A 115,343-nucleotide genomic window follows, 5' to 3' on the forward strand; every position below is an offset into this window, starting at 1 on the left:
TGGCCGGGTTGAAGGGGTTTTGTCCCAGGCCACCGTACAACTGTTTGGCAATAACAATCGCAAATACCGTACCGACCACCACTAACCACCAGGGGGCCAGAGACGGGATGCTGATCCCCAGCAGAATTGCCGTCAGCAGGGCGGAGTTATCGGCCAGCTGAGGGGCGACCGGTGTGTTACGCAGGCGCAGGATAGCCGCTTCTGTCAGCAACGCTGTCAGCGAGGCCAACACAACCTGCAATAAGGTTCCCACGCCAAAAAAGTAGCACTGCGCGGCAAAACCAGGCAGCGCCGCCAGGATAACCAGCATCATGATGTTGCCGGTACTGCGGCGGTTATGAGTATAAGGTGAACTTGCGATACGGAACGCCATTTAATCCTCAGGTGTCAATGTCGATTGCGCTTTACGCGCTTTGGCACGGGCGACAGCCGCCGCAATCGCGGCTTTACGCGCATCGGCGGGGTGATCGAGTTCAGGTGCCTCTTCGGCTTCGGCATTGGCATGATTAGCCTGCTCCTGCGCCCTCTCTGCCTGCTCAACGTCCCTGTGCGCTTCGGCCGCCGCGACAGCCGCCTCACGGGACGCGTCTTCTGCCTGCGCCTGCGCGGCAGCGCGCTTTTTCGCTTTGGCACGTTCAATGGCGGCGGCCACCGCGGCTTTACGCGGATCTTCGGATGTGGTGTCGGCAGCCTCAGCGTCAGCCACCACCTGGGCGGCTTTCTTCGCTTTGGCACGTTCGACGGCAGCGGCCACCGCGGCTTTGCGCGGATCTTCGGATGCGGTGTCGGCAGCCTCAGCGTCAGCCGCCGTCTGAGCGGCTTTCTTCGCTTTGGCACGTTCGACGGCAGCGGCTACCGCGGCTTTGCGCGGATCGTCGGATGCGGTGTCGGCCGTCTCAGCGTCAGCCGCCGCCTGAGCGGCTTTCTTCGCTTTGGCTCGTTCGACGGCAGCGGCTACCGCGGCTTTGCGCGGATCGTCGGATGCGGTGTCGGCAGCCTCAGCGTCAGCCGCCGTCTGGGCGGCTTTCTTCGCTTTGGCACGTTCAATGGCGGCGGCCACCGCGGCTTTACGCGGATCGTCGGATGTGGTGTCGGCAGCCTCAGCGTCAGCCACCGCCTGGGCGGCTTTCTTCGCTTTGGCACGTTCGATGGCGGCGGTCACCGCGGCTTTGCGTGGATCCGCCACCGCCGTTTCAGTCGTGTCCGCACTGTCAGGCGTCACCGGTTTCTTCGCTCTGGCACGCGCAATTGCCGCTTCAACCGCAGCCTTGCGTGGATCGGTCGTCTGACGACTCAGCGCCTGGGTTTCCGCCTGTGCCTCAGCCTGCCGTAACCGGGCCTGCGCATGACGTGCTTCGGCAGCGGCATCTTCATTCTCTGCAGATTGTTTCGCTCTGGCGCGGGCTTTTGCCGCAGCCAGTTCTCCGCTTTCGCTGCGGGCTACGCGCTGTTTGGCTTCAGCATGACGTGCTTCACGCGCCTGCTTTTCCCGCTCCAGTCGTGCCTGGCGTGCCTCAAAACGCGCTTTCGCTTCCAGCGTGCGTTTGGCTTCCAGGTCGATGGCGCGCAGCTCAGCTTTCTCCTGGCGATAGTACTGCACCAGCGGAATGTTACTCGGGCAGACGTAGGCGCACGCACCACATTCAATGCAGTCATCAATGTGATGGGCACGGGCTTTATCGTGATCGCCTCCCTGGCTATACCAGTACAGCTGCTGTGGCAGCAGGTTGGCCGGACAGGCGTCAGCACAGGCAGAGCAACGAATGCAGGACTGTTCCTGTTGCGTGTTGCCCATCTCAGTGCCGGACGGGGCCAGAATACAGTTGGTGATCTTCACGACCGGCACATCCAGCGACGGCAGGGTAAAGCCCATCAGCGGGCCGCCCATAATGACCATTTGTCCTGGTGAAGGGTGAAAACCGACCTGGTGCAACAGGTGGCTGATTGGCGTCCCTAAGCGGCTCCACACGTTCCGGGGTTGCGCGATGGCTTCACCGGTGAGTGTCACCACGCGCTCGGTGATCGGTTCGCCATTGATAATGGCGCGCTTCACGGCCCATGCCGTACCGACGTTTTGCATCAGCACGCCAATATCCGTAGAGCGACCACCATGCGGCACTTCCATGCCGGTGAGTATTTTGGTCAGCTGCTTAGCGCCGCCGGACGGATATTTCGTCGGGATAACGCGGATCTGTAAATCCCGCTCACCACCCAACGCCTGCTTCAGGGCGGCGATAGCCTCGGGTTTGTTATCTTCGATACCAATCAGCACGCGCTCCGCCTGAAGCACCCAGGCCAGAATGCGGCATCCTTCCAGCACCTCGGCGGCGTAGTCCTGCATCAGACGATCGTCAGCGGTGATGTAAGGTTCACACTCAGCCGCGTTAATGATCAGCGTGTTGACGCCCTGCAGGCCGCCTTTCAGTTTGGTGGCCGTCGGGAAGCCCGCGCCGCCCAGACCGGCGATGCCGGCATCATGTATGCGTTTAAGAATGGCGCTGCGTTCATGCTGACGGTAGTCCGGAAGCGGGGAGAGCGGCATCCAGCGATCGTCACCGTCAGGCATCAGAAAAATACACAGCTCTGACAGGCCAGACGGGTGCGCTGTCATGTGCTGAGCGATAGCGTCAATGACGCCCGACGTGGGCGCATGTACAGGCAGCATTCTGCCCTGTCCAAACGTAAGCGGCTGGCCGCGCAGCACCTTATCGCCAGGGGAAACGCAAATTTCGCCTTCGTGGCCAATATGTTGCTTCAGGGGAATGATAAACCGGTGCGGCAGCGGCAATTCAGCGAGCGGCGTGCCGTTGGACTGGGTTTTCATTTCAGGCGGATGAATCCCGCCCTGAAAATCCCAGATCTTCTCTTTTTTAAAGAAATTAAGCAGATTAAGCATGACTCTCTACCGGGATCACCCGAACAGGAATGGTATTCAGATCCCACTTCCAGTTGGCCGTGGTGGTGGCAACCGGACGCATTTCAATGCAGTCGGTAGGACAGGGGGCAACACACAGATCGCAGCCGGTGCAGACATCGCTCAGCACGGTATGCATGGCGCGCGTGGCACCGACGATGGCATCAACCGGGCAGGCCTGAATGCACTTTGTGCAGCCAATACAGTTTTCTTCGTCAATCCACGCGACGGTACGCACGGGCGCTTTGGCCTCGTCATCGCCATCGATCGGTTGTGGCTCAACATTGAGCAGGGCGGCCAGCTTAAGCATGGTCTGCTCACCACCGGGCGCGCATTTGTTAATGGCTTCGCCATTGTTGCCCACGGCGTCAGCATAGGGGCGACAGCCGGGGTAACCACACTGACCGCACTGGCTCTGCGGCAGCACGGCGTCAATCTGCTCAACAATGGGATCTTCTTCGACTTCAAAGCGGCGTGACGCGTAGCCCAGCAGAGCACCAAAGACCAGGCTCAGGGCGCTCAGTACCGCCACCGCTATCCAAATTGCACTCATCAGAATTTCACCAGACCTGTAAAGCCCATAAAGGCCAGTGCCATCAGCCCCGCGGTGATCAACGCAATAGAATTCCCTTTGAAGGGGGCCGGGACATTCGCCAGCACCAGGCGCTCACGCATCCCGGCAAATAACACCATCACCAGCGAGAAGCCCAGCGAGGCGCTGAATCCATACAGCGCCGCCTGAAGAAAGGTGTGATTCAGGTTAACGCTCAACAGGGGGACGCCCAGTACCGCACAGTTTGTCGTGATCAACGGCAGGAAAATACCCAGCAGGCGATACAGCGATGGGCTGGTTTTGCGCACCACCATTTCGGTGAACTGAACGACAACCGCGATCACCAGGATATAAGCCATGGTCCGCAGATACACTAAGTCCAGCGGAACCAGAATGAGGTGATTCACCAGCCACGCGCAAATGGAGGCCAGCGTAATCACAAACGTGGTGGCGAGGCCCATGCCAATGGCCGTTTCCAGCTTTTTGGAAACGCCCATAAACGGGCAAAGGCCGAGAAACTTCACCAACACGAAGTTGTTCACCAGCACTGTGCCAACAAAAAGGAGAAGATAATCGGTCATTTTTTCGCCTGAATACCAGAAAGCGGCTTATTATCATTGATAAAGCGCTGCATCACAACTCCATCGCATTATTGCCAGCCGCCAACCGCACTCAGAATTAAACTCTTGACGAAAACAGCAGCGTTATCGCTGAGTAAATGTCGCTTTTACCCGCGCGGAACGTTTGAAATAGGGAACAAAAACGGCGGCGGCGGCCAGTGAGAGTAGCAAAGTCTGCAACGCGCGTGCATCAGACACCGGCGTAAAGGCAAAGGTTTTTAGCGCCAGCAAAACGGTGATCAGCAACCACACGATATAGTGACGCGGCAGACGGTGCGAACGTTTAAAGAACATCCACACAACCCACATGCTGTAAGCCCACAATGCGGTGGCGGTCAATAATGAAATGGCCCAATAGCCCGTCACCAGCGAACGGTGGTTAAACAAGGTTTCGCGCCATTGCGCATCAAACAGTGGCGTCAGATACATGGCCATCACCAGCGCGGTGGTCAGTAGCGTCATCAGCAACCATGCCAGTGGCAGTAAAAGCCAGCCGCCAATACGTGGGGCTGTAATCGGGGTCGTCATTGCGGTTCATCCTGTTTCAACGTCGTCAGCGGGTCAGAATAGCATGTTAAGACAGACGCAAACCAACAGTGAAAACAGGAGGGCGGGAACAGGGGAGATGCGCGGGATTACACCACGTAGCGCCAGACTGACTTTGGTACGCAGCCCAGGTCGAACAAGCGGCCACCCGATGCGAGTTCAGCACGACGATGGTCGGCTGCCCGGTACATATTGATAATGTCTTTGTCGTCCGACAGCGAATAATTCAGATGGTCATACAGTTTTTCAAGACTTTCAAGGTTATTCACTTTGCGAAATTTTAACAGGTAATCGTGCGCAGTCATTTTTGTCATAACGAATCAATAAGAAAGAAGGCCAAGTATAGGGAGCCGCTTAACGCTGTCCAGTTCCGCGGATGAAAAAAAGCAAAAATCAGACAAACGTGGGGCATAGCTCGCTAAAGGTGAATTTTATCAGGTTTTGCATCGTCGCCATAATCCTGTCGCTGTAAAGCGGTGCATCCAGACCCAACCTAAAAGAATCATTTCTGAGTCACAAGTCACTTTTTATCTGCTTTTATGTACGAATCGATTGTGTATAACTGCGATTCAGGGCCGGATAACAACATAACCAGGATAAACCTCAGGCCAGTGCGGTCAGCGGAATCGTTTCATGCCGGAGACAGGGGATTTCTGTGTGTGCTGGAAATCACAAAACAGACTTTTCCCGGGGCTGAAAACGGGATGGCTCATTCTGTACGCCTGGCTGTAATCGTTTTCAGCAGGGTCACACTTAAGCGATTCTGTTTATTACATTTATTTAACGTAAGTTGAAAAAAGACACAGGCGTTTTGTCCATAAGCCCGCGCTGAGAGTATTCCGTTAATCAACGTAACCCCTTTAAATCGCTCAGTTTTGTGAGGCGTGTCGCCCTAATCTACCCTTTTTTACGTCAGGCTACACAGGCACTTTACCCTGTACAGCAAACGCCCTTCAGAGGAAGAAAAACTATGTGGAAACGTTTACTCCTGACGACAATGGTCAGCGCCGCATTAAGTGGCTCAGTGTTAGCGGCGGAAATGACAGTGGGATTCTCACAGGTAGGCTCAGAATCCGGCTGGCGTTCGGCTGAAACCAATGTCGCAAAAAGCGAAGCCAAAAAACGCGGCATTAATTTAAAGATCGCCGATGGTCAACAGAAACAAGAGAATCAGATTAAAGCCGTGCGCTCCTTTATCGCGCAGGGCGTGGACGCCATCTTTATTGCGCCTGTTGTGCAGACGGGCTGGGAGCCGGTATTAGAAGAAGCCAAGGATGCCAAAATCCCGGTATACCTGCTGGACCGCGCCATCGTCGTAAAAGATAACTCGCTGTATCAGGCCGTTGTCACCGCCGATAACGTTCTGGAAGGCAAGCTGATTGGTGACTGGCTGGTAAAAACCGTCGGCGATAAAAAATGTAATGTCGTAGAGCTGCAAGGCACGGTCGGCGCGAGCGTCGCCATCGATCGTAAAAAAGGCTTTGCTGAAGCGATCAGTGGCCACCCGAATATTAAAGTGATTCGCTCTCAGTCTGGCGACTTTACCCGCAGTAAAGGGAAAGAAGTCATGGAAAGTTTCATCAAGGCCGAGAACAACGGCAAAAATATCTGCATGGTTTATGCCCATAACGACGATATGGCCATCGGGGCCATTCAGGCGATCAAAGAAGCCGGTCTGAAACCGGGCAAAGATATTCTGACCGGATCGATCGATGGTGTGCCGGACATCTACAAAGCGATGCTGGCCGGGGAAGCCAACGCTAACGTCGAGCTGACGCCAGATATGGCCGGCCCGGCCTTTGACGCGCTGGAAAAATTCAAAAAAGACGGCACCCTGCCACCCAAAATTATCAGAACCGAATCAAAACTCTTTTTACCTGCTGACGCGCAGGCCGAGTTAGACAAGAAAAAGAACATGGGTTACTAAGCCGCAGGCCGCCCTTCGGGGCGGTCTTCTTTGATGTAGGGCGGAGTTGACAGCATGACGACACACAATGAATCACCTCTTTTAGCCATCAACGGCGTCAGTAAAGGTTTTCCCGGCGTGAAAGCGCTGGACGATGTCTCTTTCAGCCTGCGCAAAGGCGAAATCATGGCGCTGTTAGGTGAGAACGGCGCAGGCAAATCAACCCTGATCAAAGTGCTGACCGGCGTGTACACCCGCGACAGCGGCACGATTACGTTAAACGGTCAGGCCATTTCGCCGCGCAGTACTGCTGAAGCACAGAAAATCGGTATCGGCACGGTCTACCAGGAAGTGAATATGCTGCCGAATATGTCGGTGGCCGATAATCTGTACATTGGGCGCGAGCCGCGTCGGTTCGGCATGATTGATCGTAAGCGCATGGTGCGCGAGGCGGATGCCCTGATGCGCAAATACGGTTTTGCACTGGATGTCACGCGGCCGCTTGGTCATTACTCCGTCGCGATGCAGCAGATTATTGCTATCTGCCGGGCGGTGGATCTCTCCGCCCAGGTATTAATCCTCGATGAACCCACCGCCAGTCTGGATGCCAGCGAAGTGGAAATGCTGTTCACCCTGATGACAGAGTTAAAACATCGCGGGATGAGCCTGATCTTTGTCACCCATTTTCTGGACCAGGTTTACCGCATTACCGATCGCATTACCGTTCTGCGCAACGGCAAGTTTATTGCCACGCACGACACCGCTACGCTGCCGCAAATTGATCTGGTCAAACTGATGATTGGCCGGGAACTGATGGCGACCGCGCTGCAGCGTCAGGGCAATACGCTGAAGAGCAACCAGCCGGTCGTGTCATTCGAAGATTATGGTAAGAAGGGCACGATCGAACCCTTCACGCTTCAGGTCCGGCCGGGTGAAGTGGTCGGGCTGGCAGGCTTGCTGGGCTCGGGGCGGACCGAAACCGCAGAGGTGCTGTTTGGCATTCGCCGCGCCGATCGCGGCACGGCAAAAATCAAGGGCAGAGTTGAACCGATCCGAACGCCCGCGCAGGCTTCCCGTCTGGGGATGGGCTTTTGTCCGGAAGACCGAAAAACCGACGGAATTATCGGGGCGGCTTCTGTCCGCGAGAACATCATTCTGGCGTTACAGGCGCAGCGCGGCTGGCTGCGCCCGATCAAGAAACGCGAGCAGCAGGCGATTGCCGAGCGTTTTATTAAAAGCCTGGGCATTCGCACACCGCACGCGGAGCAGCCCGTCGAGCTGTTGTCGGGCGGAAACCAGCAAAAGGTGCTGTTGTCTCGCTGGCTGGTGACAAAACCGCAGTTCCTGATTCTGGATGAACCCACGCGCGGCATTGACGTGGGCGCACATGCCGAAATTATCCGCTTAATTGAATCGTTATGTGCCGATGGGCTGGCGCTACTGGTCATTTCCTCGGAGCTGGAAGAACTGGTGGGCTATGCCGATCGCGTCATCATTATGCGCGATCTGAAACAGGTAGCAGAAATCCCCCTCGAGGCGCTTTCTGTGGCGGCAATCGTTAACGCCATTGCTGATGGAGGTACGCAGCATGCTTGAATCACCGGTTACCCCGACCCGGGCGACACGTCGCACGTTCAGGCTGCCGCCAGGCATGCCGCAACTTATCGCGCTGTTGCTGGTGCTGTTGGTCGACAGCCTGGTCGCCACGCATTTCTTCGCCATCCATTTACAGGATGGCCGGCTGTTTGGCAGCCCGATTGATATCCTCAACCGGGCTGCGCCGGTAGCCTTACTGGCCGTCGGCATGACCTTAGTGATTGCCACAGGCGGGATCGATTTATCGGTCGGCGCCGTTATGGCGATTGCCGGCGCGACGGCGGCCACGCTGACCGTGGCGGGCCACAGCGTGCCGTTTATTATTCTGGTCACGGTGGCCAGCGGGCTGGCCTGCGGGCTGTGGAACGGCATTCTGGTTGCGTTGTTACGCATACAGCCATTTGTGGCGACGCTGATTTTGATGGTGGCCGGGCGCGGCATCGCCCAGTTAATTACGCAGGGACAGATCGTGACGTTTAACAACGACAGCCTGGGCTGGTTCGGCAACGGCGCGCTCTGGCTGTTGCCGGTGCCGGTCTGGATCACGATTGCGGTCGCGCTGCTGGTCTGGCTGCTGGTGCGTAAAACGGCCCTTGGGTTGTTTATCGAAGCCGTCGGGATCAACCTGCGCGCTGCGCGTAATGCGGGCGTGAATGGCTGGCTGGTCGTGATGTCCACCTATGCCATCAGCGGAATCTGCGCAGCGGTGGCGGGGCTGATTGTGGCGGCCGATATTCGCGGGGCCGATGCGAACAACGCGGGGCTGTGGCTGGAGCTGGACGCCATTCTGGCTGTGGTGATTGGCGGTGCCTCGCTGATGGGCGGGCGATTTAACATTCTGCTGTCGCTGATAGGGGCACTGATTATTCAGGCGATGAATACCGGTATTTTACTGTCGGGCTTTCCGCCGGAACTTAATCAGGTGGTGAAGGCGGTGGTGGTGATGTGTGTACTGCTGCTGCAATCCCCGCGCTTTATTGCGATGTTTAAACGGAGACGTGCATCATGATTAAACGTCATCTGCCTTTAATGATTACGCTGCTGGTGTTTGTACTCGGCTATCTGTTTTGCCTGAGCCAGTTTCCCGGTTTTGCCTCGACGCGGGTCATCTGTAATATTCTGACGGATAACGCGTTTCTGGGCATTATCGCGGTGGGCATGACCTTTGTGATTCTGTCGGGCGGCATCGATCTGTCTGTGGGGGCCGTCATCGCGTTTTCTGGCGTCTTCCTGGCCAAAGTCATCGGCGATTATCACCTTAATCCGCTGGTGGCCTTTGCCCTGGTCCTCTGCATGGGGGCGCTGTTTGGTGCGATGATGGGCTGGCTAATCGACGCACTCAAAATCCCTGCGTTTATTATTACGCTGGCGGGCATGTTTTTCCTGCGTGGATGCAGCTATCTGGTCTCCGAAAACTCCATTCCGATTGATCATCCGCTGTACGCCACGCTTTCCGGCCTGGCCTGGAAAGTGCCGGGCGGCGGGCGGCTCAGTTTGCTGGCGCTGATCATGTTGCTGGTGGTTGTAGGCGGAATGATTCTGGCGCACCGCACTCGGTTTGGCAATCAGGTGTACGCCATCGGGGGCAATGTGACCTCGGCGCAGCTGATGGGCATTTCAACCCGCGCCACAACCGTCAAAATCTACATGTTGTCGACTACCTTAGCCACGCTGGCGGGCATTGTGTTTTCCATCTACACCTCTGCGGGTTATGCGCTGGCCGGGCTGGGCGTTGAGCTGGATGCCATCGCCTCTGTCGTCATCGGGGGAACCCTGCTGTCCGGTGGTGTAGGGACCCTTCTCGGCACGTTATTTGGCGTCCTGATTCAGGGGCTGATTCAGACCTGGATTAACTTCGACGGCACGCTCAGTTCCTGGTGGACCAAAATCGCCATTGGCATCCTGCTGTTTGCCTTTATCGCCCTGCAACGGTTACTCACCGTAATGTGGGACAGGCAGCAGAATGCACCGGTGAAGCGGCTGAGTTGACGTCAGGCAGGTGCATGAGAAAGCGGCGCTGCGGCGCCGCTTTTGTCGGTGTCGGGCAGGGAAGACGGACGCGACGAACCTGCGGCAACCTTACCGTCATCTCAGACGCGAGCATCAACGATGAGGGCTCGGGCACAGGGGGAATAAGCCCGCACGGCCGCCGGGCTCTGTCTTTGAAACCGCCGCGCCGGTACCCGACGCGGTAAGGTTATTAAAAGCTCGTCCAGCCGTCGTCGGCATTGTCCGCCTTCGTGGTAACCGCCTTCGTCTGGCGTGGAGACATGACCGTGGGCGCGACACCGGCCGTCGCCACCGTGGTCGCCGGAGAACCCAGGCTGAACACGGAAACGGCCTGTAACAGCATGTCGGCCTGTTCTTTCAGACTGGATGCGGCAGACGCGGATTCTTCCACCAGTGACGCATTCTGCTGTGTGGTGCTGTCCATTTCCGTCACGGCGGTGCCCACTTGCTCAATGCCACGCGCCTGTTCGGCACTGGCAGTGGTAATCTCTTCCACCGTATCTGTCAGTTTGCCCACAGCAGACAGAATGCCTGACATGGTTTCAGACGCGTGAACGACCAGTTCATTTCCCTGGCCTACGCTTTGGGCGTTTGCCGCGATCAGCTGGCGAATTTCACCGGCTGCGGTGGCGCTGCGCTGTGCCAGCGATCGCACTTCACTGGCGACGACCGCAAAGCCTTTGCCGTGCTCGCCTGCACGGGCGGCTTCCACCGCGGCGTTAAGCGCAAGGATATTGGTCTGGAAAGCGATCCCGTCGATAACGGCGGTGATTTCAGCGATACGGCCGGAGCTGTCGCTGATGGATTTCATGGTGCCGGTGATCGCCTCTGTCGCGTCACTGCCTTTATTGGCCACTTCCCGCACACTGACCGCCAGTTGCCCCGCCTGACGGGCATTGTCGACGTTATTTTTGACCGTCATACCCAACTGCGTCATCGTTGCGGCGGTCTGTTCCAGCGAGCTGGCCTGTTCTTCGGTACGTTGTGAAAGCTCCGCATTACCCTGAGCAATCTGTGTGCTGGCCGAGGCAACACTCTCCGCGTTTTTCCTGACCAGGCTGACCGTATTGATTAGCGAATCCTGCATTTCGCGGATAGCGGACAACAGTTTGCCCGTTTCATCTTTACCCGTGGTTACGACGACACCGCTCAGATCGCCGTGGGACACGCGATAGGCGGCCTCAACCGCTTCTTTCAGTGGACGCGTAATACTGCGGGTGATAATCGCGGCGGACATGGCGGCCAACAGCAGCGCAACAATCCCGGCAATAATGAGTATCATCAGCGCATCGGCGCGATCTTCCCCCGATTTGTCGGCCGCGTATTTCATGCGCGCTTCCTGAAACGTCTGCATCTCTTTCAGCGACGCCATGAAGTCACCCTGCGTCTGGTAACGCGGGCCAAAAAGCAGCTGCGTCGCCTCATCACTTTTTCCCTGCTGAGCCAGCGCGACAACCTCATCGATAAAAGGCAGGAACAGGGCTGAGCGGGCGTTCAGTTGGTCAAAAATCGCTTTGCCCTGAGACGTGCTGACCTGATTGCCCATCTGCGCGATCAGCGTATCCACTTCATGACGTTCCCCACGGTAATCACTTATGGCTTTCTCTCTTTTCGTCACGTCTTTAAGAAGAATGGCATTTCGTGCCAGACGGCTCATATCAGAGGTGTAATAGCGCAACGCAGCAGACGAAGAGGATTTGCTGTAGAGCGCGCCCGAGATCTCATCATTGGCGTTGCCGAGTGAGTTAATTTTTATCACGCCGATCAGGACCATAAAAATAACCAGCAGCGCCATAAAGCCGAAGGCGGCCCCAAGCCGTATTCCAATTCTGATGTTGTTCATATGCATTCCATAGTGTCAGGCCCCGGCATGAACCAGCCCTATGGGCGAGCTGATGCGAAGATGTTTTACGTAAAAGTCGGAAGGTGATCGGTATAAAATTTTGTAAGGTTAACTATCGCCTTGGTATCGGCATTATGCGGCAAAGGCTTTAGGTGAAATATTCACGTTGAGTAACATTTACTCATGTGAATAATTTGTTAAATAAAGCATGGCTGAGTGGTTGTCTTATGGCCTCGTGCGGCGCATCGTCAGAACGAGACCGCTAAAAGCCGTGACAGGCGTAAACTGCCAGGTTCAGAAAGGGCGTAACCCGTCGGGTGAGGAAAAAACGTGTCTGTGTCGATATGGCCGCCAGACAGCAGCGGTAGTGGGCGCAAAGCGGCCGGACAGGGCGCGGACCCACACCGCAACGAAACAGACGGAAAGGCGGTTCAACGGTTGATGTCTCAGGTAACGCCCGTCCCCGTGCACAGGCCGGTTACTTACCTATTCCCAGCTGCAGTTTCCGTTGGCAATTACGCTCAACGGTTCTTCCCGCCACGGCCAGGGGTGCCTGAGCACCACGCGGCTGGCGAATTTGGCAATGCCGATTTCGTCGTCCAGCAGCCGCGCCATTAAATCCTGAAACCGGTAAAGGTTGGGGGCGATGATTTTCAACAGATAATCGTAGCCGCCGCTAATGTTGTAGCACTCGACAATCTCCCGATACTGACGGGCACCGGTTTCAAACCGCAGGAAATCAGCAGGGTAATGACTCGCCAGGGTGATCTCGGAGAACACCACCAGATTGCAGCCCAGTTTATTCAGTGAAATCCGGGCGGCATAACCGGCGATAATGCCGCTCTGCTCCAGACGGCGGGTTCGCGCCAGACAGGGACTGGGGCTGAGGTTTATTGCCTCAGCCAGTTCGACAATCGAACAGCGCCCCTCGCGTTGCAGATGCTCAAGTATCCGGATATCGGTGCGGTCAGGGAGCCTGGCATGTGACATAGATGGCGTATTCTCTCAGGTTGAATGGCCCATGCGTGCTGCGGTGGCGTCCGTCAACGCCTGGTCGAGCACGTCGATTATTATTTCCGCCTGTTCGGCCGTCAACACCAGAGGAGGACGGATCTTCAATACGTTATGGCCCATGGCGCAGGCACTCAGCAATACGCCTTTTTGCCGCATCCGGTTCACCACCTGACTGGTCAGCCAGCGGTCGGCTGCGCGGCTCTGCCGATCAGAAACCAGTTCCACGCCGACAAACAGGCCCGCCCCCCGGACATCGCCGATGGCTTCGTGCCGGTGGCTCAGGCCGCGAATGCCTTCCAGCAGCCTGTTCCCGGTTTCACGCGCATGCGCAATCAGTCCCTCTCGCTCAATGGTATCCAGCACCGCCAGGGCCGCCGCGCAGGAAACAGTATTACCGGCAAAGGTATTGAAGTAGCGGGAGCGCTGCCCAAACTCCGCCAGCACGTCGGCTGTGGCCAGTAAACCGGCAACAGGCTGACCGTTGCCCATGGGTTTGCCCAGCGTCACGATATCCGGTCTGAGTCCGTGACGTTGAAAACCCCACATGTTTTCGCCCGTGCGGCCAAAGCCGGGCTGGACTTCATCGGCGATAAACAGGCCGCCAGCCTGCCGGATGGCGTTCACCGCGCCGTGCAGGAAGCCGGTCGGTCCGGGCAGGATCCCGTCGCTGGTAAAGAGTGAATCCACGATCAACGCGGCAGGCTGAATGCCGTGACGTTGCAGATCGGCAATGGCCATTTCCACATCCTGGGTAAAACGTTCGCTCAGATCGACACCGTCGGCGTGATAGGCGCGCGGGGCAGGGACCAGCCGAACATGCGGCCCCAGATCGACGCTTTTGCCCAGCGAGGGTGAGAACTGTGAGACGGCGTCCGTAATGCCATGATAAGCGGTTTCGGTCACAATAATTCCGGTGCCACCGGTCCGGATTTTGGCAATACGAAAGGCCAGATCGTTGGCTTCACTGCCCGTGCAGGTCAGCATCAGGTGAGCCAGGTGGGTTTCAGGTACCGTCGCCAGCAGGCGCTCAGCCAGGGTCAGAATCGTGTCATGCAAATAGCGCGTGTTGGTGGCCAGCGTTTTGACCTGATTGCAGATGGCGTCCGTCACCGCCGGATGGCAGTGCCCCAGCGAGGTCACGTTGTTATACACATCCAGATAGCGGCGCCCTTCGGGATCGAACAGCCAGGCACCCTCACCGCGCACGATGTGCAGAGGATGTTCATACATCAGGCGATAGGCCGGGCCCAGCAACGCATCGCGGCGGTCAATCATCGCCGCGGTCACCGGGTCAACATCGGCCTGCCCGGGGATATAGGCATTAACCATATTCAGGTCGGTGGTGCTTTTCATGGAAGTCTCCCGTATCAGAGTTCGGCCAGCAGGCGATCACGTGCCGTGTCGCGGGACAGGTCTGCCAGCATTGACAGCGCCTCCCAGGCGGCAGGATTGTGACGCATGATGTAAGCGCGGTTATGTGGATAGCGGGCCGCGCGCCATTCGGTAATCAGAACAGTAATCAGATGACGCGTCGTCATCAGGTCGGTGACAATAGCCTGTTCCAGATCGGTGAGCGGCAGGGTTTTGTGGTAGGCACCGACGAACTGCGCAGCTCCTGCGAAGGGATCGTCACAGCCGGTCATCTGAAAGGCCGCAGCAGTGGCCACTTCGCCTACCAGCGGTGCATAGATCATGTCGCCAAAGTCAATGATGCCGGTGAGACGCTCCTGTGCATCTGGCGCAACCAGCACGTTATACAGGTGATAATCGTTATGGATCACCTGCGCCCGCAGCGAGCCAAGACGCGGCAATACCTGGGTGGTGAAGCGCATCATAAATTTTTCTGCGAGGCGACGCCGTGCCGGATCGATGACTGCCTCCAGTTTGTCCATCAGGCGATGCGCGGCGGAAACATTCCACAGCAGATCGTGGCGGGCGGCCGGATGTAAAAAATCCTGTAACGCCAAATCCAGCCGGCCCAGACAGCACGCCATGGCCCGACGCTGTGCGGGGGTAGGTTGGGTATCCCTGACCTGAGTGCCCTCCAGCCAGCTCAGCATACGAACCAGCGTGGTGCTCCCTGCTGGTAACGTGACAACGTCACACTTCTTGCCCGCTGATGTGCGCACGACGCGCGGTATGGGCAGATCCGGTGCCACCTCGGCGATATGCTCAAGCGCGGCGATCTGGAAATCGACAATCGCCTTCGCTTCGGCGGGATTACTGATTTTCAGGACAAAACGCGTACCGGTCGGGGTTTCAATGCAGCAGTTCTGGTCGCGTTCGCTTGCCAGTGGCTGCACAATGGTATCCGTCATACCGTACCGCTCTGCCACTAACGCCTGTACGGCAGATAACGACAGCGCAGGCGCGGCGGTATTCAGAGCGACAGCCTGATGTGTCTCAGTTTCAGACATGATGTTTCCCTGCCGTTGAAGAGATTACAGGCCCAGCAGGCCGGGAAGCTGGCGGAAGTCGGTCAGGCGGTTCACACCGTAACCGTCAATGGCCGGCTCATGACCGCGATCGATAAACGCCCTGGCCATAAAGCCCAGATCGCACGCTGTCATCAGGTCATAACGAAAACTGGATGAACAGTGCATCATCTGTTCGGGGCCGCAGCCCAGTTGGTCGAACATATACTCAAAGATCCGGGCACGCGGCTTGTAGGCCTGGGCTTCTTCGGCGGTGTACACCGCATGAAAGGGCGCGCCGAGACGGGTAACGCTGTGCGGGATCAGGTCGATCATGGAATTGGATAAAATCACTAACGGAATATGCTGTGCTATCGTCGTCAGCGTCTCAACCACATGCGGATGAGGTTGCCAGCTGGCCACGGCAGCATAAAGCGTCTGCGCATCGCTTTCCTGATAGACGACGCCATGGGCATGACAGGCGCGCTGAAGCGCATTTTCAATCACCTGGTAAAATGGTTTCCAGGCACCCAGCACCTCATCAAGCCGGTAGAAACGAAAATGCGCCAGGAAAGTCGCCATGTGCGCTTCGCTGACCCGATCGGCATAAATGCCCTTTGCCGTTGGGCCCATTTCGAAATTGATTAGCGTGCCATAGCAATCAAAGCTGATAAATTTTGGCCTGAAAATCATTTGCTTAACCTCTTTCATGTGGATGAAAGAAGTATATCGCGCGACACAAACACATAATTTCTTATTACCGCGACAAAGAAGGGGTTTTTGCTCAATTGCGGCCGCTTTACGGCATCGGGCCGGGTGGTGGGGAAGATCCTCACTGACGGGGCAGGCTGAAACGGCGGGACCGGACGTAATGATGCCCAAAAACGTAGTGCGTACGGGCATTGTGTTTTACACTGCGCGCTGCAAAAATTAAGGTGATAAACGATTAAACAGGCGACAATGGCGATGAACGGTACAATTACTACCTGGTTTCAGGATAAAGGCTTTGGTTTTATTAAAGATGAAAACGGCGATAACCGTTATTTTCATGTCATCAAAGTTGCCAATCCTGACCTGATTAAAAAAGATGCCTCGGTCACGTTCGAACCTACGACGAATAATAAAGGGCTGTCAGCGTTTGCGGTGAAAGTCCTGCCGGAGAGTAAATACATTTATATTGCGGGTGAGCGCATCAAACTCACCGCGATTAAGTCTTACGTTGTTTTCAGTGAAGACGTCCCGGCGGATGCAGGGATTGATAAAGAAAACACGGTGCTGTCGGTGGGAATACTGATGAATAATATCCGACCCAAATCAGCAGAAAAGACGAAAGCGATGCGCACCCTGAAAAAACTGGCAATCACGACCTTTCAGGGCGCAACCTTAATCTTCACGGAAGATGAGATTGATATTGACGCTACCGTCAAAATGCTCAAAGTCTGATGCCCGATGACGCCGCTGGCCCGCTGGGACGACGGCCTGGCCGACAAGGCGATGCCCACGGAGCGATGTCATGCGCCGCCAGCAGCGCCGTTATGACGACGCGCCGCCTGCCACGCGCCGCAGATCCGTACCTGACCTCGCGCTTTCCGCCTGTCTGCCGACGCAAAAAGGCGGGGCGGTAACGCTTCAGGCTCACTTCTACACCCTAATTTCACCGATGCAGAGACGACAATGACAAAACTCACTCTTCAGGAGCAGTTATTAAAAGCGGGACTGGTAACCAGTAAAAAAATGGACAAGGTCCAGAGAACCGCGAAAAAATCACGCGTGCAGGCGCGCGAAGCGCGAGAAGCCGTAGAAGAAAACAAAAAAGCGCAGATCGAGCGGGACAGGCAGCTCAGCGAAAAGCGTAAACAAGCGGTGCTGGCGAAAGAGTATAAAGCGCAGGTGAAGCAGTTAATTGAAATGAACAGAATCGTCGTGGCAAAAGGTGAGATCGGTTTTAACTTCACGGATAACAACCTGATTAAAAAAATCATGGTCGATAAACCTGTGCAGACCCAACTGATTAACGGTCGCCTGGCCATTGCCCGTCTGATGGCAGAAAACAGCGACGAGCCGCACTACGCGATTATTCCGGCCAGCGTCGCGGATAAGATCGCGCAGCGCGATCCCGACAGCATTGTCTTAAACAGCGCACTCAGTCAGGACGCGCAGGAAGAGGACGATCCTTATGCCGATTTCAAAGTGCCAGACGATTTGATGTGGTAATCCACGCGACATCAGCCGCTTCAGAGCGCCTCCGCCTGGTCGCGGGGGCGCAGAATAACCGCGTGGCGTTTTACCCCTAAAACGGACTGTCATGACGGGCCTGAATCGCGTCTCCGCTGACAGGATGGGTAAAATGCAGCTCGCTGGCATGCAGCATCAGTCTGGGTGCCCGTGCGCTGTGCGGCGGCAGACCACCATACCACTCACAGCCTAAAATAGGGTGCCCCAGGTACTGACAGTGAATACGCAGCTGGTGAGTGCGGCCGGTTTCAGGACGTAATTGCACTCGCGTGACCGGCAGAGACGGCCCGTCATCTGGGACATACGTAAAACGCGCCAACACCTGATAGCGCGAGCGCGCTGGTTTGCCGGTGCGTGCGCAAATCGCCATCAACGGAAACTGCTTCGCAATCGGCGCATCCACTCTTCCCTCATCATGTTCAACGTGGCCGCAAAGTAGCGCGGTGTAAACTTTGCTGACGCTTCGCTGACTGAACTGCGCGCACAGGGCGGCATTGATCGCCTTATTACGGGCAATGACCATCAGCCCGGAGGTGCCGAAATCAAGCCGGTGAACCAGGGTACAACCGGGAAAGCGCGCTGCCAGCCGGAAATGGACCGAGTCCTGATTTTTCGGGTGCCTGCCGGACAGGCTCAGCAGCCCGCTGGGTTTGTTAATCAGCAGCAGGTGCGCGTCCTCATAGAGGATCGCGATCGCCTCATGGCAGGGCGGCGCAATAAAATCGTCGAACAGGGCAGACATCAGGCAGCCTCAAAGGGAAGCGGGCGCGGATAGTAACCCATTTTCCGCCCGTAGGCGAATCACGCCAGGCGCAGGACAAGCCCGCGCACGCTGCGTTAGTTAATGCCGGTCACAGCGGCTAACGGCTAATAGCCAGCGCGGTGATCGCTGGCGTGCTTACCGGCAGGCCGAACGTCATCAGTTCACTGCGGGGATCTGACCAGATCAGCACGGTTGCGGGCACCGCGCCAGTAAGCTCCGGGCGTGACACGCTGTTCACCGCCTTGTTGCAGGCGGGAACAGACATCACGACAGGGCGCGACAGACCAGGCGCATCCTGCCAGATAACCGGGCCCGCGCCACAACAGGCTGCATTATCTTTCCGTCTTTCCCTGGCGCTGGCAGCGACACAGCCGGTTACGGGGCGTCAAAAAAGGTTAATAAAAAATACCTAAAGGTTTTTCATGAATACCCGTTATAGATAAATGCAGTGTGATCATTATAACTGCATAAAAAATAACGATTTAGGGCGACTGAATAAAGGGAATGGCATTCATGATGAACAAAATTATCGTTACGGGCACGCTGGCTTTACTCTTTCTGACGGGATGTGCGGAGAATAAAAATACGCATTTGATCAAGGCGGAGAACGGCAGTTCACTAACCGTCAACACGATTTTCGCACCTACCGATATGAATAATAATACCTACGCGGATGTTAAACTGCGCCAGGTCACGCCGGCCCGAGCCGGGACAGGAATGGGAATAGCGGTACTGAGTGCCGTGCTGGGGGGCGGCATCAGCACGGGTTCATTTGATAAGAATAACTACAAGGGCAGTGATATTGACAGCATGCCGGAACCCACCGCCGCGTATTTCACGCCCAAAGCCGACGTCAAAATCCAGCAATGGCTGAATAAAAATGGCGGGGGTTATGCTTACACACAACCCTTGTTCATTGCTGCCTCAAAATGGTCGCTGGTGTACACCGATATGTCGTCCGGCAACAGTAACTACGATTTAACGTATCGGGTCCTGTTTTATAAACGTCCGGAAGGCGGCACGATCCTGAGTCCCTATGTGGTTGCGGAATGTGAACCCGCGCATGTCACCGCACCGCTGAATGACTGGACGGCCAACCATTACGCCAAAGTCACGCAGGTGACGCAAAAGATGATGGATGCCTGCCTGCTGGAGCTGGATAATCAACTGCCACGCTTACTGAAAAAATAGTGAGCAGTACGGCCTGTTTTAACCGGCAGGCCGTGCAACAAGCGCCTCAGTCTCCGCTGTAAATCCGCCTCCCAACGTCCTTTATCCGCTGCGCCATAAAGATAATGACCACAGCAATTAATTTTCAGGCCGCGCCTGCCGATAATCTAATCACAACTCTGAACGGAGGGCGTTTCGATGTCTGAACTTAAACTGTCTTTATCTGCGGATGATACGCGCACACTGATCATTCGTGCAGGTTTTATGCTGCGTAATTTACGTAACAGCCTACGTGAACTGGGCTACGATCAAACCCTGTCCGAGGTCGCGGGCGGGATCCCGGATGCCCGCGCGCGTCTGGGCTATGTGGTGACCATGACCGAAAATGCGGCCAGTGAGGTACTGGGCTGCGTGGAGCTGACACAGCCTGCGCAGACAACGCTACAGGATACGGCGGAAAGTCTGCTGGCGCGCTGGAACAGCACGGCTATCACACCGGAAAACGAGGCCGCGGCACGGGCGCTGGCGGAAGAAACGCGCACATGGCTTGGCACAGTGCCGCAGTTAACCGGTTTCACCCGTCAGCAACTTCAGGCGGTGATGATGGCTCAGGGTTTCCAGGACCTGACCGGCCAGATTATCCAGCGCATGACGAAAATGCTGAATGAGCTGGAAGTCCACCTGGTTCAGGTGCTGAGGGATAACGTGCCCGCACAGCCCGTGGCCAAAGTGGCCAGTCCACCGGCTGCTGCACAGCCAGCAGAGAGCCCGTCAGCCTCGCAGGATGACGTGGACGATTTGCTCGCCAGCCTGGGACTCTAAGGCTGGACTCGCTCTCTTTAAGACCGATCTCTTCCGGCATACTAAAGGGTTGGCTGCGCCATTCGTCAGGCAGGGGGGCGACCTCTCAGCGATACCGCCCACCGGCGCCTTTTCCGCAACACCGACGGCACAGCGGGACAGATTTCTTCTCCCGTTTTGCCAGCCGCACCGCGCATCCTGGCGCGGTACTGTCAACGGCGGCAGTCGCGTATGCCTGCCTGGCCGTCGGCTGTCAGGGCTTGCGCTGACATAAACATCCCCACACAGAACGGCGATCCGCTGCTTCGCGAAAGAATAAAAATGCTATAAATAACAGTTAATTGCATTCGGCTGTCTCGGGCCATATGCATGCTGGCAGGGCTTTTTTACCGACAGGTCAGTCAATTGTTAAAAAATTTCATAAACTAATGTGCGCAATGACTTCATTCGTAGATAACCGGGAACACAACGGTTACTGATTTTAGTGACTTATCCGACAACTCAGGTTGCTGACGGACTATAAGGGGAAATGATGCCATTACTTATTGGGGAGTTATCGGGTGCGCCAACATGGATACCTGCTGTATTGCTCGTCACGCTTTCATTTATCGTGGGCTTTCTGGCCCGGTTTATTTTTCTCAGGTTCATCCGCTTCTGGCAGAACCGGGACCGAAAACTGTTCAAATCACTGGAAAAGCACCTGCGCGGTTCGCTGTTTCTGTTTATCCCCTTGGTGTTGATCAATATCGGCATTAACTACATCGATCTGCGTCCTGAAACCGTGGCGTTTATCACCTCCACCGCCAATATCTTTATCATTTTATCGATTTGTTCCATTTTGATTCGGTTGACCAATGTGGCGCAGGATATGCTTTTCATTCGCTACGATATCAATCTGTCGAACAATCTGCGTGCCCGTAAGATTCGCACGCAGTTAATTTATGTGAAAAAAGTGGCCATCGTGATCCTGGTCTCGCTGAGTCTGTCGATGATTTTGCTCAGCTTTCCCGGCGTGCGTAAATTCGGCACGACCATCCTGGCCGGTGCGGGCGTCGCAGGCATCATCATCGGTTTTGCGCTGCAAAAGTCGCTGGTTAACCTGTTTGCCGGTATTCAGATTGCCTTTACCCAGCCGATCAAAATTGATGACGCTGTTGTGGTGGAAAAAGAGTGGGGCTGGATAGAGGAGATCAATCTGACGTATGTGGTCGTGCGTATCTGGGATCTCCGTCGGCTGGTGCTGCCGATTACCTATTTCACGGAAAACGCCTTCCAGAACTGGACGCGCAACAACGCGCAAATCCTGGGCTCGGTGTTTCTGTATGTGGATTACTCCCTGCCGCTTGAGCCGCTGCGTCAGCATTTCGAGAAAGTGCTCAGTGAAACCAAACTCTGGGATCAGCAAACCCAGGTGCTTCAGGTCACCGACACCTCCGAAAAAACCATGACAATCAGGTTATTAATGACGGCACAAAATTCGCCCACCGCCTGGGATTTGCGCTGCTACGTGCGGGAAAAAATGATCGAATTTATTCAGCAGAACTACCCGCAGAGCCTGCCGCATGTCAGGGCAACGCTGACTGAGACGGACTCGCGCTGACGCCAGGGGTTCTCACGTCTGTATTGAGGCAGGAGGCTGGCTCACCCGTGTGGGGCAAACGGGCGTGGGGCAAGGAAAGTGTGGCGCTCAGCCACAGGCGGGCGCGACGTCTGGACTGCATTGACACACCGGTCTCAGGGACGGACAGCGGCACCGCTGCGTGCGGGGCGGTGGCGTTCCTGGCGCACAGCATGATTGAGCAAGAAAACTGCCGCTGTCGACAGTCCGCCAGGGACAGGCTTTGTCATGACGACGCCCGCCTGTCCCTGGAGGTTTGTGCCGAATTTATTGCTCTCTGGCGGCGGTTGCCGCCTTTTTTACACCTGGAATGCCGCGACCATGCCGCGCAGCGCATGCGCCTGTTCCGACAGTGAGCGTGACGCCGAAGACGATTCTTCAACGAGTGCGGCATTGTTCTGCGTCACGCCATCCATCTGGCTCACCGCGATACAGACCTGTGAAATGCCCTGCATCTGCTCGGAGGAGGCCAGAGAGATATTATCCATGGCGTCAGCCAGTTCGCCGACCATTCCAACGATTTTCAGGATGCTCTGACCGGTTGAGGAGGCAACCGTCACGCCGCTTTCCACCTGTTCAACGGCCTGTTCTATCAGCGTTTTAATGTCACGTGCTGCCGTAGCGCTGCGCTGGGCCAGCGTGCGCACTTCGCCCGCGACCACGGCGAAACCGCGTCCTTCCTCGCCGGCACGGGCCGCCTCAACAGCCGCGTTCAGGGCCAGGATATTGGTCTGAAAGGCAATGCTTTCGATCACGGCGGTGATGTTGCGCACTTTAGTGGCGCTGACCGAAATGTCATGCATGGTGTGCGTCATGCGCTGCATGTCAGATTCGCCCGTGCGGGCAAGCTGTGCGGTTTCACGTGCCGAATCGGCCGTCTGCTGTGCACCGGCCGTATTGCTTTTCACCGTGGCCGTCAGCTGCTCCATGCTGGCAGCCGTCTCCTGCAAAGCCGCCGCCTGCTGTTCGGTACGTGAGGACAGTTCGGTATTGCCCTGCGCGATTTCATCGGCAGCCAGCGCAACGGAGGCCGAAGCCTCTTTAATCTGGGAAACCAGCGCACGGAGCCTGGCTTGCATGACGTCAAGGGAGGCCAGCAGGCTGGTGGTGTCCTTGCGGCGCAGTGACACGGTGGCGGTCAGATCGCCGGCTGCGATGGAGGCGGCCAGCGCCTGCGCCTGTGCCGGTTCACCGCCCAGCTGGCGCATCAGCACGCTGATAGTGACCGCACAGGCACCGACCGCGACAATCACAGAAGCGGTGGCCAGTAGCATCAGAATCAGCGAGGCGCGGGCAGTAGAATGGCTGTTTTGTTGCACAGCAGCCTGGCTGTTTTTCTCCTGAATCTCTGTCATATCGCGCAGAGCATTCAGTAACTTAGTCTGAACAGGACGCACGTCCTTTAACAGATAGTCCGTGGTTTCTTTATCAAGATTGGCCAGCCCGAGCTTGGTTGCCTGCTCCAGGGCGGCAAACGTTGGTCCTTCGCTGTCGGTAATTCTTTTGAAAGCCTCACGACCCGCCGGCGTACAGTCGGTTGCCAGGATAGCGCCGAGCGCCTGACGGTTAGCAATAAAGAGCGCTTTCTGTTTCTGAATCCGCGTGACTTCAGGCTGCATCGCCTGGGTGTCGCTGAGCAGCGCGATATTCCTGACGGCAATGCCCATATCTCTGACTTCACCGTACATGGATTGCGCTAACTGATACTTTTTCATCTTGATGTTGACGGTATCGTCCATGCCTTCACGGGCATGATGCAGGGCCTGTTGGGCGATCCCGGTGCACAGGATGAACAAAAGAATAAGCAGGCCAAAACCTGCAATAAGGCGTGTGGATATTTTCATTATTGTCTCATTATGTAGGTTAAATTTGCTGTGTTTGCGTTCGTAGCAAAAAGGACATTAATTTTTACGGCTACGTTTAAATCGTATCAGAAATAAGCAGTTTTGCTTTTTCGTGCGCACATTTTGCCGAACAGGCCTCATCACATTTTCCAATGACGCATGGCCTTGTCACTTCAGCGTGAGCATGACACTATCCTTGCCTGTCTATACATGTACTGTCACCCTGCGTTGGCGTCCGCCGGACGTAAACAGCAACGCACCCCATACACTGCCCAGTGAGGAAATGATGCCAGCCGAAACATCTGCAGCAGGTTATTCAGGCGTTGAGAAACCGCGCCTCTCTGAAAGCCGTTCCATTGATTACATCCCACTGCGGGAGCGACATGGTCATCCTTTTAGCCAGTTCACACTGTGGTTTGGCGGAAATCTGCAAATCACCGCGATAGTTACGGGTGCGCTGGCGGTGGTGTTGGGGGGCGATGTGGTCTGGTCACTGGTGGGATTACTGGTCGGACAGATCCTGGGCGCAGGCATCATGTCATTACATGCGGTTCAGGGGCCGCGCCTGGGTTTACCGCAAATGATCACCAGCCGCATGCAGTTCGGCGTCTATGGGGCGGTCATTCCGCTGCTGCTGGTATGCATGATGTACGTCGGTTTTTCGGCCAGCGGTACCGTGCTGGCCGGCCAGGCGCTGGCTAAGCTGGTGCATGTCAGCCATGCGACGGGCATGATCCTGTTTAGCGCGATAATCATCGTCATTGCGGTGCTGGGTTACCGGGTGATCCATCAGCTTGGCAAACTGGCCAGCCTTGTTGGTGTACTGGCTTTTGCTTATCTGTTTATCACATTGGTGGTAACGCATGACTTAACGCCTGTCTGGCAGAATCAGCACTTCACGCTGGCTCATTTCCTGTTGGCGGTGTCGCTCTCCTCCTCATGGCAGATCGCATTTTGCCCTTATGTCTCCGACTATTCGCGCTATTTGCCTGCGAATGTCTCCGCGAAAACGTTGTTCTGGTCAGTGTTTTTCGGCACCGTAACGGGGACGCAGGCGTCCATGACGCTGGGTGTGATTGTCGCGGCGCTGGCCGGAAAGGCGTTTGCGGGCAATGAGGTTGGCTATATTATCAGCCTGGGCAGTACGCCCACGATGGCGATGGTGATCTATTTCGCTATCTGCTTCGGCAAAATCACGTTCACCACCCTGAACGCTTACGGCAGTTTTATGGCACTGACCACTATTGTCTCGGGTTTCCGCCAGCAATCCGCAATGGGTCGGAGTGCACGCATTCTGTTTGTGGTCCTGATGGTCAGTGTGGCCTGTGTGATTGCATTGCTGAGTGAACCTGCTTTTCTGAAAACGTTCACCCATTTTCTGTTGTTTTTACTGGCGTTTTTCGTGCCATGGAGCGCGATTAGCCTGATCGATTTTTATGTGATCACCCAGGGCAAAGTGGATATTCCTGCGCTGTCACAGCCAGACGGACGTTATGGCCGCTGGAACAGGGTGGGGATTACCGTTTATGTCCTGGGTGTGCTGGTACAACTGCCGTTTATCGACAATCCACTTCACCATGGTTCACTCACCTGGCTGTTTGCCGGTAACGATGTGTCGTGGTGTATTGGCTGGTGCATCACGGCACTGCTGTGGTGGATGGCCCGCCGCTGGGATCGCCGGGGCACACCCGTCCATTCAGTCTCCCCGGCAGAATAGCCGTTGCCATGCTTTCTGGCGGCAGGTAAGACGGGTTAACGGGGGAATGGAAAAGCGTTTTACGGCATCTTCCCCGTCTGAACAACGGACAACATCGCGTCACAGGCATTTCCGAAAGGGACCCGATGAATCATCCTGACCGTGTCGATGCTCATCGCAAACCGGGCACAGAACCGCCTCCGCCCGTACAGAATTCATGAGGTTACGTCTGGCCTTCGGGCGTTGCCGTCAACGTAACACACTGCTGTTCACAGAAGCGGGAGATCGCATTCGAACAGCATGATCCCCCTGTGTCGGGAGATGTCTGATACGCCGCGTTTTATCGTGACATGTTTACTAACAATATTCTGAAAAATAAGTTTTCGCCCTCCCAGCCGCGCTATGCGCGACTTTGCCGTATTGGCTTTGCTTTCTGTCCGCTCTGTCCCACCCGAATTCCATTTTGTCATCTATATAGATTTCCCTGTCAGCCGTTACTGACAGGTGAAGGAAACACACATTTTCATTTGCAGAGATCTTTCCGGCAAATGTATTCAGCAAAATCGGACTACACACAGCAGTAGCAACATTATCGGGGAAAACACCATGAAAATTGCCACACGTCTCGCTGCAGGCTTCAGTCTGCTCATCCTGCTTTTTGTGCTCTGCACAGGCATTGCGCTTCACGCACTCTGGCAGGCACGGGACGACATGGATAATGCCGTCAACAATAAAATGTATCGGTACAATCTGATCCAGGATATGCGCAGTGCTGCCCGGGATATGTCCGTTGCGGTAAGAAATATTGCCTTACTGAGCGATGCAAAAGAGAAGCAAACCGAGTGGGAGCGGGTGCAGAACCAGAAAGCGAACTACCTGGCGAAACGCGAAAAACTGGTCAGCAGCATGTCGCAGAATGTATCAGCCGAAGGGAAAAATGCCCTGGAGAACCTGCTCGCTAAAGATGACCAGGCGCTGAACCTGATCACCATGGCAGGCCAGAAGGCGATGCAAAGCGACCAGGCGGCCACAATTGATTACCTGCTGAAAACGGTACGGCCGGTACAGCGGAAAATGCTGGACGCCCTGGATCGGCTTTCCGAGATTCAGATGGAGGTGAGTCAAAAAACGGTTTCTGATGCCAGAGAGTCAGCGTCACGTACGGCCAGTCTGATGGCGATAATGGTCTTTTTGTCTCTGGTTGTTGCTGTGATGGCCTGCGTTATCATTATCCGTACGCTGATGCGCCAGCTGGGCGGCGAACCGGCGCAGGCACAGGCGCTGGCAGCATCGATTGCGTCCGGAAATTTAACGTCACCTGTCACACTTCGTCGCAACGACACGACCAGCCTGCTGGCTTCCCTTCATGCCATGCAGGCCAACCTGCGCAACATGGTCGCGAATATCCGGGATACGTCGAACGCTGTCGCGTTAGCCGCCGATGAAATTTCCAGGGGGAATGCCGAGCTTTCTTCCCGCACAGAACAGCAGGCGGCAGCTTTACAGGAAACGGCCGCCAGCATGGAGCAGCTGACGGCCACGGTGAAAAGCAACACCAGCGGCGCACGGCAGACCGCCGAATCTGCCCGCGAAACCGCCCGTCTTGCCCGAGGCGGCGAAGAGGATGTGCAGCGGATGGTCGATACCATGCAGGACATATCCATGAGCGCAACGAAAGTGCGTGATATTACGACCGTCATTGAAGGCATCGCTTTCCAGACCAATATTCTGGCGCTCAATGCTGCGGTTGAAGCGGCACGCGCAGGCGAAGAGGGCCGGGGATTTGCGGTAGTGGCCGGTGAAGTCAGAACGCTTGCGCAGCGCTACGGCTGCGCGCGATATCAAACTGCTGATTGAAGAGGCGGTAGGTCAGGTAGAAAACGGCACCACGGTGGCATCTACGACCGGACAGAGCATTGTTAACATTGTGGGGAGGGTGAACGAGCTGGCTGAGGCTATGGATAATATTTCTCTGGCTTCCTCTGAGCAAATGCAGGGCATTTCGCAGGTCAGCATCGCGGTGAGCCAGATGGATGGCGTAACGCAGAACAATGCAGCCCTGGTCGAGGAGTCATCCTCTGCCTCCCATTCGTTGTCAGAACAGGCGCATGCGCTGCGTAACATGGTGGAGGCATTTCAGGTCTGACAGAACACCGCCCGCCGGGCCATCCGGGCGGGCGGTGCAGTAACCGGATGAACCCTGTTATCTGACGCAACGTCATGAATGTTGAGGGGGATATCCTCACTGTCTCAGCTGACAGCGAGTCATTATCAGCATGACACGGGTGACTAACAGGATGCGCCTGGCTGCGAAAATCAACGCCCGGTGAGGCGCAGCCCCTGTCAGGGCTTTCTGATGCGCGCAGACCGGCTGATGGCAAAAGCCGCCTGTGAGACACTTTTCTGTTAACGTAAATATGTCCCGCGCCTGCGTCGTAAAAAATAACCTCATGTTCACGATGCCGTTTAAAAAAGCAGACAGCAGCAAAGCGTTTATATGGCTGCAATGACACAGCATTGCAGAAAAGAGAAAAATGATATAAGGCTATTAAAATAGTGTGGCGCTTAATTGAGTTTTGCGAAAAAATAACATCTGATTACATCTCTTATGGTATTCCCTACAGTAATAATGCGGCGCTCAACTACACTTTCTGCGCTGCGCTATACAGTGTCGGCCTAAAGGTGGCAGTTTATTGATTTTTGTTAGCCCGGCATGCCGGGCTTTTTTTATGGCTACAAGTAATGAGTTATCGCTTAAGGATAAATTAAAAATAGGGTTTTATGCGTTGCCGGTTCATCACTGTACAGGCATTCAGCGTGGCTGATGACGTAAAATGTCCCCGTATTGAAAACGACAGGATAACGGTTTAATGGCACGTGTCGCCACGCGATTTTGCCATAATTTTTGTTTTAACAGTATTTTTATGGCGTTTTCGTGTAGTGAGGCTGGCTGTCGCATCAGAAAGCAGCAGGACGCCGCTCTGCAATGTGAGGACGCGATGCAGGATTCCCCCCCTTACAGAACAGCGCTCCCGCGTAAAGAAAAAATATTTAAATATGTCATTTAAAATACTGCTTTAATTTTCTTGATGGTTTTTCCCTTTTAACAGGAAGAATGAATGATAAAGGCGGGGGCTTAACGTCAGGCACAGAAAAAGGGGTGTTATTACGTTTTAAATGCGCGGCATTAAATTTTTAGAAAACAGCGTTGCAAAAATAACTGAGGCCTTTCAGTGAGTTGTTTTTTCAGGAGGGAGGTATGTATAAATGGCGTGTAAACAGAGCGGGAACTCCGTTTGATTATTTTTTTATGGCGCCGATATTTTATTTGACTGTCTGTATGTCGCCTCTTTTCTGAATCATATCAGACGTATTTCTTTTCTCTTTTACCAGGTAAAAACAATGACTATAACTCAGCGTCTTTTGTTCACGTTTTCGCTGCTTTCCGCAGCGCTGGTCGCTATGGTTGTCGTATCTGTCAGCGTGTCGCAAGGGTTTCAGACCCGCTTCAAATACGTTAACGAAAATACGGTCCCGTCAATCACCGGTATTTCAAAGATGATTGAAGGCAGTAATGCCGTCATCATCGCCCTTTATCATCATCAGAGCGTGACTGACCTGGCCAGGCAGGCTGTCATCGAAAAAGAAGTCAACGACACAATCAAACATATTCGTGCGCTTAATCAGCACTACCTTGCAGAGGACACGTCCAACGAGCAAGACAGGCAAATGACGGAAAAGGCGTTTACGATGATTAATAAAATAGAACGCGACCTGCCGGCCTTTCTGGCCGCCTCACGTGCTCAGAATGATGCTGTGTCTCTGGGAATGTTGCAGGGGACAACAGGGATTGGCGCCGAAGCCCGACAGCTCATTGCGAATTATCAGCAGCAACTTCAGCTCAATACCGATCTCGCCAATGCGCTCAGCAGAGAAAACGACAGAACCTATCACCATACACTGTTAACCCTGATCACCGGCTCAGCCGCCGCTATTTTGCTGCTGGGGTTTTTTACCGTTAAGACAATTTTAGCCATTCGCCGCCAGCTGAATGCCATGCGCCTGACGATGGAGCAGGCCAGCGAAAACCTCGATCTCACTCTCAAAGCAGATGACACACGCTCTGATGAAATCGGCCTGACGGCAAAAGCGTTTAATCATCTGATTCAGACTGTGTCGCTGTCACTGAACGCTGTGGAAAGTGCCGCGCAGTCTGTCAGTACAGCGTCATCGCAAATGTCAGCGGGTAACGAGGATTTATCGGCAAGGACTGAAGAGCAGGCGGCATCACTTGAGCAAACGGCTGCCAGTATGTCAGAGCTGAGTGAAACGGTGCGTCAGACGGCAGAAAATACCCGACTGGCCAGCCAGTTAGCGAAAAATGCGCGCGAGATTTCAGAAGACAGCGCAGATCGGGTGAAAACAATGCTGACGACGATGGGCGATATACGCGAAAGCTCGGCCAAAATTACCGACATTATTTCTCTCATTGAGGGGATTGCCTTTCAGACCAATATCCTTGCCCTGAATGCGGCGGTCGAAGCCGCACGGGCAGGTGAGCAGGGCCGTGGTTTTGCGGTCGTGGCTGGCGAGGTGCGCAACCTGGCGCAGCGTTCGTCATCATCAGCCCGCGAGATTAAAGCGCTGATTGAATCGTCAATAGGCTTTGTGGAAGCCGGTGCGGTACAGGCTGAAGGGGTGGGTACAAATATGCACAAAATGAACGATGCCGTCCGGCAGGTTACCGATTTGGTCGATGAAATCTCTGTCGCCGCCCAGGAACAGTCTCAGGGAATTAGCCAGGTCCATCTGGCCGTCAATCAAATGGATGATGTGACGCAGCAAAATGCGGCCCTGGTGGAAGAAGCATCCTCTGCGTCGCGTTCATTAATGGAACAGGCCTCAGCATTAAACCGCCTGGTTGCCACGTTTGTTATCCAGCGTGCAGGACCTGACGCGCTTAAGGAAGTGAAAAGCGCGATAGCTCCGCCCGCCATGACGCGCCCTGTCAGCAATATTGTTCCCGCTGCAGCGGAGACCAACTGGCAGAGTTTTTGAAAATCAACACAAACGCCTGTGCTGCTGAAAACGGGCGCAGGCTCTGAACGGGCAGGGGTCACCACAGATTCTCCGTGGTGACCTTGCGGTTCTTACAGAACGTGATCCTTGCAAAAAATCCCTACCGGAGTAAGTTGAAATCCGCCTGACGTGTCACGTCACCGAGGCACGCCACGACCGGGTGTGCGATGACAGAAACATGCAGGCTGTTCGCCGCTTCAGGCGGGATACCCGGGAGGCAGAGCTCAATTCGTCATGCAGAAACCCAACCCTGAAGATGTGGCAGAGGTGTAAAATAAAGGTGCAGGCAGGCGCGATGGGTTCCGGCGCTTCACCGCACGGAATGGCGGACGAAGGGGTGCGCGCGCTTCCTCAAGGAGCCCCTTCAATGCCGAACCTTAATTCTATACAGTCAGGTCACTATGAAACCATCACTGAGCAGATATGCGTTGGCCGTCTTTGCGAGTGCGGCTTTTCTCTTCCCGTCCCTGTCGGCTGTCGCCAGCCCGGTTCCGGCTGGCAACGTCCAGTCCGTGCCGCCGCAGGATGCGCCCTGTTGCGGCGCGCTCACGCCCAACGCGCAAAAGATTCTTGCCGTGCTTGACCATGCGGACGTGGAGCATTTATGGCTGAATCATCATCACGTCAACTGGGAAACGGGCAAGCCTGACAGACCGGATACCTATTCTGGTCCCGGTAATCATACGCACTGCAGCGCGTTTGCGGCGGCGGTAGGCGCACGCCTGGGCGTCTATATGCTCAGGCCGCCTCAGCACAGCCAGATTTTCCTGGCGAGCGCACAAACACGCTGGTTTGACAGTAGTGAAGGGCGTCAGTCAGGCTGGATCAGGGTCAGCGATGCGTGGCACGCTCAGCAGCTGGCGAATAAAGGCATGCTGGTGGTGGTCGCCTATGAAAGCCCCGATCAGCACAGACCGGGTCATATCGCGGTTGTCAGGCCGTCACGCATCTCGCTGGCAAGATTACGCGCTGACGGTCCGGATATCACCCAGGCAGGCAGCCGAAATATGACGATCGGTCACGCCGCTGCCGCCTTTTCAGGCCATCGGGGCGCCTGGCCTGATGGGGTTAAATTCTTTGCGCATGCACTACCGCAATAGTGCCCGTGTCAGCCGGCTAGTCACAAATGCTAGCGTTGAGTGGGGCCTGCAACAGATGACTTGCCCGCTGCAAACCCGCATCCCTCTGTTCAAACCGGTGTCTGCTCGTCCCGTATTTCCTCCCGCGCCGCATGGCGTGTGGCATTGGCGACCGTGCCGTGGTCGATCAGTTTTGCCTGCAACAGCAGATTATACACGGGCGCATGGGGCCGGTTCAGACGGTTCTGCAGAAGCTGGATGGCTTCGTAGCCCAGCTCCCGACACGGGACGGCAAAGCCTGTCACCGGCCTGCCGGCCGCGCCCGCCAGCTGACTTGCCAGATCGGTCGTCATCAGTGAGATATCTTCGGGAATACGCAAGGAACGTGCCGCCAGCACAGTCTGAACACCGGTAATAATCCCTTTGCCCACCGGCACTATCACATCGGGCCACTCCTCACGCGGATGTTCGTCCAGCCAGCCATTCAGGGCGGCTTCGGTTTCATGCTCAGAATAGGCTTCAACCACAATCAGGTCCTTCTGCGCGCTAAAGGGCAGGTGAAAATGGCGGTACGCGTCTTTAATTCCCTCCAGCCGCAGAAACAGCGTTTCACGGCGCAGACAGGTGACGGTCAAAACCCGGCGGTGCCCTTGCTCAAACAGGTGCTGCATGGCGCTGAACCCAATCGCATGGTGATCGGGGGAGACCGCATCCAGTTTCATGTCTTTATCGCGGGAATTTATCAGGACGCAGGGTTTATTCAGCGAGGCTGCCAGGCTGAATATCGCCTGATCGTCGGTGCCGATGATGATGATCGCATCGTTGCTTTTTGCGCCCGCCTTCTCCAGAAACAGTTTCACATCGGCACGCTGTTCCTCCAGTGGGCAGTAACTGATGTGCACATCATGGCTGGCACAGGCTTCGGCAATCCCGCGCGTCACTTCCAGATAGAAGTGATCGCCGCGCGGCGCAAAGGTCCGGGCGGGCGCAAAGACCACCAGACCGTTAATTAACAGGCGGCTGCTGACCATGTCGTGCAACACACCCAGTTGACGTGCACAGCGCACAATCGCATTACGGGCTTTTTCACTGGTATAGGCCTTGCCGCTCAGTACGCGCGAAACGGTACTGACAGAGTACCCGGTTTTTGCCGAAATTTCGTCCATCCTGAGCTTGCCCGCCATAGTGTGATCCCCGTCCCAATCAATTTTTGCAATTTTTTGCAGCCGTAGTGGCTTGATAGTAATGCGGTTTTACATGCTGTTCACAAACTACCTTGCCGCTCTGCGAACATTCTCACAAAAACAGTTTGTCCCACGACAGCCGCTTTTCTATGTTCCTCGCAAAGACGACAGCGACGGTCAAAGACGGAGAAGTGGCATGTTAAAAATTGCGATAGTAGGTATGGGTAATATTGCCAATTTACATATTCAGGCGTTTTTGCAGTTTCCCGAACGCGGCAAAATTGTGGCGGTAGTGGATGTGTACCCGGACAAAGCCCGCGATAAATTGCAGCGTTACGGCCTGAAGGATGTACGCGTGTACAGCGATCATCTCGCCATGCTGGCGGATGGCGCAGATATCGATGTGGTGGATGTCTGCACGCCGCCTTATGTGCATGCCGAGAATACGATAGCGGCGCTACAGGCAGGCAAACATGTGCTGTGCGAGAAGCCGATGGCGGCATCGCTTGAAGAGTGCGATGCCATGATCGCGGCGCAAAAGGCCAGCGGCAAAGTGCTCTCCGTGGTGGCGCAGAACCGCTTTACCGATGCCTTCTGGCGGTTAAAAGCGGCGGTGGATTCCGGCCTGGCAGGAAAGATTTGTCACGCCCAGGTTGATTCATTGTGGTGGCGCGGTCATGCCTACTACGACCTGTGGTGGCGCGGGACGTGGGAAAAAGAAGGTGGGGGCTGCACGCTCAATCATGCTGTGCACCACATCGATGCGCTGCAATGGATGCTCGGCGCACCGACGGACGTGGTCGCCATGATGAGCAATGTCGCTCATGACAATGCGGAGGTCGAAGATCTCAGTGCCGCTATTTTCCGTTACCCGAACGGCACGCTGGCACAGCTGACGGCCTCGGTGGTGCATCACGGTGAAGATCAAAAAATCATTTTACAGGGCGAGAAAGCGCGGCTCTCTGCGCCCTGGCAACCCGTTGCTTATCAGGCGGCGGAAAACGGCTTTCCGGAACAGGATCATCATATCGCGCTGGAAAACGAACTGGACCAGCTGTATGCGCAGATCCCGCCCTTGACATGGACACTGCATGCCGGTCAGGTGGATGACTTTTTCTCGGCCATTGAGCAGCAGCGTGCGCCGCTGGTAGACGGTGAGCAGGGCAAGCAATCCCTGGCGTTAATCACCGCCATCTACAAATCGGCTATAACCCATACCACCGTCACGCTGCCGATTGCCAGCAACGACACCTTCTACCGTACCGGTGGCCTGATTGCCAGCGCACCGCACTTTTATGAAAAACAGGCCTCCGTGGAAAATTTCGCGGATGAGGATGCGATCCCGTTAGGCAAAAACTTTGCGTGAGGACAACACCATGAATCAAAAGGATGGCATGAACTACGCGCCGAAAGGCAAACCCCAGCCGGTTGTGAACCCAGGCGAGTTTATTATCGCTGCCGCCGGGCTGGATCATGGGCATATCTATGCGATGTGCAATGGCCTGACTGAAGCCGGGGCGACGCTGAAATGGGTTTATGACCCGGATGCGACCAAAGTCGACAGGTTCCTGCAACAGTTTCCGCAGGCTCAGGCGGCGGATTCCCTGGACACGATTCTCGCTGACACACAGGTGCGGCTGGTGGCAGGGGCGGCCATTCCCTCGGAACGCTGTGCGCTGGGACTGAAAGTCATGGCGGCCGGGAAAGATTACTTCACCGATAAAGCCCCACTCACCAGCCTGGAACAGCTGGACGATGCCAAAGCCATGTGCGCCAGAACCGGCCGCAAATATGCGGTGTACTATAGCGAGCGTCTGCACGTTGAGAGCGCGGTTTTCGCGGGACAGCTGGTGGAACAGGGCGCGATTGGTCGGGTGGTGCAAACCCTTGGCACGGGCCCGCATCGCGAAGGAACCGGCCGTCCGGACTGGTTCTATCAACGTCGCTACTTTGGCGGCATTTTGTGCGATATCGGCAGCCACCAGATCGAGCAGTTTCTCTATTACACCGGCAATAGTCAGGCCCGTGTGGTTGCCAGTCAGGTGCGCAATTTTCACCATCCGCACCATCCGCAGTTTGAAGATTTCGGCGAGGCGATGCTGGCAGGGGAAAATGGCGCAACCGGCTATTTTCGCTGTGACTGGTTCACCCCGGAAGGCTTATCGACCTGGGGCGACGGGCGAATGACGCTGCTCGGAACCGACGGTTACATCGAAATTCGCAAGTATACCGATCTCACGCGTGACGAGCAGGATGTGGTTTACCTGGTGAATCAGGACGGTGAGTTTCGCTACAGCGTGGCGGGCACGGTGGGTTTCCCGTTCTTTGGCCAGTTGATCACCGACTGTCTGCATCGCACCGAGCACGCCATGACGCAGGAACATGCGTTTAAAGCGGCTGAACTGTGTATCAAAGCCCAAATGTTAGCTAACGCGGTGTAGTCAGCCCGCACGCCCATTCTTTTCCAATTCTGTTGATAACAGCGACGGCAGGCACTGGCTTGCCGTTATAAAACACCGACCAGAACAGGAAGCAGATAAATGGTTAAACCGACTGAACGTCGCGTCGGGTATGGCGTAGCAACAGGCTACGGCATTACCGACTTATTTGGGGGCGGTGCCTTTGCAGTGATAGGTGCCTGGTTACTGTTTTTTTATACCACCTACTGCGGGTTATCGGTGCTGGAAGCCGGATCCATCTTCGCCATCGCCAGGGTGATTGATTCCGTACTGAGTCCGATCATGGGTTACATCACGGATAATTTCGGCCATACCTGGGCCGGGCGCAAATTCGGCCGTCGTCGTTTCTTCTTGTTAATTTCCTCGCCTCTGATGCTGCTGTACGGCGCATTATGGGTCACGGATATGAACTACTGGTATTATCTTGGCACCTATCTCACCATCGAATTGTTATCTGCCATGGTGCTGGTGCCGTGGGAAACCCTGTCGTCAGAAATGACCAACCGTTTCAGTGAACGCACTCGCCTTTCCGGCGTGCGGATGATGTTTTCCTCGCTGGGAAGTTTTCTCGCGGTCTCGGTACCGGGCGTCATCATGACGTACACGGGCAAAGACAACGCCATCACCTATACACTCACGGGCGTGATTTTCTCAGTGATTTACTGCGTCGCGGTATTTATTACCTGGTATACCACCTGGGAAGCGAAAGATATTCAGGATGCAGACGAGGTTCAAAAGCCACCGGCACCCGCGCGTCATTTTCTTTCGCATGTGAAACACATGTTTGTGGATCTCGCCTCGTCATTTAAAATTCGGGCGTTTCGTCAGCATCTGCTCATTTATATCTGCTCGTTCACAGCGATGGATGTGTTTCTTGCCGTTTTTACCTATTTCGTTATTTATGGGTTAAAACAGGATGCCTCATTAGCCTCGCTGCTTCTGAGTAATATGATGTTTATGTCTATCCCCGGCACCTTTTTATTTATGCTGTTGCTGGGCAGATTTTCTATGACGCCCTCTAACGCCTTGAGACTCTCTTATATATCTATTGCCGTCGTGCTGCTTTTTCTGTATGCCGTTTATCTCTGGCAGTGGCATGTACCCGTGCTGTTATTTAGCGCCGCCTTCCTGTTTATGGGGATAGCGCGCGCGGGGCTGTATTATATTCCGTGGAATATTTACAGCTTCATTCCCGATATTGATGAAATGGTAACCCGTCAGCGCCGGGAAGGCATCTTCGCGGGCGTCATGGTGCTTACGCGCAAAAGTTCGGTCGCGATTGCCATCTTTATTATTGGCGTGGTGCTCCAGGAAAGCGGGTTTGCCAAGGGGAACGGCGCTCAGCCTGATAGCGCAATCACCGCCATTGTCCTGCTGATGGCAGGCGTGACATGCGCGCTTCTGGCCGTGAGTTTCTGGCTGACGTTCCAGTTCAAACTGACCCAGCGCAGCCACAAATTGCTGATTAAAGAAGTCGCACGCCGTAAGCTGGGCGGTTCACCTAAAGACTGTGATGCCGAAACCCGTGAGGTGATCAAAGCGCTGACCGGCTATGCCTATGATGATGTCTGGGGCGCCAGTAAAAAAAGAACCTCTACAGGATGCTGCTGTAAAGTCAGAACTGAAAGGGTAAGCGAACAGGCCGTTAGCGTGACTCACCGGAGAAATATAAACCGCCAGAAGCGTCAATGGCCAGCCAGAAATAAGCAGAACGGATAAATGAATATCACGCGACGCGAGTGGATATGATTTTTCGTCGTCATTTTCCCGCTATTTGGCGGGCGCTGCCTGCCCATGATTATGCAAATGAAAGGTGACGCCGGCTCGCTATTTACGCGTAATTTAAAATTCTGCCTTTTAAGCGAAACACGGTGGGTAACGCCGTTGGGACACAAAAAGCGCATAGGCTGCAATTAACCGCAGCGAGGTAACATTTTGCAAAAATTAAATCAGGCTTTGCGCCCTGCTTAACAGGCGTGTTCCCAATCCTGCACCAGGCTTAAGCAAAAGTCATTGATACAGGTTGGGATAAAAATGAAAGAAACGAATCGTACTTTTGGGGTCAAACCGTATGGCGGCTCAGCGGGTGGCTGGGGCGCATTAAAAGCTGTAGCGGATGCGATTCGGGGACAAATGGCGGTGAAACAGGACGTCATTGCCCTGTTCAGGGTGAACCAGCCCCAGGGCTTTGATTGCCCCGGCTGCGCCTGGCCTGATCCGCAGCATACGTCTTCTTTTGAGTTTTGCGAAAACGGGGCCAAAGCGGTGTCGTGGGAAGCCACCAGTAAGCGTGCCACGCCCGATTTTTTCGCGGCTAACAAGGTCAGCGATTTGTGGGCGCGCAGCGCGTTGGATCTGGAAGGCGAAGGGAGGCTGACCCATCCGATGAAATATGATGCGGCCAGCGATACCTATCAGCCCATCGCATGGGAAACGGCCTTTCGTGAAATAGGTGAGCGGCTGCGCAGCTATAGCGATCCGAACATGGTTGAGTTTTATACCTCTGGCCGCGCATCGAATGAAGCCGCTTTTCTCTGGCAGTTGTTTGCCCGCGAATACGGTACCAATAACTTCCCAGACTGTTCCAACATGTGCCACGAACCGACCAGTGTGGGGTTGCCGGAATCCATCGGCGTAGGAAAGGGCACCGTCGAGCTGGATGACTTTGACCATTGCGACCTTGTCTTATGTATTGGTCATAACCCGGGCACCAACCATCCGCGCATGTTGGGCACGCTCAGAGAGGTGTCAAAACGTGGTGCGACGATTGTTGCGATTAATCCGTTACGCGAACGCGGGCTGGAGCGGTTTACCTCACCGCAAAGCCCGATTGAGATGCTGTCGATGGGCTCAACCAAGCTGGCGTCAACCTATTATAAAGTGCGCGTAGGCGGTGACGCGGCCATGTTGAAAGGGATGATGAAATTCCTGCTCGCCATGGATGCGACGGCCAGAGAACAGGGCGAACCGGGTGTGCTGGATGAGGCCTTTATTCATGAACACACTGAGGGCTTCGAGGCGCTGAAGGCCGATCTGGAGGCGACCAGTTGGGCGCACATTCTGAAAGTTTCAGGGATGGAGCGTGAAGAGATTCAGCATCTTGCCCGGCTGTATGCGGAGGCGGATCGCACCATTATTTGCTACGGCATGGGCATTACACAACATCAGTACGGAACACAAAATGTACAGCAAATCGCGAATCTGTTGCTGATGCGCGGCAACATGGGCAAAAAGGGGGCTGGCATTTGTCCGCTGCGCGGCCACTCCAATGTTCAGGGTGATCGCACGGTTGGGATTACCGAAATCCCGTCTGACAGTCTGCTGAACAGTCTGGAAAAAGTGTTTGGCTTTACGCCGCCCAGACAACACGGTCACGGCGCGGTTGAGGCAATTCGCGCCATCCGTGACGGCAGTGCTAAAGCGCTGCTGTGCCTTGGCGGCAACCTGGCTGAAGCCATGTCTGACCCACAGGTCACCTTTCCTGCCATGCGCAATCTGGATTTGGTGGTGCATATGGCGACGAAGTTGAACCGTTCACATCTGTTGATGGCAAAGCACAGTTATCTTTTTCCGGTACTGGGACGCACGGAGGTGGATGAGCAACCCTCGGGTGCGCAAAGTGTCACGGTTGAGGATTCCATGTCGATGGTACATGCTTCACGAGGCACGCTCGATCCCGCCTCGCCGCACCTGAAGTCAGAGCCGCTGCTGGTGGCCAGCCTGGCGAAAGCCACATTGCCTGATACGGTTGTCGACTGGGACAAGATGACGCGTGATTACAGTAATATCCGCCAGGCCATTGAAGCGGTGTTTCCGGGCTTCGAAAATTATAATCAACGCATTCAACAACCGGGTGGTTTTCGCCTGCCCAATGGCGCATCCGAGCGCATCTGGCACACGCCGTCAGGAAAAGCGCAGTTCCTGGTGATGGCGGGCATCAATGAAGATCCACGCTCACTGACCTGCCACGATCTGGTGCTGACGACATTGCGCAGCCACGACCAATACAATACAACGCTCTATGGTCTGAACGATCGCTACCGGGGCGTAACAGGACGCCGGGATGTGCTGTTTATCAACTCGGATGAGGCCGAAAAACGGCAGTTACGCGTCGGCGAGCAGGTCAACGTCATCGCCCTGGACCCGGACGGCAACCCGACTTCAAGGCGCATGGATAAGCTGACCATCGTGGTGCACGATATGGCCTATGGTTCGGTCGCAGCCTATTATCCGGAAGCGAACGTACTGGTACCGCTGGACAGCCATGATACCAAAAGTGGTATACCGGCCTATAAAAGCACCCCTGTCAGGCTCGAACGCGTTCAGCCTGAAAGCGCACTGGCCGGCTCTGCCACACGTCGTTAGCCCGGTATTCACAGAACGTGTGCGCCCTCTGAGAGAAGCGGTACGCAGCGGGCGCAGAATCGCGTCGCCACCGCATTGTGCGCCGCCAGTGGCATTGAGTTGTATGGGGCGCATCACTGGGGGCGTGCACCGCCGGGGATGCGTAACCGGAAAAGGCGGCCCGGAACTAACCTGTCCGGCGCAATCACCGCCATGCTATGGCCCGCGTTAGTCCACGGTCTTTCATAAAACGTCAGGATTGAAGGACAAATGAGTGCGTTTACTGTAAGGCTGGGGTCACGCATATCCACACCAGAACAGCACGCAAGGGGAGTGTCAGAACGCAAGGGAAAGCGCCGGAGAACATACCGCAGCCACGCGGAGTGAAGGGAAAACGCTAACCTGTTTGCGGAATGAAGAGGGGAAGGGCAGCATTAACGCGAACCGGCTACTGAACGCTGATTTGGCTGGCCTGCCAGATCAGATGGTGATCGTAAGACTTACGCTGATGAGCTGGCAGCGGCACAGAGGTGTCCACGCAGACATCCACACTAAAGCCCTGTGCCGTTAACCGGATGGCCTCAAGCAGCACATCCGTGTTCTGTACTTCACCTGCAATCTCAAGCAACAGCGGTACGCTGGCCGAGCGAGAGGCAGCGCGGGTCACACAGGCGTGATGATGCTCCGTGACATGTTCAAAGCGGGCAAGCCTGCGCGCAGCGCCACGACGCTGGTCCTCGCGCAGCCAACTGCAGAGTGGACGCATTAAAGACCGGACAAAATCGTCACCGGCAAAGTCACGACTCAGGCTACGGATAACCCGGATCAACTGCCTGTCTGAACCAAACTCCAGGCTGGTCAGGATTTCGCCACGGCGGGCGGGCCAGCCATACGTCATTACGCCCTCTGATTGCCTGCGGCCATCGTGTATTTCCTGCGCCGTTGCGCCGTGGGCATTGGCTGACATGACTTCGCGGATTTCTTCGAGCTGGGCTTCTGTCCAGTAGTCTGTCACGGGATCTACAGCAACAAGTCCATACCGTTGCCAGCGTCGTACATTGGTCAGGGAGGCGCCTGTGAGCGCACAAAGCGTGTCGGATGACAACATAAAAACTCCTGTTTATAAAAATCAGATGTGCGCCAGCGCCAGGAAGATAAGCGGCCTTTCTGGCGTTGCGCGTTTCGATGGAGGTATAAAGAGATGCTCGCCAGCGCGGCAAAGGCAGACGGGCGAAATCGCAAAGGGAACTAGCCCGTACGACGGCTGACTTTTCCCCCTTTACGGCCCGCCTCTACTGCACGCTCGGGGTTGTTCCTGAAGTTTCCGCTACTGTTTTTGCCGCCTTTCCGACCCGCTTCAGAGGCTCTCTCGGGGTTTGCTGCAAAATTTCCTGCGCCGCCACGATATTTGACCATGGGTCTGTCCTCTCTCATTTCATCATTAACAGTGGAAAGCCTCATTTTGGTCGATGGTTTCTGATAATTCCAATGCGAAACAATACAATGGAAAAAAATAAAAAACTGTTTTTTTAATACCGCTTCGTCTTGAAAGGTTTTTTATTCTTTGAAAGTGAGGATTATTAGCATTAAATTTGTACGAAAGTTTCATTCCATGTACAGCTTTACTGCCCGATTTTTTTAAGACGAATCTTAACTTTTTTATAGCCTGTCGGCCTGACGGCGACATATTCATGCTGCCACGCAACGATCCCATTTTCTTTTTTTACCCAACAGAAACGCTCAATCCGCTTATCAACACACAGGGCGCGATAGCATTTTTTGATGTCAGTGAATGCCACTATTTTCATAGCTGGCGTTGGGGGCGTCCTGTTATGTTTTAACCGACGAAACGGGAGGTCGTCTTTTTAAACAGCCAGGCGAGTAAATAAAGCGGTATATTCACTCGCGCGACAGGCACGGGGAGCCTTTTTTAGGCGCAGGGTTTTATTTAGAGCGCGATGAGTAATGAATATTCACAATCGCCGTGGCTTTTCCTGAGCGCGCGCTGTTGCCGCTGACGGATGACTGAAATACATTACCTGCTCCTGACGACAGACCACTCTCTTTTATTTCCAGGCAGCGTTAGTGTGCCCCTGATCAATAAGGCCGTTAACACGTGGCCGACGCCCACAGGTAAAGCTTAATGGCAGAGCACGGTATTACAGGGCAGGCGTCAGACGTGGTAGCGTCGTTTTCTGAGGCTGGCAAAAGGTTGAGTGGGATGCTGCGGGAGCACGTGGTGGTGCGTAAACAGATTGTCTTTTAACCGTGAAGGGATGTCAGCCTAAGGCTGAGTATTTATTTTGCCTGAAAATTGCCGTTCTACACGCCTAAATGTAACCTCTTGTTAATTTTTTGACGAATGAAAGCAGTCGCATTTAAACAAGAGAAGCGAGTTTTATGGTGATTATCTTGTTGTTTTTCGCTTTTATTTTCCGCCCTCCGTTGCGGTTGCGCGGCAGTATTAAAAGCGCTAAACAAAGCGGCGAATGTTTTATCCGCCACGCTTGCAGATTAACAGGCGCGTTATAACCTTAACAGTGCCATGCAAATGGTGAAGCAAAGAAGCAGACAACTTTAACCTGAAGAGGAAATATTATGACTGAACATCGTGGCGGATCAGGTAATTTCGCGGAAGATAAAGAGAAAGCTTCTGAAGCCGGTAAAAAAGGCGGCCAGAACAGCGGCGGCAATTTCAAAAACGATCGTGAAAAAGCCTCAGAAGCCGGTAAGAAAGGGGGCCAGAACAGCCATCGTGGCTCCTGATACCGGCTTATAAGGGACTGAACAGCGGAGCAGGGACTGCTCCATGATCCCACCGTTTCCGCAGGCATGATCAATGCCCAGGCTAATTCATCAGAGACGGCATCGATCCACGCACGAAAAAGCCCGGTCAGTGCCAGGCTGTTCTTACACAAAGGGATGATAACGACAAGGCAGGGATGGCAGGCGAGTCACGTCAGCGCGCTCACCTGCTACAGATTACCCGCGTGAACTACGCTGAAAGCTCCTGACGGACAATAGCCGCGCCCGCGCTTAAGGCATGGAGCTTGCCACGCGCCACCTCACGGGATAATGGCGTCATACCGCAGTTGGTTGACGGATAGAGTTTGTCGGCATCCACAAACTGCAACGCCTTACGCAGCGTCGCGGCCACTTCTTCCGGCGTTTCAATGGTATTGGTTGCTACATCAATGGCACCCACCATGACTTTTTTACCCCGAATCAGCTCAATCAGCTCCATCGGCACGCGCGAATTCTGACATTCCAGCGAAACGATATCGATTTTTGATTTTTGCAGTTTCGGGAAGACTTCTTCATATTGACGCCATTCCGTCCCCAGCGTCTTCTTCCAGTCGGTATTGGCTTTGATACCGTAGCCGTAGCAAATATGCACAGCGGTTTCGCACTTCAGGCCTTCCACAGCGCGTTCCAGCGCGGCGATGCCCCAGTCGTTGACTTCATCAAAGAACACGTTAAAAGCGGGCTCATCAAACTGAATAATGTCGATGCCAATCGCTTCTAACTCTTTGGCTTCCTGATTCAGAATTTTGGCAAATTCCCAGGCCAGCTTTTCACGACTCTTGTAATGGCCGTCATACAGCGTATCAATCATGGTCATCGGACCCGGCAGCGCCCATTTGATCGGTTGCTTAGTCTGCTGACGCAAAAATTTCGCATCGTCAATAAAGACGGGTTTCTGACGGCTAACCGCGCTGATCACCGTCGGTACGCTGGCATCATAACGATTACGGATACGGACAATTTCGCGCTTCTCGAAATCAACACCATTCAGGTGCTCAATAAATGTCGTCACAAAGTGCTGGCGCGTTTGTTCACCGTCGCTGACGATATCAATACCGGCCTGGATTTGATCGTCCAGAATTAAACGCAGCGCATCTTTTTTCCCTTCAGCCAGTTCTGAGCCTTGCAGCTTCCAGGGCGACCACAGCGTTTCAGGCTGAGCCAGCCAGGATGGCTTCGGTAAACTGCCTGCGGTTGAGGTAGGTAACAACATTTTCATAATAGGTGACCTTGTATTTCGGTTAATCAAAGCGCGTAACTGGCAGACCACTCTTCAAGAACGGCTTTGTAAGGTTTAATGAATTTCTCTTCGGTAAATTTCCCTTGTTCTACCGCTAACAGGCTACGCTCTTCGCGATCGTAAACAATGCGCGTTAATGAATAGTCCAGATGGTTCAGGCTTGGCTGATAACACTGGCCCGCCGGTGAATTAGCATTGTAAATCTCAGGACGATAAATTTTCTGGAACGTCTCCATCGTACTAATGGTGCTGATCAGCTCAAGATTGGTGTAATCACTCAACAGGTCACCCGAGAAATAAAACGCCAACGGGGCAACACTGTTTTCCGGCATGAAATAGCGCGCCGTCAGGCCCATCTTGTGGAAATACTGGTCAGTCAGGGAATAGGCATCCTGCTGGTATTCAATACCCAGTACCGGATGACGGTTTCCTGTGCGGGTATAAACGTTTTTGCTGGACACGCTCAGGCAAATGACCGGCTGTTTTTTAAAGTTCTCTTTAAAGGCCGAAGAGTTCACGAAGCACTTGAAAATATTGCCGTGCAAATCGCCAAAGTTAGCAGGTGCGCTGAAGCCGGTGTTGTTTTTATTGTGCTCAGACAGCAGCACGCTGAAATCATAATCGCGCACGTAAGAGGAGAAGTTATTGCCAACAATACCTTCAATACGCTGCTGAGTTTTTTTATCGACGATATGGGTTTTCAGAATTTCAATTACAGGAAACGCGCCGCGTTGCGTCTCGTTTTCGATATTTAACTCAACCGAGATAATTTCAAGTTCCACACCATAACGATCGGCCTTTGGATTATCCCAGTGCGCCAGCGAGTTGAAGCGATTATCAATCATCGTTAAGGCATTGCGCAGGTTTTCCTGACGGTTTGTCCCGCGCGCCAGGTTAGCAAAATTGGTGGTGATGCGCGTATTTTCAGACGGGTTGTAATTCTCATCGAAAACACTGCTCTTAATCGTAAATGTGAATTCTTTTTTCATCGTGATGCACCCTGCGTTCTGATGTGAAAAACGGTCTGTGGCTGTTAGTTATCCAGACTGGCCTGCATTCTGGTTTTTCGTTTAACCGCTTTCACGTTGTGTGTTTGTCAATAAAGCATATTTTATGCCAGAGCCGCGGAGGAAGGGAAAGCGACTTAATTTCAACACAACATGAGCCATCTTCATGGTCGACAGAGGTAAAGCCTCTGCCATACGCGTAATGGAGACAAAGGGACAGAGTGTGCCGTGATGCAATGCGCCCTGAACCCTTGTGGCGTAAGGCCTGCCGATATCCCGGTTTCCGTCTCCTCATGAAAACGGCTCATGTGAAGGTTTCTCATGTTGCGGAAAAAGCGGTGATATTTATTCAGGTTAATGAGCCTCTTTCATGAGCGTTGTACAGGCCCGCAGCAAGCGCTGCCGTACTCACGCAGGGATTTTCAGCGCCGCGCAGCCATATTCCCCTGAAGCCCGCCATCATCCCTGGTTTCGGGCCGCCCGATCAGGCGTTTTCTTTACTGAACTTGCCCGGTGAAACACCGATGACACGCTTGAAGGCTTTTGCAAAGGCGCTCTCAGATTCATAGCCCAGCCCGGCAGCAATCGCGGTAAGCCCGCCATTCCCTTTTTTTAACTGGTCGCAGGCAAGATGCATGCGCCATTGCGTGAGATAGTCGACGGGCGCGATGCCCACCGTTTGCTTAAATCGTTCAGCAAAAACCGCGCGTGACATTCCCACCCTGGCTGCCAGTTCCGCCAGCGTCCACTTGTGTTCGGGGTGCTGGTGCATGCAGGCCAGCGCCGCGCCCAGCTTTTTATCCTTCAGGGCCGCAAGCCAGCCCGACTGCTGCGGGTCATTTGCATACAGCCGTAACGCCTGAATGAGCAGCATAAATGCCAGCTGTTGCACGATGAGGACGCTGCCGGGCTGCGCTTCACGGACTTCCTGTGACATTCTTTCCAGCGCCCATTGCATGGCGGCTCTGTCTGCGCTGCGCCGGATATGCACCACTGGCGGCAGCGTACCTAACAGCATCTGTGCGGGCCGTCCGGTCAGCAGGAAATGCCCGCCTACCAGTAAACAGGCGGAGGTTTCATCAAGCTTTGCCGCTGTCACGGCAACCATCTCAGACCGCACCGTCTGGAAATCGACAGTCTGCGCGTCCGGGTTTGTGGCCAGCCTGAAAGGTGCGCCTGGCGGGAGCAGATAGCACTCGCCGGCGTTAAGGCGCAAGGGTTCCGCAACACCGTCAACGGTCAGCCAGCAGGCACCCGCTACGACGGCATAGCACTTCACGCCATCATGAGCGGGCCATTGTACCGACATCTCCGGCGTCAGTATCACACCACCGGAAACGTAGCGTTGTGGTTCAAGCAGGGCTAAGAGCTGTGAAAGCGGGTCCATGATCATCCCAGACGGTCAGACATAAAAAAGCGACGTTATCACATAGAGCGCATTCCTTCTCCATCGTAAAGTAGACAACCACGGTTGCGAAGGCTGACAAGAGGACGAACAGACATGCGGTTATTTCTTACAGGAGCAACGGGTTTTATCGGGTCGGCGATTGCGGCCGATCTGATCACGGCAGGGCATAAGGTGGTCGGACTGACCCGACATCAGCAGGGTGCTGACATGCTCAGCAAAGCAGGCGTCGAGCCCTTTTGGGGGGATATTAACGATCACGATAGTTTGCAACGAGGCGCGGCAAGCTGCGAGGGAGTGATTCATACCGCCTTTAACCATGATTTTTCGACGTTTCTGACAAACTGTGAAGCCGATCGGCAGGCCATCGCCGCGATGGCCACGGCACTGGCAGGAAGCGCACGGCCCTTAATCATCACCTCGGCGGTGGGACTGGGCTCGCCGGGGCAGGGAAGACCTGCCGTAGAAGACTATTTCAACCCGCTTCATCCTAATCCGCGCCGGGCATCCGAGCTGGCCGCGATGGCGGCACTGGAAAAAGGGGTCAACGTTTCCGTTGTGCGGTTATCTCAGGTATATAATCCGTTGAAACAGGGCCTGGTTACGTCGCTGATTGAAGTGGCGAGACAGACAGGCGTTTCCGCTTTTATTGATGAAGGCCAAAACCGCTGGTCAGCAGTGCATCTTGACGATGCGGTTTGCCTCTACAGGCTGGCGCTGGAAAAGAACAGGCCAGGAAGCCGTTATCATGCGGTCGCCGAAGAAGGCATTACGCTGCGCGTGCTTGCCGACGCCCTCGGGCGGATCCTCAACCTGCCGGTCATATCCCTTTCAGCCGCTGAAGCTACCGGTCATTTTGGCTGGCTGAGTCATTTCGTTGCGCAGGATATGTCCGCCTCAGGCAGGCTTACTCGGGCGCAACTGGGATGGCAGCCCACAGGACCGGGATTGATTGCCGATCTTGAACGCATGCCGGGCTAAGCGTGCTTAGCTGCCGGGAAGATGGCAAGATGCGACGAGTCAGTATCATTTTTCCTTGATTTGAGAGGTCATATGTCTGTGACGTCGGTTTACCGCGTAGGTGAGTGCGAGGTCTTTAAAATTCCTGAACTGGACGCGTCTCTGTCCACGGAATGGCTGTTTCCCGCGCAGGCGTTAGCGAGCGGAACGCCGGAAACGATCACGCTCTCTGTTCACAGTTGGGTGGTCCGCACGCCTGACAACCTTATTGTGATCGATACGGGCAGCGGCAATGGTCGCGAGCGGGCAGGCTCTCCGCTCTCCCATCAGCTGAATACGCCGTATGCGCAGCGCTTACGTGACGCGGGCGTCGATCCTGACGCGGTGGATATCGTGCTGATCACCCATCTGCATGGCGATCATGTGGGCTGGAATACGCACTGGATGGACGGTAAATGGACACCGTTTTTCAAACATGCCCGCTACTACTGTTCTGATAGCGGGTTGAAAGGCTGGCAACACGATCCGGCACGCAAAACGCTGTTAGAGGACAGCATTAATCCGGTTATCGCGGCGGGTTTGCTGGAGACGTTCGATGTGACGCAAGAGCCGGTGTTTGCTGATGTGCTGCGCTATGTGCCCACGCCCGGCCACAGTCATGACCACGCGTCGATTATTCTGCACAGTGCGGGCGATTATGCGCTGTTTTCCGGTGACCTGATGCATAACGATTTGCAGGTCAGTCAGCCCCAGCTTGCCTCGCGCTTTTGTGCTGATGCCGCGCAGGCCGAAGCCCAGCGGCGCTGGGCAATGACGTGGGCGAGTGAGCATCAGGCACGCTGGTTTAGTTCGCATTTTCCGGGCTCGTCGGCAGGTTATGTCAGCCAGACCTCTGCGGGATTTGAATGGCAGTTTATCTGAGTTTTACGTTCTGTAGCTAAGCTCACGGACGTAAAACGGTAATGAGACGAGTCCTGTTAATGATGCAAAAATCACAACAATTTATGCTGTTAGCGCTGGCGTAGTCCCGCCATGCGCTGCCGCATTGCAGACCTAACCCACCGGTAGGGTGCGTAATTGTTCACAATGGTCGGGTTGTCTCGACCGGATTTACCCGTTCACCGGGTTAGTACCATGCTGAGGCTGATGCACTTTCCACACTTACGTTACCTGTAGAAGAGTGCGAAATCTATGTCACGCTAGAGCCCTGTGCCTTTCAGGGCAGAACCCCGTCCTGCGCACTAACACTGGCCCGGCTCAGGCCCAGACATATTTACATCGCCATTGAAGATCCGCATCCGCGTAATCGCGGAGAAGGGATTGCGATCTTAAAGCAAGCGGGCATCGGCGTGACGCTGGGGGTGGCGAGAAATGACGTTGAGTGTTTTCTGGCGCTCTATTTAATTCGCTCGCTTGCGTAAAATGTAGGTGAGAAGGCGTGCTGTTAGCCAGACATCGGCATTTACATCCCTGAACCGCTGGTGAAACATCGTGAGATTCCCTTTCAAAGCGTAACGACTGGAAATGAACTTCTGTTTTATCTCTGCTCCGGGGCATGTGATGTTAGGTGTGCGGTGAGGCCTTTTGCCCGCCAGGGAGCAAAACGTTTCCGCGACATCCCGTAAACAGACCACCAACGCGCACTGAGTTAAGGGTAAAAAATGGAAAAACCATTTTTACAACAGCCATCTCCTGAGTCGTCCCGCGTGGCCGCGGCTGGCGGCGTTTCCTCTGCCTCACTGTTTGTGCGGCGTAATCTGTTCTCGCTGGTGGTGGGGACGGTGAGCCTGATCTGTTTTGTCGACAATCATGCGTCCGCTCTGCGCCAGGTGCTGTCCAGCCGACACGCGTCCGCGCGTCCGCTCAGCGCCGCTACTGCACCCAACCCAACCGGACAAATCGCTGCCGTCAGTGAACATTTGCCGCATGCCTCCGTGCCTTCAGTCGTTATGATCGCCGAGGCAAACCGTCAGGCACTCAAAGGCATGCAACTCGTCAGCGATCAGTTGAAGCTGGAGCAGGGCAGCCTGCTGCAGGACATGGCTCACACGCAGCAGCTGGCACTGCAACAGGTCAGTGATAACCACTTCCAGGCCGCTATGCTGAACGGACAACTGGCGCAACTTGATCAGCAAATCAAAATCGAGTCCGCGCAGGTTGGCATGGCGCAAAACCTGGTCAACAAATGGCGACCGCTGCTGAACAAAGGCTATATTTCGGCGTTGCAGTTTGCACAGGAGCAGTCGGTGGTCTGGGGCTATGAAAGCCAGTACCGCGCGTTGCTGCAACAGCAGTATGCGACCCGTCAGCAGATTAGCGTGCTGGAAGATCAGGAACGTCAGATTCCGCTGGCGACCGCAGTGAAACTCAATGTGCTGCGGCGGCAGCTGGCGCAGGTGAATGAGAATCTGGCCCAAAATACGCTGACCGAGGCGCGGATAGCCTGGCAGCCTTCGGCAGCGCCCGTGAAGCCGCTTCTGGTCAATGCAGGCAAGGCCGCCGGGACGCCCACGCAACAGACAGAGCAAGACAGCCGCTTCCTGTCTGACAGGCCCGCGCGCGTCAGCCACAGCGACGTTCACTATCAAAACATTAACGATCAGACGGGCAGTCATAGCGTGACGCCGCGTCACACTGCCCTCACGCACAACGTCTGAGCCGCATGACAGCCATGTAACGGTGCCTCGCGGAGGGGAAGGTTAACGAAGATAACCTGTCCCGTTATCGGGCGGTCATATCGCCAGGCCGGCAGCGGCTTTTGCCGATCGACTGGCAAAGGAAACAGACAGCGGTCAGGGGGGATTATTGTCCGATATCAGGGCAGTAACGCTGAGCCTCAGGTTGAGCGCGACGCATAAAAAAGCGGGCCGCCAACGGGCTGACCCGCCGCTTTGTTAATGCGTTCGCTACCGGTGCTTAACGCTTCATATGGTAATACGCGTCATTCCAGCGCAGCGCATCTTTAAAGGCCGGAAGCCGGGTGTGCTCATCAATCACCAGCACTTCAATGCCGTGCATCTCGCCGTACAGATACATATCGTCCAGCGTCAGAGCCTGACTGAACACCGTATGGTGCGCACCGCCTGCCAGAATCCAGGCTTCAGAGGCGGTCGCCAGAGACGGCTGCGCTTTCCACAACGCGCGGGCTACCGGCAGTTTTGGCAGTGGTTTAGGCTGTTCAATCGCGTCCACTACGTTAACCAGCAGGCGGAAACGATCGCCCATATCGATCACGCTGGCGTTAATGGCACGACCGGCCGGCGTGGAGAAAATCAGCCGCGCTGGATCGGCTTTGTTGCCGATGCCGAGAAACTGCACGTCGATCAGCGGCTTCTCTTCCCGCGCGATAGACGGGCACACTTCCAGCATATGAGAACCCAGCACTAAATCGTTGCCCGGAGAGAAGTGGTAAGTGTAATCCTCCATAAAGGAGGTGCCGCCGGGACGGTCACCCGCCAGCACTTTAAAGATGCGCAGCAGGGCGGCGGTCTTCCAGTCTCCTTCGCCCGCAAAGCCATAACCCTGGCCCATTAGGCGCTGTACCGCCAGGCCGGGCAACTGCGTCATGCCGTGCAGCGTCTGGAAGTTGGTGGTAAACGCCTGGCAGCCTTCGTCGTCCAGAAAACGCTTCAGGCCCAGCTCGATGCGTGCGGCGTCCAGTACGTTTTGCCGTTTTTCACCGCCTGCGGCGGCCACGTCGGAGAAACGATACTGGCTTTCATATTCGTCAACCAGCGCATTGACATCACCCTCGCTGACGCTGTTGATCACCTCCACCAAATCCCCCACGCCCCAGCCATTAACCGCATAGCCGAACTGGATTTGCGCCGCCACTTTATCGCCTTCGGTGACCGCGACTTCACGCATGTTGTCACCAAAACGCGCGACTTTCAGATGCTGACTGGCCTGTTTGGCCAGCGCCGCACGCATCCAGTTGGCGACGCGCTGCTGGCTGTGTTTATCCTGCCAGTGGCCGGTCACCACGCTGTGCTGCAGGCCCATGCGCGCACCAATAAAGCCAAACTCACGGCCACCGTGCGCCGTCTGATTCAGGTTCATAAAGTCCATGTCCATGCTGTCCCAGGGGATCTCGGCATTGAACTGGGTATGAAACTGTAGCAGGGGCTTCGTTAAGACATTCAATCCGCCGATCCACATTTTGGCCGGCGAAAAGGTATGCAACCATGTAATGATACCGATACAGTTTTGATCGTGACTGGCGTCACGGCACAGCGACAGCGCTTCATCAGGCGATTTGACCAGCGGTTTCAGCGTCAGACGTACAGGCAAACCCGCCTGATTTAATCCGTCCACCACCTGCCGGGCATTGTGTTCAACCTGACGTAACGTTTCCGCGCCGTAGAGGTGCTGTGTACCAATGACAAACCACACGTTGAACTGTTGCATAAAACCACTCCTTTACTTAGCGGAAGCGGAACGGGCGGCATAATGGGGTTCTGCCGTCTCGCACCATTGTTGATAGCGTTGATAAAGTGCCTGATAACGCGCGACGCGTTGCGGATCGGGCTGCAGCGTCACGTCAATCGGGCTGGCCATGACGTCCTGCGCCTGCTCCACATCGCGGTGAACGCCCGCGGCGACGGCAGCGAAGATGGCTGCGCCCAGCGCACAGCACTCATCGGAGGCGACGATATCCAGCGGCCGGTTCATCACGTCACAGCAGGCCTGCATAATGGCGGGGGATTTACGGGCAATGCCGCCGAGGGTAAGAATGTTTTCCACCGGAATTGCCTGCTGCTCGAAGCACTCCATGATGGCGCGGGCACCAAAGGCGGTGGCCGCAATCAGGCCGCCAAACAGGGCCGGAGCATCCGTGCCGAGATTCAGGTCGGTAATAACCCCTTTCAGGCGCTGGTTGGCATTGGGCGTACGGCGGCCGTTGAACCAGTCCAGCACTACGGGCAGGTGATCCAACTGCGGACTGGCGACCCAGGCCTCGGTCAGACGGGTGATCAGTGACGTTTGCATCTCAGCCAACTGCGGTTTGAGTTCGGGATGGTGCTGCGCTGCCAGCTGCAGCGGCCAGCCCAGCAGGCGGCTGTACCAGGCATAAATATCGCCAAACGCCGACTGGCCTGCTTCCAGACCAATCGCGCCCGGCACGACGCTGCCATCAACCTGACCACAGATGCCTTTGATGGCGCGGTCGCCGACTTTCCCGGTGTCAGCAATCAGGATGTCGCAGGTCGACGTGCCAATCACTTTCACTAAGGTATAGGGTCGCGCACCGGCGCCGACCGCGCCCATATGGCAGTCAAATGCGCCGCCCGAAATCGTAACCTGCTGCGGTAAACCCAGGCGTTGCGACCATTCCGGGCTCAGCGTGCCCACCGGGATATCCGCGGTCCAGGTCTCGCTGAACAGGGGAGAATCCAGCTGTTGAGTCAGCGCCGGGTCCAGCGCGTTAAGGAAGTCGGCGTCGGGTAAGCCGTTCCAGTCAGCATGAAACAGCGCTTTGTGACCAGCGGCACAACGCCCACGACGGAGTTTGTCCGGGGCGACGGTATCGCTGAGTAAGGCGGGCACCCAGTCACAGAGTTCAACCCAGGACACGGCCGCATCGCGCACGGCAGCATCCTGGCGGGTAATATGAAGAATCTTGGCCCAGAACCATTCCGACGAGTAGATCCCGCCGATATAGCGGCTGTAATCGGTAAAGCGGCCGCTGCGACACAGGCGATTAATCTCTTCCGCTTCTTCAATGGCCGTATGGTCTTTCCACAGCACAAACATCGCATTGGGGTTTTCCGCAAACTCCGGCCGCAGGGCAAGTACCTTGCCGTCACGATCGATCGGAGCGGGGGTGGAGCCGGTGCTGTCGACACCGATGCCGACGACGGCGGCCCGTTGCGTGTCGCTCAGCGCCGCGAGCACACCCAGCATGGCCTGCTCCATAGCATCAATATAGTCCTGAGGATGGTGACGAAAGCGGTTGCTGTGAGGATCGCTGTAAAGTCCCTGCTGCCAGCGTGCATAGTTGGCCACGGCACTGTGCAGCTCCTGACCAGTGTGACAATCCACCGCCAGCGCACGCACCGAATCACTACCAAAGTCCAGCCCCAGGGTGATGGCTTCAGTACGCATTTGACTCTCCTGTTGTGAATAAACCTCCTTATCCTGAGATGTGTAAAAAAGAAGGGTTAGTCACGGCTGGCTGAGAATATGCACTTTTCTGCCACAAGCAGTGAATTTGTGATCCATTGCAAAAGTTAACAGACGGTTAAATTTGCTGAATATATGGATCATTCTGTCGTGATTTTAAGATGTGATACCGCTCTACATTTTTCTTCTTCATTCCCGCTAAAACTAGGCCAGCGTTTAAGCAGGCTACCCTCATGGCTCCCGCTAACGTGCTGATTTACATCTGTACCTACAAAAGAGAGTGAACTGGTAGCGTTTACACCGATTCGTATTTAACAGCGATAAAACCACTAGCGCCGGAGAGCATCATGCATAAATTCACTAAAGCGCTGGCAGCCATCGGGCTGGCAGCGGTTATGTCACAATCAGCTATCGCCGAGACCATGAAGCTGGGTTTTCTGGTGAAGCAGCCGGAAGAACCCTGGTTCCAGACCGAATGGAAATTTGCGGATAAAGCCGGTAAAGACCTGGGCTTTGAGGTGATCAAAATTGCCGTTCCGGACGGCGAAAAAACCCTTAATGCTATCGACAGCCTGGCCGCGAATGGCGCAAAAGGCTTCGTGATCTGCACACCGGATCCCAAACTCGGCTCCGCCATCATGGCAAAGGCGCGCGGTTATGGCCTGAAGGTGATCGCCGTGGACGATCAGTTTGTGAACGCCAAAGGCAAGCCGATGGACAGCGTACCGCTGGTCATGATGGCCGCGACCAAAATTGGCGAACGTCAGGGACAGGAACTGTATAAAGAAATGCAGAAACGCGGCTGGGATGTCAAAGACACCGCCGTGATGGCGATCACCGCTAACGAACTGGATACCGCGCGTCGTCGTACCGGTGGTTCGATGGATGCCCTGAAAGCGGCTGGCTTCCCGGAAAAACAGATCTATCAGGTCCCGACCAAATCGAATGACATCCCCGGCGCATTTGATGCCGGTAACTCCCTGCTGGTTCAGCACCCTGAAGTGAAGCACTGGCTGATTGTCGGCATGAACGACAACACCGTGCTGGGCGGCGTGCGTGCAACCGAAGGTCAGGGCTTTAAAGCCGCTGACGTGATCGGTATCGGTATCAACGGCGTCGACGCCGTCAGCGAACTGTCAAAAGCCAACGCGACCGGCTTCTATGGCTCACTGCTGCCAAGTCCGGATATCCATGGCTATAAGAGCAGCCAGATGCTCTACAACTGGGTAAGCAAAGGACAGGAGCCACCGAAATTCACCGAAGTGACAGACGTCGTGTTGATTACACGTGACAACTTCAAAACCGAGCTGGCGAAGAAAGGGTTGATGTAATAACAGGCAGTACGGATAACACCATCGGGTCATCAGGAAAGCAGGGCTGAACACCGCGACGGTATTCAGCCTGAGCGTCAGGTGCCCCGATTCCTCACAGCAATCTATTGGAGACACCATGAACACTGATTCAGCCTTTCTGTCGTTTCATGGCATCAGTAAAACTTTTCCCGGCGTGAAAGCGCTGCAGGATATTTCATTTGAATGCCATGGCGGTCAGGTGCACGCGCTGATGGGGGAAAACGGTGCCGGTAAATCGACACTGCTTAAAATCCTCAGCGGCAGCTATCTGCCCAGTGGCGGCGAGATTCGCATCAAAGGCAAGCCGATGAATTTCCAGCACACCACGGATGCGCTGGATGCGGGTGTCGCCATTATCTACCAGGAACTGCATTTAGTGCCCGAAATGAGCGTGGCGGAGAATATCTATCTGGGCCAGTTGCCGCATAAGCATGGCCTGGTAAACCGCAAGCTGCTGCGTTACGAAGCCGGGCTGCAACTGAAAAATTTAGGTATGGATATCGATCCGGACATGCCGCTGAAATACCTGTCGCTGGGCCAGTGGCAGATGGTTGAGATTGCCAAAGCGCTGGCCCGTAACGCGCGCATCATTGCCTTTGATGAGCCAACCAGCTCGCTGTCCGCACGCGAAATCGACAATCTGTTTCGGGTGATCCGCCAGTTGCGCGCGGAAGGGCGCGTGGTGCTGTATGTCTCGCACCGTATGGAAGAGATTTTTGCCCTCAGTGACGCCATCACCGTGTTTAAAGACGGGCGCTATGTGCGCACCTTTACGGACATGGCCAATACGCATCACGACGATCTGGTGCAGGCGATGGTCGGACGTAATCTGGGTGATATCTACGGCTACGCGCCGCGGGAAAAAGGCCCGGTACGGCTGGCGCTACAGGACGTAGAGGCGAAGGGCGTCAGAGCGCCAATCTCGCTGAATGTGCATGCCGGGGAAATTGTCGGCCTGTTTGGTCTGGTGGGCGCGGGACGCACCGAACTGCTGAAAGGGCTGTTTGGCGCCACGCGCCTGCGCGGTGGCCGCATTCTGCTGGACGGGGAACCCCTTAACGTGACGGCGCCAATTGATGCGATTCGGGCGGGCGTGATGCTGTGCCCTGAAGATCGCAAAGCCGAAGGCATTATTCCGGTGCATTCGGTGCGCGACAACATCAACATCAGCGCCCGACGTCATAACCTCACCGCCGGTTGCCTGATCAAAAACGGCTGGGAGGTGAAGAATGCCGACAGCCATATCCGTTCCCTCAAAATCAAAACGCCCAGCGCTGACCAGTTGATCATGAACCTGTCCGGCGGTAACCAGCAAAAAGCCATTCTTGGCCGCTGGTTGTCCGAGGAGATCAAGGTGATTTTGCTGGACGAGCCTACCCGCGGCATTGATGTCGGGGCTAAACACGAAATTTATAACCTGATTTACCAGCTGGCGAACAACGGCATTGCGGTGCTGTTTGCCTCCAGCGATCTCCCGGAAGTGATGGGCCTGGCCGACCGCATTATCGTGATGCGCGAAGGGGCGGTCGCCGGGGAATTACTGCATGACGAGGCCACAGAGCAGCTGACGCTGAGCCTGGCCATGCCTAAAACGACACATGCGGCCGCCGTGGCCTGACAGGAGAGTACCGTGACTTCTTCCACGACATCAAATACGCCGCCAGCCGCCCCTCGCCGGGGTGTGCATTTTGGGCGCGTCTGGGACAACTTTGGCATGCTGGTGGTGTTTGCCCTGCTGTTCATCGCCTGTGCGGTTTTTGTCCCTAACTTTGGCTCCTTTATCAACATGAAAGGCCTGGGGCTGGCCATGTCGATGTCCGGCATGGTGGCCTGCGGTATGCTGTTCTGCCTGGCCTCCGGCGATTTTGACCTGTCGGTGGCCTCGGTGATTGCCTGCGCGGGCGTGGTCACCGCCGTGGTTATCAATATGAGCGAGAGCCTCTGGCTGGGGGTGGCGGCCGGGCTGTTACTCGGTGTCATCACCGGATTTATCAATGGGTTTGTTATCGCCCGACTGAAAATCAACGCCCTGATTACCACGCTGGCGACCATGCAGATTGTGCGCGGTCTGGCCTATATCTTCTCGGACGGTAAAGCGGTAGGCATCGAAGACGAGCGCTTCTTCGTACTGGGCTTCGCCAACTGGCTGGGCGTGCCTGCGCCCATCTGGATCACGCTGGGTACCATGGTGATCTTCGCCTTCCTGTTGAACAAAACCACCTTTGGCCGCAACACGCTGGCGATTGGCGGGAATGAAGAGGCTGCACGGCTGGCGGGCGTGCCGGTTGTGCGTACCCGCATCATTATCTTTATTCTCTCTGGCCTGGTTTCTGCGGCGGCGGGCATCATCCTGGCGTCACGTATGACCAGCGGTCAGCCCATGACCTCAATTGGTTATGAACTGGTGGTCATCTCGGCCTGCGTACTGGGCGGCGTGTCACTGAAGGGCGGCATCGGCAAAATCTCCTATGTGATCGCCGGGGTACTGATTCTGGGCACCGTTGAGAATGCGATGAATTTATTAAATATCTCGCCATTCTCACAGTATGTTGTGCGGGGTTTGATACTGTTGGCAGCGGTGATATTCGACCGCTACAAACAAAAGAATAAAGTCTGATTTGGCGTGAAACCTTCCCGCGGACGCGAAAGGTGTCCGCGCGTGATCAATCAACGACGAAGTGAGGACAGTATGTATCACCGTGAATTACCGGCAGAGCAGCAGAACCCTTTGCTGCCCGGATACGCGTTTAATGCCTGGCTGGTGGCGGGATTAACCCCGATCACCGCGGATGGTCCGCTGGATTTCTTTATTGATCGCCCACACGGCATGAAGGGCTATATTCTCAACCTGACCATTAAAGGCAAAGGGCGGGTGTTCGACGGCGAAAAGGCCTTTGACTGTGAACCGGGTGAAATGCTGCTGTTCCAGCCAAAAACGGCTCACTATTATGGTCGGGCGCCCGACAGTCCGCAGTGGTTTCACCGCTGGGTCTATTTTCGTCCGCGCGCGTACTGGCATGACTGGCTGCGCTGGCAGGATGAACAGGAAGGCGTCGGGCGGCTGCGCTTACCGGAGTCACTGCGGGGCGAATTTGATCGCCTGTTTGCCACTATTGAACAAACCCACAACTCATCGCGTCGTTTTGCCGAAGAACTGGCAATGAATTTGCTGGAACGGCTGTTGTTACGGGCGGTGGAAGAAGATCCACGTAACCATCAGCAAATCCGCGATCCCCGTATCATCGAAGCCTGCCAGTATGTGAATAATCATCTTGCCAGCGAGGTCAAAATCGAGGAAGTGGCGCGCCATGTGTGTCTGTCACCTTCGCGGCTGGCGCACCTGTTCCGCGAGCAAATGGGCGTGAACCTGCTTCGCTGGCGGGAAGATCAGCGCGTCATTCGCGCTAAGTTGCTACTGCAAACCACGCAGGAACCCATCGCCAGCATTGGGCGTGAAGTGGGCTACGACGATCAGCTTTATTTTTCGCGCGTCTTCCGTAAGCGCGTCGGCGTCAGCCCGAGTGATTTCCGCCGCCGCAATCAGGACGTACACGATAATCTGGCCAGTCAGAGCGCCTGGAACGGTGCACGGCGCTCAGTCTCCTGATTTTAAGGGGAATCCTCCTTGTCCTGACCCGACTATTAGTCTTAAATCAGTCTGGTAAGCGATTAATGAGGAAAAGGAATGAGCGAGAAACTGCGAGTAGGACTCATCGGCTATGGCTTTGCCAGCAAAACCTTCCACGCGCCCCTGATCGCGGGCACGCCGGAGGTTGAACTGGCTGCCATCTCCAGCAGCGATGCCAGCAAAGTCCATGCCGACTGGCCCGCCGTGCAGGTCGTCGCCGAGCCCCAGGCCCTGTTCGACGATCCTACGTTAGATCTGATTGTTACCCCTACACCGAATGATACGCACTTCCCTCTGGCTAAAGCCGCACTCAACGCAGGCAAGCACGTCGTGGTGGACAAACCGTTCACCGTGACGTTGTCACAGGCGCGCGAGCTGGATGCCTTAGCTAAAGCCAAAGGGCTGCTGTTATCCGTATTCCATAACCGCCGTTGGGACAGTGATTTCCTGACGCTGAAAGGCTTACTGGCAGCGGGTGAGCTGGGTGAGGTGCGTTATTTTGAATCGCACTTTGACCGTTTCCGTCTGGAAGTACGGCAGCGCTGGCGCGAGATGAAAGGGGCGGGCAGCGGCATCTGGTACGATCTGGGACCGCACCTGCTGGATCAGGCGCTACAGCTGTTTGGCCCGCCGGTGGCGATTAACGTTGATCTGGCGGAAATGCGGCCGGGTGCCCAGACCACCGACTATTTTCATGCGACGCTGACCTATCCACAGCGCCGGGTGGTGCTGCACGCCAGCATGCTGGTGGCGGCCGAATCCGCACGCTATACCGTGCACGGTACGCGCGGCAGTTACGTCAAATACGGTCTGGACCCGCAGGAAGATCGGCTGAAAGCGGGGGATTTCCCGCCGGGCGAGAACTGGGGTTACGACATGCGTGACGGTACGCTGACCCAGGTGGAGGGCGACGCGCTGAATGAAAAAACCGTCCTGACACAGCCGGGCAACTATCCCGCCTATTACGCTGCGATTCGTGATGCCATTACCGGGCGCGGGGCGAATCCGGTGACGGCGGAAGAAGCCATTCAGGTCATGGAACTGATTGAGCTGGGGCTGCAGTCGGCGGAAAAACGCCAGACCATGTCGCTGAAATAAGCGCTTTCAGCGCTAAAAAGGCCGCGAATAACGCGGCCTTTTTTATGCTTACTGCACTTTCGCCCGGATGGCGGCTTTTTCTGCCGCGCTTAAAAACGCGATAGTCAGGCCGTTGTCCTGTGCCTGACGCATTTGCGCCTGGCTCAGTCCCGCAGCCGGGGCGGCATGCAGGTACTCATGGGCCAGCTCAATGCCCTGTACGGCGGGATCGTCGGTGTTGATGGTCGCCAGCACGCCATGCTCCAGGAACGTTTTCAGCGGATGCTGCGCCAGCGAGGCGACGGTGCTGGTCTGGATATTGGAGGTCAGGCAGGATTCGATACCAATACCGTTTTCCGCCAGATAGTCCATCAGCGCGCGATCTTCAATAGCCTTCACACCATGACCGATGCGTTCAGCGCCCAGATCACGAATCGCCTGCCAGATACTTTCCGGGCCTGCGGCTTCACCGGCATGCACGGTAATATGAAAACCGGCATCCCGGGCGCGACGGAAGTGGCTCAGAAAACGGTGGCCCGGCGCACCGAGTTCATCCCCGGCCAAATCCACGGCGGTAATATGGTCGCGATGGGCGAGGAAGCCGTTCAGTTCATCCAGACAGGCCTGTTCGCCAAAAGTCCGGCTCATGATGCCCGTTAAGCGCACGGTGATATCATGCTGCTGGCAGCCGGCCTTTACGCCATCAATCACCGCCTCAACCACACCGGCAATCGGCAGATGGTGGGTCATCGCCATATAGCCGGGTGAAAAGCGCAGCTCGGCATAGTGAATCCCGGCGCGGGCGGCATCCTCGACGTTCTCACGCGCGATTCGCTGACAGGCGTCAAGATCGCCCAGCACTTTCACGCCCCAGTCCAGCTTTTGCAGAAAGCTGACCAGATCCGGTTGCGTTTCGGTGACCTGAACATGCGGACGCAGGGTGTCCAGCGTATCCGCCGGTAAGGTCAGGTTAAACTGGCGGCCTAAATCAAGGATGGTTTGTGCACGGATGTTGCCATCAAGGTGGCGGTGAATGTCGGTAAGGGGAAGCGTTGAATCAATCATGGAGTGCACTCGTCTGGATATCTGTAAAGTGCAGAGCATTATAAAAATATCTTGCGCAACAACGCCAGTGATTTGCGCAACAAGTGTGAAAGGCAGGGGTTAACTGTTCACTTTATAAACGGGAACGCCGCGCAGGCCGCCTGATAAGAGCGAATCGGGAGAGAAAAGCGGGCGATGCAGTGACGTAAAAAAGGCGGCCAGGGCCGCCTTGGTCGAAAAGGTTGGCCTTATTGCGGCATGCCTTCGTTTGTCGGGACGCCAAGCATATAGCGTGACATGAACTGCTCCAGCGACATCTTATCGCCGTTCATGTTCACCTGACCGTTGGCATACTGCAGGCTGGTAACGATGTTGTTGTCCTGCGTTTGTGTCAGACGGAACATCTGGCCCATCGCTGCCAGCCCTTTAACCTGCTGATCGGCCAGTTTCTGCGCGTCGTCAGCCTGATAACCTTCAGCCAGGCCAATATGGCGCATGGTTTCCGTCGCCATCGGCATGTTGACAGACAGCTTCAGATCCAGCGTTTTCAGCACGCGATCAACGGATGCCGCCAGCGTCTGCGGTTCGCCTGTCACCGTGGACGGATCGTTAAAGTGGGCATTCAGGTTGAAAGTACTCTCGCCTTTATCGTTCTTCCAGCTCAGTGGTGCGATGCTGATGGACGGGGCCCCTTTCAGCAGGGTCGGCAAATTGTTCAGCAGGATCGCGCGCACACCGTTCTGGAAACGCACCGGATCGTCTTCCACGCCAGGCTGGTTCATCAGGGTGGTCAGCTGAGCGTTGTAGTTATCCGAGAAGGCTTTGACGCTTTGCGCATCAAACTGTGACAGCTTCATTTTTAATGCGAACTGACCCAGGTTCTGCTTCTGCACCTCAACGCCGTCAATTTTGTAATTAATGTCGCCATTGATTTTGCCGGACTGATTATCAAAAGAGGAATCACCGACCATCTTGTTAAGAATAACCGCGTCCTGACCGCTGACTGCGGCGGCCACTTTATCCACGCTGATGGACTGATCGCCAATGCGTACGCCTTCGTTGGTGAGATGCGTATCTGCTTTCAGCTTCAGGCCGTTCAGCGTAAACATCACCGGCTGATCGACCTGATTTTTGGTGGTGATGGCAATGCTGTCGATGTCACTGTCCAGGCCCACTTTATCGCCTTTGTTGTCTGCGCTGATATTCAGCGTGCCGCCGCTGGTGGCTAAGCGTTGCGCTGTTTGCGCATTTTGATAATCGATGGGCAGAATTTTTATTGCGGTGTCGGTGCTGCCGCTGTAACCCACACGCGTTTCGGCGTTGATAAACGACTGGTTGTTGGTCAGTTCAAACAGCTTTTTGACCGCATCGGTATTGGTCAGCGTGGTATGCACGGACGCCATGCTGGGGATCAGGTTGGCTTTTTTCAGCTGTGCGAAGGGGAACGGGCCGTGGTCGATCTGCTCGTTCAGGATGATGCTCTGGCCGGGCTTGAGCAGAGGATTATCTTCGGTCTGAGAGCTGGCCTGGATAACCACATTCATTTTACTGCTGAAAATGCCGCGTTGATAATCCTGATAGCTGACTTTCAGACGACTGTTGGGCGCCAGGGTGGTTAACTGAGCGTTAGCATTTTGAATCATTTGATCCATATTGCTTTCCAGCTTTTTGCCGGTAAACCACGCCGCGCCTGTCCAGACTACGCCCAGAGCGACTACCACACCAACGGCAACTTGAGTCTTTTTCATTGCTGAATCGTCCTTATCCTTGATTTCACCCGTGTCACAGACAGCGGGTGAAGAAGCGCCCGCAGGCATTTTAGCTAATAGTTTGAAATAATAGCAGTTAAGCGCAATGGCGTCAGCCGTCTCAGTTAAACGTGTTATACACGCGCGCCACCCGACCCTGGCCGGTGAGTGACACTGGCGCATCGGCGGCGGCCACGAAACAGGACTCGCCGGGTTTTAGCACCAGTTGCTGCTGGCGATTGGTGACGGTGGCCTCACCTTCAATACAAAACAGCAGTGCCGCGCTTTCCTGATGCAGGGTAAGCGGCTGCGCATTCACCGTATGAATGGAGAAAGCAAAGTCGTCTACCGGAATGGGAAAATACTCGCCATCCTGCTGTATCTCCGGTTGTGTAAGAAGCTGGCTGGCCGGCTTTTCGTCAAATTTGAGGTTGGCCATCAGTTCCGGAATATCAATATATTTTGGCGTCAGGCCAGCGCGCAAAACGTTATCGGAGTTGGCCATGACCTCCAGCGCCACGCCATGCAGATAAGCATGCGGCGTTTCCGCAAACAGGAACATCGCCTGTCCGGGCTGCAGAGTAATCACATTGAGCAGCAGCGGCGAGAATAACCCGCTGTCATCCGGATAGTATTCCGCAATCTCATGAATGGTTTGCCAGGGTTCGCCTGTCTGCTGACTGACGACGTTTTTCAGTACGGTTAACGCCTGCGCTTTTTCGTCCTGTTGAAGCGACAGCAGGGTTGAAAACAGTTGCGCCAGGTTGTCGGGGCTGGGCTGGCGCAGGAAATGCGCGATCTCTGGATGCGCGTCCGCCACTGGGGTGAGCAGTGTCACCATCTCGTTGCGCTCGCGAAACCCATTGATGGCTTTAAACGGCGTTAAGGCGTACACCAGCTCCGGTTTATGGTTGGCATCTTTATAGTTACGCTCAGGCGAACTGAGCGGTACAGAGGCGGCATTTTCACGCGCAAACCCCTCTTCGGCGGCGGATTTGCTGGGGTGCACCTGAATTGAGAGCGGCTGATCGGCACACAGCACTTTAAATAAAAAGGGCAGTTCGCCAAAGCGTTTCGCCACGGCGTCGCCCAGCATCTGCGACGGATGGGCCGCGATGACATCGCGTAACGAGCGGGATTGCCCCTCAACGTCAACGGCGGACGGGCTTTTGGGATGTGCCCCCATCCACAGTTCCGCCATCGGTAAGTCTTCAGGATTGGCGATGCCATACAGGGAGGTTAATGCCGTCTTGCTCCCCCAGGCATAATATTGCACCGCATTACTCATCTTTTTCATTTCACTGCCTTTCTGGCATGGGAATATTGCGCTTATTAAAGCAGAAACTGACATGGAAAATACATATCCAGCGCAAGAAGGATGCTAAGCTCGGATGATGTTAAAAATTTGTATGAGTTTATCTGCTTCATGCGTACCGAACACCCGCGCGTGAACGAAGGGTTTATTTAAAACGGTGAAAGGAGAAAGTCATGGCAGCCAATCGCGTTGAAAAAGATTCAATGGGGCCAATTGATGTACCGGCTGATAAACTTTGGGGCGCACAGACACAGCGCTCCCTGGAGCATTTCCGTATCTCAACAGAGAAGATGCCGGTGGCGCTGGTGCACGCGCTGGCGATGACCAAACGCGCGGCCGCCAGCGTTAACCGGGATTTAGGCTTACTGCCTGCGGAGCGGGCGGAGGCGATTATTCAGGCCGCTGATGAAGTGCTGGCGGATAAACACAGTGATGAATTCCCGCTGGCGATCTGGCAGACCGGCTCCGGCACCCAGACCAACATGAACATGAATGAAGTGTTGGCCAACCGTGCGAGTGAGCTGTTAGGCGGTGAGCGCGGCATGTCCCGCCTGGTGCATCCCAACGATGACGTTAATAAAAGCCAGAGTTCAAACGATGTCTTCCCGACGGCGATGCACGTTGCGGCGGTCATTGCGGTACGTGAGCACCTGATTCCCCAACTGAACGTCCTGAAGCAAACCCTGCGTGCCAAATCTGACGCCTTTAAAGACATCGTTAAAATTGGCCGTACCCATCTGCAGGACGCCACGCCGCTCACGCTTGGTCAGGAGATCTCCGGCTGGGTCGCCATGCTGGAGCACAACCTTAAACATATTGAGCAGAGCATTCCGCATCTGGCCGAGCTGGCGCTGGGCGGCACCGCGGTGGGAACTGGCCTGAATACCCATCCTGAATATGCTGTACGTGTGGCCAAAGCCCTGGCGGAACTGACAGAGCAGCCGTTTGTGACCGCCCCTAATAAGTTTGAAGCCCTGGCCACCTGCGACGCGCTGGTGCATGCACACGGTGCGCTGAAAGGCCTGGCGGCTTCACTGATGAAGATTGCTAATGATGTCCGCTGGCTGTCATCCGGTCCGCGCTGTGGTATCGGCGAAATTGCTATCCCGGAAAACGAACCCGGCAGCTCCATCATGCCGGGCAAGGTTAACCCCACCCAGTGTGAAGCGATGACAATGTTGTGCTGTCAGGTCATGGGTAATGACGTGGCGATTAACATGGGGGGCGCATCAGGCAACTTCGAACTGAACGTTTATCGTCCGATGATTATCCATAACTTCCTGCAGTCCGTTCGTTTACTGGCGGATGGGATGGACAGTTTCAATCACCACTGCGCTGTCGGTATCGAACCGGTGCGTGAGCGTATTGATCAGTTGCTCAACGAGTCGCTGATGCTGGTCACCGCGCTGAATACGCACATCGGTTATGACAAGGCCGCTGAAATTGCCAAACAGGCCCATAAACAAGGCTTAACGCTGAAAGCTTCGGCGCTGAAGCTGGGCTATCTGACGGAAGCGGAGTTTGATGCCTGGGTGCGTCCGGAAGACATGGTAGGCAGCATGAAGTCGTAAGTGAGGTCTGTCAGGGCCTGCACAGGCCCTGATATCACACCGGGCAGTCCACCCAGAGATGCAGCCGTGGGATCAGCAAATGCAGGGGTTCTGCGGCGGGTTTATAGCGATGCGTAATTGCCTCCGCATCGTAATTCAGCAGCTCACCTAACTTTGGCACCTGGGTGCGATCCCGGCACAGCACAAGAATCGGTGACGGGCAGGCAAGCTGCGTTTGCTTTTTCTCTTCCGCACGCCAGATGCGCGCAACCGGCTGCACTTTCACCGGACGTTTAATCTTCAGGCGCGCGGATGCGGGCAGGGCGCGTACATCCGCCAGTTCCTGCTGCACTTTTTCCGCCCACTGCTCGCGTGTCCAGGGAGCCTGGGCACGGCCAGCCTTCAGACTCTTTTCCAGTTGGGCGATGATCTCGTCCCGTTTAACGTTCTTAATGACCTGCTTGTTTGCCCAGCCAAAGCGCACACTCTCTGGCGCGGGAAGGGCGGTGATGGTCCGGTAAGCATTCAGGGTAATTAAGCCGCGCAAATGCTGATGCACAAATTCGAACCGGGCTTCGGAAGGCAGACCGGACTCCACGGTGATCATGTGCTCAAGACGGGCTTTCAGCTGGTTGATGCTGTTGATAAACGCGGTAAGCTGCTGCGCGTCCTGCTCGCTGCATTCGATGCAGAGCGCACCCGGCAGGCGCACGGCGGCTTTAGTACTGAGCTTTTCTGACTGGTGCTGTATGAACAGACGGCAATAGTGGTTGAGCGCCCGCTCCCGCGCCTCTGTGCCCAGGTGCTGCTCCACGGCAATCTGAGTAATCGCATCGTGTTCATGCCCTTTTTCAATCGGGGGCAGACTGAAGACCCGGGCGATTAACAGCGGCTGCGCCTCAATCTGCTGCCGTAATGCTCCCAGGGCTTCTTCGAGATCCTTGACGCACTGCTGCATATCTGTGACTAAATCATAACGCACCGCAGTCTCTCCTGTAGTTACAACATGCGCAATGTGGCAGAAAGATCGCGCTGCTGCAAACGTCTTTATAGTTACAACATACTAAACAGGCTTTCTGAAACGGTGCGGTCTGTGTCATAAGCAGGGCGAAGATAGCACAGGGTGCGATGAGGCCCACCAGAAAAAAGCGAGTGACAGCTCCACGCGGGACAGGGTGCATTACCATCGTCACCAGCGTAGACAGAATCGGCGGGAAGCGGCTGGTCACCGACGGTGACAAAACCAAAAAAGGTTATTCGGTGCCTGGCGGGCGCTCTCGCCGCCTTCAGGCACCGGGGTTAAGCGGCGCAGGATTACGAATGTCGGCTGAACAACTGATAAATCCGTTCCGGGAGCAGGCTGAATAAACATATTGATACGGCTTCGCAACATGACAGCAGCGTTTCGCCTTTTTTGCGCCAGAACAGGGTTACGATGATCACGGCTACGGCCGCTACACCGAGCGCGCCTGCCATATCCAGTGGGAAGTGAACCCCGAGAAAGATGCGTGACCAGGCAACCAGCAGTGAGACGAGCGTGAGAATGCCACCGGAGCCCCAGTTACCCCTGGCCCATAATGCCAGCGTGATACTGAAAAACAGCGTGCCGTGGTCGCTGGGAAATGACGTATCCGCAGCGTGATCGATCCACAGATGACCCAGCCGAATCATAAAAGGGCGCGGATGAAAATAGAATGCTGAACAGAGAAAATTCAGTGTCAGCCCTGTGATGGCCGTTACGATGGCAAACAGGGCGGTTTCGCGTTCTGCGCGCCCACCTGTAAACCAGTAAATCAGCAGCATAAGCGGCAGCAGAAAGATCAGATACTCTGCGCTGAATGTCGCAAAATCGATGAGCCAGCCGGGCGTGCCGGGAAGGGCATTAATGGTAAGGAACAGATCCTGATTATAGGTTTCCAGCAAAGTATTCATCAGCGCGTGGGCTCTGTGGTAAGAGAGGACAAGGGCCATTTTCCCCGCGCAAGATTAATAAAACCTTAATCGTCATTCGCCGCGTTCATCTGTTCAGCTGGCTGAATGAGTGGAAACACGTTCTCAAGAAAGAGGCCCGCCTTGCGGCTGCCATAAACACCACAGCGGTAAGCGCAGGGTATCCTCAGGCGGGCATGATATGTCAGCGGCAACGCGCATTTTCTCCCTCACAAACAGGGGGGATCTCGTTCAGTCAGTGCCTGACCGTTAACCCCACCCATGAATGAAGAACACACCGCATCGGTAACGTGACGTGGTGCCTGAAACATCACTTCGCTAAGACTTTCAACTGCGATCGGGCCGTGAAAAAACGACGATACGACAAATAGACGGCGATGATGGTCGATAAACTGGCTGTGCCAAGCAGCATAAACGTAACCATAATCTGGTATTTAATCGCCTTAAGCGGGTCAACACCCGCAAAGATCAGCCCGGACATCATGCCGGGTAAACTCACCAGACCAACAGTTTTGGCGGCATCAACGGTGGGGATCATCGCGGCGCGAATGCTGTCGGCAAGGATTCGCTGCGAGGCCAGTTTGACCGGCGCGCCAAGGCTCAGCATCTCCTGAATTTTTTGGGCATTGTCGCTGAAGCGCTGGTTCAGGTTGCTGTAACACAGCCCCACAGCAACCATGGTATTGCCGGCAATCATGCCGGAAACCGGAATGACCTGCATAGGCAGAAAGGCGATTGCACCGCTCATGACCAGAATGGTCAGCGTAATGGCGGTGCCACTCGCGATCGCAACGAACGAAATCACAAAGGCATTATCAATGTTACGGCTGCGCTTACGGGCATTAAGCGCCGCATTGACGCAGATAAACAGCACCATCAGCACGGTCAGCCCGCCGTTATTCACATCGAAGACCGACTTGAGGACATAGCCTACGATGGCCAGTTGAACGATCGCGCGGCTGACGCTCCACAAAATATCTTTGCTCATGCCAAGCTTCTCTTTCTGGCTGATAAGCAACGCCATCAGGACCAGAACCAGCGACAGCAGTAGCGAGTTGTCACTTATTGTTGTCTGATGCATTCATCTTCTCCCTGTCAGGTGACGTGAGGCGAAGCACATGCTCTGCCTGCTGTATGTCGTTAACATCGTGACTTATCCAGACGACGGCCATCGGGTGTTCTGCGACAAGCCGCCTGATCAGCGACTGTACCGTCAGGCTGTTTTCTTCATCAAGCGCGCTGGTCACTTCGTCAAGTAACAGCACGGCCGGCACAAACTGCAGATGGCGCAGCAGCCCAATACGCTGCTTTTCGCCGCCAGAGAGGGGCTCAATCGCAGCATTCAGCATATCCGGCGAGAGATTAACGCTCTCCAGCGCCGCCTTAAGTTTTGCCTGTGGCGGCGTCTGGCGGCGAAGTTGCCAGGGCAGGGCAAGGTTGTCATAAACCGTCTGACCGAAAAGCTGTGGCGTCTGAAAACAGTACGATACCTGCTGACGGTATTCCTCGGCCCTGAGCGTGGCGATATCGCGGCCCTGAAAGCGGATCTCTCCGGTCGTTGGCGTTAACAGAGAGGCAAGGATCTTCAGGAAGGTACTTTTGCCACTGCCGGAGGCACCGGTGAGCACGACAACGTCGCCCGGCGACAGCTGTAAAGAGACCGGCTGCAATAGCTGTCTGCCGCCGTGTGAAAAGGTGACATCCTGCGCATCGAGCAGGGGCAGAGAAGGGGTCATCGTTGCTTCCTGGATAGGGGTTAATAAGTCCGGTTCGTCGATATCTGAAAAAAGGCGGTGCATTCAGCCTTTTACTCCTTGCGTGGCTTTCCAGCCCGGCCTGGCATCTTCCTGTTTATGCCGTGTCCTGTCAGGTCATGAGTCAGAATAGCCGAATTCACCACCGGTGCTAACGGAACGCACAAGCCGGTTCAGACGGGCAACGACATCACGCCGCGCGTCCCGCTTCGGCTCAGGCCTGAGCGGGACATGCCTTTTTCATTTTGGTTGCTGATTTTTTCACATCCTGCCGGGCGATTAACTGTGCGGCAGGGCAACAGCACATTTTGAATGTCCTTATCGCCTTAGCTGCGTGTGCTCTACCACCACAGGGAGAAGAAATCCCGCTGGGGCGCGTTGGTAACCGGACCGTTGGGGGGCGTAAAAAAGCGGTAAAGCCAACGGCGGCATTTTTCCTTTTAGCTGAACATGTTATAAAAACACTTTGTTTGCTAACGGATCCTCAACATGGACGTGATTAAAAAGCCGGGTGTCACGCAAATTGTCACGCTGGGCCTGGTTCAGATCCTCTCCTGGGGCGGTTCGTTTTATCTGATGGCGGTCATGGCCGCGCCTGTTGTAGCAGAAACCGGATGGTCGCAACAGTGGGTTTACGGCGCGTTATCGCTGGGCATTTTAGTGTCTGGGTTGCTCGCTCCGCGCTGTGGCCACCTTATTGCACGCACGGGCGGTCGCCTGATGCTGGCACTCAATGGCATCGTGATGGCGGCAGGGCTTACCCTTATGGGATTCAGCCATCACTTACCGGTGTTTTTACTGGCCTGGGTCATCATCGGCATCGGCATGGCGATGGGGCTGTATGATGCGCTGTTTGCGACGCTGGGCACCCGCTATGGTGGGCAGGCACGCAGCGCCATTACCGGCATAACCCTGATTTCCGGTTTTTGTACCAGCGTGGTCTGGCCTGCCACCGCGCTGCTTATTCACTGGCTGAACTGGCGGGGCGCGTGTTTCGCCATCGCCGCGCTGTTGCTGGTCAGCGTCTTACCGGCCTATTTTTATGCTTTGCCCAAAGGCCATCTTATCTCACCCGTCAAACGTAAAAGCGCACCCGGCACAGCGCCGGATTTGCCCGCAGTCTTGTTTTACCTGTTGTGCGCCATTTTCACGCTGGCCTCGGTGATTATGACGGCCATTTCGGTGCAGCTTATCACCCTGTTGCAGGCCAGTGGTTACAGCATGGCGGCGGCGCTGGCAATCAGTACGCTGCTGGGGCCGTGCCAGGTGGCATCCCGTCTCATTGATATGGCCTTTAAAGGGGGCCATCCCATCTGGACCACTTTTTTTTCGGTGGGGCTGGTGGCGCTGGGGTTGTTGTTGCTGGCGCTGTTTCCGCAACTGGCCCTGTTAAGTATGATCTTTTACGGTGCGGGAAACGGCTTACGCGCCATTGTGCGCGGCACTTTGCCGCTGATGATGGTAAAACCTGAAGCGTACGCGGTACTGGCAGGCCGGATGGCGCGTCCGGCGTTAATGGGGCAGGCGGTAACGCCGTTAGGCGTGGGCTATGTGTTTGCGACGTTGGGGCCCAAAGCCACGCTGTGGTTACTGTGCACACTGGCAGTAATTAACTTGCTGCTGGTGGTGGCACTGAAAAAGCGGCTTCCAGCGCCAGCGCCATCTGTGCGCTAATGCTGTCCGCTACCGCTGGGCAAATAAGCACCTTGTGCGGTCGCGGGCTTCCGGGTGGGGAATATGTGCCTTGTGGCGGGTGGGTTGCTTCTAAAAAGTGACAGTGTTTGTTATATTCATCCCTGTTTGTTGGTTCACTTAGGCGGCTATATAACAACAAGAATGCACCGCAATTCAGGATACAAAGATGCTTGATTATCGCTTCCCGACAGCTTTGCAAATGGTTCTGAGTGTGGCGGTGGCGGAGCAAATGGGAAAACGCTCTACCAGCGCGATTCTCGCTTACGGGCTTGAAGCAAACCCGAGCTTTATACGTAAGTTAATGGTGCCATTAACCCGTGATGGCATTATCGTGTCCACTCTGGGTCGTACGGGTTCCATTCATTTGGGCAGACCCGCAGCCGAAATCACGCTGCGTGATATTTATGTCTCTGTGACAGATGATAAAAAACTCTGGGCGGCTCGCCCGGATGTGGCACCGCGTTGCCTGGTCAGCGCCAACCTGTGCTGGTATTTTAAATCGATTGCCGAGGAAGCCGAGCAGGCATCACTGGCGGTACTCGCGAAGCGCACCGTCGCCGACGCGTTAAATGAGCTGAAAACCCACGACACCAGCAACTGCACCGCCGTGCCTGAGCCTGAGGTGACGGAACCGGATACCGACTGCAAAAAAAGCCGCTGATGCGGCTTTTTTTACGTCTTATGTAAACTGACGACCATCACGTGCAAGGGTGTTGCATTCATCATCGGCAGCTTTCACCGTCACGTCCTCTCTGCCTGTCTCTGACGAACGCCCGTACTCAGTAATTCCGTCCGCGCGCGCACAACGCCTTTTAAATAAAATAAACGCTAACCGGCTCCGCCAGGGCACGGGTCGGGCGTTGTATATACTGACGTTGAGAGGCAGTGCCCCGACGTCCGCAGGATCGTCGGGGCACACGCATTACTGCGCGTGTTCCGTAACCGGGCGCGCGGCGTTACGCGTCACCAGCTTACGCAGCGCCACATAAAACACCGGCGTTAAAAACAGGCCAAACAGCGTCACCCCTAACATACCGGAGAACACCGTGACGCCCGTCACGCCGCGGACTTCCGCGCCTGCGCCTTCCCCCAGAATCAACGGAATAGTTCCGGCGATAAAGGCGATAGAGGTCATCACGATAGGGCGCAGACGTAACCGACAGGCCTCAAGCGCGGCGTCGACAATCCCTTTACCCTGCATCTCCAGTTCGCGCGCAAACTCCACAATCAGAATGGCGTTCTTACAGGCCAGGCCCATCAGCACCACCAGACCGACCTGCACAAAGACGTTGTTGTCTCCGCCTGTTAACCACACGCCCAGCAGGGCCGACAGCATGGTAACCGGCACAATCAGAATCACCGCCAGCGGTAACGTCCAGCTCTCATACAGCGCGGCCAGCACCAGGAAGGCCAGTAACACCGCCACCGGGAAAACAATCAGCGCGGTATTGCCCTGCGTCGCCTGCTGGTAGCTGAGGTCGGTCCATTCGATGTTCATGCCGTTCGGCAACAGCTGGCCGGACATCGCCTCAAGCTGGCGCATCGCCTGGGCGGAGGACAGTACCCGGGGGTCCGCATCACCGATCAGGTCCGCCGCCGGATAGCCGTTGTAACGAATAACCGGATCGGGCCCGTAAGTGGTGGTGATATGCACCATGCTGCCGATGGGCACCATCTCGCCACGATCGTTGCGGGTACGCAGGTTGGCAATGTCCTCCACGCTGTCACGAAATTCGCCATCTGCCTGTGCCATCACCCGCCAGGTCCGGCCAAAGCGGTTAAAGTCATTAACATAGGATGACCCCAGATAAGTTTGCAGCGTACTGAACAAATCCGTCAGCGCCACACCCTGTGCCTTGGCCTTATCACGGTCAACCTGCACATCCAGTTGCGGTACGTTGGCCTGATAAGACGAGATGGGGAAGTGCATGCCCGGCGTCTGCATTACCGCGCCGGAGAGTGTATTAATCGCGGTTTGCAGTGCGCCATAGCCCAATCCGGCCCGATCCTGTACATAAAGCGAATAGCCCGAACCCTGGCCCAGACCCAGAATCGGTGGCGGCATAATGGAGAAGCCAAACCCCTGCTGGATACGGGCGATTTTTGCATTAATGTCCGCGTTAATCTCCGCCGCCGTGCGCTTACGTTCACTGAAAGGTTTCAGACCGAAAAACACCGTGCCGCTGTTCGGCGTATTGGTAAACTGCAGCGCATTCAGGCCCGGAAAGGCAACCGCATAGGCCACGCCTTCCGTTTGCAGACCGATTTCACTCATCTGCCGGATGACCTCATCCGTGCGCGCCAGCGACGATCCTTCTGGCATTTTCACGCCGCCAATCAGGTAAAGCTTATCCTGCGTGGGGATAAATCCGCCCGGTACGGCATGGAACATCCAGCCGGCGCCCGCCAGTAACACCAGATACACGCCAAACACCGCGCCGCGCCGCCGCAGGGTTTTCGCTACCATCGACTCGTAGCCATGGGCCGTGCGGTGAAAGAAACGGTTGAACGGGCGGAAAATCCAGCCAAACAGCCAGTCGATCAGGCGCGTGGGCCTGTCTTTGGCGGCCTGGTGATCCTTCAGCAACATTGCTGCCAGCGCAGGCGATAAGGTCAGCGAGTTGATGGCAGAGATGACGGTCGAAATGGCAATGGTGGTGGCAAACTGCTTGTAAAACTGACCGGTGACGCCCGACAGAAACGCCATCGGCACAAACACGGCACAGAGCACGAGCGCGATAGCGATAATCGGCCCCGATACTTCGCGCATGGCCTGATGCGCCGCCGCTTTGGGTGACAGACCCATTTCAATATTGCGCTCAACGTTTTCCACCACCACGATGGCATCATCCACAACGATACCGATGGCCAGCACCAGACCGAACAGGCTCAGGGTGTTAAGCGAGAAACCGAGCAGGTAAAGCACGCTGAACGTGCCCACCACGGAAACAGGGACCGCCAGCAGGGGAATGATCGAGGCCCGCCAGGTTTGCAGGAACAGAATCACCACCAGCACGACCAGAAAGACTGCCTCCAGCAGAGTCTGGACCACGGCCTTGATGGAGTCGCGCACAAACACAGTGGGATCGTAGGGCGCTGCCCATTTCACATCGTCAGGAAAGCGGGTGGCCAGCTCATCCATTTTGGCTCGCACCGCATTGGAAAGATCGATCGCGTTGGCCCCGGGGGCCTGAAAAATACCAATGCCGACGGCATCTTTATTGTTCAGCTGCGAACGCAACGCATAGCTGCCCGCACCCATTTCGATGCGTGCCACATCGCGCAGCCGCACCAGCGAGCCGTCCTCAGCGGTTTTTAAAATGATATCGCCGAACTGCTGCTCATTTTCGAGCCGGCCCTGCATGTTGATCGACAGCAGAAAATCGCTCTGCTTTTTCAGCGGTTCCGCACCAAGCTGCCCGGCAGAAACCTGCACGTTCTGCTCCTGCATTGCGCTGACGACTTCGGCGGCGGTCAGGCCGCGTGCGGCCACCTTGTTGGGATCCAGCCAGACGCGCATGGCATATTCGCCTGCACCAAAGATCTGGATCTGCCCGACGCCTGGCAGGCGGGCCAGTTCGTCTTTCACTTTCAGCGTGGCGTAATTACGCAGGTAAAGAGAATCATAGGTACTGCCCGGCGAAAACAGATGTACCACTAAGGTCAGCGTAGGGGACATTTTTTGCGTCGTAATGCCCAGCCGGCGCACGTCTTCAGGCAGTCGCGCTTCCGCCTGAGCGACACGGTTTTGTACCTGAACCTGCGCCTGGTCCGGATCGGTGCCGGGACGAAACGTCACGGTGGTCACCAGCACGCCATCCGAACCGGCGACGGACTTCATATACATCATGTTTTCGACGCCGTTAATCGCTTCTTCCAGCGGGGTCGCCACGGAATCGGCAATGACCTTTGGGTTCGCGCCGGGGTATTCGGCGCGCACCTGCACGCTCGGCGGCACCACGTCGGGATACTCACTGATGGGCAATAACGGTATGGCGATCAGGCCGGTCATGAAAATCAATACCGACAGCACGGCGGCAAAGATTGGCCGATCAATAAAAAAGCGGGAAAAATCCATATCAACCTCGGGTTATTGAGCGGCGGTAGCGGCCATATCGACAGTTTTGGCCGTCACCGGCATTCCGGGCATAAACACTTTTTGCAGTCCGGCAACGATGACCCGGTCGCCCGCCTGCAAACCGGCCTCGACGATACGCAGTCCGTCAGCCATGGCACCAGGCTTAATGTTGCGGCGCTGCGCTTTCCCCTGAGCATCAACGATATAAACATATTTGCGATCCTGGTCGGTCAGCACGGCTTTATCGTCAATTAACAGGGCGTTGAAGGTTGCACGACCCGGCAGGCGAACGCGCGCAAAGAGGCCAGGCGTAAAGATACGCTGATGGTTATCCAGCTGCGCACGCATGCGAATGGTGCCGGTGCTGGCGTTGAGTTGGTTATCCAGGAAGTCGACGTTACCCCGGTGCGGGTAACCCTGTTCGCCTGCCAGCGCAACCTCGACGGGCAGGGCATGACGTTGCTGGCCCTGACGCGCCATGGCCTGGTAGTGCAGGAAGGTAGTTTCATCGACGTCGAAATAGACCACCATCTTGTCTTGCGAGACCAGCGTCGTCAGAACGCTGGCGCTGTCCCCGGCGGTTACCAGGTTTCCTGCGGTGATCATGGCCCGGCTAGCGCGGCCGTCAATGGGCGCCGTGACGCGGGTAAAATCCAGATTCAGTTGGGCCATGGCCACAGCCGACTCGGCGGCCTGCACATCGGCCTGCGCCTGGCTGGCGCTGGCGCGTCGCTGCTCCCACATCTCACGTGATACCGCCTGAGTACCGAGCAGTTTTTCTGTGCGCGCCGATTCACTGCGGGTCAGGCTGGCCTGACTCCGCGCACGCGCCAGCGAGGCTCTCGCCTGATCCAGTGCGGTGCGGTAGCTACGGTCGTCAATGGTGAACAGGACCTGACCCTTTTTCACCTCATCCCCTTCATGGTAATTAACCGTGGTGATGTAGCCTGAAACCCGTGGACGCAGTTGGACGCTTTCAACCGTTTCTATGCGGCCATTAAAGCTGTCCCACTGACTGACCGGTTTTGTCACCACCACAGCCGCACTCACCTCGGGCGGCGGCGGCGGGGCGCTGTTCGCCTGACCCGTGTCACATCCACTTAACTGACTGATGACCAGTCCCATCCCCAGCAGGGTAACTCCCTGACGAACCCAGTTGCTTATCATTGTTGTGATTCCGCGATGAACAGTGAAGTAAAGCCCGCAGGCCAATATTTGCAACTTCTATGGTTGCAATTTATCGCGAGGAGTGTAGGCTTGTGTGTCTGAGAACTGCAAGAATAACTGATACACTTTATGTGCGGTCTGATGAGCGATGATTTATCGGCCAGCATCCAGCCTGACAGGGCATGAGGTAAGTCCCCATAAAATGTGCGGCATTTAATGTATTAATTAAACTTGCATTAAATGGCATTGTCAGTCACGCTTTAAGTGTAACTGCAACTGATACTAATACTGTTCGCTGTCGCGACCGGAGAAGACAAATGATGAGTAACGCTTTTATTCACGATCTGATTAACTGGATTGACAACAATATTGAAGCACGCCTCGATCTCGATACGGTTTCTGAGCGCGCGGGCTACTCAAAATGGCACCTGCAACGGATGTTTAAAGAGCACACAGGCTATCCACTGGGTGAATATATCCGTATGAAAAAATTAAAAAAATCAGCGGATCGCCTGACCAGCACCAACGAACCTATCCTGAACGTAGCCATTTCGCTGGGCTTTGACTCGCAGCAGTCGTTCAACCGCAGCTTCAAGCGTCAGTATGGTGTTGCTCCGGGTGCGTGGCGCCGTCACAGTGTGCCGTCGCAGGCTGCAATGCAGTAAACCCCGCCAGGGCCAGGTCATCTGGCCCGCGCTGTTTTATCCGCTGAGAAAACTGCTATTATCTGCATCCTGTTTTCCAGGGATGTCATCATGTCAAAAAAACTGTGGTTAGGATTAGTCCTTATCCTTATCCTCTCCTGGATAGGTCTGCGACCCTATCTGACGTCTGCACCTGCCAAAACCTCTGCCGCAGACATCGCCGCCTTAACGGATGTGCGAACCGTCGCCCGCTGGGTGCTACAGCATCAGCAGTTGCCCGATTACTACATCACAAAGAAGCAGGCCCGCCGTCTGGGCTGGAATCCTGCGAAGGGCAATCTGTGTGACGTGCTGCCGGGTCGGGCGATTGGCGGCGATCGCTTTTCCAACCGCGAAAGAAAGCTACCTGAACGTTCCGATCGGCAGTGGTATGAGGCGGATGTGAACTACCGCTGTGGCCATCGTGAGGCGGATCGCCTGGTATATTCGTCAGACGGGCTGGTGTTTCTTTCCACTGACCACTATCGCAGTTTTAAGCCGGTGCAGTAACGATGTTGCGCCTACGGTTTGATCTCGGTGAGCTGGCGGATCGCGATGCCTTTTACCGGCAGTTTGCCGCGCAAAGCGACTGTTCCGGCGACTTCGGCAATAACCTGGACGCGCTCTGGGACTGGCTGACAGGTGGCATGGCCCTGCCGGCGGAGATTTATCTGCTGAATGCCGATCGGCACGACGCGGATCTGGCCCCGGTTCTGGCGTTGCTGGAAGAGGCGGCGCAGTCGCTGAGTGGCGAACTGCGCCTGATATACGCTTAGTTACGCAGCGGTTTGAGCAGGTCGGCTAGCGCTTCGCGCGCGCTGACCGGCAGATCGCCCCCACCGGTATAGCCGTTGTTTTCGATAATGACCGTGTTCAGGCCCACCAGCCAGTCATATATGTAGTACGCCGTGTGGTTTGCTGGCGTAGCCGACAGTTTTGTCAGTCGCTGACCGGCGCTGAAATTCACACTCGGCGCAGGCGGACGTGAGAAGATCGACTGGCCACGGTTAACCCGGCTGGCCGGACGTTCCGCTTCCGGACGCTGCAGGAAGCCCAGCCACGCGACGAAATCCCCCAATACCGTCATGGCACGCGTCACCTGACGATCGGCGCGCGACTCATGCGACATGCTCTGCGCGTCCGGTTCATGCAGGGCGGTTTGCAGCGACTGCAGGATACCGGTGCGGAAACTGGCGGTGATCAGTTCTTCTATTAACCATTCCATCGTGGCTTTGTCGATATTCAGCAGCGTGAGCAGGCTCTGATTTTCCGGCAACTGGCGCAGATGGTTCAGCCACAGGCTGAAGACCTGGCGCGGGAACTGAGTCAGGCCCTGGCCAAAGCTGGACTGCTGAGGCGCGGGCTGTTCAATTTCAGCATCGCTGAACAGGTCGAACTCAAAACCGATACCAAACTGGTTCTCCGGTGCCTGAATACTGGTGGTGGCGGCAGGAACGGATGAGCCTGACTGATTCAGCCACAGCTGACGCAGGGCTTCGCGGGAAGGCTGCAGCCGCTCCAGCAGTTCTCCATGCAAACCGGTGCGATGTTGCAGGCATTTCAACAAGGTATCCGCGATGTTCTGCTTGCGCGCCGCCTGATCGGGCGACGCACCGGCTTCGGTCCAGGGCTGTAGCCGACGTTCAACGACCATGTGCTGAATCTGCGCCAGTTGCGCGATAAGCTGATCGCGGCGGGCCTCTGGCTGCATCTCATCCTGTAACCATTCGGACATGCGATCCACACCGGCGCGATCCAGTGCCAGCATGGAACCCCATTGCTGACCCGGTTGGCCGACCTGACGCTGTACCGCCTCATCCACATTCACCTGCTGATGGCGCGCATCATAAGGCGTGATCGCCCAAATCAGACGCGGTTTTTCACCCACGTCGTTTTTGGGCTGAAGGCGTTGCCATTCGCGCAGGGCGCGGCTGGCGATATCCACATCCTGACGCTGGCTGGCGGCGGTGCAGATCAGCAGCAAATCGATGCCCTGGCGGGCGGCATAGATGCCGGGGAGCAGTGTACGTTTGTGCTCCAGCAGCCGTGCGCGCAGCGCATCCTGCTGCTGCAGGCGCTGGCGTTCTTCCCGCAGCGCCGCATCACTCGGCGTACCGGGTGCAGGCAGCTCCAGCATGTCCGCTTCGTCATAGATCGCGGTGCGCGGCGTGGAGCTGAGCGGAATCGTCACCTCCAGCGTCAGCAGCGCCAGTAATCCCAGCGCCACATGTTGCGGCTTGGCCAGGCGGTTTCCGTTTAACGGGCAGATCTCAATGTGCAGCGAGAGATCCTGTTCGCTGGCCGGGACGATAAGCTGTTCGGCAGGCAGCAGAGACGAATCGGTTAACAGGCTAAGCGGCCCCAGCACGCGTGTGCTGTTGCGCAGTTGGTGGCGCAGATGCAGCAAGCTCCGCACCAGCTCATTCAGGGCCGGTTCGGCGGGCCAGAGCAGAGAGAACAGCTGGACCCGATCGTCAACGCTCAGCCACGGGGCCAGTTCAACCGCCTGAGGCCAGAAGTGCCGATCCAGTTGTGCATCATACAAATGATGGCGGCGGCACCATGACCAGAGCGTAACCAGCGCATCGCTCTCCAGGCCAGGCAGTGGCGTCGTTAAGCGGTGACGCTGCAGACGTTGTATCACGCTGTCGATGTTTGCGGTATCGGGCTGGCTGACGCCTTCGCCACACGAAATCGCCAGGCGTAGCACCTCGGCTTCGCTCATCAGGGCCAGCTCTACCGGCCACTCCGACGACAGCGGCTCGCGCTGATGGGTAAACCGCGTCGCCGTGGCGAAATCAAGATTACCCGGGTTGATATGCTGAAAATAGTTAACCGGCTTGTCGCTTAGCGCGGTGATTAACTGTCCCTGGGCATCGGCGACCATCTCCGTTAACAACCAGGCTTTGCCTGCCTGAGACTGCCCAAACAGGGCTAAAGTGACGGGGCGGGCCACCTGCTGCGCCAGCGCCTGCGTTTGCACACGGGCCTGACGTAACTGCAGGGTCAGGGTTTCGGCTTCCAGTGCCAGACGGGGCGACTGTTCGCGGGTGTTTTCAATCCATGCCAGGCTGCCATTCAGGGCGTCCTGCAATAAACTCAGGCGTTTTGCCAGCGTTTGCGGCTGGCGGGGTTTAACCGATCTCATCGTTTACATACACTCCCGCTGTCAATCCAGTATTGCGCATTGGCATTGCCAGTGGCGGAGAGAGTATTCAGTTTGAGGCTCAGATGTTCAAGCGGAACGCGCGTACCATCGTCCAGTCGGGCTTCGCTTAACACCAACGTCTCGGGGCCAGGCGCATCCGGACCGGCTTTCACCGCCAGCTTCACGCGAAGCACGCTTTCACCTGCAACCTTGCGCGCCAGCGCGGCATCATTGAGCGTCAGGCTGTACAACGGCGACGCGGGCCAGCGTTCATTATCCAGTTGGCGGAAGCCCAGACAGACATTGCCACGAATCCGGAAGCTGCTTTTGCGATCCAGCGAGAAAGCGGGATCGTCCAGGTCGATGTCGCTGTAGCACAGGTTCTCATCGGTCAGGGCCTGGTTTTCGTCCAGCATGCCGAGATAACGGATCGTGGAATAGGGCTCGAAATCGCCCGCGCGGAACCAGAAGCTGCTCAGGCGCAAATCCAGGGCCAGCAGGCATAACATCGCGCCCACGGCGGCCGTGGATTTCGGGTTATCGATACGACCATGTTTGTTAAACGGATACCAGTCACTGGTGTGATAGCCTTCCAGCGACAAAATGCGGCTGCCCGGCAGCGGTTGCAGATGACGCACCAGCGCCTGAATGCCGGGGAAGCGTGAGGGCCGTCCGGTCAGCAGCAGGACGTCACACTGATACAGTGAGACCACTTCACACATAGATCGCAGTGCCGGAATGATCGCCATGCGATGCTGCATAAACTCGCCGTGAAGCTGCGCCATGCTGACCACCAGCGGCACCTCAAGCAGGTCAAAGCGGCTGTTGCCGCCTAATTCACGCTGGATTTCGCCATTAACAAACGCCAGCACCGCGTCTGCCGGACGCTGATCGACCAGCTCACCAAACAGCGCATTAATTTCGGCATGGCTTTCCAGCGGATCCCAGTTTTCGTAACGTTCAAGCACCGCCTGCGCCAGGGGAATAAACACCTGCAACGTGGCTTGCTGCCGCAGCGTCGCCTGACCGTCCATCCGGCTGTCGTGGCCGAACAGTTTGTTGATCAGCGGTTCGGCCAGCGTCAGGCCGGCTTTCTGCAGGCTCTGTTGCAGGGCCGGCAAAACCCACAGCTGAATCACATCCAGTAATATATCGTCGCCGGCCACCTTAAAGCCTTCACGGAACAGCAGACGCGGCGTAATTTTGACGTTATTGCCCTGGCCGTCATCGAGACGGTACTGGGTAATCGCCAGGTCGGTAGTGCCGCCGCCAATGTCGATAGAGGCAATGCGCAGGCTCTTGCCGGGCTGCTCATCGGCTTCACGCGGACGATCCGGACGCGCCATGCTGCTGAAGAAGTCTTCTGCGCGGCCGGCAAAGTTCACCTGGGTTTCGTTAAACAGCCACACCATCTGACCGCAGGTGGCTTCATCCCACTCCATCTGTACGTCCGGCACGGGTTTACTGCTTTGCGCCTGCGTCTCCGCCGTAAATTCCTCGTCGGCCGGATGCCAGCCTTCAGCTTTCCACACCAGCGCAATCGCTTCCTGCATGCGACGACGAAAGATTTCACGTTCAGGTTTTGGCATGGCGGACGGAAGCGTCAGAATCACATGACGCAGCTGGCGCGGTGCATGACTTTGCGGCATGCGCTGACGCTGTGCCGCGCTGTTCATTTGCATCAGTGCCTGGGCCAGCAGCTCACACAGCATAAACGTCATGAGTGAACTGCGGCTGTAGTGAGCGGAGAACACCGGCAGGCGTTCATCCAGCGGCAGCGCATACAGCGGCTGACCTTCGTCATTCATCAGTGAGGTGAAAGGGGCGGCGCAGGCCTGCGGTTCACCTTGTGGGCTCTGCTGATTAAACCGCCAGCCCGGCTGATAGCGCGCTTCGTCCCACAGGTAACGCCGCGGGCTGGACAGCCCGGTGCTGCCTTCCAGGCCGGCACGCTGCAAGGCCAGGCGGCTGGCTTCGCGTCCGACGCGGGTCAGTGAAGGCCACATAAAGGCCTGCTCACGGCCGCTTTCCAGCGAAAAGTTGGCTTTACCAAAACGCGCTTCGGCAAATTCCAGCCGACTGTCGAACAGCTCGTTATACACGCGATGTGGTTGAGACAGATCGCGCATCTGCAGCTCGTAGGTCTGCTTCAGGCCGTTGCTCTCTTCCGGATGGTCTTCCACCAGAATACCGCAGGTGTGCGAGTTGCCGACGTCAAGAATGATATCCACGTTGACGGCTGGCGTTTGCAGCGTGGCGGCCTGGATGTGAATCTCCGTGAGGTTAAGCTGTTCGCCCAGCAATTCCAGCAGGTTGAGGTAGTGCGCCTGATATTCAAACTCACGTAGCGCCTGGCTGATGGCCTGTTCACGGCGATCGGACACGCGGTCGGTGAAGGATTCGCGCAGCCAGCCATCTACCCAGGTGTGATCAAGAAATTCCCCCAGCTCGTAGTTGTGCCAGGCCAGGGCAAAGGTAACGCCGTTCTGTGCGTCGGATGGCGTCAGTCCCAACTGTTCGCCGCCATCTTCTTCCGCCACGCAGCGCGTATCAAACGCCAGCGTAACGCGGTGCGTGTTGCCTGCGCTGTCAGGTTTCTCCAGCGCCACTAACCGCATGCGCGCCCAGTTTTCCGGGCCGCCGATAAAGCGACGACCTGAGGCGCAACGCAGCATTGGCAGCGGCAGCCAGCAGGCTTCCAGTAAGGTCAGGGAGTCGGACAGCGCGATATCGGTTTCGGGACGCACGACTTCCGGTGCGCCACCGTCCTGCGGGTAAAGTAAAAATTTACCGCTGTTACCGTCCATATTCAGACGCAGTAACGGGCCATTTGCGGTCTGGCGCACAAACTGACGGCGCGCCTGGGTTGCGGAGAGTTGCAGACCAAAATCCAGGAACTGCACGCCGCTGTTCTCAATCAGAGAAATTTTTTGCTTATCATCGATCAGGGGAGCCAACATAGTTACTTACTCTCACGCTTAATCGTAATGGGATACACACGATCCCCGGTGTATTGCGCTTCGCAGGCGGCGGCGCCAATGCTGGAATGACACACTAACATCGGCATACGGTAACGCGATTTGTCCGCGCACCGGGCGGTAAAGCGGCTTTCTATCACCATGTTACCCGCGCTGGTCATCGCCGCCGTGACATCGGCCTTACAGGTGGTGTTCCCCTGGTTGATCTGTACGCTGCCCTTGCCATTGTTAAACTGGAAGTGCATGACAGGGGGTTTACCGGTCGGCGTTTTGATGTTTTCGATCTCCACGCGCCAGCGTCCGTCAATCACCTGAACCTGACCATCACGGACGGCATCCGGTGTCACCACCAGATCGTCGGGTTTCGCGGGCACCGCAGGCGCAACCACGTTGGAAAGCGTCGCAGACGGTGCCGCTGCAGGCACAGGCGCAGCGCTGGCGGCGGTTTGCGCACCCGCTACCACGGCGGCCGGTTTCTGCGGCAAAGTGTCAGCCAGTTTTTCAGCCGGCACCATGGCTGCCGGCCTGATAGCGGCAACAGGGGCGGTATTTTGGGCGACCGGGGCGGACGGCGTGACGGGCTCCGATTGCGGCATATGCAGGATAACCGCCGTCGCGGCCGCTGCGGCAACGGCCAGCGTCGGAATCAGATACCACAGACGGAAAGCCGGACGACGCGCGGCCTGAGCGGGCACAGGCTCTGGTACAGGTTCCGGCTCAGGCGCGGGCACCTCTGCGACCGGCGGTACCACCGCGGCGGTTTCGGGCACCACCACCGGTTCGGGCGCAGGCGGCACAACAGGCTCGGGTGGCAGTTCGACCAGCGAAGCAGGCAGCGACTCCTCCAGGCTTTCACGCAGGCAGGCGAGTGCATCATCACGGTTGCGCTCCTGCGCATCCACAAATCCCCAAAAGGTGATGACAGGTTTACCGTTCACCAGATAAACATATTGCTGATTGGGGAATTGCAGGCTCTTGCCGAGTAGCGCGCCAAACAGGCGCATCGCCGGATTGGCAGCCTCGCGGGCGCGGGCGCTAATGGCTTGCAGATCCTGCTGGCAGGCGGTGAGATGTTGCAACGCCTGACGGCGTTCATAATCGCTCGCGGCCATCCAGGATTTGACTTTGCCGGAAAAAGGGGCGTACCAGTCAAGCCGGTCGCCACGTTCATTGGTTTGCGGAATCGCCAGGCAGTCTGCCAGTGCGCTTTGGCGGCGCAAACGCAGGGTCTCACGGATTTGCAGGGCGGAAGTAAATACCGGCTGGCCGTTCTCACCTAAAGCCAGAACCGCATCCAGATTGCCGCTGCGCAGAAAAGTTTTTGCCACCTGTTAGGCCCTTATCGGTCGTTGTCTGAGGCAGAAGATCGCGTGTTATCGTCAATTACGGTGATTTTACGTGGGGCAATGGCAAATCAAACCGCAGAAAAAGAGGTCAAATGCGTGGTTTTTTCGCCCGCTGCCGGGAAAATAACCAATGCCCAGATGATGTTACGCTGTTTTACGTTTTAATAACAGATGCGCGATAACGCCACCCACTAATCCCCAAAACGCCGACCCGATCCCTAAAAGCGTCACGCCCGACGCCGTGATTAAAAAAGCCAACAGCGCGCTGTCGCGGTCAGCAGGCTCTGCCAGTGCCCGTTGCAGACTGCCGCCCAGGGTCGTCACCAGCGCCAGGCCTGCCACTACGTGCACCATTACAGCCGGCAGTGCGCTGAACAGCACCGCAATCAGCGCACCGGACACGCCAGCCAACAGATAACATCCGCCGGCCACTGCCGCGGCAATCCAGCGACGACGGGGATCGGGATCGACCTCTTCGCCCATACAAATCGCTGCCGTAATGGCCGCCACACACACCGAAAATCCGCCGAACGGCGACAGAACCAACGCCAGTAATCCGGTCCAGCTCATGAGCCCGGACACCGACGGACGATAGCCGTGTGCCTGAAGGGTGGCGATGCCGGGCGCATTTTGTGACGCCATGGTGACTAAAAAATAGGGTAGACCAATACCGATAAGCGTGTGCAGCGAAAACGACGGCCAGACAGGCGCAGGAAGGCTGAAATGGGCAGCCTGTGCCGGAAAATGAAGACTGTTCTGGGCTACCGCCAGGGTAACACCGACCAGAAGCGTAATCAGAATGGCATAACGGGCAAACCAGCGGCGCGCCAGTAACCAGCTCATACACATCGTGGCGGCGAGGGGAAAGTTCACGGCGAAGTCGCTAAACGTCTGCAAGCCAAAGCGCAGTAAAATGCCCGCCAGCATAGCAGCCGCCAGCGACGCCGGGATGTGATTCATCAGGCGGGCAAACAGGCCCGTGACCCCGCATAACACAATCAGGACATTGGCAAAAACAAATACGCCCACAGCCTCATTGAGAGACGTGCCCGGCAGGCTGGTGGCCAGCAAGGCCGCCCCCGGCGTGGACCAGGCGGCCAGCACCGGCATGCGGTAAGCCAGGGAAAGCCCCGTTGAGGCGATTCCCATTGCGATGCCAATGACGGAGAACCAGCCTGCGATCAGCGCAGGCGGCGCGCCAGCCGCCTGGGCGGCCTGATAAATAATCGCACCTGTGCTGCTGTAGCCGACCAGCACGGCGACAAAGCCTGACACCACCATAGGCAGGGTAACGGGAAACGGCGGATGGCGCAGTGACATGGTCTCTTCCTCTTGTGCGTTATAGCGCACATCGTCGCATAGTGCGCTATAACGCACAAGTGCTACACTGATGCGCTTATGCAGGAGACAATATGGAAAATTTGCATCACTATCTTGGCGAGGCGCTGAAACAACTGAGGCAAGCCAATGGCTGGAGCCTTACGTTAACCGCCGAGAAAACAGGCGTCAGTAAGGCGATGCTGGGGCAGATTGAACGCGGCGAGTCCAGCCCGACGATTGCCACCCTGTGGAAAATCGCCACCGGCTTTAATGTCCCGTTCTCGTTTTTTGTTCATCAGTTGCCCATCGCGGAAGGGGAAGTGGCCCGTTATCGCCAGCACAATGCGCAGATGGCGGTGACGCCGCTGTTACCTTATGACGATCGGCTACGCTTTGATTTGCTTGCCGTTGAGCTGGCACCGGGCGCGCAGAGTGATTCTGCCGCGCATGAAAAAGGCGTGATCGAGCAGGTGGTGGTGCTGGAAGGCGAGCTGTTGCTGGGCATTGCTGATACCTGGCGGCGGCTGAAGCGGGACGAGGCCTTTCAGTTCCGCGCGGACGTGGCCCACAGTTATCGCAATCCGCTGGATACGCGCCTGCGTTTTCACAGCCTGATTCACTATGTCGAGCGACGCTGAGCACCGGATCGGGTTTGCCCATTAATCAGCCTGACTTACAAATTGAAACGACCCGCGCCTGTTCAGCGCTGCCCGGCACGCTATAATTGCCTCCCCCTGTATGGCGCGCCTGTTCGGGCACTGGCGGCGAACCGGCGGTGCGTAGCGGCATCAGCCTGCGCCATACTTCTTATACTGTTTCCAGAGGACTCACCATGGCTTTAACCACACTTGATGCGAAAACCGCTCTGATTGTTATCGATCTGCAAGAGGGGATTGTTGCGCTGCCGGTTGTGCATGAGCCACAGCCGGTTATTGAACGCTGCGCAGCCCTGGCGGCCGCCTTTCGTGAAAAAGACCTGCCTGTCGTGATTGTGAATGTCGCGGGCGGCGCACCGGGCCGAACCGAATCCCCCCGGCATCAGGGCGAATTACCGGCAAACTGGGCCACACTGGTACCGGCGATGACACCGCAACATAACGATATCACCGTCACTAAGCACTCCTGGGGCGCGTTTAACCAAACCACGCTTCATGATCAGCTACAAAAACGCGGTATTACGCAGGTGGTGATCTGCGGTATTGCCACCAGTATCGGCGTGGAGTCGACGGCACGTCAGGCTTACGAATTAGGTTACAACGTCACGTTAGCGGTCGATGCGATGACGGATTTAAATAGCGATACGCACGAAAACAGCATTAAACGCATTTTTCCTCGCCTGGGGGAAACCGGCAGTTGTGACGATGTGCATGCAAAACTTAACGCCCTGTAAGGGTTAAGCGACTTGCCAGGGGATGAGCAGCATCACGCGCATTCCCTGGACGTCTTTCGGCTGACGCGTCGCCAGAATCAGATCAGGCTGCATCGCCGTCGCTGCAATCAACGCATGGGTGTCAGCACGTCGAACGGGCACATACAGCCGTGCGCAGTTGTATGCAATCCTGCCAGCGTCCGCTCATGATACACCGCCAGCACCTGGGTCTGGTACGCGTGGCGTAAGCGCTGCGCCTGTTCACTGTCCCGCCTCGCCAGGCGCGCGATGCCGCGTCTGGTTTCCAGCCATGTCACGGCCGAAATAAAGGTCCTGTCAGCCTCAGCACCACCGGCCCCCGCGAGAACGCAGGGATCCATTCGCGGCGTCCAGCAAAATTATCCCGGCATGTAACAACGTCATGCCTGAAAAATAAGGTAAAGAGCGAGTCAGCGGTCACGAAGCACCTGCGCAGCCGCCTGCGTTTACTGGAACTGTCAGGCCAACGCTGTAGTTGCGTCCCGGTACCGATTCGTAATAACGGCCATTGCTTTCGTTGACGATGACTGAGCCCATATAGTCAACCAGATTATCGACCCGGCCAACCAGATCCTGTGTTTATGCATCAACCAGCCATTTTTAGCCGCTGTTTACCACCGTTACGGCATACGAAGGTGCACGCACTGTGTTGCTGTCATCTGCGGCAATATTGCTCATATAACGCCATTCCGCGACCGCATAAAAGCCCTGTTCAGGGGCTGATTCTAAGCCGGTATCGATCCGGTTGCGCACGATACCGGGCATCCGCTTGCCGTCGCAGTCAGCGGCAGAGAAAAGATGGCAGGCAGCACAAAAAACGGCAGGCTTTACCGGCGTAATCGCTTAATATCCCTCTGTATTTGGCCTGAAAGCGGCTATCCCCGGGGATGTCGCCAGCCCGATGCGGGGCGAACGCCACGACGACTGGCGGCAGGTCGCAGTATAGGGGGATAAACGAACCCACGGGCACAGTCGCCCTCATGTTAATCGTTTTGTCTGTTGTCTGGAAAAACGTAAATGTTCAGCCGATGGATGTAACCGTGAGACGGGCATCCTGGGTAGATCTCTCCCGCGTTTGGCCCGGTTGCGGGCCGAACGACAGGCGGCGTTGTCAGTAACTGGTTTGGGAAGCCACAGCGGACGTTAACGGAAGGACGAGGTAACCGATGCTACCTTTTATCTTACGCCAACCCGTATGAGCAACACGGGCCTGACTATTCACTACAAGGAAATCAGCATGAACGTAGCGGTTTTAGGATTGGGCGCCATGGGGCACGCCTTTGCAGCGAATTTACTGAAAAAAGGGTTTGAGGTTCACGGCTGGAACCGCACGCGCGCACGGGGCGAAGACCTGGTTGACGCCGGGCTGAACCTTGCGGATTCGGCATCTGAAGCGGTAAGCGAGGCTGATGTCGTGATTGCGATGTTATCCGATGGCGAAACGACAGCGCAGGTGCTGCATGAGGTGAACGCGGCTCTGAAGCAGGGCGCCACGCTGTGTCAGATGGGGACCATTGGCGTTGAAAATACCGATGCGCTGATCGCCTTCTTTGCTCAAACGCGCCCGGATGTGGTGTTTATCGATGCACCGGTTTCCGGCACCAAAGCGCCTGCGGAAAACGCCCAGATTCTGGTGCTGGCCAGCGGCGACCGCTCGCGTGCCCAGGCTGCTGAAGCGGTGTTTGCCGCGATAGGTAAAGGCACGCAGTGGCTGGGCGAGGCGGGCAAAAGTTCGCGTATGAAACTGGTGATCAACAGCTGGTTAATCGGCCTGATGCAAAGTCTGGCGGAGAGCAACCGACTCGCTGAACAGTTTGGTTTTTCAACCCACGATCTGTGGCAGGTGCTGGACGGCGGTCCGCTGGCCGCGCCGTATGCCAAAATGAAGCTCGCCATGATGGAAAGCGAAGATTACACGCCGCAGATGCATCTGCAGTGGGCGCTTAAAGATGCCCGGCTGGCGCTTGAGGCGTCGGACAGCACACTGCCCGCGCTGGAAAATATCGCCCGCGTCTGGCAGCAGGCCGTGGAGGCCGGGCACGGCGAAGAGGATTTAGCGGTGATCTATAAGTACCTTAAGTCGCAATGAGTGCAACGATCAGTTTCGATTTCAGCACGCGTCCGCTGGTGCCGCTGGCGCACGATTATCCGCACGGGGCAACGGAGCCCTGGCATTTTCATCGTTGTGCGCAGTTGATTCATACCTTAAGTGGCGTGGTGCGGGTTGAAACCGAACAGGGCAGTTGGGTGGTACCGCCCAGCCGCGGCGTCTGGCTGCCAGCCATGACGCGCCATAGCTTACAGATTACCGGCGCGGTCGCGGCCCGGGTGCTGTTTGTGGACCCGCTGGCCAGGGCCGATCTGCCTGCCAGTTGCCAGGTCGTACAAATTTCGGCCCTGCTGCGGGCGCTGATCGTCAGCGCCATGGATTTACCGATTTCCTATGCGCCCGCCAGCCGGGCGGAACGGATTTACGAGCTGATCCTGGATGAAATTCGCGGCATGGATGTGCTGCCCTTTGCCTTGCCCGTGCCCGACAGCCCGCGTTTACAGGCATTGTGCATGCAGATTCAGGCGGAGCCCGCCGGTGACTGGACGCTGGCCCGCGCCAGCGAATGGCTTAATGTGTCTGGCCGGACGCTGGCCCGTCACTTCGAACGTGAAACCGGGCTTTATTTCAGCGAGTGGGTACGCCGTGCGCGCGTGGCCATTGCCCTGACCCGGCTGGCACAGGGCGACCCGGTTCTACAGGTCGCCCTCGATCTGGGCTATGAGAGCCCCGGTGCGTTTAGTGCGATGTTTCGTCGTGTGCTCGGTGTGGCACCGACGGACTACTTTCCGGCGGCAGAAAGTGACCTGCCGCGTTGAGGAGGGCCTGCAGGGCGGCACGTGACGTATCGCTGTCGATGCTGACGCCCCATGCGCGCTCTCCCTGAAGATTGATACAGCTGACATAGGCAACCGATCGGCTGTCGCTGCGTTTTCCCAGCGTGTGTTCATGGTAATGTTCGATCGTTAACGTCAGATCGCAGGCGTGACGCAGCGCGTTGACGGCGGCGGACAACAGCCCGTTACCGCAGCCTGTCAGCAGGAGAAGGTGGTCGTGATGGCGGACGTGGGCCCGCAGGCGCGTTTGCTCGCCTTGTTCGCTTTCACTCTGGGCATCCATCAGACGCAGCGTGGGCCGATCAATCTGGTAGTGACGACAGAACAGTTGCCAGACCGCGTGCTGCGTCATTTCTTTTCCGTGGGTATCGGTTTCCTGTTGTACACACCGACTGAAATCCTGCTGAAGGGCGCGCGGCAGTTGCAGACCGTGGTTCTGCTCCAGCAGCCAGGCCGCCCCACTTTTCCCCGACTGGCTGTTAACCCGAATCACCGCTTCATAACTGCTGCCGATATCCGCCGGGTCGAGGGGCAAATAGGGCATCTGCCACACGGTTTCCTGCTGCTGTGCGCGCCAGGTAAACCCCTTTTTGATCGCATCCTGATGCGAACCGGAAAACGCGGTGAACACCAGTTCGCCGGCATAGGGATGACGCGGATGGACGGGCAGTTTATTGCAGGCGGTGACGACCTCAATCACGCGGGCCATGTCACTGAAATCCAGTCCGGGGGCAACACCCTGGGTATAAAGATTTAACGCCAGCGTCACCAGATCCACATTCCCCGTGCGCTCTCCGTTACCTAACAGGCAGCCTTCAATGCGGTCCGCACCGGCTAACAGCGCCAGTTCCGCGCAGGCAACGCCCGTGCCGCGATCGTTATGCGGATGAACGCTAATGCACACTGCCTGTCGACGACTAAAGTGACGACAGAAAAATTCAATCTGATCGGCATACACATTGGGCGTGTTAACTTCAACCGTGGCGGGTAAGTTGATGATCATGGGGCGTTCAGGCCCGGGTTCCCAGACGGCGGCCACCGCTTCACAAATGTCGAGGGCAAACGCTGGCTCGGTAAAGCAGAAGGTTTCCGGCGAGTATTCAAAGGTCCACAGTGTCTCGGGTGCGGCCTCGCAGGCGGCCCGGATTTCCCGCGCGCTGTCGGTAGCCAGCGCCACAATCTGCGCTTTACTCTGGTTAAATACACGTTCCCGGAACAGCGGTGCGGTGGCATTGTACAAATGGATAATGGCGCGCGGTGCGCCTTTCAGGGCGCAGAAGGTCGTCTCAATCAGATCGTGGCGCGCGGGGGTTAAAACCTGCACCGTCACGTCTTCAGGAATGCGCTGCTGTTCAATCAAATCCCGTACGAAGTCAAAGTCGGTTTGCGAGGCTGACGGGAAGGCGACTTCGATTTCTTTGGCCCCGCAGTCCAGCAATAATTGCCAGAACTGCAGCTTTTGCGCGCGACTCATCGGTTCAGCCAGCGCCTGATTGCCATCCCGCAGGTCGGTAGACAGCCAGCGCGGCGCACGGCTGATTGACCGCGAAGGCCACTGACGGTCAGGCAGGTCAACCAGGGGGAAAGGGCGGTATTTCTCGGCGGGATTCGTTAACATTGCGTTCTCCTTTTCGGTGTCAGCTCAGTGTGGCGAAAGCGCAGCCATGCGGCGCGCGCAAAACTGACAACCTGATACGCAAAAGTGACAACCGTGATTCATGGGCTGTGGCACGGCGTGCGCTGCCATTTGCCGAAGCGGGGCGACAGCGTTAGCATAACCCGATGTTCTTGAGGGGGTTTTCTATGCAGATTTTCGACGGGCACAACGATCTGTTACTGAATTTGTGGCTGCACCATCGTGATGCGCCTGCTGAGGCGTTCTTTGCCGGCGTGCCTGAGGGCCATCTGGATTACCCTCGCATCCAGCAGGGCGGATTCGCAGGTGGGCTGTGCGCGATTTTTGTTCTGCCGAAGGATTACCTGGCGCAGGTCGCGTCCACGCGTGCTGCAGAAGAACCTTATGATCCCCTGACGATAATGTGGCAGCAGCTTGACCTGCTGCAGCGTATCGTGGCGCATGCGGAGGGGCGGGTAAAACTGTGCCGCAGCGCGGCAGAAATCGACGCCTGTCGCGCTGAGGGCGTTTTGGCGTTAGTCGCCCATATCGAAGGCGCGGATGCGCTGGATCCCGACGGCGAGGCGTTGACGGCGTTTTATCATGCCGGGGTGCGCTCGATTGGGCCTTTCTGGAATCTGAAAAACCGCTTCGGCGAAGGGGTTAGCGGCAGCTTTCCGGGATCACCCGACACCGGTCCCGGCCTGACGGCAGAAGGGGAAGCGCTTATCAGGCAGGCGGCCGCGCTGAATATGATGATTGATGTGTCCCATATGAACGAGAAGGCATTCTGGGATACCGCGCGGCTCGGCCTTTCCCCACTGGTCGCCAGTCATTCCAATGCGCATGCTCTCTGTCCGCAACCCCGTAACCTGACGGATGATCAGCTTCGGGCGATTCGCGACAGCGGCGGTGTGGTCGGGATTAACTTTGGCAACGCTTTTCTGCGTGCTGACGGAAAACGTGACAGCGACACCGATTTGACAGAAATCGTCAAACATTGCGATCACCTTATTAACATAATGGGCAGCGATCATGTGGCCTTCGGGTCAGACTTTGACGGCATTTCGGTGCCCGATGCGCTCGGCGATGTCAGTGGGTTGCCCCGGTTGCTCGCTGTTTTTCGCGACAAAGGCTATGATGAAAGCGTGCTGGAGAAATTGACGTGGGGAAACTGGCTGCGGGTTTTACATCTTACCGGCATCCGTTAACACGTTTTCTTACGGGCTTTTCGTTGATTTCACCCCAGGGTCTGCGAGAAAATAGCGTGACAAGGTTCGCATTTTAATCCCTGTTACGATGCTGTCTTGCAGTACGTTCTTTGTCTGTTTATTTATAAGGAAGAAAATTATGTGGAAAAAACCAACATTTGTTGATCTGCGCCTCGGTCTGGAAGTAACACTGTACATTTCCAACCGTTAATCCTTTGCCCGCCGCTTGTGCGGGCATTTTGTTTCAACACCTGGTCCCTTTCATGTTTATTAAAGTCCTTGGTTCGGCGGCAGGCGGCGGATTCCCGCAATGGAACTGCAACTGTCCCAACTGTCAGGGTGTCCGTAACGGCACCGTTCAGGCGACGCCGCGTACGCAGTCCTCTATTATTGTCAGCGATAATGGCGAGGACTGGGTGCTGTGCAATGCCTCCCCCGATATCAGTCAGCAGATTTTGCACACGCCAGAACTCATCAAAAAAGGTGTGCTGCGCGGTACGGCGATCGGCGGCATTATCCTGACTGACAGCCAGATCGACCATACTACCGGTCTGCTCAGTCTGCGTGAAGGTTGTCCGCATCAGGTATGGTGCACGCCGGAAGTCTATGACGATCTCACCACGGGTTTCCCGGTGTTCACCATGCTGAAACACTGGAACGGCGGCTTACAGCATCGTCCCATTCGCCCGTTAGCGCCGTTTAGCGTGGACGTCTGTCCGGATCTTCAGTTCACTGCGATTCCAATCCTCAGTAACGCACCACCGTACTCGCCTTATCGCGATCGGCCGTTACCGGGCCATAACGTGGCGCTGTTTATTGAAAACCGCGCAAACGGCCAGAAACTGCTGTATGCGCCCGGACTGGGCGAGCCGGATGCGGTGATTCTGCCGTGGCTCGAACAGGCGGACTGCCTGCTGATTGACGGCACGGTCTGGCAGGACGATGAATTACTCTCCGCGGGCGTGGGTAAAAATACCGGCAAGGCCATGGGCCATCTGGCGCTGGCCGAAGAGCAGGGGCTGATGGCGTTACTCGCCCGTCTGCCCGCAAAACGCAAAATCCTTATTCATATTAACAACACCAATCCCATTCTTGACGAACAGTCGCCTCAGCGTCAGTACCTGACTGAACAGGGCATTGAGGTGAGTCAGGACGGAATGGCGATACAGTTGCAGGACGAAAGATGCTGATTACGGAAACCCTGTCGCCTCAGGCCTTCGAACAGGCGCTGCGTGATAAAGGCGCGTACTACCATATCCATCACCCTTATCACATCGCGATGCACAATGGCCAGGCCACACGCGAGCAGATTCAGGGCTGGGTGGCGAACCGCTTCTATTATCAAACCAGTATCCCGTTGAAGGATGCGGCCATCATGGCCAACTGCCCGGACCCGGCTACCCGGCGTAAATGGGTACAACGTATTCTGGATCACGATGGCAGTCAGGGCGCTGATGGCGGCATTGAGGCCTGGCTGCGGCTGGGCGAGGCGGTCGGGCTGACGCGTGAGGCATTGCTTTCTGAACAGCATGTCCTGCCGGGCGTGCGTTTTGCGGTAGATGCCTATGTCAACTTTGCCCGCCGCGCTAACTGGCAGGAGGCGGCCTGCAGTTCGCTGACGGAGTTGTTTGCGCCACAGATTCATCAGTCACGGCTCGACAGCTGGCCTCAGCACTATCCATGGATTAAAGAAGAAGGCTATTTTTACTTCCGCAGCCGTCTGAGTCAGGCTAACCGCGACGTGGAACACGGTCTTGCCCTGGCGCTTGAGTTCTGTAATACGGCGGAAAAACAGAACAGGATGCTGGAGATTCTGCAGTTCAAGCTGGACATTCTCTGGACGCTGCTGGATGCCATGACCATGGCTTACGAACTTCACCGCCCGCCTTATCACAGCGTGACCGATAAGGCCGTCTGGCACACAACCCGACTGGTATAATGATGAACGAACACACAATTGTCGCCTTTCGCCGTGGCTACCGTATGCAATGGGAAGCGGCACAGGACAGCCATGTGGTGCTTTATCCCGAAGGCATGGCGAAGTTAAATGAAACCGCTGCGGCTATTCTGGCGCTGGTGGACGGCAAACAGGATATCGCTTCCATTATTGCCACGCTGGATGCTCAGTTCCCGGACGCGGGCGGCGTGGGCGAAGATGTGAAAGAATTCCTGCAGTCAGCTTATGAACAGAAGTGGATACAGTTCCGTGACCCAACCTAAACCCGGCGTCAACCCACCGCTCTGGCTGCTGGCAGAGTTAACCTATCGCTGTCCGCTCCAGTGTCCGTACTGTTCGAACCCCCTGGATTTTGCCCAGCAGGCGCGCGAGCTTACCACCGCACAGTGGATCGAGGTCTTTCGCCAGGCCCGTGCCATGGGCAGCGTGCAGCTGGGCTTTTCGGGCGGTGAACCGCTGACGCGTAAGGATCTCCCCGAACTCATCAAAGCGGCGCGTGATCTAGGGTTTTATACCAACCTGATCACCTCCGGCATTGGTCTGACGGAGAAAAAACTCGACGCATTCAGCGAGGCCGGTCTGGATCATATTCAGATCAGTTTTCAGGCCAGTGATGAAACCCTCAACGCGGCGCTGGCCGGCTCGAAAAAAGCCTTTCAGCAGAAGCTGGAGATGGCGCGCGCAGTGAAAGCTCACGGCTATCCGATGGTGCTGAATTTCGTACTGCATCGCCATAACATCGACCAGATCGATAAGATTATCGATCTGTGCATTGAGCTGGAGGCGGATGATGTTGAACTGGCGACCTGCCAGTTTTACGGTTGGGCACAGCTGAACCGCGAAGGGTTATTGCCGACGCGTGAGCAGATTGCCGGGGCGGAGGCGGTCGTTAACCGCTACCGCACGCAGATGAACGAGCGGGGCAGTCTCACCAATCTGCTGTTCGTTACGCCAGATTACTATGAAGAACGACCAAAGCCGTGCATGGGCGGTTGGGGCGCGATTTTCCTGAGCGTCACGCCAGAAGGCACGGCGCTGCCGTGCCACAGCGCGCGACAGTTGCCGGTGGCCTTTCCCTCGGTCCTGGAGCAGTCGCTGGAAGACATCTGGTATCACTCGTTTGGTTTTAACCGCTACCGGGGGTTCGACTGGATGCCGGAACCTTGCCGCTCCTGTGATGAAAAAGAGAAAGACTTTGGTGGCTGCCGCTGCCAGGCCTTTATGCTGACCGGCGATGCCGATAATACCGATCCGGTCTGCAGTAAGTCACCGCATCACGGCACAATCCTTGAGGCGCGCCGTCAGGCAGACTGCAGTGATATCAAAATCGGTCAGCTACAGTTCCGCAACCGCACCAATTCTCAGTTGATCTATAAAACGCGGAATCTGTAATGCACACACGCAGCCTGACCCTGAACGGACTCCGCGTGACGCTCGTCCACCAGCCGGACGCAACGCAGGCGGCGGCGCTGGTGAAGGTGGCGGCGGGCAGTCACGATGAACCTGATAACTGGCCCGGCCTGGCGCATCTGCTTGAGCATATGCTGTTCAGCGGTGGCCAGCGCTGGCCCGACGAAGGGCGGCTGATGAGCTGGGTGCAGGCGCAGGGCGGACAGGTGAATGCCACCACCCTGGCGCGCCAGAGCGCCTTTTTTTTTGAAGTCGCCCCGGACAGTCTGGTTGATGGCCTGCTGCGCCTGCAGGATATGCTGAGCGCGCCGCGGTTAACGCCAGAGGCCATTACTCAGGAAATTGCTGTGATTGATGCCGAGCATCGGCTGCTGCAGCATCACGCTGCGGCCAGAGCAGAGGCGGCTATATTCTCAACGGTCATCGCACCGGCCAGTTTCCAGCGCTTTCAGACCGGCAACAGGGCGGTTTTTGGTGACAACGTCACTGAGTTGCAGGCCGCGCTGCGGGCGTTTCATCAGCGTTTTTATCACGCCGGCACGATGACGCTGTGGCTTCAGGGGCCGCAGCCGCTGGACGAACTGGCAACGCTGGCTGAGATTTTTGCTGCTCCTTTTGCCCTTCGGGATGCGGGCAGTCTTCCGGCACCAGACGTTGAATTATCGGCCGACAGGAGGCTGATGTTGCAGCAGGACGGCCCGTCCGAAGTGACGCTGAGCTGGCTGTTACCAACGGCGTTAAGTGACAGTGTCACGCTGTTGCGCGAGTTTTTGCTGGATGAAGCCCCCGGCGGCTTGCTGGCCGCCTTGTACGCGCGCGGGCTCGCCAGTCAGCTACAGATAAAATGGCTGTATCAGTCCGCAAAAACGCAGTGGTTGATGATGACAGTGACGGGTGAGCAACCCGCCGTGGTACAGGCATTGCTGATGTCATTTTTCGCCGCCTTGAGTCATACCACAGCGACGCAGCGGCAACACTACTGGCACCTGGCGCAGCGGCGGCTGGCTGCATTGTCGCCCTTAATGCAGCTTCAGGCGCGGGCTTTAGGGTTTGCCGCCACGGGCGACTGCCCCGAACTCTCGCCCTTATTACAGACGCTGGCCGGCGTGCCAGCAACCACCCTGGTTTGTGCCGCTGACGTGGCTGGCGAATCACGCAGCGTACAGGGTTATGCGCTCACCCTGGCGCGCTGGCAGGTGCCCGACGTCAGTGTTCCCCCTGTTGAGTGGTTTTATTATCCCGGCCCTAATCCTTTCCCGCCCGCCAGGCTGCCCACCACCGCGGTGACGTTGCCACACATTCACCCGGATGAAACCTCCGGCACGCTGATACTTCGTCCCGAACTGTACAGCACGCTGGCGGCAGGTCAGGCCTGCGAAAGCGCCTTGCGGCCGGTGTTTGCAGTACTGCGTCACTTTGGCGGCGGTGGGGAATGGTGTGAAAGGCAGGGCGTCTGGCAACTGACGCTGGACTTACCCGCCGACGAGGCGTTGCTCAGCGCGGCGCTGGCGCAACTGTTATCCTGCCTGATGCCGACAACGGAAGAGGCCAGCTCTGCCATTCCCGGTATTGCAATACGCGAACTGCTACGGCAATTGCCTTACTGCCTGGCGTCGTCCGTGCAGCCGCAGCGCTGGCGGGCCATCCTTCTGGGCGGTAATGCCCGTCGACATCAACAACTTGCGCAACAGCTCAGCGTGCTGAAGGTCAATTCTGCTACATTACCCGCGCGGGCATGGGTGAGCGGCGAAAGCAGGATACCGCACCCCTCGGACGACAGCGCCATTCTGCTGTTCATACCACTGGCCGATCCTCAACAGCTGGCCGCCCTGCGCGCGCTGGCGCTGCTATACGCGCCGCGATTTTATCAGCGCTACCGTGTTGAACACCCCATCGGTTATGTCGTCAGCTGCCGTTACCAGCGTTGTGTGGATATCGACGGTATTCTTTTTGCGCTTCAGTCACCGACCCTGTCTGCCACAACGCTGATTCAGTATTGCGACGATTTCCTGCAGCAGATGACGTCCGTGACAGACGCGGCCGATCTCGACGGGGTGAAAACACAGTTAGCCGCAGCGCAGGAAGAACCCACCGTCGAGGCGCTGCGTCAGGCTAACGGACTGCCCACACTGACGTCACAGGATATTGCTGCCCTCAGCACTCAGCAGTTAACGCAGCTGCATCACCAGTTATGCAGCCAGAAATCAGCGTGGCGCATCTTACGTACAGACGATAAGCAGTAGAATAATTACTCGTCGATATTGTTGAATGATTTTGATTGTTTACGCCAAATCTCTTCACTTTTTATTCCTGCCGCTTTGCACCAGACTCAATGTGACGCCATAAAAAAAGGAATGAAAAGTGAAAGATGTTAAACGTTTTACACTGCCACTGATCGCAGTTGCCGCGCTGTATATACCGGTTTCTCAGGCTGAGACAATGCACTACCAGCTGGATCCACAGCATACGTCGGTCGTTATGAGCTGGGAACACTTCGGCTTCTCGCATCCTACCGCCGATATTCCGGATGCCACGGGGTCACTGGTGTTCGACAGCAGCAAACCCGAGCAGTCGCGTGTTGACGTGACCTTGCCTGTCACCAAAATTGACAGCCATGTGCCTGCACTGACGAAAGAATTTAAAGGCGCCGACTATTTTGACGTCGCCAAATACCCGAGCGCGACCTTCCGCAGCACCAAAGTCATTGCTAAAGGCGATAACAAATTTGACGTAGAAGGTAATCTGACGCTGAAAGGCATCACCAAACCGGTTACGCTGCACGCCACGCTGAACAAGCAGGGTGAGCATCCGATGGTGAAAAAGCAGGCGATTGGTTTTGATGCGACCGGCACCATCAAGCGTTCTGACTTCAAACTGGATAAATACGTGCCTGCGGTCAGCGACGATGTCAAACTGACCATCTCCACCGAAGCGTACGCAAAATAACGCTTTCAGCATGTTTTCCAGCCCGGCACATCCGTTGCCGGGTTTTTTTATGCCCGCTTCACCCAACGTCACCGGTACAGCACAGCTCGCTTTGCGCAAACGTTCATCATCGTGCCGCGCGTGTAAGAAAACCCGGTGAACGGTTAACCGGACAAGATGAATCCTTTTTCGCTGCCGAAATAACCGGTATCTATGCTGACCGCCAAAATAACCCGTCAGCATCACAGTGAAAAGTGAGGCGAAAATCACAAATCTGCATCGCGGTTTTTTTGTTATCCGGACACGCGCCAGAAATAACGGTTTCTCTTCGCCTGATGATATTTAACCCGTTGTTTTATCAACCGAAGCTCACAGACCGGGCGCGCTTATTAATTGTGATTTAATTCACATAAACACCTGTTTTAACCCCGCTGTCAATCTATCCACCCGGCAAAATACTCTCGTTTTTGTGATCTCACTTGCAAATATAAGGCTTGTATCCCGAAACAATAGCCCGCAGACGCATTGAGCCAGAGAGGAATGGAGAATGAGAATCGGGATGGTAATCAGCGGCGGCGATGTTACCGGCATAAATAATTTTATTTTTCAGATTGCGAGAATGACGCAGGCGGAAATGCTGTTATTTAATGGCGGTATTCCGGGACTTCTCGATAATGTCTGTCAGGAAATTGCGCAACGCGATTTAGTGGATTTCTCTGTTACCTCGATTCCGGTTATGCAGTCGGGAAGGACCACGCGAAAATTAATTCGCAGCGAATACGAAACCATCACCCGACAGCTTAAGGCATTGCGTATTGATGTATTAATTATGGCCGGCGGAGATGGCTCACTGCAATTTTTACATACGCTGAGCGAATTCGGTGTGAACTGTTTTGGCATCGGTATGACGATTGATAACGATGTCTTCGGCAGTGATTACACCGTGGGCTTTTCAACTGCCTGTGAGCAGGTACTTAAAGAGGTGGCAAAACTGCGGAATACGGGCCGCGCATTAACCGGCCGGGTATTTATGGTCGAGTTGCTCGGCGGTTACTGCGGTGAACTGACGCTGCAATCGGCAATAAAATCGAATGCGGATTTTGCGTTAATCCCCGAGTGTCAGATTCCGACGGCGACGCTGGCCGGGCGCATCACTCAGCGCCTCAGTGAACAGAACAGCGTCATTATCCTGTGCTCTGAGGGCTATACACGTGAATATTCACCGGGCTTTCAGGGCGCAATCGATACCTTAATTAAGCAACTTGAACCGTTGATCGGTGTGCGCATTCGCAAAACGATTGTCGGTTATGGACTGCGTAATGGCGATCCCACCTGTGAAGAAATTTATCAGGGTACCATTATGGCAAGTGAAGTGGTTCGTTGTATTCAATCCGGAATGCGCAATAAAGCCGTCATTATTAACGGCAGCAATAAGCCTATTCCGATTGACTTAATAAGCATGAAGAAACGCCTGGTCGATACAGAAGGGCACCATTATAAACTCGCTAAACAACTGCAAATAGTGTGAGGAGAAAACATGCTGAAAATTTTATGTGTTTGTGGTTGTGGTCTGGGTTCAAGTTTCGCCATCGAAATGAGTGCGAAAGCCGTTTTAAAAAAACTGGAAATTGAAGCCGATATCGATCACACCACAATTTCAGAAGCTAATGCATTTAAATCCGACATGATTCTGACGCAAAAAGCGTTTGCGGATGTTTTAAATGCTGACGCCACACCAGAACAGATTAAACGGGTCATTATATTAAATAAACTTACCGATAAAGCCGAAATTGAGCAAAAGATCGTGGCTTTCTTAAAAGAACGTAATATGAAGGTTGCTAATCATGAATAGTGTAATCAATTTTCTGGTTAAAGATTTACTGGGACAGGCATCCATTCTTATCGCTTTTATTGCGCTGATTGGGCTGGTGCTGCAAAAGAAATCTGCGGGAAAAGTGGTAGAAGGGACATTTAAAACCCTGCTCGGCTTCTTAATTATGATGGCGGGCATCAATATTATTGTCGGCGCACTGACCTTCCTGAACAGTATCTTCACCCACGGCTTTGGCATGCAGGGCTACATCACCGATGTGGCTGCCATCGCCGGGCTGGCCAACCGTGAACTGGGCTCCGAAGTGGCCATGACGCTGCTGGTGATCTTTATCGTCAATATCATCATTGCCCGCCTGACGCCGTTTAAATACATCTTCCTGACCGGACAGGCGTTGTTATGGATGGCCACGATTGGTGCGGTCATCGGCTATAAAGCAGGCTTAACCGGCTTACCGCTGATTCTGACCGGCGGGATTTTTGGTGGCGTTATGGCTGTCGTGATGCCCGCGCTGGCCCAGCCGGTGGTACGGCGTATTACCGATTCGGACGATGTTGCCCTGGGCCACTTCTGTACCATCGGCTATCTGCTGACGGCGGCCGTGGCGAAGGTGGTCGGTAAAGGGTCACGTTCGACGGAGGATCTGAAGTTACCGGACAACTTCAAATTTTTACAGGACACCTACCTGTCAATGGCGGTGGTGATGGTGCCAATGTACCTGATCCCTGCGCTGGCAGCCGGTCCCGCCTTTATTGCGCAGTACAGCAGCGGCACCAACTACCTGATGTATGCCTTTATGCAGTCCATTCAGTTTGTCGCGGGCGTGTTTGTCCTCTACAGCGGTGTGCGACTGCTGCTGAATGAACTGGTTCCGGCATTCCGTGGCATTGCCATGCGGCTGGTGCCGGATGCGAAGCCTGCACTTGACTGCCCGGTCATGTTTCCTTATGCGCCTAACGCAGTCATTGTCGGTTTCCTGGCGACCACGCTCGGCTCCGTGGTCGGCATGCTGGTGTTCCCGATGTTTGGTCTGGCAATGATTCTGCCGGGTCTGCTCACCAACTTCTTTGCAGGCGGCACGGCAGGCGTGTTTGGTAATGCGTTGGGGGGCCGGCGCGGAGCGATGATCGGGGGCTTCGTGCACGGCTTATTCATTACCTTCCTGCCGGCCATTCTGGTGCCGATGCTGGAAAGTTATGGCTTTACCGGCGTGACCTTCAGCGATTCCGACGTCATCAGTACCGGCCTGGTTTTGGGACATGCTTTCCAGAATAACTGGTTGTTCGTCGCCGTATTCGTCGCCTTTGTTACCGCTATCGCCTGGTTTGTTAACGGAAAATCCACTTCATCCCGTGAGGAAAACGTGCATGAAACTTTATAATTTTACTGACCTGCTCAAGATTGCCAAAGAACGTGATTTTAAAGCAGTGGGCTCGTTTAATTTACATTGTCTGGAAATGCTGCCCGCCTTTTTTAAGGCGGCAGAACAAACCCACAGCCCGTTAATGATTCAGATATCTACCGGTACGGCAAAATATCTCGGACACGAATTACTGGTCGATGCCGTTAAATCTTTAGCGAAAAGTAAAAATATTCCAACCTGTCTGCATCTGGATCACTGTTCTGATTTAGAGGCGATTCAGACAGCGATTAACGCCGGATTCAGTTCGGTCATGTACGATGGCTCACATTTACCGCTTGAGGAAAATATTGCTAATACCCGACGGGTTATTGATATGGCGCGCCCGCTAAATGTCTCCGTGGAAGCTGAGCTGGGCGCAATCGGCGGATCGGAAGATGGTAAATGCGTGGAGATGGATGAAATTGCGTTTACCCCTGTAGAGGATGCCAAGCGCTTTGTGCACGAAACGGGCGTCGACATGCTGGCGATTTCCATCGGCACCGTGCACGGCCTGTATACCGGGAAAGCCCATATTCAGCACCAGCGCCTGGCCGCAATCACCGACGCCACCGCGACGCCGCTGGTCCTGCACGGCGGAACGGGCGTGAGTGATGAAGATATGCGCCTGGCTGTCAGCAGCGGTATCGACAAAGTGAACGTGGGCACCGAGATGAATGTCCAGTGGGTGGCGCAGTGCAAAACCACGTTCGAAAAAGGCAAAGTAAACGACAGCGTGCGTAATTTCCTGGTGCCCGCTAATAATGCGGTAACCAATGTATTAGTGGAAAAAATGCAGTTATTCCGCTAACCCCATTTATCCCGACGTAAATAAACCTGAAGTGCCCGCGCGCTTTTCGGGGCAGGAGTCGCTATGTTTGGATTCATGAAAAAGAAAGTGGAAAATCAACCGCAGGATGCGGCCGAACAGGATCGCCTGGCAGAATCCGTCAGCGAGAAAATAAGGCAGCTGGAAGCGAAGCTGGCCAGTAATACCGCCGATACCGACACGCAAAAACAATTAATGCTGGAATATAACCGGGCATTATCACTCTATGCAAAAAGCCGTCGTTACCGGGATCACATCGATCCTCTGTTTGTGAAAATTGATGAATTACGCAATCTGGTGCGAAAATCAGTTTAAGGAGCAGTAATGACCATTAAACAGTTATTACAGGAAGCCAGTGCCATTCAGGTCGGGGTTGCGGCCAGCGACTGGCAACAGGTGATCGCCATGGCGGCCAAACCGCTGGTGGCGGGCGGCTATATTCGGGCCTCGTATCCTCAGGCTGTCATTGATAACACGCTCACGCACGGTGCCTATTATGTGTTTGAAGAAGGTATCGCCATTCCTCATGCCCGCCCGGAAACGGGCGTTATTCGCGACTGTTTTAGTCTGATTGTGCTGGCAGAACCGATCTCGTTTGGGGGCAGTGAAAAGGCCGATATCGTCATCATGTTCGGTGCCCGTGACAGTAATGCCCACATTGAAGAGGGCATTCGCGCGATTGTCTCGCTGCTTGACGATGACGCGACGCTGGTCAAACTACGCCAGGCCAGTAGCATGGCGGACGTCATGGAGATCTTATGACCAGACAGGCGGAAAGTAAGCGAGTAGTACTGGTCAACGGAATTCCCGCCTCGGGCAAAAGTACGCTGACCCGGATGCTGTCCGGGCGTTTCACCTTACCGGTATTAACGCTGGACAGCATTAAGGAGCCCTTCATGTCCAGCTTCGCCCCGGTCGATCGTCAGCGTAACCGACAGCTCGGCTGTGCGGCTTACCAGGCGATCTGGAATATTGTGGGCCAGTCACCGGTGAACACGGTTTTTCTGATTGATGCCTGGTTTGGGTTTCAGTCGAAAAGCGTGCTGGAGCAGGGTTTGCAGCGAGCGGGCGTGGATGAGGTGCTGGAGATCTGGATGCAGATCTCACCCGATGAGGCGGTGGCGCGTTACCAGGCTCGCCTGGCGCAACGCATGCCGGGTCACCCCGGCGTGGAGTATCTTCCGGAACTGCGTCGTCTGGCGGAAGAAGCACAACCCATGGCACTGGGGCCGCTGCTGCGGGTTAATGCCAGGGCCATCGATGAAGCGGCGGTTTGTCAGTGGCTGGCTCAGCATACGGGAAAGAAGGACTATACTGCGTCTGTTGAGGATGAAACAGAGGAGCCGCCCCATGCCACAGCCCCCTTATCTGCAAACGGGCGAGAGCGTCGTGCTTTATGATGGTGTATGCAAACTTTGTACAGGATGGGTGCGTTTCCTGTTGCGCCACCGGCTGGCGCGGCAGGTCCGTTTTGCTTCCGTCCAGAGTGAGGAGGGCAAAGCACTACTGAGATGGGCCGGCCTGCCTGACGACAATATCAGCACGATCGTCTACATTCGGGATGAACAGCACTGGCTTCGGGCGCAGGCTATTTTTCGCGTTTTTCAGCAGTTGCCGCTGCCGTGGCGCATTATGAGCGTGCTGCGCTGGTTGCCGAAACGCCTCAGTAACCTTTTTTACGACGCCATTGCGCTGAACCGCTACAGGCTGGTTGGCCGCTATGCGACGCAACAGCCCATTCGCGCCGATTATCCAGGCCGGTTCCTGTCGCATCAGGCCTGACGACACCGCTTTACCCGTCATCGCCTGCAAAGGTGAATTAAAACCATCATTTTTCTTCAGGTTTACTAATATTTTACAGGCAGGTTAACAACGTAATGGGAAGGTAATACGTTGTGCCTGGGCTGTATAACTATTGAAAATGGAGAAAATCATGCGCAACACCTCTGGACGATCGGCCATCGCCGTGACGCTTTACGCTCTCCTCGAACCTCTACCGGTGGGCTTTTTTGTAGCGGCCTGGCTGTTCGATATCGTCTATATGAAGACGACTGTCATCTTCTGGTCTGTCAGTGCCAGTTGGTTAATCGCAATAGGTCTGGTCATTGCTGTTCTGCCACGAGTAATTAGTCTTATTTATCTGTTCCGCGGCAGCAGCGCGCCAGAGAAAACCCATTTCTGGATCTCGCTGGTGGCTATCCTGCTGGCTATCGCTAACGCCTTTATTCACAGCCGTGATGCGTACGCCGTGGTGCCCACGGCGGTGATTCTCTCAACGCTGGTGGTGATACTGCTACTGCTGGCGAATGTGCAACTTGCCCTTCGTCAACGCATCGCTTAAGGAGAAGCCCCAATGAAAATACCACAATATTCCCTGATAGCGTTGGCGCTGACGGCCCTGTTAGCCGGGTGTGATAACGGTGCGTCGGTCGCGCCTGAAAAACAGATTGGTGCGAATCCTGAGCTGCCGGAAGCCAAAAATTTTATGGTACCGCCGATGCAGGTGCCCAAAGGTGTTCCGTGGAAGAACGGCGAAATGCCCAAGGTCGCCGAGGGGCTGAAGATAGAGAAGATTGCCGATAAGCTTCAGCATCCGCGTCAGGTCTACGTGCTGCCGAACAACGATATTTTGGTCGCGGAATCCAACGGCACACCCAAACCCACGACCAAGCCGAAAGAGCTGATTACGGGTCTGGTAAAAAATGCCTCAGGCAAAGGGGGCAAAGGCGGTAACCGCATCACCCTGTTGCGTAATGTGAATGGCAAGTGGGAGCAACACCGCTTTATCGAGAATCTGACCGCGCCGTTTGGCATGCAACTGGTCGGGAATACCCTGTATGTGGCAAATGCAGACAGTCTGGTGAAATTTCCCTACAGCGAAGGACAAACCGAGATTCGCACCGCGCCGGAAGAGGTGACCGAATTACCCGGCGGGCCCATTAACCACCACTGGACAAAAGCGCTGTTAGCCAGTCCTGATGGCAGCAAACTGTATGTCGGCGTCGGGTCGAACAGCAACATCACCGAAAACGGTATTGGTGCGGAATACCGCCGTGCCGCCGTGCTGGAGGTCGATGCCGCCAGCGGTGCCAGCCGCATTTATGCCAGCGGCTTGCGTAACCCGACGGGGCTCGACTGGGAGCCGCAGACGAAGCAGTTGTGGGCGGTCGTCAACGAGCGTGACGAAATTGGCTCGGATCTGGTGCCCGACTACCTGACGTCTGTTAAAGAGAAAGGCTTCTATGGCTGGCCCTACAGCTATTTTGGTCAACACGTTGATGTACGCGCTCAGCCGCAGCGACCGGATCTGGTCAAAACAGCCATCAAGCCTGATTACGCTCTGAGCTCGCATGTCGCCCCACTGGGCCTGTTGTTCTATGGTGCAGAGAATATGCCGCAGTACCGGGGCGGTGCCTTTATCAGCGAACACGGGAGCTGGAACCGTAAGCCACTGAACGGCTACAAGGTCATCTGGGTGAAATTCGAAAACGGGAAACCGGTGGGGCAACCGCAAACCGTGGTGTCCGGCTTTTTGACTGAGGATGAAAAAGAAGTGCACGGCTTACCGGTGGGCCTGGCCAGCGATAAGCAGGGCGGGTTAATTATCGCCGATGATGCAGGTGATACGATCTGGCGCGTCAGTTCAGCGAAGTAATTGCGACTGCGCAGGCATAAAAAAAGGATTTGGCATAACGCCAAATCCTTTTTTCTTTTGTTCGTCCTGCGGCGGGTAACCGGAGGACAAACGAGGTGCTCAGCACTCTCCACAGGTTGAGTGTAAAGAGTGACAGCGAAGACTTCAAGTTTGGCCAAAATACTGTATATTTATACATGTGTTGAGCGTCGGGCATCGCACCGTGGTTAACTGATTGCTTCCAGGGGAGCACGGTTATGTAAATCCCGGCAGGTCCCAGGTGGTGCTGGCCTGTGGCTTAAACCATGAGTGCCGCTCAGCCCTCTCCACAACGTTGTGCTCAGGCAGTCGGCGGGTAATGTCAGAGTCCTGGCTGCTGAACAGCGCGCTCCCTAAGCAGGAGAAGGAAAGTGATGGAACTGACTAAGCTGATTCTGGAGATTATCCGGGTCATCTTGCAGATCATCGTTGCCCTTTTGCAACTGACCGGTCATGCAAAATAACCGGAACTTTGACCAAGGCGGAGCTAACCACTCCGCCTTTTTCGTTGTCAATTGTCTGTCATGTTATCCGGCTACAGTGGCGCGGCAGTCAGGCGCCTTACGGGCATCACTTATCCAGACCTCAGACCAGAGCCGGGAGCATTTCCATGTCACTTGCCGCGGTAAAACCCGCCAAACTTCAGCAAACCGAAATCGATGCCAGCGTACGCATGCGTGAAACGCAGATTGGCGCGCAGTGTGAAATTCTGGCTCACAGCTATCTGGAATACAGCACCCTGGGCGATTTCTCCTATGTAGGTGAACATTGTTGCATTGCCGACAGTGAGATTGGCCGTTTCACCGCGATCGCTAATCAGGTCCGGATTGGCGCGCCGAATCACCCGATGAATCGCGCGTCACAACACCGCTTTACCTATTGTCCGGAGTATTACGACGCGACCGCCACGCGCGACCACGGTTTTTTCACCGCCCGGCGAGAAGACAGAGTGATCATTGGCAATGACGTCTGGATCGGTCATGGCGTGATCGTATTGCCCGGCGTCACGGTGGGCGACGGGGCGGTGCTGGCGGCGGGCGCGGTGGTGACGAAAGACGTTGCAGCCTATACCGTGGTCGGTGGCGTGCCCGCCAAACCGATTCGGGTTCGCTTCCATCCGGCGATTGCCACGCGCTTACAACACATCGCCTGGTGGAACTGGCCACGGGAAAAGATCATGGCAAACCTTGCCGATTTTCAGTCAGAGGATATTGAGCAGTTTTGTGCAAAGCATGGCTGAATGCGACGGGGATAAAACGGTGGCGGATGCCACCGTTTGGCAGGGCGGTTTAGCGTTTAGCCCGCGCGTCCAGCACGGCCGTGGCGATGCGGTCGCCAATGGTTTTGTCGATATTGCGCCAGTACGCAAAAGCCCGCGACAGCACTGGCTCTTCCACGCCGTTTAACAGATGACCCGTAACGTTGTTGACCAGCCGGTCACGCGCGGCGTCATCCATCACCTTATTGATCAACGTATTCGCCTGGCCTACGTCGTCGTCGTCACGGCGCAGAGAATAGGGTGCCCGTACCATATCGCCGCTGGCAGACCAGACCGAGTCGGTTGGATAACGTTCACCATCGGCAACCGGGCCGCCTTTGCTGTTGGGCGCATAAACCGGGTCGGATACCGGGTTAATGCGCATCGCGCCGTCTTTGCTGTAGCTGTTGACCGGCGACTGCGGGGCGTTAACCGGAATCTGCTTGTAATTTACCCCGAGTCGGGCGCGGTGGGCATCCGCATAGGCAAAGACGCGCCCGAGCAGCATCTTATCCGGGCTCAGACCAATACCGGGCACCAGATTGTTAGGCTCAAAGGCAGCCTGTTCAATCTGCGCATGATTGTCGGTAGGATTGCGGTTCAGCGTAAGTTTTCCAACCTTGATCAACGGGTAATCGCTGTGCGGCCAGACCTTGGTGAGATCGAACGGGTTGTAGCGGTATTCATCTGCCTCCGCAAAGGGCATGATCTGCATATAGAGCGTCCAGCTCGGAAAGTGGCCGTTTTTAATGGACATGAACAGATCGCGCGTATGGTAATCGCCGTCCTCACCTGCCAGCTTATCGGCTTCCTGCTGCGTCAGGTTTTCAATGCCCTGATCGGTATGGAAGTGGTATTTCACCCAGAACTTCTCGCCCTGTGCGTTTACCCACATATAGGTGTGACTGGAGTAGCCGTTCATATGACGCCAGCTTTTGGGAATACCGCGATCGCCCATCAGCCACGTGACCTGGTGCGACGATTCCGGTGACAGCGTCCAGAAATCCCACTGCATATCGTTGTCACGCAGATTGTTGTCCGCACGGCGTTTTTGCGAGCGAATAAAATGCTGAAACTTCATCGGGTCGCGAATAAAAAACACCGGCGTATTGTTGCCCACCAGGTCGTAATTGCCTTCGCGGGTATAAAACTTGATGGAAAAACCGCGTGGATCGCGCCAGGTATCCGGGCTGCCGCGCTCACCGGCTACGGTTGAGAAGCGCATCAGCACATCCGTTTTCGTGCCGGGCTGAAAAACGTTGGCTTTGGTGTAGCGACTGACATCTTCAGTCACCTCAAAAAAGCCAAAGGCGCCGCTCCCTTTTGCATGTGGCTGCCGTTCAGGAATACGTTCACGGTTAAAATTCGCCATCTGCTCAATCAGATAGTGATCGTGCAGTACCAGTGGGCCGTCCGGTCCTACCGACAAAGAGTGTTCATCGCTGGCAACCGGAATGCCTGCATCTGTGGTGGTGGGTTTACGCGCATCGTGACTCATTCAATTAGTCTCCATGTTTATACGGGTATTGCATGGAATAAGCGTAGCGTAAAACGCAGAAGCGCAACGGCAGATTGCATCCCAATAGCCGTTTTCTCTCACACACACGTGACCTTTATCGCGCCAGGCCCATCCCGTTGGGACTTTTCGCACTCTGAACCCGGCTTTCCACTGACGAGCTATCCGTGACGGTTATCGCATTTCAACGATCCTGTCTGTTTTGGTGCTTGCGTGTGGCGCGGCAAGGCGTAAATTATCTTATAACTTCACAATTAAGTGTGAAAAAGAAAAGTACATTACAACCCTGTGATGAAGGATTGCGCCACATGTCTGATTTAAAATTTGCCACACGTCTTAACTCGTTTGCATCGGGGGCACATCGCTACTGGCCAGCGTTACAGGGGAAGCCCTCCGTTATGCAAATGGTGGCGCGTGCGGGTACCGTTAATGGCCTGACCCACCTGGATCTCAACTATCCCCAACACCTTACGGCAGATATCAAAACGCTGCGTCAGGCCATTGAGGACGCGGGACTGGCAGTGAACGGCATGCAGATGCGTTGGGATGCACCGCAGTTCAAGATTGGCGCCTTTACCCATCCTGATGCCAACATTCGTCGCGAAGCTATCGAGCTCACCAAGCGCGGCATTGATGCCGGACGGGAATTCGGCTCAACACTGATGACGTTGTGGATGGGGCAGGATGGCTTTGATTACTGTTTTCAGGTCAATTACAAAAAAATCTGGGAAGACGCGGTCAGCGCAGTGCGCGAAATTGCAGAATATGCCCCGGATGTCGACGTGAGTATTGAGTACAAACCTAACGAACCCCGCGCCTACAGCATCTTTCCTAACGTCACAACCTGCCTGCTGGCGGTGGAAGAAGCGGGCTGCCCGAACCTGGGGATCACCCTGGATTTCGCTCACGTCCTGTTCGCCAATGAAATTCCGGCCTGGGCTGCCGCCATGGTCGCACGCCGCTCCCGGCTGCTGGGGCTGGATCTGAATGATGGCTGGGGTAAACGTGATGACGGGTTAATGGTCGGAGCGGTGAATCCGCGTGCCACGCTGGAATTCCTGTGGCAGATGCAGCGCGATGGCTATCAGGGCGCATATTACTTCGACACGTTCCCGGACGCCAGCGGGCTGGATCCAGTGCGTGAAGCCGAAACCAACATCGCCACCGTGAAACGCCTCCTGAAACTGTGCGAGCAATTTAATGATAACGCGGCGCTGGCCGAGGCTATCCGTCATCAGGATGCCGTGGCGTCGCAGCAGATCGTCAACGACATTATGCTGGCGCGTTAGTCATCGCGTCGGTGTGAAACCATCCAGATGTACCTTACAAATGCATAATTAGAAGGCTAACAATATGAAAAAACGTCTCCTCGCTGTGCTGGCCTCGTTGCTGCTCGGTTCCAGCGTTTACGCAGCCGATCTGGCACCCCTCAAATCCGATACCGAAACGGACCGTACTGACTGGTCACAGCTTGACAGTCAATACGGTGCGATGCCCAAGGTCGATAAGTCGCTGAAAATTGGCGGCGTATCCAAAACGCTGACCAACGAATACTGGCGTTTACTTGGTGAAGGCTACCAGAACGCGGCCAAAAAATATGGTATCACCGTGGCTTATCAGGCCGCGGCAAATGAAGACGACCAGCTGGGACAACTCTCGATTGCCGAAACGCTAATCTCTCAAGGGTTTAACGGCCTGTTGGTTTCACCTCAAACCGATATCAACCTCGAACCCGCACTGGAAAGCGCCAACAGCAAAAAAATTCCGGTCGTGAACGTCAACGATGCCGTCATGCCAAACGCGGAACACTACGTTGGCAACGTCCAGAAAGACAACGGGGTTCGGGTGGCGAAGTGGTTTATTGAGCACCATCCCCAGGGCGGCAAGGTTGCGGTCATTGAAGGGCAACCTGGCGTTTACGCGGCTGGCCAGCGCACCAGTGGTTTTAAAGAAACGCTGAAAGCGAACGGCAAGTTCAATGTGGTGGCCAGCGTGCCAGCGAACTGGAGCCGTGAGCAGGCTTACAATGCGGCCAGCACCATTCTGCAACAGCATCCCGATCTGATTGGTTTCTACGCCAACAATGACACCATGGCCCTTGGCGTGGTGGAAGCGGTGCGCGCAATGGACAAGGCAAAACAGGTTGCGGTATTTGGGACTGACGGTATTTCAGATGCCTATGCCTCGATCAAGCGCGGTGAGTTGACCGGCACAGTAGACAGCTTCCCGATGCTGACTGGCGAAGTGGCGATGGATGTGATGCTGCGTCTCATCGACGGCCAGAAAATTTCACGTGTCGTCTCAACACCGCAGGCGCTCATCACCAAAGAGAATGCCGATGCCTTTTCTACCAAAGACATGGATAAGCTGCGTCAGCTGTTAGCGCAGCAGTAAGCCAGGCGGAGAGTGTATGGAACAGTATCGCTTAATGATGCGCGGCATCAGCAAAACCTACGGCAGCGCTGCAGCTTTACAAAATGTCGACTTTTTTGTGAAGCCGGGTGAAGTGCATGCCCTGATTGGCGAGAATGGTGCGGGAAAATCCACCCTGTTAAACATTCTTTCCGGCGTGCGCGATGCGGACAGCGGTGAAATCAGCGTGAACGGCCAGACGGTACACATGAAAAACCCGCTCAGTGCGCGTCATGCAGGCATTGCGATGATCCATCAGGAGCTGCAGCATGTTCCCGAACTCTCCGTTGCGCAGAACATGTTTCTGGGCCGCCCGTTAACCAAAGCGAAGGGGTTGTGGGTCGATAAAGCGGCACAGTTAGCGCGTGCCACGTTAATCCTGAAGCGCCTGGATCCGACGATCGATCCTGATATGCCGATTAAGGCGCTAAAGGTTTCGCAACAGCAGGTGGTGGAAATTGCGCGTGCCTTACTGGATGACGCAAAAATCATCGCCATGGATGAGCCGACGTCCAGCCTGACACCGCAAGAGTTTGACCGTCTGGCTGAACTGATTGCCGACCTGAAGTCTCTGGGCGTTTCACTGATCTACGTGTCACATAAGATGAACGAGATCTTCAGCGTGTGCGACCGGGCAACCATCATGCGTGATGGCAAACAGGTCGGGGTCGTTAATATCTGTGATGAAACTGAAGAGAGCATTGTGGCCAAAATGGTGGGCCGCAAGATCGAAAAGCTCGACCACAATGCCTTCGTGACGTCGCAGGAAGTATTACGGGTAGAGAACCTGGGACGGAGCAACGTCATATCGCCTGCAAATTTTAGCGTCAACGCCGGGGAAGTGTTGGGCATTGCAGGACTGGTGGGTGCAGGACGTACCGAACTTCTCAAACTGATCGCCGGTATTGACAGGCGCACCAGCGGCACGGTGCAGGTCAATGGCCGGTTGGTCCCCAACCACAATATCAGCGCGGCGATCCGGGCAGGCATCGGCCTGGTACCGGAAGATCGTAAAAAAGAGGGCATCATCAAAGCGCGCGCCGTGAAGATGAATATGGCGCTGTCGTCTATGCGCCAGTTCACCCTGGCCGGGGTAATCAATAAACTCCGGTTAAATCGCGTGGCGCACGATGTGATGAGCGACCTGAAACTTCGCCCGCTGGATATCGAAAAAACCATCGGCACGCTTAGCGGCGGTAATCAACAGAAAGTGATTATTGGTCGCTGGGTAGCAGCTGATACCAAAGTTTTCTTATTTGATGAGCCAACCCGGGGAATTGATATTGGTGCCAAGTCCGAAATTTACAATCTTATTGAGCGCCTGGCACAGGCAGGTAAAGCGATTATTGTTGTCTCGTCAGAGATGACAGAAATTATTCGTATTTGCGATCGTGTTCTGGTCATGCGGGAAGGGAAGATTACCCAGACATTAACCGGTGATGCGATTACCGAAGAGAATATAGCCCGCTTTGCCATTAAAGAAACAGAAATGGCCTGATCGAACACCTTTAAAGATAAAGGCGATAAACATGACAACGCAAACTAATATGCAGCAGCCAGGGCGTTCTTCGTCGCTGCTTAAATTCAACCTGCGCGATGCCGGAACCTTAATCGGTTTGGTCATTATTGTGGTGACATTCTCATTTTTGTCACCGGTCTTTTTAACCGTTCCCAATCTGCTGAATATTATGCAGCAGTCGTCAATAAATGCCTTAATTGCGCTGGGCATGACCCTGGTAATCATTTCGGGCGGCATTGACTTATCGGTCGGGCCCACGGCGGCGCTGTCCGCCGTATTAGGGGCTACGCTGATGGTTTCTGGCGTACCGGTCCCCCTGGCAATCATGGCGACGCTGGGCATCGGGGTCATTAGCGGCATGTTTAGCGGTTCACTGATTGCTTATGCCGGGCTACAACCGTTTATTGTGACGCTGGGCGGTCTGTCGCTGTTTCGCGCCGTTGCCCTGATTTATACCGGTGGCAATCCGGTCTTTGGCATTCCGATGTCGTTCCGTAGCCTGATTAGCAGCACGCTATTTGGCGTGCCCACGCCCATCGTGGTGGTGGCGGTCATTGCTTTGTGCTTATGGGTCGTTATGAATAAGACGCCGCTGGGCGAATACATTCTGGCGATTGGCGGTAATGAAGAGGCTGCCCGGGTAGCGGGTGTGCCGGTGAAGCGCACCAAGGTGACGGTGTACGTGATCTCCGGCATGCTGGCGTCACTGGCCTCGTTGATTCTGATTGGTCGCCTGGGCGCGGCGGAACCCACCATTGGCAATCTGTGGGAGCTGGATGCGATTGCCGCCGCCGCCATCGGCGGGGCGTCACTGATGGGAGGGAAAGGCAGTATTTTTGGCACCCTGATCGGCGTCATTATTCTGGGGGCGCTGCGTAATGGATTGACACTGCTTAATATTCAGGCGTTTTATCAATTGCTCGCTACCGGTCTTATTATTATCATAGCGATGTTGATTGACCGAGCGACCCGAGGCAAGTAATGAAGCAAGATCCGCGAGCCATTGGCGCTCAAATTCGTATGCGATTACCCCAACTGACCCCGTTAGAACGGCGCGTGGTTGAGGCGATCACGGCCCGAACCGACATCACTGAACAAACCTCATTAAAAGAGATTGCGCAGGAGAACGGTGTATCGGAAGCGATGATAGTGAAGATAACAAAAAAGCTTAACTTCACGGGATTCAGAAATTTCAGGAGCAGTTTAATTTATTATAACGCGTCTGAAGTGGCCGGTTTGCATGCAGAAATTGAGCCTGATGATTCTTCGGAACAATTACTGGCAAAAGTTTTCCGCACGTCTATTCAGGCTATTGAAGAAACCCTGTCGGTTTTAGATGTGTCCGAATTTAATCGCGCGGCAGATATTATTTTTAAAGCACGTCATATTGATCTTTATGCTGTCGGCGGTTCGGCAACGGTCGCCCGTGATTTATCCCACAAGATGCTAAAAATAGGGATTAAATCCAGCGCCTATGATGATGCCCATATTATGCTAATGTCTGCCGCCGTATTATCTGATGACGATGTGGTGATTGCCATTAGTCACTCAGGCGCAACGCGTGCCGTGAACGATCCGGTGAAATTAGCCGGTCGCAACGGCGCCAGAGTGATTGTCATTACTAATTACGCGGAGTCGCCTATTGCGCGTCATGCGCATGTGGTTCTTAATTCAACTTCTCAGGGATCGCATCTGTTAGGGGAAAACGCCGCGTCACGAATCGCCCAACTGAATATACTGGATGCGCTTTTTGTGGCTATCGCGAAAAAGGATTTGAAGCGGGCGGAGAAAAACCTGATGAAAACCCAGCATGCGGTTCAGGATCTGCGGGAATTCTGAGCATGAGCAAAATTGCAGTCACCGGCAGTCTTCATTACGACATTATGCTGGATGCCCACCATCGCCCTGAAAAAGGCGAAACGGTCATGGGTACCGCGTGCCGCTATAAGTTTGGTGGCAAAGGCGGCAACCAGGCAATCGCAGCGGCCAGTGCGGGCGCGGCGGTGTGTTTTATCGGGGCCGTAGGCGCGGATGAACAGGGCCGGTTCTTACTGAATCGCCTGCAACAGGCGGGTGTAGAAACACAACACGTTGCGGTGCTTAACGACATGCCCTCTGGTATGAGCGTGGCGATTACCGATGCGGAAGGGGATTACGGCGCAGTGGTCGTCTCCAATGCCAACCAGCATATTTCCTGCCTGCCGTTTGCGCAGGCAGATTTCTGGCAGGGCGTTTCGATGCTGGTACTGCAAAATGAGGTGCCGGAAGCGGTGAATCTGGCGGCGGCGCAGGCAGCACGGCAGCAGCATATTCCGGTCTGCATCAATGCGGCACCGGCGCGCCCGCTCTCTGCTGAATTTGAACGCAGCATTGATGTGCTGGTGGTCAATGCGGTTGAAGCGCGAGACATGAGTGGCATTGTGGTCACCGATC

General features: G+C 55.7%; 99 protein-coding genes and 2 pseudogenes (2 of these 101 only partly in view). 62 read left to right on the top strand and 39 right to left on the bottom strand.

The annotated features are described in order from the left end of the window. The 6 genes from rsxD to ydgT form a co-directional block, all read right to left on the bottom strand. Nucleotides 1-373, bottom strand: partial view of an electron transport complex subunit RsxD gene (rsxD, locus tag RAC65_RS01085; protein WP_006119020.1) — the 5' portion only. Its footprint begins 686 nt before the window's first position; 373 of the gene's 1,059 nt are visible here — the first part of the coding sequence; its start codon is at nt 371-373; its stop codon lies beyond the left edge, outside the window. Beyond that, complete coding sequence (gene rsxC / locus RAC65_RS01090) at nt 374-2,896, bottom strand: electron transport complex subunit RsxC (RefSeq protein WP_375096257.1); 2,523 nt, start codon at nt 2,894-2,896, stop codon at nt 374-376. It lies immediately after the preceding gene. Next, on the bottom strand, nt 2,889-3,467 hold the full coding sequence (gene rsxB, locus RAC65_RS01095; protein ID WP_033741239.1) for an electron transport complex subunit RsxB: 579 nt from the start codon (nt 3,465-3,467) through the stop codon (nt 2,889-2,891). The genes rsxC and rsxB overlap by 8 nt, the downstream gene beginning before the upstream one ends. Continuing rightward, a complete protein-coding gene (gene rsxA, locus RAC65_RS01100) occupies nt 3,467-4,048 on the bottom strand; it encodes an electron transport complex subunit RsxA (protein ID WP_013025663.1) in 582 nt (193 codons plus the stop codon). Before rsxA ends, rsxB begins: the two co-directional genes overlap by 1 nt. A 123-nt stretch (nt 4,049-4,171) precedes the next feature. Then, the gene (locus RAC65_RS01105) at nt 4,172-4,615 is read right to left on the bottom strand and encodes a DUF2569 domain-containing protein (RefSeq protein WP_375096258.1); all 444 of its coding nucleotides are present in this window, start codon (nt 4,613-4,615) and stop codon (nt 4,172-4,174) included. 107 nt (nt 4,616-4,722) lie between these two features. Beyond that, entirely contained in the window at nt 4,723-4,938 is a 216-nt protein-coding gene (ydgT, locus tag RAC65_RS01110; RefSeq protein ID WP_033741248.1) for a transcription modulator YdgT, read from the bottom strand. Nucleotides 4,939-5,603: 665 nt separating this feature from the next. Between ydgT and ytfQ the strand changes: the two genes are divergently transcribed. The 4 genes from ytfQ to yjfF are packed head-to-tail and all read left to right on the top strand — an operon-like array spanning nt 5,604 to nt 10,124. Then, nucleotides 5,604-6,560: a galactofuranose ABC transporter, galactofuranose-binding protein YtfQ gene (gene ytfQ / locus RAC65_RS01115; RefSeq protein ID WP_033741249.1), complete on the top strand. Its 957-nt coding sequence runs from the start codon at nt 5,604-5,606 to the stop codon at nt 6,558-6,560. A gap of 54 nt (nt 6,561-6,614) precedes the next feature. Beyond that, nucleotides 6,615-8,135, top strand: coding sequence for a sugar ABC transporter ATP-binding protein (locus tag RAC65_RS01120; protein WP_205950115.1), 1,521 nt, complete (start codon nt 6,615-6,617; stop codon nt 8,133-8,135). Next, nucleotides 8,128-9,144, top strand: a complete 1,017-nt coding sequence (ytfT, locus tag RAC65_RS01125) for a galactofuranose ABC transporter, ATP-binding protein YtfT (protein ID WP_289366925.1) — start codon at nt 8,128-8,130, stop codon at nt 9,142-9,144. The genes RAC65_RS01120 and ytfT overlap by 8 nt, the downstream gene beginning before the upstream one ends. Beyond that, complete coding sequence (gene yjfF / locus RAC65_RS01130) at nt 9,141-10,124, top strand: galactofuranose ABC transporter, permease protein YjfF (protein ID WP_058709196.1); 984 nt, start codon at nt 9,141-9,143, stop codon at nt 10,122-10,124. Before ytfT ends, yjfF begins: the two co-directional genes overlap by 4 nt. 211 nt (nt 10,125-10,335) lie before the next feature. Here the strand turns inward: yjfF and RAC65_RS01135 are convergent, their stop codons facing one another. The 5 genes from RAC65_RS01135 to RAC65_RS01155 form a co-directional block, all read right to left on the bottom strand. Then, a complete protein-coding gene (locus RAC65_RS01135) occupies nt 10,336-11,988 on the bottom strand; it encodes a methyl-accepting chemotaxis protein (protein ID WP_375096259.1) in 1,653 nt (550 codons plus the stop codon). 486 nt (nt 11,989-12,474) lie between these two features. Continuing rightward, nucleotides 12,475-12,978, bottom strand: a complete 504-nt coding sequence (locus RAC65_RS01140) for an Lrp/AsnC family transcriptional regulator (RefSeq protein ID WP_375096260.1) — start codon at nt 12,976-12,978, stop codon at nt 12,475-12,477. Between the two features lie 15 nt (nt 12,979-12,993). Continuing rightward, the gene (locus RAC65_RS01145) at nt 12,994-14,355 is read right to left on the bottom strand and encodes an aspartate aminotransferase family protein (RefSeq protein WP_054687794.1); all 1,362 of its coding nucleotides are present in this window, start codon (nt 14,353-14,355) and stop codon (nt 12,994-12,996) included. A 14-nt stretch (nt 14,356-14,369) separates the two neighbouring features. Further along, entirely contained in the window at nt 14,370-15,419 is a 1,050-nt protein-coding gene (locus tag RAC65_RS01150) for a phosphotransferase (RefSeq protein ID WP_375096261.1), read from the bottom strand. Nucleotides 15,420-15,443: 24 nt separating this feature from the next. Further along, nucleotides 15,444-16,109 (bottom strand): haloacid dehalogenase type II, encoded by a 666-nt coding sequence (locus tag RAC65_RS01155; protein ID WP_039340502.1) that lies wholly within the window; start codon nt 16,107-16,109, stop codon nt 15,444-15,446. A gap of 267 nt (nt 16,110-16,376) precedes the next feature. On the opposite strand from RAC65_RS01155, the gene RAC65_RS01160 reads away from it, so the two are divergent. Both RAC65_RS01160 and RAC65_RS01165 read left to right on the top strand, forming a co-directional pair. Beyond that, nucleotides 16,377-16,859, top strand: a complete 483-nt coding sequence (locus tag RAC65_RS01160; protein ID WP_205953092.1) for a cold-shock protein — start codon at nt 16,377-16,379, stop codon at nt 16,857-16,859. A 231-nt stretch (nt 16,860-17,090) separates the two neighbouring features. Then, nucleotides 17,091-17,630, top strand: a complete 540-nt coding sequence (locus RAC65_RS01165; protein ID WP_054687792.1) for a DUF2058 domain-containing protein — start codon at nt 17,091-17,093, stop codon at nt 17,628-17,630. A gap of 76 nt (nt 17,631-17,706) precedes the next feature. Here RAC65_RS01165 and RAC65_RS01170 read toward each other — a convergent pair whose 3' ends face one another. Then, complete coding sequence (locus RAC65_RS01170) at nt 17,707-18,393, bottom strand: RluA family pseudouridine synthase (protein WP_006119032.1); 687 nt, start codon at nt 18,391-18,393, stop codon at nt 17,707-17,709. A 118-nt stretch (nt 18,394-18,511) separates the two neighbouring features. Further along, nucleotides 18,512-18,643 carry a hypothetical protein gene (locus RAC65_RS01175; protein ID WP_263758101.1) on the bottom strand — a complete coding sequence of 44 codons (132 nt, stop codon included), beginning with the start codon at nt 18,641-18,643 and terminating at the stop codon, nt 18,512-18,514. A 287-nt stretch (nt 18,644-18,930) separates the two neighbouring features. Between RAC65_RS01175 and RAC65_RS01180 the strand changes: the two genes are divergently transcribed. The 3 genes from RAC65_RS01180 to RAC65_RS01190 all read left to right on the top strand — a co-directional run bounded on the left by RAC65_RS01180 (nt 18,931) and on the right by RAC65_RS01190 (nt 21,985). Further along, a complete protein-coding gene (locus RAC65_RS01180; RefSeq protein WP_226374510.1) occupies nt 18,931-19,605 on the top strand; it encodes a hypothetical protein in 675 nt (224 codons plus the stop codon). 177 nt (nt 19,606-19,782) lie between these two features. After that, nucleotides 19,783-20,406: a protein phosphatase CheZ gene (locus RAC65_RS01185; RefSeq protein WP_205958380.1), complete on the top strand. Its 624-nt coding sequence runs from the start codon at nt 19,783-19,785 to the stop codon at nt 20,404-20,406. A gap of 511 nt (nt 20,407-20,917) precedes the next feature. Next, on the top strand, nt 20,918-21,985 hold the full coding sequence (locus RAC65_RS01190; RefSeq protein ID WP_033741268.1) for a mechanosensitive ion channel family protein: 1,068 nt from the start codon (nt 20,918-20,920) through the stop codon (nt 21,983-21,985). A gap of 317 nt (nt 21,986-22,302) precedes the next feature. Here the strand turns inward: RAC65_RS01190 and RAC65_RS01195 are convergent, their stop codons facing one another. Beyond that, nucleotides 22,303-23,847: a methyl-accepting chemotaxis protein gene (locus tag RAC65_RS01195; protein WP_375096262.1), complete on the bottom strand. Its 1,545-nt coding sequence runs from the start codon at nt 23,845-23,847 to the stop codon at nt 22,303-22,305. A gap of 286 nt (nt 23,848-24,133) precedes the next feature. Here RAC65_RS01195 and RAC65_RS01200 point away from each other — a divergent pair, with 286 nt between their 5' ends. The 4 genes and pseudogenes from RAC65_RS01200 (at nt 24,134) to RAC65_RS01215 (ending at nt 31,722) form a co-directional block, all read left to right on the top strand. Further along, complete coding sequence (locus tag RAC65_RS01200; RefSeq protein WP_375096450.1) at nt 24,134-25,564, top strand: purine-cytosine permease family protein; 1,431 nt, start codon at nt 24,134-24,136, stop codon at nt 25,562-25,564. Between the two features lie 585 nt (nt 25,565-26,149). Beyond that, a pseudogene (locus tag RAC65_RS01205) lies at nt 26,150-27,689 on the top strand (methyl-accepting chemotaxis protein). Between the two features lie 1,256 nt (nt 27,690-28,945). After that, nucleotides 28,946-30,601, top strand: a complete 1,656-nt coding sequence (locus tag RAC65_RS01210; RefSeq protein ID WP_375096263.1) for a methyl-accepting chemotaxis protein — start codon at nt 28,946-28,948, stop codon at nt 30,599-30,601. A 422-nt stretch (nt 30,602-31,023) separates the two neighbouring features. Next, on the top strand, nt 31,024-31,722 hold the full coding sequence (locus RAC65_RS01215) for a hypothetical protein (protein WP_110267549.1): 699 nt from the start codon (nt 31,024-31,026) through the stop codon (nt 31,720-31,722). Between the two features lie 89 nt (nt 31,723-31,811). Here the strand turns inward: RAC65_RS01215 and RAC65_RS01220 are convergent, their stop codons facing one another. Continuing rightward, entirely contained in the window at nt 31,812-32,885 is a 1,074-nt protein-coding gene (locus RAC65_RS01220; RefSeq protein WP_375096264.1) for a LacI family DNA-binding transcriptional regulator, read from the bottom strand. Between the two features lie 196 nt (nt 32,886-33,081). Between RAC65_RS01220 and RAC65_RS01225 the strand changes: the two genes are divergently transcribed. The 4 genes from RAC65_RS01225 (at nt 33,082) to RAC65_RS01240 (ending at nt 39,709) form a co-directional block, all read left to right on the top strand. Then, on the top strand, nt 33,082-34,251 hold the full coding sequence (locus RAC65_RS01225; RefSeq protein WP_058709183.1) for a Gfo/Idh/MocA family protein: 1,170 nt from the start codon (nt 33,082-33,084) through the stop codon (nt 34,249-34,251). Between the two features lie 10 nt (nt 34,252-34,261). Continuing rightward, on the top strand, nt 34,262-35,326 hold the full coding sequence (locus RAC65_RS01230; protein WP_054687783.1) for a Gfo/Idh/MocA family protein: 1,065 nt from the start codon (nt 34,262-34,264) through the stop codon (nt 35,324-35,326). A gap of 99 nt (nt 35,327-35,425) precedes the next feature. Next, nucleotides 35,426-37,063 (top strand): MFS transporter, encoded by a 1,638-nt coding sequence (locus RAC65_RS01235; RefSeq protein WP_375096265.1) that lies wholly within the window; start codon nt 35,426-35,428, stop codon nt 37,061-37,063. Between the two features lie 315 nt (nt 37,064-37,378). Continuing rightward, on the top strand, nt 37,379-39,709 hold the full coding sequence (locus tag RAC65_RS01240) for an FdhF/YdeP family oxidoreductase (RefSeq protein WP_367143069.1): 2,331 nt from the start codon (nt 37,379-37,381) through the stop codon (nt 39,707-39,709). A 427-nt stretch (nt 39,710-40,136) separates the two neighbouring features. Here the strand turns inward: RAC65_RS01240 and RAC65_RS01245 are convergent, their stop codons facing one another. Together RAC65_RS01245 and RAC65_RS01250 are read right to left on the bottom strand one after the other, a co-directional pair. Then, nucleotides 40,137-40,796, bottom strand: a complete 660-nt coding sequence (locus RAC65_RS01245; RefSeq protein WP_110267546.1) for a hypothetical protein — start codon at nt 40,794-40,796, stop codon at nt 40,137-40,139. 140 nt (nt 40,797-40,936) lie between these two features. Then, nucleotides 40,937-41,104: a general stress protein gene (locus RAC65_RS01250; protein ID WP_006119050.1), complete on the bottom strand. Its 168-nt coding sequence runs from the start codon at nt 41,102-41,104 to the stop codon at nt 40,937-40,939. Between the two features lie 727 nt (nt 41,105-41,831). Here RAC65_RS01250 and RAC65_RS01255 point away from each other — a divergent pair. Further along, nucleotides 41,832-41,954 (top strand): hypothetical protein, encoded by a 123-nt coding sequence (locus RAC65_RS01255; protein ID WP_269750921.1) that lies wholly within the window; start codon nt 41,832-41,834, stop codon nt 41,952-41,954. Between the two features lie 332 nt (nt 41,955-42,286). Then, nucleotides 42,287-42,454: a general stress protein gene (locus RAC65_RS01260; RefSeq protein ID WP_006119054.1), complete on the top strand. Its 168-nt coding sequence runs from the start codon at nt 42,287-42,289 to the stop codon at nt 42,452-42,454. Between the two features lie 229 nt (nt 42,455-42,683). On the opposite strand, the gene RAC65_RS01265 is transcribed toward RAC65_RS01260, so the two are convergent. The 3 genes from RAC65_RS01265 to RAC65_RS01275 all read right to left on the bottom strand — a co-directional run bounded on the left by RAC65_RS01265 (nt 42,684) and on the right by RAC65_RS01275 (nt 46,127). Next, nucleotides 42,684-43,712, bottom strand: a complete 1,029-nt coding sequence (locus tag RAC65_RS01265; protein ID WP_133745206.1) for a methionine synthase — start codon at nt 43,710-43,712, stop codon at nt 42,684-42,686. Nucleotides 43,713-43,738: 26 nt separating this feature from the next. Beyond that, entirely contained in the window at nt 43,739-44,722 is a 984-nt protein-coding gene (locus tag RAC65_RS01270) for a DUF1852 domain-containing protein (RefSeq protein ID WP_033741287.1), read from the bottom strand. A 502-nt stretch (nt 44,723-45,224) separates the two neighbouring features. Then, a complete protein-coding gene (locus RAC65_RS01275; RefSeq protein WP_039340470.1) occupies nt 45,225-46,127 on the bottom strand; it encodes an AraC family transcriptional regulator in 903 nt (300 codons plus the stop codon). Nucleotides 46,128-46,241: 114 nt separating this feature from the next. Between RAC65_RS01275 and RAC65_RS01280 the strand changes: the two genes are divergently transcribed. From RAC65_RS01280 to RAC65_RS01290, 3 genes are all read left to right on the top strand, one after another. After that, nucleotides 46,242-47,126, top strand: coding sequence for an SDR family oxidoreductase (locus RAC65_RS01280; RefSeq protein ID WP_375096266.1), 885 nt, complete (start codon nt 46,242-46,244; stop codon nt 47,124-47,126). A gap of 72 nt (nt 47,127-47,198) precedes the next feature. Beyond that, nucleotides 47,199-48,026, top strand: coding sequence for an MBL fold metallo-hydrolase (locus tag RAC65_RS01285; protein WP_367143066.1), 828 nt, complete (start codon nt 47,199-47,201; stop codon nt 48,024-48,026). Between the two features lie 740 nt (nt 48,027-48,766). Next, the gene (locus RAC65_RS01290; RefSeq protein WP_375096267.1) at nt 48,767-49,762 is read left to right on the top strand and encodes a hypothetical protein; all 996 of its coding nucleotides are present in this window, start codon (nt 48,767-48,769) and stop codon (nt 49,760-49,762) included. Nucleotides 49,763-50,021: 259 nt separating this feature from the next. Here RAC65_RS01290 and araA read toward each other — a convergent pair whose 3' ends face one another. Together araA and RAC65_RS01300 are read right to left on the bottom strand one after the other, a co-directional pair. Continuing rightward, nucleotides 50,022-51,512 carry an L-arabinose isomerase gene (gene araA, locus RAC65_RS01295; protein ID WP_033741297.1) on the bottom strand — a complete coding sequence of 497 codons (1,491 nt, stop codon included), beginning with the start codon at nt 51,510-51,512 and terminating at the stop codon, nt 50,022-50,024. Between the two features lie 12 nt (nt 51,513-51,524). Beyond that, on the bottom strand, nt 51,525-53,210 hold the full coding sequence (locus RAC65_RS01300; RefSeq protein WP_375096268.1) for a ribulokinase: 1,686 nt from the start codon (nt 53,208-53,210) through the stop codon (nt 51,525-51,527). 365 nt (nt 53,211-53,575) lie between these two features. On the opposite strand from RAC65_RS01300, the gene RAC65_RS01305 reads away from it, so the two are divergent. The 5 genes from RAC65_RS01305 (at nt 53,576) to RAC65_RS01325 (ending at nt 59,306) form a co-directional block, all read left to right on the top strand. Then, entirely contained in the window at nt 53,576-54,559 is a 984-nt protein-coding gene (locus RAC65_RS01305; RefSeq protein ID WP_006119064.1) for an arabinose ABC transporter substrate-binding protein, read from the top strand. Nucleotides 54,560-54,677: 118 nt separating this feature from the next. Beyond that, entirely contained in the window at nt 54,678-56,198 is a 1,521-nt protein-coding gene (gene araG, locus RAC65_RS01310; protein ID WP_033741304.1) for an L-arabinose ABC transporter ATP-binding protein AraG, read from the top strand. A 12-nt stretch (nt 56,199-56,210) separates the two neighbouring features. Continuing rightward, nucleotides 56,211-57,197: an L-arabinose ABC transporter permease AraH gene (araH, locus tag RAC65_RS01315; protein WP_033741305.1), complete on the top strand. Its 987-nt coding sequence runs from the start codon at nt 56,211-56,213 to the stop codon at nt 57,195-57,197. Between the two features lie 72 nt (nt 57,198-57,269). Next, entirely contained in the window at nt 57,270-58,187 is a 918-nt protein-coding gene (araC, locus tag RAC65_RS01320) for an arabinose operon transcriptional regulator AraC (RefSeq protein WP_006119067.1), read from the top strand. A gap of 78 nt (nt 58,188-58,265) precedes the next feature. Continuing rightward, a complete protein-coding gene (locus RAC65_RS01325) occupies nt 58,266-59,306 on the top strand; it encodes an oxidoreductase (protein ID WP_375096269.1) in 1,041 nt (346 codons plus the stop codon). A 48-nt stretch (nt 59,307-59,354) separates the two neighbouring features. On the opposite strand, the gene add is transcribed toward RAC65_RS01325, so the two are convergent. The 3 genes from add to manA all read right to left on the bottom strand — a co-directional run bounded on the left by add (nt 59,355) and on the right by manA (nt 63,374). Beyond that, entirely contained in the window at nt 59,355-60,350 is a 996-nt protein-coding gene (gene add, locus RAC65_RS01330) for an adenosine deaminase (protein ID WP_058709172.1), read from the bottom strand. A gap of 227 nt (nt 60,351-60,577) precedes the next feature. Next, nucleotides 60,578-62,077, bottom strand: coding sequence for a YdgA family protein (locus RAC65_RS01335; RefSeq protein WP_006119074.1), 1,500 nt, complete (start codon nt 62,075-62,077; stop codon nt 60,578-60,580). 121 nt (nt 62,078-62,198) lie between these two features. After that, nucleotides 62,199-63,374 carry a mannose-6-phosphate isomerase gene (gene manA / locus RAC65_RS01340; RefSeq protein WP_039340451.1) on the bottom strand — a complete coding sequence of 392 codons (1,176 nt, stop codon included), beginning with the start codon at nt 63,372-63,374 and terminating at the stop codon, nt 62,199-62,201. 191 nt (nt 63,375-63,565) lie between these two features. Between manA and fumC the strand changes: the two genes are divergently transcribed. Then, a complete protein-coding gene (gene fumC, locus RAC65_RS01345) occupies nt 63,566-64,963 on the top strand; it encodes a class II fumarate hydratase (RefSeq protein WP_006119076.1) in 1,398 nt (465 codons plus the stop codon). A gap of 34 nt (nt 64,964-64,997) precedes the next feature. Here the strand turns inward: fumC and tus are convergent, their stop codons facing one another. From tus to RAC65_RS01365, 4 genes are all read right to left on the bottom strand, one after another. After that, the gene (gene tus, locus RAC65_RS01350) at nt 64,998-65,900 is read right to left on the bottom strand and encodes a DNA replication terminus site-binding protein (RefSeq protein WP_375096451.1); all 903 of its coding nucleotides are present in this window, start codon (nt 65,898-65,900) and stop codon (nt 64,998-65,000) included. A gap of 356 nt (nt 65,901-66,256) precedes the next feature. Further along, entirely contained in the window at nt 66,257-66,874 is a 618-nt protein-coding gene (locus RAC65_RS01355) for an undecaprenyl-diphosphatase (RefSeq protein ID WP_162285673.1), read from the bottom strand. A gap of 328 nt (nt 66,875-67,202) precedes the next feature. Beyond that, complete coding sequence (fetB, locus tag RAC65_RS01360) at nt 67,203-67,973, bottom strand: iron export ABC transporter permease subunit FetB (protein ID WP_375096270.1); 771 nt, start codon at nt 67,971-67,973, stop codon at nt 67,203-67,205. Continuing rightward, a complete protein-coding gene (locus RAC65_RS01365; protein ID WP_367143061.1) occupies nt 67,951-68,628 on the bottom strand; it encodes an ATP-binding cassette domain-containing protein in 678 nt (225 codons plus the stop codon). Before RAC65_RS01365 ends, fetB begins: the two co-directional genes overlap by 23 nt. Before the next feature lie 507 nt (nt 68,629-69,135). Here RAC65_RS01365 and RAC65_RS01370 point away from each other — a divergent pair. Both RAC65_RS01370 and RAC65_RS01375 read left to right on the top strand, forming a co-directional pair. Further along, entirely contained in the window at nt 69,136-70,320 is a 1,185-nt protein-coding gene (locus RAC65_RS01370) for an MFS transporter (RefSeq protein ID WP_039340446.1), read from the top strand. A gap of 187 nt (nt 70,321-70,507) precedes the next feature. After that, nucleotides 70,508-71,002 carry an Rrf2 family transcriptional regulator gene (locus RAC65_RS01375; protein ID WP_006119082.1) on the top strand — a complete coding sequence of 165 codons (495 nt, stop codon included), beginning with the start codon at nt 70,508-70,510 and terminating at the stop codon, nt 71,000-71,002. A 261-nt stretch (nt 71,003-71,263) separates the two neighbouring features. Here the strand turns inward: RAC65_RS01375 and oqxB are convergent, their stop codons facing one another. Together oqxB and RAC65_RS01385 are read right to left on the bottom strand one after the other, a co-directional pair. Then, nucleotides 71,264-74,419: a multidrug efflux RND transporter permease subunit OqxB gene (gene oqxB / locus RAC65_RS01380; RefSeq protein WP_375096271.1), complete on the bottom strand. Its 3,156-nt coding sequence runs from the start codon at nt 74,417-74,419 to the stop codon at nt 71,264-71,266. A 12-nt stretch (nt 74,420-74,431) separates the two neighbouring features. Then, nucleotides 74,432-75,544, bottom strand: a complete 1,113-nt coding sequence (locus tag RAC65_RS01385) for an efflux RND transporter periplasmic adaptor subunit (RefSeq protein WP_375096452.1) — start codon at nt 75,542-75,544, stop codon at nt 74,432-74,434. A gap of 359 nt (nt 75,545-75,903) precedes the next feature. Between RAC65_RS01385 and RAC65_RS01390 the strand changes: the two genes are divergently transcribed. From RAC65_RS01390 to RAC65_RS01400, 3 genes are all read left to right on the top strand, one after another. Beyond that, on the top strand, nt 75,904-76,251 hold the full coding sequence (locus RAC65_RS01390) for a helix-turn-helix domain-containing protein (protein ID WP_006119087.1): 348 nt from the start codon (nt 75,904-75,906) through the stop codon (nt 76,249-76,251). Nucleotides 76,252-76,341: 90 nt separating this feature from the next. Further along, on the top strand, nt 76,342-76,779 hold the full coding sequence (locus RAC65_RS01395; protein ID WP_006119088.1) for a ribonuclease domain-containing protein: 438 nt from the start codon (nt 76,342-76,344) through the stop codon (nt 76,777-76,779). A 2-nt stretch (nt 76,780-76,781) separates the two neighbouring features. Next, nucleotides 76,782-77,045 (top strand): barstar family protein, encoded by a 264-nt coding sequence (locus RAC65_RS01400; RefSeq protein ID WP_033741324.1) that lies wholly within the window; start codon nt 76,782-76,784, stop codon nt 77,043-77,045. Here RAC65_RS01400 and RAC65_RS01405 read toward each other — a convergent pair. The 4 genes from RAC65_RS01405 to RAC65_RS01420 form a co-directional block, all read right to left on the bottom strand. Beyond that, the gene (locus RAC65_RS01405; protein WP_375096272.1) at nt 77,042-79,417 is read right to left on the bottom strand and encodes a virulence factor SrfC family protein; all 2,376 of its coding nucleotides are present in this window, start codon (nt 79,415-79,417) and stop codon (nt 77,042-77,044) included. The two genes, RAC65_RS01400 and RAC65_RS01405, sit on opposite strands and share 4 nt — an antisense overlap. Next, complete coding sequence (locus tag RAC65_RS01410; protein ID WP_039340438.1) at nt 79,414-82,377, bottom strand: virulence factor SrfB; 2,964 nt, start codon at nt 82,375-82,377, stop codon at nt 79,414-79,416. Before RAC65_RS01410 ends, RAC65_RS01405 begins: the two co-directional genes overlap by 4 nt. 2 nt (nt 82,378-82,379) lie before the next feature. Further along, nucleotides 82,380-83,723, bottom strand: a complete 1,344-nt coding sequence (locus tag RAC65_RS01415) for an SrfA family protein (protein ID WP_162285677.1) — start codon at nt 83,721-83,723, stop codon at nt 82,380-82,382. 162 nt (nt 83,724-83,885) lie between these two features. Beyond that, on the bottom strand, nt 83,886-85,061 hold the full coding sequence (locus tag RAC65_RS01420; protein ID WP_133745212.1) for a benzoate/H(+) symporter BenE family transporter: 1,176 nt from the start codon (nt 85,059-85,061) through the stop codon (nt 83,886-83,888). A 92-nt stretch (nt 85,062-85,153) separates the two neighbouring features. Here RAC65_RS01420 and RAC65_RS01425 point away from each other — a divergent pair, with 92 nt between their 5' ends. Both RAC65_RS01425 and RAC65_RS01430 read left to right on the top strand, forming a co-directional pair. Continuing rightward, on the top strand, nt 85,154-85,699 hold the full coding sequence (locus RAC65_RS01425; protein WP_033741332.1) for a helix-turn-helix domain-containing protein: 546 nt from the start codon (nt 85,154-85,156) through the stop codon (nt 85,697-85,699). 194 nt (nt 85,700-85,893) lie between these two features. Continuing rightward, nucleotides 85,894-86,451: an isochorismatase family protein gene (locus tag RAC65_RS01430; protein WP_054633825.1), complete on the top strand. Its 558-nt coding sequence runs from the start codon at nt 85,894-85,896 to the stop codon at nt 86,449-86,451. A 107-nt stretch (nt 86,452-86,558) separates the two neighbouring features. Here the strand turns inward: RAC65_RS01430 and RAC65_RS01435 are convergent, their stop codons facing one another. Together RAC65_RS01435 and RAC65_RS01440 are read right to left on the bottom strand one after the other, a co-directional pair. Continuing rightward, complete coding sequence (locus RAC65_RS01435) at nt 86,559-86,810, bottom strand: hypothetical protein (RefSeq protein ID WP_375096273.1); 252 nt, start codon at nt 86,808-86,810, stop codon at nt 86,559-86,561. Nucleotides 86,811-86,886: 76 nt separating this feature from the next. Beyond that, a pseudogene (locus RAC65_RS01440) lies at nt 86,887-87,249 on the bottom strand (TonB-dependent siderophore receptor); the annotation flags it as partial. A gap of 457 nt (nt 87,250-87,706) precedes the next feature. Between RAC65_RS01440 and RAC65_RS01445 the strand changes: the two are divergent. Beyond that, nucleotides 87,707-88,558, top strand: coding sequence for an NAD(P)-dependent oxidoreductase (locus RAC65_RS01445; RefSeq protein WP_039340431.1), 852 nt, complete (start codon nt 87,707-87,709; stop codon nt 88,556-88,558). Next, complete coding sequence (locus tag RAC65_RS01450; RefSeq protein WP_375096274.1) at nt 88,555-89,337, top strand: helix-turn-helix transcriptional regulator; 783 nt, start codon at nt 88,555-88,557, stop codon at nt 89,335-89,337. Before RAC65_RS01445 ends, RAC65_RS01450 begins: the two co-directional genes overlap by 4 nt. Here RAC65_RS01450 and leuA read toward each other — a convergent pair. Next, complete coding sequence (leuA, locus tag RAC65_RS01455) at nt 89,258-90,973, bottom strand: 2-isopropylmalate synthase (RefSeq protein WP_375096275.1); 1,716 nt, start codon at nt 90,971-90,973, stop codon at nt 89,258-89,260. The two genes, RAC65_RS01450 and leuA, sit on opposite strands and share 80 nt — an antisense overlap. A 185-nt stretch (nt 90,974-91,158) precedes the next feature. On the opposite strand from leuA, the gene RAC65_RS01460 reads away from it, so the two are divergent. From RAC65_RS01460 to RAC65_RS01550, 19 genes are all read left to right on the top strand, one after another. After that, entirely contained in the window at nt 91,159-92,181 is a 1,023-nt protein-coding gene (locus RAC65_RS01460) for a dipeptidase (protein WP_033741345.1), read from the top strand. Nucleotides 92,182-92,320: 139 nt separating this feature from the next. Further along, nucleotides 92,321-92,392 carry a pyrroloquinoline quinone precursor peptide PqqA gene (gene pqqA / locus RAC65_RS01465; protein ID WP_009090272.1) on the top strand — a complete coding sequence of 24 codons (72 nt, stop codon included), beginning with the start codon at nt 92,321-92,323 and terminating at the stop codon, nt 92,390-92,392. Between the two features lie 52 nt (nt 92,393-92,444). Then, on the top strand, nt 92,445-93,371 hold the full coding sequence (gene pqqB / locus RAC65_RS01470) for a pyrroloquinoline quinone biosynthesis protein PqqB (RefSeq protein WP_033741347.1): 927 nt from the start codon (nt 92,445-92,447) through the stop codon (nt 93,369-93,371). After that, the gene (gene pqqC, locus RAC65_RS01475; protein ID WP_033741349.1) at nt 93,365-94,120 is read left to right on the top strand and encodes a pyrroloquinoline-quinone synthase PqqC; all 756 of its coding nucleotides are present in this window, start codon (nt 93,365-93,367) and stop codon (nt 94,118-94,120) included. The genes pqqB and pqqC overlap by 7 nt, the downstream gene beginning before the upstream one ends. Nucleotides 94,121-94,122: 2 nt before the next feature. Next, entirely contained in the window at nt 94,123-94,401 is a 279-nt protein-coding gene (pqqD, locus tag RAC65_RS01480; protein ID WP_110267531.1) for a pyrroloquinoline quinone biosynthesis peptide chaperone PqqD, read from the top strand. Continuing rightward, the gene (gene pqqE / locus RAC65_RS01485) at nt 94,388-95,530 is read left to right on the top strand and encodes a pyrroloquinoline quinone biosynthesis protein PqqE (RefSeq protein WP_375096276.1); all 1,143 of its coding nucleotides are present in this window, start codon (nt 94,388-94,390) and stop codon (nt 95,528-95,530) included. The genes pqqD and pqqE overlap by 14 nt, the downstream gene beginning before the upstream one ends. Then, on the top strand, nt 95,530-97,791 hold the full coding sequence (pqqF, locus tag RAC65_RS01490) for a pyrroloquinoline quinone biosynthesis protein PqqF (RefSeq protein WP_375096277.1): 2,262 nt from the start codon (nt 95,530-95,532) through the stop codon (nt 97,789-97,791). The genes pqqE and pqqF overlap by 1 nt, the downstream gene beginning before the upstream one ends. A gap of 118 nt (nt 97,792-97,909) precedes the next feature. Continuing rightward, nucleotides 97,910-98,494: a YceI family protein gene (locus tag RAC65_RS01495; RefSeq protein WP_039340419.1), complete on the top strand. Its 585-nt coding sequence runs from the start codon at nt 97,910-97,912 to the stop codon at nt 98,492-98,494. A 526-nt stretch (nt 98,495-99,020) separates the two neighbouring features. Beyond that, a complete protein-coding gene (locus tag RAC65_RS01500) occupies nt 99,021-100,001 on the top strand; it encodes a 6-phosphofructokinase (protein ID WP_054687763.1) in 981 nt (326 codons plus the stop codon). 9 nt (nt 100,002-100,010) lie between these two features. Then, nucleotides 100,011-100,325, top strand: a complete 315-nt coding sequence (locus RAC65_RS01505) for a PTS sugar transporter subunit IIB (protein ID WP_033741363.1) — start codon at nt 100,011-100,013, stop codon at nt 100,323-100,325. After that, nucleotides 100,318-101,685 carry a PTS sugar transporter subunit IIC gene (locus RAC65_RS01510; RefSeq protein WP_033741366.1) on the top strand — a complete coding sequence of 456 codons (1,368 nt, stop codon included), beginning with the start codon at nt 100,318-100,320 and terminating at the stop codon, nt 101,683-101,685. Before RAC65_RS01505 ends, RAC65_RS01510 begins: the two co-directional genes overlap by 8 nt. Further along, entirely contained in the window at nt 101,672-102,514 is an 843-nt protein-coding gene (locus RAC65_RS01515) for a class II fructose-bisphosphate aldolase (protein WP_054687761.1), read from the top strand. Before RAC65_RS01510 ends, RAC65_RS01515 begins: the two co-directional genes overlap by 14 nt. A gap of 63 nt (nt 102,515-102,577) precedes the next feature. Then, complete coding sequence (locus RAC65_RS01520) at nt 102,578-102,847, top strand: hypothetical protein (protein WP_039340416.1); 270 nt, start codon at nt 102,578-102,580, stop codon at nt 102,845-102,847. Nucleotides 102,848-102,856: 9 nt separating this feature from the next. Then, nucleotides 102,857-103,294 (top strand): PTS sugar transporter subunit IIA, encoded by a 438-nt coding sequence (locus tag RAC65_RS01525; protein WP_054687760.1) that lies wholly within the window; start codon nt 102,857-102,859, stop codon nt 103,292-103,294. Beyond that, nucleotides 103,291-103,932, top strand: coding sequence for a glucokinase (locus RAC65_RS01530; RefSeq protein ID WP_367143053.1), 642 nt, complete (start codon nt 103,291-103,293; stop codon nt 103,930-103,932). Before RAC65_RS01525 ends, RAC65_RS01530 begins: the two co-directional genes overlap by 4 nt. Next, nucleotides 103,883-104,314: a thiol-disulfide oxidoreductase DCC family protein gene (locus tag RAC65_RS01535; protein ID WP_375096278.1), complete on the top strand. Its 432-nt coding sequence runs from the start codon at nt 103,883-103,885 to the stop codon at nt 104,312-104,314. Before RAC65_RS01530 ends, RAC65_RS01535 begins: the two co-directional genes overlap by 50 nt. Nucleotides 104,315-104,465: 151 nt before the next feature. After that, the gene (locus RAC65_RS01540) at nt 104,466-104,873 is read left to right on the top strand and encodes a DUF2231 domain-containing protein (RefSeq protein ID WP_006119106.1); all 408 of its coding nucleotides are present in this window, start codon (nt 104,466-104,468) and stop codon (nt 104,871-104,873) included. A 12-nt stretch (nt 104,874-104,885) separates the two neighbouring features. Next, the gene (locus RAC65_RS01545; RefSeq protein ID WP_054633811.1) at nt 104,886-106,187 is read left to right on the top strand and encodes a sorbosone dehydrogenase family protein; all 1,302 of its coding nucleotides are present in this window, start codon (nt 104,886-104,888) and stop codon (nt 106,185-106,187) included. A gap of 628 nt (nt 106,188-106,815) precedes the next feature. Beyond that, entirely contained in the window at nt 106,816-107,445 is a 630-nt protein-coding gene (locus tag RAC65_RS01550) for a DapH/DapD/GlmU-related protein (RefSeq protein WP_033741380.1), read from the top strand. Nucleotides 107,446-107,494: 49 nt separating this feature from the next. Here the strand turns inward: RAC65_RS01550 and RAC65_RS01555 are convergent, their stop codons facing one another. Continuing rightward, the gene (locus tag RAC65_RS01555; protein ID WP_033741382.1) at nt 107,495-108,961 is read right to left on the bottom strand and encodes a catalase; all 1,467 of its coding nucleotides are present in this window, start codon (nt 108,959-108,961) and stop codon (nt 107,495-107,497) included. Nucleotides 108,962-109,287: 326 nt separating this feature from the next. On the opposite strand from RAC65_RS01555, the gene RAC65_RS01560 reads away from it, so the two are divergent. The 6 genes from RAC65_RS01560 to RAC65_RS01585 all read left to right on the top strand — a co-directional run. Next, entirely contained in the window at nt 109,288-110,268 is a 981-nt protein-coding gene (locus tag RAC65_RS01560) for a TIM barrel protein (protein ID WP_054633809.1), read from the top strand. Between the two features lie 64 nt (nt 110,269-110,332). Then, a complete protein-coding gene (locus RAC65_RS01565; protein ID WP_054633808.1) occupies nt 110,333-111,373 on the top strand; it encodes a substrate-binding domain-containing protein in 1,041 nt (346 codons plus the stop codon). 16 nt (nt 111,374-111,389) lie between these two features. Then, complete coding sequence (locus tag RAC65_RS01570; protein ID WP_054633807.1) at nt 111,390-112,889, top strand: sugar ABC transporter ATP-binding protein; 1,500 nt, start codon at nt 111,390-111,392, stop codon at nt 112,887-112,889. 31 nt (nt 112,890-112,920) lie between these two features. Continuing rightward, on the top strand, nt 112,921-113,892 hold the full coding sequence (locus tag RAC65_RS01575; protein WP_375096279.1) for an ABC transporter permease: 972 nt from the start codon (nt 112,921-112,923) through the stop codon (nt 113,890-113,892). Continuing rightward, complete coding sequence (locus RAC65_RS01580) at nt 113,892-114,749, top strand: MurR/RpiR family transcriptional regulator (RefSeq protein ID WP_054633805.1); 858 nt, start codon at nt 113,892-113,894, stop codon at nt 114,747-114,749. Before RAC65_RS01575 ends, RAC65_RS01580 begins: the two co-directional genes overlap by 1 nt. Nucleotides 114,750-114,751: 2 nt before the next feature. Continuing rightward, nucleotides 114,752-115,343, top strand: the 5' portion of a protein-coding gene (locus RAC65_RS01585) for a PfkB family carbohydrate kinase (RefSeq protein WP_058708172.1). 269 nt of this gene lie beyond the right edge of the window; the window shows 592 of its 861 coding nt (coding positions 1-592); it begins with the start codon at nt 114,752-114,754; the stop codon falls past the right edge of the window.

Origin of the sequence: Pantoea sp. BS_8, from assembly GCF_041954965.1 — a bacterium.
GTDB classification, from domain to species: Bacteria; Pseudomonadota; Gammaproteobacteria; order Enterobacterales; family Enterobacteriaceae; genus Pantoea; species Pantoea stewartii.

Coding starts and splice junctions, on each gene's coding strand:
- RAC65_RS01520 (WP_039340416.1), top strand. CDS start 102,578: ATGTTTGGATTCATGAAAAAGAAAGTGGAAAATCAACCGCAGGATGCG.
- RAC65_RS01250 (WP_006119050.1), bottom strand. CDS start 41,104: ATGGTCAAATATCGTGGCGGCGCAGGAAATTTTGCAGCAAACCCCGAG.
- tus (WP_375096451.1), bottom strand. CDS start 65,900: ATGCAGCAGTGCGTCAAGGATCTCGAAGAAGCCCTGGGAGCATTACGG.
- RAC65_RS01145 (WP_054687794.1), bottom strand. CDS start 14,355: ATGAAAAGCACCACCGACCTGAATATGGTTAATGCCTATATCCCCGGG.
- RAC65_RS01120 (WP_205950115.1), top strand. CDS start 6,615: ATGACGACACACAATGAATCACCTCTTTTAGCCATCAACGGCGTCAGT.
- leuA (WP_375096275.1), bottom strand. CDS start 90,973: ATGTTAACGAATCCCGCCGAGAAATACCGCCCTTTCCCCCTGGTTGAC.
- rsxA (WP_013025663.1), bottom strand. CDS start 4,048: ATGACCGATTATCTTCTCCTTTTTGTTGGCACAGTGCTGGTGAACAAC.
- RAC65_RS01305 (WP_006119064.1), top strand. CDS start 53,576: ATGCATAAATTCACTAAAGCGCTGGCAGCCATCGGGCTGGCAGCGGTT.
- RAC65_RS01375 (WP_006119082.1), top strand. CDS start 70,508: ATGCTTGATTATCGCTTCCCGACAGCTTTGCAAATGGTTCTGAGTGTG.
- RAC65_RS01260 (WP_006119054.1), top strand. CDS start 42,287: ATGACTGAACATCGTGGCGGATCAGGTAATTTCGCGGAAGATAAAGAG.
- RAC65_RS01150 (WP_375096261.1), bottom strand. CDS start 15,419: ATGTCTGAAACTGAGACACATCAGGCTGTCGCTCTGAATACCGCCGCG.
- RAC65_RS01240 (WP_367143069.1), top strand. CDS start 37,379: ATGAAAGAAACGAATCGTACTTTTGGGGTCAAACCGTATGGCGGCTCA.
- RAC65_RS01570 (WP_054633807.1), top strand. CDS start 111,390: ATGGAACAGTATCGCTTAATGATGCGCGGCATCAGCAAAACCTACGGC.
- RAC65_RS01430 (WP_054633825.1), top strand. CDS start 85,894: ATGGCTTTAACCACACTTGATGCGAAAACCGCTCTGATTGTTATCGAT.
- fetB (WP_375096270.1), bottom strand. CDS start 67,973: ATGCATCAGACAACAATAAGTGACAACTCGCTACTGCTGTCGCTGGTT.
- pqqF (WP_375096277.1), top strand. CDS start 95,530: ATGCACACACGCAGCCTGACCCTGAACGGACTCCGCGTGACGCTCGTC.
- RAC65_RS01160 (WP_205953092.1), top strand. CDS start 16,377: ATGGCGATGAACGGTACAATTACTACCTGGTTTCAGGATAAAGGCTTT.
- RAC65_RS01560 (WP_054633809.1), top strand. CDS start 109,288: ATGTCTGATTTAAAATTTGCCACACGTCTTAACTCGTTTGCATCGGGG.
- RAC65_RS01270 (WP_033741287.1), bottom strand. CDS start 44,722: ATGAAAAAAGAATTCACATTTACGATTAAGAGCAGTGTTTTCGATGAG.
- RAC65_RS01280 (WP_375096266.1), top strand. CDS start 46,242: ATGCGGTTATTTCTTACAGGAGCAACGGGTTTTATCGGGTCGGCGATT.
- RAC65_RS01540 (WP_006119106.1), top strand. CDS start 104,466: ATGCGCAACACCTCTGGACGATCGGCCATCGCCGTGACGCTTTACGCT.
- RAC65_RS01180 (WP_226374510.1), top strand. CDS start 18,931: ATGAACAAAATTATCGTTACGGGCACGCTGGCTTTACTCTTTCTGACG.
- RAC65_RS01410 (WP_039340438.1), bottom strand. CDS start 82,377: ATGTTGGCTCCCCTGATCGATGATAAGCAAAAAATTTCTCTGATTGAG.
- RAC65_RS01290 (WP_375096267.1), top strand. CDS start 48,767: ATGGAAAAACCATTTTTACAACAGCCATCTCCTGAGTCGTCCCGCGTG.
- araA (WP_033741297.1), bottom strand. CDS start 51,512: ATGCAACAGTTCAACGTGTGGTTTGTCATTGGTACACAGCACCTCTAC.
- RAC65_RS01355 (WP_162285673.1), bottom strand. CDS start 66,874: ATGAATACTTTGCTGGAAACCTATAATCAGGATCTGTTCCTTACCATT.
- RAC65_RS01565 (WP_054633808.1), top strand. CDS start 110,333: ATGAAAAAACGTCTCCTCGCTGTGCTGGCCTCGTTGCTGCTCGGTTCC.
- RAC65_RS01245 (WP_110267546.1), bottom strand. CDS start 40,796: ATGTTGTCATCCGACACGCTTTGTGCGCTCACAGGCGCCTCCCTGACC.
- RAC65_RS01265 (WP_133745206.1), bottom strand. CDS start 43,712: ATGAAAATGTTGTTACCTACCTCAACCGCAGGCAGTTTACCGAAGCCA.
- RAC65_RS01105 (WP_375096258.1), bottom strand. CDS start 4,615: ATGACGACCCCGATTACAGCCCCACGTATTGGCGGCTGGCTTTTACTG.
- ydgT (WP_033741248.1), bottom strand. CDS start 4,938: ATGACTGCGCACGATTACCTGTTAAAATTTCGCAAAGTGAATAACCTT.
- RAC65_RS01515 (WP_054687761.1), top strand. CDS start 101,672: ATGAAACTTTATAATTTTACTGACCTGCTCAAGATTGCCAAAGAACGT.
- RAC65_RS01200 (WP_375096450.1), top strand. CDS start 24,134: ATGCCAGCCGAAACATCTGCAGCAGGTTATTCAGGCGTTGAGAAACCG.
- RAC65_RS01140 (WP_375096260.1), bottom strand. CDS start 12,978: ATGTCACATGCCAGGCTCCCTGACCGCACCGATATCCGGATACTTGAG.
- RAC65_RS01335 (WP_006119074.1), bottom strand. CDS start 62,077: ATGAAAAAGACTCAAGTTGCCGTTGGTGTGGTAGTCGCTCTGGGCGTA.
- RAC65_RS01230 (WP_054687783.1), top strand. CDS start 34,262: ATGAATCAAAAGGATGGCATGAACTACGCGCCGAAAGGCAAACCCCAG.
- RAC65_RS01220 (WP_375096264.1), bottom strand. CDS start 32,885: ATGGCGGGCAAGCTCAGGATGGACGAAATTTCGGCAAAAACCGGGTAC.
- rsxB (WP_033741239.1), bottom strand. CDS start 3,467: ATGAGTGCAATTTGGATAGCGGTGGCGGTACTGAGCGCCCTGAGCCTG.
- RAC65_RS01405 (WP_375096272.1), bottom strand. CDS start 79,417: ATGAGATCGGTTAAACCCCGCCAGCCGCAAACGCTGGCAAAACGCCTG.
- RAC65_RS01385 (WP_375096452.1), bottom strand. CDS start 75,544: ATGGGACTGGTCATCAGTCAGTTAAGTGGATGTGACACGGGTCAGGCG.
- ytfT (WP_289366925.1), top strand. CDS start 8,128: ATGCTTGAATCACCGGTTACCCCGACCCGGGCGACACGTCGCACGTTC.
- RAC65_RS01155 (WP_039340502.1), bottom strand. CDS start 16,109: ATGATTTTCAGGCCAAAATTTATCAGCTTTGATTGCTATGGCACGCTA.
- RAC65_RS01510 (WP_033741366.1), top strand. CDS start 100,318: ATGAATAGTGTAATCAATTTTCTGGTTAAAGATTTACTGGGACAGGCA.
- pqqD (WP_110267531.1), top strand. CDS start 94,123: ATGAACGAACACACAATTGTCGCCTTTCGCCGTGGCTACCGTATGCAA.
- RAC65_RS01555 (WP_033741382.1), bottom strand. CDS start 108,961: ATGAGTCACGATGCGCGTAAACCCACCACCACAGATGCAGGCATTCCG.
- RAC65_RS01550 (WP_033741380.1), top strand. CDS start 106,816: ATGTCACTTGCCGCGGTAAAACCCGCCAAACTTCAGCAAACCGAAATC.
- manA (WP_039340451.1), bottom strand. CDS start 63,374: ATGAAAAAGATGAGTAATGCGGTGCAATATTATGCCTGGGGGAGCAAG.
- pqqC (WP_033741349.1), top strand. CDS start 93,365: ATGCTGATTACGGAAACCCTGTCGCCTCAGGCCTTCGAACAGGCGCTG.
- RAC65_RS01190 (WP_033741268.1), top strand. CDS start 20,918: ATGCCATTACTTATTGGGGAGTTATCGGGTGCGCCAACATGGATACCT.
- ytfQ (WP_033741249.1), top strand. CDS start 5,604: ATGTGGAAACGTTTACTCCTGACGACAATGGTCAGCGCCGCATTAAGT.
- RAC65_RS01435 (WP_375096273.1), bottom strand. CDS start 86,810: ATGGATCCCTGCGTTCTCGCGGGGGCCGGTGGTGCTGAGGCTGACAGG.
- RAC65_RS01425 (WP_033741332.1), top strand. CDS start 85,154: ATGGAAAATTTGCATCACTATCTTGGCGAGGCGCTGAAACAACTGAGG.
- RAC65_RS01460 (WP_033741345.1), top strand. CDS start 91,159: ATGCAGATTTTCGACGGGCACAACGATCTGTTACTGAATTTGTGGCTG.
- RAC65_RS01400 (WP_033741324.1), top strand. CDS start 76,782: ATGTTGCGCCTACGGTTTGATCTCGGTGAGCTGGCGGATCGCGATGCC.
- RAC65_RS01370 (WP_039340446.1), top strand. CDS start 69,136: ATGGACGTGATTAAAAAGCCGGGTGTCACGCAAATTGTCACGCTGGGC.
- RAC65_RS01365 (WP_367143061.1), bottom strand. CDS start 68,628: ATGACCCCTTCTCTGCCCCTGCTCGATGCGCAGGATGTCACCTTTTCA.
- yjfF (WP_058709196.1), top strand. CDS start 9,141: ATGATTAAACGTCATCTGCCTTTAATGATTACGCTGCTGGTGTTTGTA.
- araC (WP_006119067.1), top strand. CDS start 57,270: ATGTATCACCGTGAATTACCGGCAGAGCAGCAGAACCCTTTGCTGCCC.
- RAC65_RS01300 (WP_375096268.1), bottom strand. CDS start 53,210: ATGCGTACTGAAGCCATCACCCTGGGGCTGGACTTTGGTAGTGATTCG.
- RAC65_RS01505 (WP_033741363.1), top strand. CDS start 100,011: ATGCTGAAAATTTTATGTGTTTGTGGTTGTGGTCTGGGTTCAAGTTTC.
- RAC65_RS01525 (WP_054687760.1), top strand. CDS start 102,857: ATGACCATTAAACAGTTATTACAGGAAGCCAGTGCCATTCAGGTCGGG.
- pqqB (WP_033741347.1), top strand. CDS start 92,445: ATGTTTATTAAAGTCCTTGGTTCGGCGGCAGGCGGCGGATTCCCGCAA.
- RAC65_RS01395 (WP_006119088.1), top strand. CDS start 76,342: ATGTCAAAAAAACTGTGGTTAGGATTAGTCCTTATCCTTATCCTCTCC.
- RAC65_RS01215 (WP_110267549.1), top strand. CDS start 31,024: ATGAAACCATCACTGAGCAGATATGCGTTGGCCGTCTTTGCGAGTGCG.
- RAC65_RS01500 (WP_054687763.1), top strand. CDS start 99,021: ATGAGAATCGGGATGGTAATCAGCGGCGGCGATGTTACCGGCATAAAT.
- RAC65_RS01325 (WP_375096269.1), top strand. CDS start 58,266: ATGAGCGAGAAACTGCGAGTAGGACTCATCGGCTATGGCTTTGCCAGC.
- RAC65_RS01235 (WP_375096265.1), top strand. CDS start 35,426: ATGGTTAAACCGACTGAACGTCGCGTCGGGTATGGCGTAGCAACAGGC.
- RAC65_RS01225 (WP_058709183.1), top strand. CDS start 33,082: ATGTTAAAAATTGCGATAGTAGGTATGGGTAATATTGCCAATTTACAT.
- RAC65_RS01420 (WP_133745212.1), bottom strand. CDS start 85,061: ATGTCACTGCGCCATCCGCCGTTTCCCGTTACCCTGCCTATGGTGGTG.
- add (WP_058709172.1), bottom strand. CDS start 60,350: ATGATTGATTCAACGCTTCCCCTTACCGACATTCACCGCCACCTTGAT.
- RAC65_RS01135 (WP_375096259.1), bottom strand. CDS start 11,988: ATGAACAACATCAGAATTGGAATACGGCTTGGGGCCGCCTTCGGCTTT.
- RAC65_RS01450 (WP_375096274.1), top strand. CDS start 88,555: ATGAGTGCAACGATCAGTTTCGATTTCAGCACGCGTCCGCTGGTGCCG.
- RAC65_RS01445 (WP_039340431.1), top strand. CDS start 87,707: ATGAACGTAGCGGTTTTAGGATTGGGCGCCATGGGGCACGCCTTTGCA.
- RAC65_RS01210 (WP_375096263.1), top strand. CDS start 28,946: ATGACTATAACTCAGCGTCTTTTGTTCACGTTTTCGCTGCTTTCCGCA.
- araG (WP_033741304.1), top strand. CDS start 54,678: ATGAACACTGATTCAGCCTTTCTGTCGTTTCATGGCATCAGTAAAACT.
- RAC65_RS01390 (WP_006119087.1), top strand. CDS start 75,904: ATGATGAGTAACGCTTTTATTCACGATCTGATTAACTGGATTGACAAC.
- oqxB (WP_375096271.1), bottom strand. CDS start 74,419: ATGGATTTTTCCCGCTTTTTTATTGATCGGCCAATCTTTGCCGCCGTG.
- fumC (WP_006119076.1), top strand. CDS start 63,566: ATGGCAGCCAATCGCGTTGAAAAAGATTCAATGGGGCCAATTGATGTA.
- RAC65_RS01285 (WP_367143066.1), top strand. CDS start 47,199: ATGTCTGTGACGTCGGTTTACCGCGTAGGTGAGTGCGAGGTCTTTAAA.
- RAC65_RS01580 (WP_054633805.1), top strand. CDS start 113,892: ATGAAGCAAGATCCGCGAGCCATTGGCGCTCAAATTCGTATGCGATTA.
- rsxC (WP_375096257.1), bottom strand. CDS start 2,896: ATGCTTAATCTGCTTAATTTCTTTAAAAAAGAGAAGATCTGGGATTTT.
- RAC65_RS01545 (WP_054633811.1), top strand. CDS start 104,886: ATGAAAATACCACAATATTCCCTGATAGCGTTGGCGCTGACGGCCCTG.
- RAC65_RS01170 (WP_006119032.1), bottom strand. CDS start 18,393: ATGTCTGCCCTGTTCGACGATTTTATTGCGCCGCCCTGCCATGAGGCG.
- RAC65_RS01535 (WP_375096278.1), top strand. CDS start 103,883: ATGCCACAGCCCCCTTATCTGCAAACGGGCGAGAGCGTCGTGCTTTAT.
- RAC65_RS01275 (WP_039340470.1), bottom strand. CDS start 46,127: ATGGACCCGCTTTCACAGCTCTTAGCCCTGCTTGAACCACAACGCTAC.
- RAC65_RS01530 (WP_367143053.1), top strand. CDS start 103,291: ATGACCAGACAGGCGGAAAGTAAGCGAGTAGTACTGGTCAACGGAATT.
- RAC65_RS01575 (WP_375096279.1), top strand. CDS start 112,921: ATGACAACGCAAACTAATATGCAGCAGCCAGGGCGTTCTTCGTCGCTG.
- RAC65_RS01185 (WP_205958380.1), top strand. CDS start 19,783: ATGTCTGAACTTAAACTGTCTTTATCTGCGGATGATACGCGCACACTG.
- RAC65_RS01255 (WP_269750921.1), top strand. CDS start 41,832: ATGGCAGAGCACGGTATTACAGGGCAGGCGTCAGACGTGGTAGCGTCG.
- RAC65_RS01165 (WP_054687792.1), top strand. CDS start 17,091: ATGACAAAACTCACTCTTCAGGAGCAGTTATTAAAAGCGGGACTGGTA.
- RAC65_RS01195 (WP_375096262.1), bottom strand. CDS start 23,847: ATGAAAATATCCACACGCCTTATTGCAGGTTTTGGCCTGCTTATTCTT.